Source organism: Vibrio ruber DSM 16370 (genome assembly GCF_900163965.1).
GTDB lineage: Bacteria > Pseudomonadota > Gammaproteobacteria > Enterobacterales > Vibrionaceae > Vibrio > Vibrio ruber.
This window is the reverse complement of record NZ_FULE01000015.1, coordinates 1-115,343: the sequence shown is the minus strand read 5'-3', so window position 1 is coordinate 115,343 and position 115,343 is coordinate 1. Positions and strand designations below refer to the sequence as shown.

The window sequence follows — 115,343 nt, the reverse complement described above, 5'->3', positions numbered from 1 at the left end:
CACCAATTTCTATTCGGTATCCGTTGATTTTTGTCTGATGATCTCGTCGCCCTAAGAAAATCAATTCATTATTCTTATTATGACGTACAATATCACCAGAACAATAATAACAACGGGAAATACCATCTTTATCCAGCCATATAAACTTACTACACTCTTCATGACTGATATTCAAGTAACCATGAGTTATCTGAGGTCCTGAGAGTAAAAGTTCTCCACTATGTTCATCAGGCTCCTCATCACCGAAGGGGCGGATAATGTAATCAAAATGAGGTAATAATTTACCAATGTTTGACTCGATATTTTCTAAATCATTTTGATTAACCACATGTAAGCTGGCATGAACCGTGGTTTCCGTAATTCCATACATATTAACGAGTTGTGGTGATTGTAATCCAAAATGTCGGTTCCATTTTTCTAGAGCCTGAAAATTAAGCCGCTCACCACCAAAAACAATGAAACGTAATGCCAAGCTTTCAGAATAATAATTGCAAAGGCTGCTTGCATTAACTGAGAATGCTGTGGGCGTTTGATTTAAAATTGTTATTTTTTCATGTGCAATTAGTTTTGCCAATTTTTCTGGCATAACTCGGGTTTCTTCTGAAGGAATAATCAGCTTTCCGCCATAGCCCAGCATCGACCATATCTCCCAAACCGAAAAATCAAAAGCAAAGGAATGGTAAAGCAAGCCAATATCTTGTTCGTTGAAAGTGAAAAATTGTTCGGTTGCAGTGAAAAGAGCTTGTAAATTCTTATGAGTGATAGGAACGCCTTTGGGTTTACCTGTTGTACCGGATGTATAGATAACATAAGCAACTCCTTCTTCACTGGCGCGATTTACCATAGGAGCTGTAGGAAGTGCTGACTTTTCTTTTATGAGATGATGAACGTTATGCTGGCTGAATCCTTCATAGTTTGGTGTAGTTGTATCTCCAAGAATCAAAACGGGATTTGCGTCGTTTAAGATAAGTAGGTTCCGATCTTTAGGAGCCTTAGTATCAATAGGGACGTACGCTGCCCCAGTATATTGAACAGCGAGTAAAGCTGCTAATAACTCCATACTAGGAGTGACTGCAACGGCAACAAAATCTCCTTCCTTTACCTGATATTCTGATAACACTGAAGCAATGTTATCGATCCAGCTTTGTAATTCTCCATAAGAGACTCTTTTTTTATCATCTTGAAGAGCAATTCGGTTTGGATATGTTTGTGCCACGTCAAAGAAACGGCTTAATAGTGTCTTCGGTTTTATTTCAGGTAAAAGTGTTTGAAGCATTTCCTATCATCCATTCTTTGGTTTGTTCGAAATAAAGTTTATATGTTTTCTTTAAGTGAACAATTGTTTTTTTGGGAGTGGTTTTTTTATTTTTTAAAATTTGATTTTTGTTGGTTTTTTGGGTTTTTTTAGTGATAATTTTGATTTTAGTTGGGTTTTTGATTGATTTTTATTGGGTTGTTGATGTGGGTATATTATTTGATTTGTTTCTGTTTTCGAACGGTTGTTTGTCTTGGGGGTAAAATTGTGAGTTTTCTGTTAGATAGTTATATGAGAGAGCTCTGAATCCAGAATCTTGTTAATATGTAGGTTCAGAGCCCTGTTTTACTTTTCTTTAGTGCTACGCTTTCCGGACACTTCATCCACCAGATATAGAATGGATTGATAAGGAATCCCGCTGTGGTGCGAAAGACCGATCTCACAGGTCAGACTATGGCTGAAGCCGCGTTTACAATCCGGCGGGATCTGATTTTTCAACGGTTGTAATGCTGCCTGATTCAACTCCGGTGTGGTGAAACCTTTATCACCGGCCCAGCCGCAACACTGAATATGCTCGGGGACGATAACTTCACGGGCACAGGCTCGCGCCAGTTTTAACATCACATCTTCTAAGCCCATTTTTCGGGCACTACAGGTAATGTGCAGCAGAATGGTTTCTTCTGCCGGGGTTATGGTCAGCGATTCTAACAGGTAGCGACTGACAAATTCTGCCGGTTCATAAAGTTGTATGGTTGAATTCAATTCAGTTTTCAGCCGCTGAACACATGGGCTGGTGTCTATCAAAATCGGATAGCGGCCTTGTTCAGAGGCGTCGAGTAAAACCTGCTCTAACTGATGTGCTTTGTGTTGTGCGTGTGGTGTCATCCCTTTACTGTCATAAGGCATTCCACAACACTGTTCGTTTAAATGCTCCGGGAGAATAACTTCAAATCCTGCTTTATTGAGTAACCGACGGGTGACTTCAGTGAGCGATCGCTGATCTGTGCCCTGTGGCGTAACCCCCATCGCCCGGCTCGCGCAGGAAGGAAAGTAGACAACTTTTTTGACAGCGGAATACCCGTTGTGTTTTGTCAGCACATCACGGTTTGGAGCCGGGATCTCGGGTAACCACTGTGGTATTTGTATATGGTGACGTAAGCGCTGATTCCAGTGCTGCATCCGCTTTGCTCCGAGCAGGCGTGTTGCCGATGCATTGAGTTTGAGTCCGGTTCTGGCAAGTTGCGTTGTGGTGGCGAAATGGTTTGTCGTCCAGCGGGCAATTGCATCATAGCGCTGATATTTGTCAGTTCTCAGTTGTTTGACTAAATCGCCGGTATTGATCCCGACCGGGCAGCGCGTTGCACACAAGCCGGTTGCGGCACAGGTATCGATGCCTTGATATTCAAAGACCTGTTCTAACGCTCGAACATCAGGGCTGTCTTTCTTCAGGGTACGACGATGTTGTAATTCCCGGTACAGCACAATCCTTTGGCGAGGAGAGAGGGTCAGTGTGCGGGAGGGGCATACCGCCTCACAAAAGCCACATTCAATACAGTGATCAACCAGTGGATTGGCTGGTGGCATCGGTTTGAGATGCTGAACATGTGCTTGCGGGTCAGAGTTGAGAATCACCCCGGGGTTGAGCCTGCCGTCCGGATCAAACAGCGTTTTAATTTGCTGCATCAGTGCATAGCCGGCTTCACCCCACTCCAGTTCAACATAAGGAGCCATATTTCTCCCGGTTCCGTGTTCTGCTTTCAGGGAGCCGCCATACTTGACCGCAACCAGTTGGGCGACATCATCCATAAATGCACTATATCGAGCTATCTCTTCCGGCGCTTCAAAGCCCTGTGTAAAGACAAAATGTAAATTGCCCTCCAGCGCATGACCGAAAATAATCGCCTCATGGTAGTGATGTTTGTGAAACAGCGTTTGCAAGTCACGCACACCGCCTGCCAGATGTTCAATCGGAAAGGCTACATCTTCAATAATGACCGTTGTTCCGGTTTCACGCACTGCACCGACCGCTGGGAACAGGCCTTTACGGATTCCCCAGAGTGTGGTCACCGTTTGCTGATCCGTGGTAAATGGGACGGACTCCAGAATTGAATAAGTCGCCAGTTGCTGCATGATCTGCTCACATTGCGTTGTGAGTTGCAAATCATTGTGAGCATGAGACTCAATCAGCAACGCTGTTGCGTGTTCATCCAGTGTCGCAATAAAACCCGGCATACCCGGTTTATCGGCAATCGCCCGGAGTGAGCGCCCATCCATCATTTCCACGGCAGCGACCGGAGTCTGTTTGAGGGTTGTGACAGCCTGACTGGCTTGGTCTATGTCAGAAAAGACCAGCAGCGCTGAAGCTTTGAACGGATGTTCTGCGACTGTGTGGTAAGTGATCTCGGCAATGAAACCTAATGTGCCTTCAGAGCCAATCATCAAATGTTTAATCACGTCAATCGGGTCGCTATAGTCAATCAGGGCATTGAGTGCATAGCCAGTGGTATTTTTCAGGCGGTATTTATGCCGAATCAAATCAGTCAGCTGGCGGTTTGCCTGTGTTTGTTGACAGAGTGTCTGAATCCCGCTGATCAGCGCGGGGTTTTGCTGTTTGAATGTCTCAACACTCTTCGGGTCGGCTGTATTGAGTGTACTTCCGTTCGCTAAAATAATGTGGATATCTGCGACGGTCTGATACGAGTTCTGTGCGGTACCACAGCACATGCCGCTGGCATTGTTGGCTGCGATTCCTCCGATTTTACATGCATTGATTGACGCAGGATCCGGCCCGATTTTGCGTTGATAGGGTGCCAGATAGCGATTGGCGTCGGCACCGATCACACCGGGTTGCAGTCTGATTTTATGGCCCTGTTCTGAAATCTGATAGTTGCGCCAGTCATCGGTCAGGGTAACCAGTACCGAGTCTGAAACGGCTTGACCGGAGAGGCTGGTTCCAGCGGCTCGAAATGTCAGAGCTATACCGAGTTCATGACAGATGTGAAGGGTCAGTACCACCTCATCGATACTTTTCAACCGCAAAACGACTTGTGGGATTAAGCGGTAAAAACTGGCATCGGTGCCGTAAGCCAATCGTTGCTCCGGTTGAGTGATAATACATTCGGGAGCAAGGCGGGCGGATAAACGGGTGACAAGAGATTGGTATGGTGCTGATATTTCTGAAAGCTGGCTTGAGGAAGACTGACATTGCATGGCGTGACCTGTTTGATTTTTTATAAGGAGATTCATGAATCATCAATATAGCTGTTTTTAAATCTCTCGATCTGTTGTTTGCTGCACAGTTTGTTTTTCAGGTCAGGAAAAGGTTTGATTTCTTACACAATTAGTACGAACTCTTGACCTGAAATTTGAAATCTTCTCTGGGTAATCCACTACACTGGCTTCCAGTTGATTTAATGTGTGAACGCACAGCCGTTCGAAAAACAGGAGAGAAGTATGTCTAAACTATCAAACCCGATTGCCATGATGCTACTGACTACCGCAATTGCTTTTGGCCTAACGGCATGTAACGATGATAACGCAGCCACTGAAAAAACGACTACCAGCAGTGAGCAAGGTGATTCTGCAACAATGGATGCAGGTCAAGTACCAGTTGATCCGGCAACTCTGGACGGCGTTCAGACAATGGATAATGGCCAAGGCTCGATCGATCAAACAACACCGAAGACTGATCAAGAAATGATGGGTGAGGCGCCTGAAATGAGTCAGGGTGTGGTCGGAGACACGCCAGATGCCGGTAATGATAAGCATCAAGATAAATAATACCGCTTATCTTTTTTTGATTGTTGATCCTGAATCGTCGGCTCCCACGTCAATACGCGGGAGCCGATGTCATTTTATCGTTGCGGGTTAATCATTGCAGCGATTTTGAATTCGATACAGATGAACCAGACTGGTCAGTTTGATAAATGGTTTGATCAGGAGTTGAGCACTGCCGGCGATAAATAGCCAAGTTCCGCTCTCAACCAACGAATCGTTTAAGAAAAAGAAGCTGCCGATCAGAAACCAGATCGCAATCAGAAGATCATTAAAAGCACTCAATGCTTCATAACGTTGCTGGATAACCAGATGTTCGCCACCGATATTGATATCCAGTTTGGTCTTGGTTTTATTAATCACTATGCCTCCACCGTGCATTGATTGAGCTGACTGAAGCAATTTGAATTGCTTCAGGAGTATCTTGATTGTCAGGGTAACATTTTCACAACAAAAACAAACACTCCCCTCTGAATAATGGTTTATTTTTGAGCCATTCCGATAACCGCTTCTTTCTGGCAGATACGCATGATGAGACTTTACACACTGTTCGATAGTGACTACGATGCGAGCGCGCCACAAAGACGCTGACAGCGACAGCTATCACTGAAAATACAGCGACGAACAGAAGGAGACATCAATGACATCATATCCGTCGGGTCATATTGTGCGGTTAGAGCGGGAATCTGCCGGGATTGTGATTGAGTTAGTCGCAGTGATCGTTGGCCGTGACTTACTGGTGACCATTCATGGTGGCGATGCTGCACATATTGGTGCTGTAGCATTAGCGCAGCCGCGGACGAGCCTGCAGGATGCATCGAAGGTGAGTGCATCGACATCGGTGATGTGTGTGTTAGGGCATAAAGAAGATCTGCTTGCGCATCGTATGGCTCAGCTGATTGCTTCTGCTCTCAATTGTGTTGTTTCGGTCAGCTGTGGCATTCATATCGATCAGGCCAGGCCGGAACATTTGACGCAGATTTCTGGCATGGTCGATACGCTGGTCAATCAACTAATCGAGCATCTGCAAGCCTGATTTAACAGGAGATTGTTCGGTCAGATTATATAAAATATAATTTTTACCAGTATCGATTTTATGCTAGTAGATGCCAAATAAAAACAATGATGTCAGTGTTTTTAACTGCCTTTTCCTTTCTTAGTAATGAAAAATTCTGTGTGTTGGTTTGATAAAAATTATTAATCGTTAAGACTACAATTTTTCATTTTATCTTTGCATGAGTTAGCGCGATATTCGCCGCGAAAATCTTCTGTTTCTGTTGTTCCATCTGATTTCGAGGCTATTCAGTTGAATACTTCCCCTGTTGCGACTCAGCGCATTGCGGTACCCGTGATCGCTTTGGCGCTATATGCTATTGCGTCCGGCTATCTTATGAGTTTGCTCCCACTCATTCTGACTCATTATGAGCTCGATGAATCGCTTGCCAGCTGGCTTGCCAGCGTTTTTTATGCCGGTCTGTTGCTGGGGGCGATGATGATGGAACCATTCGTGAATCGTTTCGGCCACCGACTTGCCTTTATCTGGTGTTTAGTGATCTTGCTACTCTCTATTGTGGTGCTCCCATCATTGCCTTACACATCGGTCTGGCTTACTGCTCGCTTTGTCGCCGGGGTTGCGGTTGCCGGTGTTTTTGTGGTGGTTGAGTCTTGGTTATTACATGGTGATGCATCCCAACGGGCGAAGCGCTTAGGTATTTATATGGTCGCCTTATACGGTGGGACTGCAGTTGGTCAGCTGGGGATCGGGTTGGGCGTTTCTGGTGTGATACCATTCACAATGATTATTGTGCTATTGGTGCTCGCTTCAGTGGTACTCATTTATGGCGAAACGGATCAACCTCCGGCACAGCAAGCGACAAGCTTATCTTGGAAACAGATGACCAAGCTGAGCCATGCCGCTCTGATCGGGTGTCTGGTTTCTGGCCTGATGTTGGGTGCAATTTATGGTTTGATGCCGGTTGAGCTTGCCAATCGTGGTATTCCGACCATGCATCTTGGTAGTTTGCTCGCATTAGTAATTCTCGGGGCGATGGCGGTTCAGCCGATGATTCCTTGGTTGTCCAAATTCTTGGGGCGTAAACTCCTGATGGCAATGTTTTGTCTGGTGGGCGCAGGTGCATCTGTTTTGCCTGTTCTTTTCACAGGCACGGGGACGCTGGTGCTGGGGTTATTTTTGCTCGGTGTTGCAACGTTTGCACTCTATCCGATTGCAATCAATCTGGGATGTGACAAGTTAGACGCTAACTACATTGTGTCTGCCACTCAGGTGATGTTGTTTAGCTACAGTGTTGGTTCGGTATTAGGGCCAATCATGGCAGACTGGTTTATGCAAGGCAATCAGGGATTATTGGGTTATCTGTTTGTGATTTCACTCAGTACCTGTTTCTATATGCTGATTTCCAGCATCAAAACCAAGCGCCAGTGGGTTGCCGGCGGTTGATACTTCGCACCAGAAACGAAAATGTAAAGCACTGACAAATTGTTAGTGCTTTTGACGTTTTGAGAGCAATCAGCGGTTGCCGGATAATGTATTCAGAATACGCAATAATTGTTGGTGATCCGTTTCTGAGATCCGACTGAGAAATTTCATATCGAGCGATTGAACGACTTCCATTGAAGCATGGTAAAGCTTTTCTCCTTCTGCTGTTAAATAGACAAAACGGCGTCTTTTATCTTGGGTGCCATGCTGTCGCTGAATCAGTCCCCGTTTTTCCATTCTGCCCAGTAGTTCTGCCAGCGTTGCTTTGGTGGTAATGGCTGCTTCCACAAGATCAACTTGCTCAATCCCCGGTGATTGGGCAATCGCATGTAAAACAGAAAACTGTGGTTTTGTCACGTGGGGTAATGCATCTTGCCAATATGACGTATGTTCTTGAAACAGCTTTCGCATCAAGTGAAATACAGCTGAATCTAATCTCTGAGTCATCTGTTCTGGTTATCCTTGATTGTGATGAAAAGAGGGGCGCGTTGTGTCATTCAAAATATCCATTCATTACGTATTACGCATATTGTTAATTATATACCCAAGTTATCTCAAGGGAACGGCGGGATCACGGATTTAAAAATTTTAAGATTGCTTTTTGTGCATATAAGATTTAGTTTAATCAAATTGTTCGTGTACGAACAATGTTTTCAATGATAATTTTGAGGGTGTATGAGGCTAATTGTTGGAATGACAGGTGCGACCGGAGCACCGTTGGCGGTCACGCTGTTGCAGGCTTTACAGAAAATTCCGGATGTAGAAACACATTTTGTGATGTCGCGTTGGGCAAAAACGACCATTGAACTTGAAACGTCGATGACTGCCAGAGAGGTAAGCCTGTTGGCGGATGTCACGTATCACTCAGCGGATCAAGCCGCTGCAATTTCATCCGGCTCATTCAAAACCGATGGGATGATCATTATTCCCTGCAGTATGAAGACCTTGGCCGGTATCCGATCCGGATATGCCGATGGCCTGATTGGCCGCGCCGCGGATGTCATTTTAAAAGAACAGCGTCGCTTGGTGCTTGTTCCCCGGGAAATGCCACTCAATCCGATTCACTTAGAGAATATGCTCGCGCTTGCCAGAATTGGTGTCGCTATGGTGCCTCCTATGCTGGCTTGGTACAACCGGCCTGAGTCTGTCGAGGATATTAAACAGCATATTGTGACAAGGGTTTTGGATCAGTTTGGTCTGGATGCCCCGTTTGCGAAACGCTGGCAAGGTCTTTCTCACAGAACAAAACATGATGAGGAAATCGTGAATGATTTTTGATGATTTAAGAAGCTATTTAAAGGCACTAGAAGCGCAAGGCCAACTACTGAGAATCACTGAACAGGTTAAAGCGGAACCTGATATTGCTGCTGCTGCAAATGCGACCGGAAGGATTGGCGACGGTGCTCCGGCGCTTTGGTTCGATAATATCGAAGGATTTACCAATGCCAAAGTTGCGATGAATACGGTTGGCTCGTGGCCAAATCACGCGATATCGATGGGGTTACCACCGAATACGCCGGTGAAAGAACAGATCGACGAATTTATTCGTCGTTGGGAAAACTTCCCGGTCGCGCCGGAATACCGGGACAATCCGCCTTGGGCGGAAAACACGGTTGATGGCGAAGCGATCAATTTGTTTGATATTTTGCCGCTTTTCCGGCTTAACGATGGGGACGGTGGATTCTATCTCGATAAAGCGTGTACCGTCTCCCGGGATCCGACCGATCCGGAAGATTTCGACAAGCAGAATGTCGGGATTTATCGGCTGGAAGTTAAAGGCAAGAGAAAGTTAGGCCTGCAGCCGATACCGATGCATGACATTGCGATTCATCTGCATAAAGCTGAGGAGCGGGGAGAAGACCTACCGGTGGCAATTGTGCTGGGGAATGATCCCATCATCACTTTGATGGGGGCAACACCACTTAAGTATGATCAGTCCGAATACGATATGGCGGGCGCACTCAGAGAAGCACCTTATCCGATTGTGAAGGCCCCGTTGACAGGATTTGATGTGCCTTGGGGATCTGAAGTCGTGCTTGAAGGGGTGATTGAGTGTGGTGTGCGTGAGATCGAAGGGCCATTCGGTGAGTTTACCGGCCATTATTCCGGTGGGCGGAGAATGACAGTCGTCAGAATTGATAAGGTCTCTTACCGGAGCAATCCAATTTTTGAATCCTTATATCTTGGTATGCCGTGGACCGAAGTTGACTATCTGATTGGGCCTGCGACTTGTGTTCCTTTGTATCAACAACTCAAAGCGGAGTTTCCCGAGGTGCAGGCGGTGAATGCCATGTACACACACGGTTTATTGGTGATTATCTCAACGAAGAAACGTTTCGGGGGATTTGCCAGATCGGTCGGGATGCGTGCCATGACCACGCCTCATGGTCTCGGTTATGTCAAAATGGTCATTATGGTTGATGAAGATGTCGATCCTTTCGATTTAAAACAAGTGATGTGGGCGATGTCATCAAAAGTGAACCCGGCAGGTGACTTAGTACAACTGAATAATATGTCGGTACTTGAACTGGATCCCGGCTCATCTCCGTCTGGAATTACGGATAAATTGATTATCGATGCAACAACGCCGGTCGCACCGGATAATCGGGGAAACTACGGTATGCCTGTCAAAGATCTGCCTGAAACGAAAGCATGGGTTACCAAATTAACGCGTATGCTTCACGAAGCTAAGGAAGGTAAACAATGATTTGTCCACGTTGTGCTCATGAAGAGATTGCATTGCTTGCTCAATCACCGGTTGCGGATGTATGGACGGTACATCAATGCCAACGATGTCTTTATACTTGGCGTTCTACAGAGCCGCTCAGACGAACGAGCCGCGAGCATTTTCCGGATGCGTTTAAAATGACACCGGAAGAGATCGATAACGCGATGCAATTACCAGAAATCCCACCATTGCTGCCGGTCAATCAACGGTAAATAGCGGAAAGGATAAAACATCCAAGAGAGCATTCCCAGCCGGATTGATGCTCTCTTTTTCTTTCCCTGAACCTATTCTCAAACAATATGCAGAGCCTGAATTGTGTCTCTTTCAATACTTGCACTTTAGCGAGAAACTGAAAATAAAAAATAGCCACAAATCAAATGGAAATGTAGTTTTTAATTTTATAATATAACTTTTTAAATTGTTTTTATAATTAATTTTGGTGTTATGTTTTTTCGTTAAAATATATTATTTGATATATTTTTCAATAGTTTATAATTTTTGTGTGATTGTTTTAATGAATGATTTTAATATTTTTGAAATCAGTATGGTGCACGTCACAATAAACATGTCATTTATTGAATTAAATATATTTAACACAGTGTAATTACTTGGCAGTAGTCATATATTTGGATTTTTATAGGTTACATATATTACGTTGGGTGGCATAGTTGATTCAGCCACCTAATATAGAGATGTTGGGATGAATTTTCAGTTGTTTTCGTTAAATTTTACTAAGTCAGGCATCTTTTGTGTGGTTGAGTAAATGAATTAGGCAGCTATATCTGCCGTACAATATTTAACACTAACAAACAAGGTTGGGTAAATATGGAGATGAAAAAATTACTAGGGATTTCAACGGCTTTATTACTCAGTTCAATGAGTTTAAATGCTGTTGCTGGTGCCGTATACATTAATTTCAATGCTGAATATCAAGAGATTGATGGGTTTGGTGCGATGAATGCGCCCGGTTGGGTCAATGATCTAACCTCAGCACAAGCCACCAAAGCATTTGGTAATGGTGATGGGCAAATGGGTTTATCCATTATGCGTATGCGAATCGATCCGGATCCAAATCAATGGTACAGACAAGTACCAACGGCTCAAATTGCTTATTCTTATGGTGCAAAACTATTGGCAACACCTTGGTCACCACCAGCTTATATGAAGACCAATAACGACGTAAATAATGGGGGCAAACTTAAAAAAGAACATTATTGGGGATATACCAATCACTTAATGGATTTTACCAATTATATGGCTGGTAAAAATACGCCTATCTATGCACTATCAATACAAAATGAGCCGGATTGGCATCCTAATTATGAGTCTTGTGACTGGTCGGGTGCAGACTTTGTCAATTATTTAAATGATCAAGGCTGGCGACTGGATTCCTCTCTGAAAATTTTAGCACCAGAATCATTAGGCTTTAATCCTGCACTTTCTGATCCAATCTTAAAAGACTCTGTTGCGAGTAGCCATGTTGATATTATTGGTGGTCATTTATATGGCGTTACACCAAGAAATTATCCACTGGCACTCCAGAAAGGCAAAAAATTGTGGATGACCGAGCACTATACCGACACTGATAATGCCAATATTTGGGACAAGGCAATGAATGTCGGTTTAGAACTGCATCAAAGTATGGTTTCTAACTATAGTGCGTATATCTGGTGGTATCTCCGTCGGAGTTACGGCTTTTTGACTGAAGACGGTAACATCAGTAAACGTGGTTATATCATGTCACAGTTTTCTAAATTCATCCGTCCGGGAGATGTACGTATTGCTGCAACAGAAGTCCCTGAAAGTAATGTCTATGTGACGGCTTATAAGAATCGTTCTGGCAAGCTTGTGGTTGCAGTCGTCAACAGAACGAACTCACATAAGAAGCTAGACTTTACGTTACAAAATGGCACTGTTGGTTCCATGACAAAATATGTGACTTCAGCGTCTAAAAATGTTAGCTATGGCGGTAAATATGCGGTAAGTAACAACCGGTTTACTGCTTATGCGGATCCTTGGGCAGTGATGACATTCGTGTCTGAGTAATGCTGTGTCAGTTAAGGTGAGGAGAATGTTCCTCACCTCGAAAATGAACCTTGAGTCACGATTGCCTCAAGGTTCATTTTTTATCTGCCGGCTTATCCGAACTCTAATAGTATTTGAGCCCTAGCAGGGCGTCAGACAAGTGTGAGCCCACATAAAACCAGTAAACAGATATTGGACAGTAGACCAAGTAAAAAGAAATAGGAACGCGGGCTAGGGCTGGTTTCTGTGGCAATAGCATAATAGAGCACCATATGTACAATTCTTGCCCCGGCAAAAACCCAGATAAACACCCCGGTCCAAAATACATTTGCTCCCATGAGAACCGCTAAAAATGATGTTCCCAACATGATGGGCAGATTTTCCAGCGAGTTCATAAAAGTTCGGTGAGATCTGAACACAAAAGAGTCATGGCTCAGTGATTGATCAATTTTCCCGGGGACTGCGCCTTTTTGGGACGCCTTTGAGGTTGAAGCGACTAACCCTTGGATAAGCCATGTGAGCAGCATAACCAAAATACCCCAGAAAGAAGCGGTATATAGATCGATAGAATTCATATTTTCCCCCGTTAATGATCAACTATTTTTTAAAGCAAGCAAAACTGCGGCTTCGGCATGTATAGCCGTGGTGTCGTATAGGGTCACATCCGTATGTTCTTGTTTTACGAGTAATGCGATTTCGGTACATCCGAGAATAACCGCTTCAGCCCCTTGTGCAGATAAACTGTGGATGATGTCTAAATATTGTGCCCGAGAATCATCACGTATCACACCCAAACACAGCTCTTGATAAATGATGTCATGAATGATGGTTTGTTGCTCTGAATTTGGCACAATCACTTCAATCCCGAATTTTTCAGTTAAACGGTTTTTGTAGAAATCTTGTTCCATTGTGAATCGAGTGCCGATCAGTCCGACTTTTTGAATACCGTCGATGCGTAATTGCTCTGCGGTGGCATCAGCAATATGGAGTATTGGAATAGAGATTGATGATTCAATTTGCGGGGCAACTTTGTGCATTGTGTTGGTACAAATCAACAAGAAATCAGCACCGCCTGATTCAACGGATTTAGCCGAGTCAGATAGTATTTTAGCCGTCTCATCCCACTTGCCTTGGTGTTGTAACTGTTCTATTTCGTTAAAATCGACACTGTATAAACTGATTTTGGCTGAATGCAGGCCGCCTAATTTATTTTGTACGGATTCGTTGATTGCCTTGTAATAGCTGAGTGTCGATTCCCAGCTCATTCCTCCCAATAAACCAATTGTTTTCATGTGATATGCCCTTATCTAATTGTAAGTCACTTATGACCTTTATGGTGATCATCAGCCGACGTGGTGAGAGTCGGCTGAATTTTTTGCTAAGCTTGATGTTGTTCAACTGTCAAACCAATCTCTTGCCCATAAGAGATCTCAAGCGTGTGGCCGTCCGGATCACGAATAAACGCCCAATACCCGACAGGATAGCCGGAATCCGTAGCCTCTTTGGCTAAAATACCTTCTTTTCTTGCTTGATGACACAGCTGATCCACTTCATCTTTATCACGACAACCCACGCCAAGGTGGGCAAACGGACCAAGCACAGGCGTCGGGTCGCTGTTCTGCACCAGCACCAGTACAAATGGTCGGGTTTTATCGGATAACCAGACGACTCGCTTATCGATGTCTTCATCGACTCGTTCATGCATCACAGACATATTTGCATAAGTTGTGTAAAAATGGATGCTTTTGTCTATGTCCTTCGCTGATAGTGCGATATGTGTAAAACCAATATCGTTGCTCATGATTACCTCAATATATGTGTGTGGAATGTGTTAACTGACGTTGATAATAGCCACCCTATGGAACACGATTGATGTCGTTTTTTGTTTGAGGCCAGCATAAGACCTCAAGTTAAGTTGAGGTCAATCGCTATTTTCGGAGAGAAAGATAGAAGCAGAAGGTTTGCAGATTAGGGCAATCGGACTAGTTGTTGTTATCCAGCGCTTTGATAAATTGAGCCGGTACGCCCCCCACTAAAGTGTCCGGTGCAACATCTTTGGTCACTACTGCGCCTGCTGCGACAACCGAGCGTGCACCGATCGTAACACCTTGGCAAATCACGACATTTCCTCCGATCCAGACATCATCTTCGACGATGATCGGTAAACACTGAAATTCCCAATTTTTACGCTGTTGATGATCTAATGAGTGGGTCGGGGTATAAAATTGTGCATTGGGGCCGATTAACACATGGTTGCCGATTTTGATCGGTGCATTATCCAGCATTGTTGCGCCCATATTGATGTAGGTATTGCTACCGATAGAGATGCTTTTTCCATATTCACAAAGAAATGGCGGGCAGACCACCGTATTCTCTCCTACATGCTTGAGCAGCTTAGCAACGTAAGGTTTTCCCGCTTCAAACTGGCGCGAATTAATTTCTTTCAGTAAATCAAATGCTTCATTTCTTAATTTTGCAAATTCGGGACTGGTTGCATCAAATTCCAGGCCTGAGTTCATTTTCTCAAATTCATTCATATTCTAATCACCATTTAAGTATGCATTTCGTCACTTACATTACTTTAAAATACCAGTGATTGAACGACAACGATGTGTGAGCACTCTCACTTTCAAGCGCCTTGATGATCATGGTTGAGATACATTTCCATTGAAAAATTGATAAGAGACTCGCCATTACGCTGCACTTCATTCTGCTTGACCACAGTAAAACCACGACGTTCAAAGAACGGTTTAGCAATGAGTGATGCCTCAACGTATAAGCGTGTCATACCGGCTTCTTTTGCTTGTGAGAGTAAATGTTCATAAAGCGACGAAGCGACGCCGATTCCCTGAAAATTTGGATGCGTATAGGTGCAATCAATATGGCCGTCACTATCGAGTTCAATAAAGCCGGCCACATGATTGTCGATGATTGCTACAAATGGTTTCTTGATACTGAGTCGCTCGGACCAAAGCGCATAATTAACCGGAGCCGGTGCCCAGGCTGCTTTTTGCTCAGGTGTATAAATCGCAGGATCAATTGCATGTACAGACTGATAAAATAAGTCAGCAATCTCTCTGGCCCATTCTGGTGAGTATGTTTGTATATTCATCGTTACCTTCATTCATCGTACGGGAGGTGACCCGAGAGTTTGCCATATTGATATGATACATACGAGTATTAACGACACCTAACTGCCTGTTTGAACGAGTGATTATTTCCGTAACCATTTGTACATAATGTAGCTATCAACCAATCCAAGCCGAGCGTGCTGATAAGCTTTAGGAATGGTACCGATGATCGTAAAACCGAGTTTTTGCCATAGTCTGACAGCAACGTCATTGGTAGAGACAACGTTATTAAACTGCATCGCGTCAAAACCCAATTCAAGCGCCTTTTGCTGTGAATGTTCACACATTTGACGGGCAATTCCCTTCCCTCTGGCTGCACTTGAGACCATGTACCCACAATTACAAATATGGCGACTCGGCCCTAGTGCATTTGGCTTGATATAATAAGTGCCCAACACTATCTCGTTTTCAATAAAAGCATAGGCTTGCAGTGGTGTTTCACACCAGAGAACGAACGCATCTTCTTGCGTCATATTCGGGTCGAATGCGTAAGTTTCCTGCGCCTGAATTACCGCAGAAAAGGTCGGCCAAAACGATTCAAACTCTGCTCTTGTGATTTCCCTGAGCATAAAAATAACTCCCTATGCTGTTTTATTTACGCATTTTTATTTACGCATTGCGTTCAGTTTTGCCTGTGCAATCCCAAAGATCGAATTGATCGGATAACTGCCGTCTTCAGTCGCAGTACCGGCGGGTTTACCGGTAAAGATTTCGATTGCTTCGGTGACATGGTCAATCGCCCAGATATGGAACTCCTGTTTCTCGATCGCATTGACAATATCATGGCGTAACATCAGGTTGTGCACATTGGAGCGAGGGATAATCACGCCTTGTTCCGGGTGACGGCCTTTGATGGTACAGACATCGAAGAATCCCTCAATTTTCTCATTAACACCACCAATCGGTTGCGATTCCCCGAACTGATTCATTGAGCCGGTTATGGCGATATCCTGTCGGTTTGGCTGTTTTGAAAACGCAGAAAGAATGGCGCAAAACTCCGCCATACTGGCACTGTCACCATCGACACCACCATAGGATTGTTCAAATGTGAGGGTTGTCGTGAGGGGGAGTTTGGCATTTTTCCCGAGTACAGAGTGCAGGTATGCAGTCAGGATCATCACACCTTTTGAGTGAATACTGCCACCGAGATCAACGCTTCGTTCAATATCGATAATATCGCCTTCCCCATAACAAGTGGTTGCCGTGATGCGATTCGGCACGCCAAACATATGATCGGTGGTGCTGAGCACTGACAGTGCGTTCACCTGACCGACTGCATTTCCTTCGGTCTGCATCAGTGTGGTGCCGTTGAGAAACCCTTCCATCACATTATGCTGGATACGATTGACCCGCAGTTCTTGGTTGTGCAGTGCTGCGTCCACATGACCCTGACGAATCATATTCGCGTTGGCCTGTTTGGCAACATAGTTCGATTCGCGCAGCAGATTCGCGATATGCGCTGAGTGTAATGACAGTTTATTTTGATCCCCGGCAATGCGGGAACTGTGTTCAATGATGCGACCAATCGCTTTGCGATCACAATGCAGGAGGTTGTTGTCGTGCACAAAACTGGAGATAAACCGTGCATATTGCAGTTCGGAATCTGCGTTGCGGGGCATTTCATCTTCAAAGTCAGCAGTGACCCGGAAGAGCTCTCCGAACTCCGGATCATAATGTGTCATCAGTTGGTATGTCCGATAATCGCCGAACAGAATGATTTTCACATTCAGTGGAATGGGTTCGGGATCCAACGAAATCGCACCGCTTAATGTGACCTCTCTCTCCAGCGAGGTCATGCTGATCTGCCGTGAACGCAAGGCGCGTTTGAGACCGTCCCAGACGTAGGGACGTTCCAATACCTTAATCGCGTCCATGAGCAGAACTCCGCCATTGGCACGGTGTAAACTGCCCGAGCGAATCAGTGAAAAGTCGGTAAATACAGTGCCTTTATAGGTAGCGTTTTCGATATAACCGAACAGCGAGTGATAATTCGGGTTCTCTTCAACCACAATCGGGAAGCAATCTTTCGGATGACTCACCAACACATTGACTTTGTAGCGGCGGGGTAATTTTTTATCCAGCGCGGCTGCCGCTATTTCACCTTGCTCGCTACTTTCCTCAAGAAAGATATCGACATTATCGATAATGTCTTTGCGCAGATCTTCAAGATGGGTTTTGATTTCTGGATAACCGGAATAATCCTTTTTGAGTTTTTTGATAAAGTGATTAAGCACTTCGCCAGTGACTTCATCATTAAGCTTTTTGATTTTTTCGTTGTAGCTTTCTTCCCATTCTGAGAGTTGGCGAACCATATTCCGCAGTTTGACTTCCAGTTCGTCAATGGCCTCACTGAAGTAAGTTTGCTCTTCTTTGGTTAATGCCTCAAAGGTCGATTCGGTGTGCATCTCATCGCCATTCATGGCAATGAACTGATAATCGCCTTGCGGGGTGATTGTCAGACTGATGCCTTTTTCCTTTGCGTCTTTGGTAATTTGCTCTAACTCGGTTTGCTGCTTGGTGGCGAGCTGATTTTTGAGCTGTTCCGCCCGGCCGATATACAGCTCGTTATCGAATGCCAGTGGAATCGCGCCCACCAGTTTTTCGAGTAGCTTTTCAATATCATGCCGTAACTGATTACCGAGCCCGCGTGGTAATTTTAAGACTTTCGGGGTACGACTTTCGGTAAAATTGGCGACGTAGCACCAGTCGAACAGGGCATCCGGCTCATGTTGGTGACGGTTAAGATAGCGTAGTACCATCGTCCGTTTTCCTAGTCCGTTTCTGCCGATGGCGTAAATATTGTACCCTTTCTCTTTAATCGACATGGCGAATTCAACCGCTTTTTGTGCCCGTTCTTGCCCGACGATCTCATCGATAGGGGGTAAATCTTTAGTGGACTTACTGGACAGCTTTTCCAGCTTGGCTACATGATAAAGCTGATGTGTTTGTAGTCGTTCGATTGCCATGATTCCCTCACGCCTTTCCTTTTTTACTCAGTGTAGATGTAATTGTTTGCATTTTTAGTGACTTAGCGCTGATTCGTATCTGATTGAACAAATAAGCAGCAGTTTCTGATGAAATGTCACCGAAACCTGAAATGATGGTGTTCAGGAAGCCAGTGTAGGAAAGAGTGCTTTGATAATTATCACGGAGTCAGTAGACTAGGGGCTGTTGACCTTTCGTGGTTGAATTTTGTTCAATCTGAACGGGTATTGATTGCGGCGCGGGGCATGCCGCTTAGCTATCCTAAGCAAATCTAGAGTTCCTTTAACCTGACAGACAAAAATAAGCGTGATTCGGCGAGGCCGGATACGGTGCTTATTCGGTACTAATGTTCGGGTGACACGGGTCGATGATGTTTGATTTTATCTGACGAGAGAAGAGTTTTTATTTTTATGCAGACAACGGTAGATGTTCCGCAATCACTGGGCCGTCAGCTTCTGACCATGACTTGGCCAATGGTCTTTGGTGTGCTTTCTCTGATGGGGTTCCAGTTAGTTGACAGTATTTTTATTGCGCAGTTGGGTGTTTTGCCGCTGGCTGCCCAAGGATTCACATTACCGATGCAGATGGTCATCATTGGCTTGCAGGTCGGGCTGGGTATTGCCACGACATCGGTGATTGCGCGTGTCTTGGGGGCCGGTAAACAACAGGATGCGAAACAGTTGGGCGGCCTTATCCTCAGCATCGGTAGTATCAGTGTGGCGGTATTAACACTGCTTATCTATTTATTGCGTCATCCGATTCTGGCGCTTTTGGGGGCAACATCTGATGTGTTTCCCATTATCGATCAATATTGGATTGTCTGGCTGATCAGTGCCTGGACCGGAGCGGTCTTGTATTTTTTGTATAGTATTTGCCGGGCAAACGGGAATACGATTCTCCCCGGAACGATGATGATGGTAACCAGTGTGGTGAACTTAATTCTCGATCCGATTTTTATTTTCTCATTCGATCTGGGAATTAACGGGGCTGCACTGGCAACGATCTGCGCATTTGGCCTCGGAATTATCGTGGTCGCGGTGAAAGTGCTTTCCCGTCACTGGATGTCATTTCACTGGGAAGGGCTCGATATTCGGGACAGTGTGAAGTCGATTTCGCAAGTTATGGGGCCGGCAACCGTGAGTCAGTTACTTCCGCCGATTTCTTCAATGATGGCGACCCATATTCTGGCTTCTTTCGGCAATGAGCCGGTGGCTGCGTGGGCGGTCGGTTCACGATTTGAATTTTTCTCGCTGGTGGCTGTTTTAGCCCTCACGATGGCAATGCCGCCCATGGTTGCCAGAATGTTGGGGGAGAGAAAAATTACCGAGATCCGCCATCTGGTCAGGATTGCCGTAAAATTCGTACTGATTTTTCAGACGGTACTCGCCGTATCGGTATTTTTTCTGGCCAGCTCGATTGTGGTATGGATGGCCGATGCTGAGATGATACAGCGATTACTCCGGTGGCATCTGATTTTTGTTCCCATCAGCCTTGGCCCGCTGGGCATCTGCATGTTAATGGTGTCGATTCAAAATGCATTGGCAAAATCATACACAGCGTTAGTTGTGTCAGCGTTGCGGCTGTTTGTGTTTTTCCTGCCGTGTCTGTGGCTGGGTGCTCAGATAGCAGAACTGAAAGGCATTTATGTCGGGGCGATGGTTGGTAATATACTTGCCGGTCTGTGTGCTTGGTTGATCTATCAGAGAACAATACGACAGATTGAACAAAAAGTATCGTCCCAAGGGTGATGACTTCCTGTGAACATAAAAAAACCCCGCTTAGCTTAGTTGTTAAGCGGGGGTTTTCTTTTTATCAAGCAAACCGTTTGAAACGATTTACGACATTAAGCTAAGCACAAGCAGACGTTTTTGCTTTGCGGCGTGCTTCCACTGCAGCAGAGAGTTGACGTAACACTTGCTCGGTATCCTGCCAGCCGATACATGCATCCGTAATCGACTGGCCGTAAGTGAGAGCTTGCCCATCGATTAGATCCTGACGTCCTTCGACCAGATGCGATTCGATCATCACCCCGAAGATGTGATCTTCACCACTGGCAAGCTGTGCTGAAACATCTTCAGCCACGACCATCTGACGCTGATACTGCTTACTGCTGTTCGCATGGCTGAAATCAATCATCACTTTTTGCGGCAGATCGGTTGCGGTCAGTTTATCTTTGACCTCCTGAACATGCTTGGCACTGTAATTTGGCTCTTTACCACCACGTAAAATGATGTGGCAATCCGGGTTTCCTGCGGTTTCAACAATCGCGGAATGACCAAATTTAGTCACAGAGAGGAAGTGGTGAGATGCCCGAGCCGAGCGAATTGCATCCGCTGCGATTTTGATATTGCCATCGGTGCCATTTTTAAACCCGACCGGGCACGATAAACCGGAAGCCAGTTCACGGTGAACCTGTGATTCAGTGGTTCTCGCCCCGATTGCGCCCCAGCTGATCAAATCGGCAACATATTGTGGTGTGATCATGTCCAGAAACTCACTGGCGGTCGGCATCCCCAAATTGGTCAGCTCGAGTAACAGTTTACGACCAATTTTCAGGCCTTCATTGATCTTGTAGGTATCATTCATGTACGGGTCATTGATGAGACCTTTCCAGCCTACCGTTGTGCGCGGCTTTTCAAAATAGACACGCATGACGATTTCCAGATTGTCACCTAACTCGTCACGCATGGTTTTCAGCCGCTTGCCATATTCGATTGCCGCTTCCGGATCATGGATAGAACATGGCCCGATGATCACGAGGAGACGGTCATCTTTGTCATTCAGAATATTATGAATGGCTTTACGGGCATTAAATGTGGTTGAAGAAGCAACGTCAGTTGCCGGAAATTTTTCAAGAATCGCTACCGGCGGGAGTAGTTCTTTAATTCGTTTTATTTTTACATCATCAGTCTGAAACATTCGGTTCTTCTTCCTCTCTTATCACGGCACATCTGTCAAGGGGACGTTTGTCAAGGCAACGCTGCCCTCAGATGTCTTAACCTACGTAAGGTATCGGGTTCAATATTATGTTGCAATCATTTTTTTAATTGGAATGCAATATTAAAGCTATCTTTACATTAAATGTTGTTTGTAAAAAATAGTGTACACTTGTGTTTGAAGCGTTGTCTTGAAAGGTATAAATTTTATTCAATCTCTCATTATGACTGAAATAAGATCAAGGATTTCTATTATTTATCGATTGCGTACTCACAAATAATCTGTGATCTATCATACACTGTGGGTAACACAAAATAGTGGAAAGGTATCTCCGATGAATGAACAATTTTCCCGTTGGCTGGCCAGAGATCCGGATCAGACAACGAAAGATGAGTTACAAGCGTTGATTGACGCAGGTAATCAGGAAGAACTGCAAGATCGGTTTAATGGTCGCTTAGCTTTTGGAACCGCAGGTCTGCGTGGCAAAGTTGGCTGTGGCCCTAATCGGATGAATCGTCTGGTCATTCAGGAAACAGCAACCGGATTAGGTCATTATCTGATTCAGCAAGTCGATCAGGCTAAAGAACGCGGTGTGATCATTGGTTATGACGGCCGGTTGGATTCGAGAGATTTTGCCTATGATACCGCATCAGTGCTCGCTGCATTGGGGATTAAGGTATATCTCACCGATCAGGTTGCCCCGACACCGGTGGTTGCTTATGGGATTCGTCAACTAAATACCGCTGCCGGCGTGGTGGTGACAGCCAGTCATAATCCGCCGGAATATAACGGATTTAAAGTGTACTGGGAAAACGGTGCGCAAATTATTCCCCCGCATGATCAAGGGATCGCACAGGCGATTGAACAGGCTGCTCAACAGCCACTGGAGACGATGTCTCTGACAGAGGCTGAAGCCGAGCATCGTCTCGTGTGGCTGAGCGACGATTATTACTCAGCCTACCGGCAGTCGGTACATCAGCATCCGTTATTACAATCAAGTGCGCAGCAAAGCGGTGGGGATGATATTACCATTGCCTACACCGCGATGCATGGTGTCGGTGCGCCTTATGCTGAAGCGTTACTGCGGGAAGCCGGATTCTCACATGTCCATAGTGTTGCACAGCAGCGTGAACCGGACGGACGTTTCCCGACCGTTAAGTTCCCTAATCCTGAAGAGCCGGGGGCGATGGATCTTGTGATTGCACTGGCGGAACAAGTGGGGGCGGATCTGGCTTGTGCCAACGACCCGGATGCAGATCGCTTCGCAGTTGCGGCTCGTCATCCTTCCGGTGAGTTTCGGATGCTGACCGGTGATCAGGTCGGTAGCCTGCTTGGGGATTACTTATTAAGCCGAAGCCACATGCAACAAGCTTTGGTCGGCAATACTATTGTGTCTTCCAGTCTGTTGGAGAAAATCGCCCGGCACTATCGTGCGACTTATTTCAAAACGCTGACGGGATTCAAATGGCTGACCAATGTTGCCATGCAGCAACAGCGTGATGATCTGTCGTTCTTATTTGCCTATGAGGAAGCACTGGGTTATACCATCGGCACACAAGTGTGGGATAAAGATGGTTTATCAACACTGCTTGCGTTTGTGCAAATGTGTACCGCGCTTAAGCGTGACGGGCAAACCGTCTGGGATCGGTTAGAAGCGATTTATCGTCAGCATGGCTTGTATGTCACTGCCCAGAAAAGTATCGCTCTGTCACCGGAGACTCCCCCGGTTGGGGATGCACTGCGGGCGGAGCCGCCACAGACAATTGCCGGACGTCAGGTGATCGTGACGGAAGACTATAAAACCTCGCAACGCCATTTGGCTGACGGGCGGACTGAAGTGATCGATTTACCGGTCAGTGATGTGTTGGTGTATCAATTAGATGGGGGAGCCAGAGTGATTGTGCGTCCTTCCGGTACAGAACCAAAACTGAAATGTTACTACGAACTGGTGACGGAGATTATCCCGGATGAAGCGTTTGAGGCCGCTCAGCAGCGAGCGGATGAGCAATTGAGTATGCTGATAGCCGAACATCAGATTCATCTGCAATAACGCTTTTAAGCCGATATATTACAAGTAAACAAACAAGAGCAGCATTCGCTGCTCTTGTTTTATCTGTGGCTTATGGGTGTTTGGATGATTGGTTCGAGAGCTGTGCGATTGCCGGATTGGATGAACGGCACTTGGCAAAGACGTCCTGTTGGGGACGATAGGCTTGAGTCGTGACATCCAATGCGCCCAACAATGTATCAAAGAGGTAGTCGTGAGAGATTCGGGCTTGCCGGGCTTCTGTTTTCAGACAAGCTTCATTGATGGATTTGGTTTGTTGAAATCCCGGCGACATCCAGAGCAACAGGGGCACATGGGTCTGATATTTCGGGGCGATACTATACGGCAGCCCGTGGAGATACACCCCGTCTTCCCCTAACGATTCACCGTGATCAGACATATAGATCAAGGCGGTATTGTAGCGGTCTTCCAGTGATTTTAGCCGGTCAATGGTTTGGCTGACAACGTAATCGGTATAGCGGATGGTATTATCATACGTATTGATTAACTGCTCTTGAGTACAGTTTTCAATATCCGCTCTCGGGCAGTCAGGCTGGAATGCTGCAAACTCTTTGGGATAGCGCTGATAATAAGTGGGGCCGTGACTGCCGATCAAATGTAGGACGATGATGCGATTCCCTTTCATCGCGGCCACTTTTTCCTGAAAATCTTCCAGCAGTTTGATGTCGAGACAACTGGTGCCATTACACAATGGATTGCTGCTGCTTCGGGAAAGATTTTCTTCCCGGAGGCGGGCAGGCACATGCTTATCCGCACCGTCATTTTCTCGCCAGAGCACATCAACACCGGCGCGGTTGAGAATATCCAGCACATTGTCCTGATGCAGTGCCACTCTTTCGTTGTAGTCAGATTTATTCAGCCGTGAAAACATACAAGGGACAGACACCGCTGTTGCTGTACCGCATGATGAAACATGTTGAAAGGAAATCACATCGGACTGACTGGTATATGGGTTGGTTTCCCGCGGGTAACCGTTGAGCTGGTAGTTCTGACTTCTGGCGGTTTCACCTAAGACAAACACAAACAGGGTTGGTTTACCGTTACTGGCAGTTGGCGTGGGCTGATATGCGTCCAGACCGATCTGTTTATAATCCATCGGTGCGGTCAGATAATTTTCGCGAATAAAGCGGTCGAGACTGTGGACGTAATAGGTCGGAATGATCAGTTTACGCAAATAGCTGTTGTTTCTGCCGACGGAAGCGTAGTCCTGATAATAGAACATCGCAATGATGACGATCCCCAAGAGGGACATCGTGATGGTCAGGAGCTTTTTACCCAGTAAGCGCAAGACACTGCGTTCCGGACGGATCGGCGATAACCACAGCGATATAGTTGGGATGATCCCCAGAATGATGACCCACAAGATCGAGTTCAGACTCAGGTATGAGGTAGCTTCACCGGTGTTGGTTTCGACGATATTACGGATCATATCGATATCGAAGATAACCCCGTAATTGTAACTCGCATAACAGACGATGCTTGAGGAGACGATCAAAATAGAAAAGAAGATCTTGGTGATTTTCGGCCAGGTAAATAGGGTAAAGAGTATATTTAAGGCGCAGAAGAAAAATATCGGGATCGAGATGATAAAGCCGGGATCCACTGTTTCCATTTTGCTGAAAATGGTCTTCAAATCCGCGTAAATTGGCAGATTGAGGAACACGGCAAAGTAAGCTGAAAGGATCAGCGTCATGATGGTATAAGAGAACGGATAAAACGTTATTGAGCGATTGATTTTCATACTAAAATCCACGTCCAGATAAAGGCAGTCAGTAAAATGGTGATCAAGACAGCGGCAGAGCCAATGTCTTTGGCTCTGCCGCTTAATTCGTGGAACTCGTCACCGATTCGGTCAACAACGGCTTCGACGGCAGAATTAAACAGCTCAGCGATTAAAATCAGGATCAACGATGTAATCATGAGCATCTGCTCGCTTGACGTAACGTTGAGCCAGAAGGTGAGTATGATCAGTGGTATCGAAACCATCACCTCCTGACGAAAGGCGGCTTCATGCAGCCAGACTGCACGAAGACCTTGCACCGAATAAACAGTGGCAAAGCAGACTCGTTTGAGCCCTTGATGACTTGCTTTCATAACATCCTCATATGAATCAGGTCGTAAAGAATCTGACATGTGGTTGAAATATTGAGGTATCGTAATGAGCAAGCCTTAAGATTGACTTAAGAACGATATAAAGAGACGTCACTTTGAAAGAGCAGAGGAAACATTATGCGGATTGGTATTGATTTAGGCGGCACCAAGATAGAAGTGATCGCATTAGCGGATAATGGCGAAACATTATTTCGTCAACGCGTCTCTACGCCACGGGGATCCTATGAGCAGACGTTGCAGACCATTGTCGATCTGGTTCATACCGCGGAGGCAGAGATCGGTATGACCGGCACCGTCGGGGTGGGGATTCCGGGAACCATTTCGCCGTATACCGGCCGGGTGAAAAATGCGAACTCAGTTTGGTTGAATGATCAGCCGTTGCAGGATGATCTGGGGCAGCGGTTACTGCGAGAAGTCAGAATAGCCAATGATGCCAACTGTATGACCGTGTCTGAAGCGGTGGACGGGGCTGGTGCCGGTCAGCGGATTGTCTTGGCGTTAATTTTGGGCACGGGGTGTGGTTCCGGAATCACCATTGACGGGAAGCCGCATATCGGCGGCAATGGGATTGGGGGAGAGTGGGGACATAATGCTCTCCCCTGGCCTGACGAAGCAGAACGTCGTTTGGTGGCCGGGCGACCTTGTTACTGTGGCAGAGAGGGCTGTATCGAACAGTATGTTTCCGGCACTGGGTTGTGTGATGATTATCAGAGTCGCAGTGGTGTGGCATTAACCGGCAGTCAGATCGATGTACTGGCAACACAGGGAGATGCGCTTGCCCAACAGGTTTTGAGTGATTATGAACGTCGGCTGGCAAAATCTCTGGCTGCATACATCAACATACTTGATCCCGATGTGGTGGTGTTTGCCGGTGGTGTGAGTAATATTCAGCGGCTCTATCACAATATCCCGCGTTTGCTGCCTGAGTATATTTTTGGCCGGGAGTGCCAGACTCCGATACGACAGGCTGTCCACGGTGATTCGAGTGGTGTCCGGGGGGCAGCATGGTTATGGCCTGTGGATGATCAATCGTGATTGTGTGACTCGGGTAAGGCGAATAACTGATAATAGTTTTGTATCGATGACTGGACGGCTTGCGCTAAATTTTCCAGTGGTACAGGGGCTGAGAAGTAGTAACCTTGCAGACTATCGCAACCTTTTCCTATCAGGTAACGGGCGTGTTTTTCTGTTTCCACCCCTTCACAACAACTGTGTAGCCCAAGCTGCTGGGCAAGCGTCAGAATGGCATTGAGAACCGAGGCATCTTTATCGCTGTTAAATGAGTTTACGACGAACTGACGGTCGATTTTTAATGTATCAATATCAATTCGATTCAGATAGCTCAGTGATGAATAGCCGGTTCCGAAGTCATCGAGTGCAATTGAGCTGCCCAGCGCTCGAATGCGAGAGAAGAATTGATTCGCCAAATCAAATTTTTCCAGATAGCTGGATTCGGTAATCTCGAACTGAAGCCGGGTAATATCTTGATGATGAGCTGCTAAAGTCTGATGCAGCACATTTTCGAGCTGGGGGGTCATTAAATCTTTCGATGAAATATTGACCGAAACGACCAGCGGATGGGGACAGGTTGACTGAATTTCATCCAGATCGCGGATCGCCTGACAGAGTATCCAGCTAGTGATTTCACCGATTTTCCCCCCATTTTCTGCAATCGGAATAAATTCAGAAGGCGAAATCATTCCCAGCTCCGGGCTGTTCCAGCGAATGAGGGCCTCAAATCCAATCACTTCACCCTGACGGGATACTTTGGGCTGATAAACCAAAAAGAACTCATCATTGTCAATTGCCGTCGATATGCGATTGATGATCTGCAATGTGCGCCGTTTCTGGCGCAACATTTGAGGTTGAAACAGACGATATGAGCCTTTGCCAACGGTTTTACTATGAGACATGGCAATATCAGCATTGGAAATCAGTGTATCGATGTCGAAGTCGGACGCTTTGGCCATGGCAATTCCAATACTGACACTGGTCTGGATTTCCCACTGGCCGATGGTCATCGGTATTTTCAGTTCGTCAATAATCGTTTGTGCGACCTGTTTGGCGATACCAGCGTCCGGCAGATCGGGCAACACCGCCAGAAAGTCATCACCACCGAGTCGGGCGAGTGTGTCATTTGGCCGGAGATTTTTCGCAATCAGTTGGCTCAAATGGCGTAACAGTTCATCGCCAATCGTATGTCCCATCAAATCGTTAATATCTTTAAAACGATCTACATTGAGGAAAAAAATCGCCATATCGGTGTGATGTTGCTGCGCACTGAACAGGTATTGCTTCAACGTTTCCATCACATATCGACGATTTGGCAAATTGGTCAGATGGTCGTAATTGGCAAGATGAAACATTGAAACTTGTTGTCGGCGTAATTTCTTATTCTGTTCCTGATTCAGTTGATGCTCCTGATTGATGGTCTCCAGCATTGCGTTGATATCTTGACTCAGGTGTAACACCTCGCTGACGCCTTCAGCAGGGTGCCGAAGCGTATAATTTCTGGAGTGTTTGACCCGCTGGGTAAACACAGAGAGGCTAATCAAAGGGGTGACGATGCGCTGGAACATATACCAAGAAATAATGAGAGAAATGACCAGAATCAGCAAGACCAGAGGTATTGCCTTAATGAGCAGATCATGACGACTGTTGGCAATCGGCTGTTTGAAGTCGTGGATGACTTCCAGATAGCCAACCGGGAAATCCGGATTGCCAATAGTGTCCATACTCACCAGAAAATCATCGATGTGTGTGACAGGGAATGGTGTTTTTTTGGCAATGAGCGATTGGTACTGAGGGTTATCAATAATATGAACCGGCTTGGCTGATGTTTTGGAGTAGCGTTCAAGCAGGTTCCAATTGGCATCATACACATCAGCATAGAGAATATGATCATATCTTTCGAAAGAGAGGAGTTTATTTTTCAGGACAAAACTGTCTTGATCTTCTGAAAAAGTAAAGAGCAGATCATCGGCTACATTATCAATTAAAGCTTCGAGGTTGTTTTTAACCGAGTGGATATAGATGGCTTCGTATTCTTTGAGGGAAACCATAAAAACTGATAGTGCACACAGTGCAATCGACAGTGTACTGATGACGAGAAATTTTCCTCGGATACCCGGTTTTTTATGAATCCCTGATAACATCAAGTCAATCCTGTTTTTAGTTATATTCTAGCCAGCCGTTATTTTTGATAAACCACAATAATATTGTGCGGGAGTGCCTGTTGTGCCGGTACATAGCCGATTGCGTTATTTGTTTTTGCGATATAGTTCAGCAATTCTTGTACTGACGAGAGTTCGATGGGGGGATGACTTCGCCCAGTGAACAGTAATTGTGCCCAGTAGGATTGAATCCGGCTTTCGGTTAGACCAATCACTTTAGTATTGAACAGTATTCGGGTGGGATTGCCAACCTTTAAAGTAACTGCCTGATATTTACGGCTGAGTGTTCCGCCCATGTATATTTGCCGAATTTCATGGTGCGTTAAAGCCGACAGGTGTGTTGCTGCATTGGCGATGACAAGAATGCCCGGTTGTGGTTTGGCGTAGCCGAGCGGACATAAAATCAGTAAATTCAGAACCAGCCAAATACTAAATATGTGACAGAAGCAATGTTGCTGCGTTGCCCTCTTCATCAGAATACCCACTCTAGACTGACTCTATAAAGGTCTGCATTTCTGTCGAAATCATCCCGGATCGAATCGAAAAAGGCGTTTTCTCCCGGTTTACCTTCTAAGAAAGTGACTTCTGCTTTTAGTGCGATTTGAGGGTGAACATCCCAACGAGTCCCCAAAGTCCATGTGGTTAAATTATCCTGACTTCTGGATTTCAGCGCGCTGACCACTTGATTGAGTTTACTATCTGAGCTCAGTACTTCATCAGAATACGTTTGATATCTGACATGACTTTGCGCAAATGTGACATAAAACGTCAGTGGCTGAATGTTGTAGCCAGCAGAAACATAATAATTTTGAACATCTTTAATAAAATAAGCCTGCCGGGGATTAATCATGGTCCACTCAGCCCGAAGAAAATAATCGATGGTTTCATAGCTAATGGCTGCCTCTTCAAGATCGATCCAGTGCAGCTGAGCCAGCGCTCCTGCGGTTTTTGTATAACCGGCGTTTTCTAGCGCTGTTTGCAGTTGATTCAGTTCTGCTTTATTCAGATTTACTTGTCCACGGTGATGAGAAATCCGGAGTGTCAGGTCATCAATATCAATAGATGCAATCACACCACCAAAGATTTTGACATCATACTCCGTTATCCCGAAATTAGTGTCATGTGTGCCGGAGTAACGCCCCAGATAAGTTTCGAGAGAAGCATCAATATTGTCGTTTGCATGACCCCATGCCAAATCGATACCGTGATAAGTGGGGAATAGCCAGCTTTTATAAACTTGCTGAGGTGCGGAGATCCAAGGATAGGTATAGCCAACGTCAAGCACATCACTCAATACGAAAAAAGGCGTTTGTAACCGGCCAATTTTCAACAGGAGATTGTCTCCCGGCTGGTAAGATAAGTATGCCCAGTTTATCAGCGGCTCGTCTGATGAACGTTGTGTCCGGGCAATACCTTGAACCGTTGCACTTAAGGACGAGTTGAAATGATATGAAGTTTGTAAACCGAGTAATGTTTCAGGCTTCAGAGAAACGTGGTCTGAATGTCCCATATACGTTGCCTGAGAGGTCGTCAAATAACCTGCGGTTATCCGCCCAAATCCAGAAAGGGAAAAACGGTCATCAGGATTGGCATATCCCTCATGGGGGAGAAAAATCAGAAATAAAGTAAAGAAGCAGGTGACTTGAGATACTTCCTGATATTTTTTTCGATATCTTATGTTAAAAAAAGACAAAATCATTTTGAGTCTGCGATGGTGCTCACCATCTAAATTGTTAATAGATTGTAACTTATTTATTTCTAAGAAGTCTATTTAGATTTTGCATAGATTTGCTTGAATTCTACATAATATATCTAATTGGTCTGAAGATGAAAGATTATGTCGCTGACGAATATATTTTTTCATTTTTATTGTTTTTACTGATGTATGTGAGAGAAAGATATGAGTAATGAATATATTGGTCCTGATGGGCAGAAGCGATGTCAATGGTGTAAAGCGACCACTGATTTTCTTGACTACCATGATCATGAATGGGGATTTCCGGTTGACGATGATCGAACTTTGTTTGAAAAAATATGCTTGGAGAGTTTTCAATCTGGCTTGAGTTGGCGAACGATTTTGGCAAAACGGGAGAATTTTCGTCGAGCCTTTCTGAATTTTGATTATAACCAAATGGCTCAGTTTACAGCGCAGGATGTTGAGCGTTTACTTCAGGATGAAGGCATCATCCGGCATCGTGGCAAGATAGAGGCGGTGATTAATAATGCGCAACGTGCGCAGGAACTGGTCGCTCAGGAAGGGTCTCTGGCGGCCTTTTTTTGGCGTTATGAACCGGATCCCGCTACATTGCCAGAACCACAATCGGTTTCGACTTCACCTGAATCAGTGGCTTTGTCGAAGCAACTGAAAAAGATGGGATGGAAATTTGTCGGGCCAACAACAATATATGCGTTTTTGCAGGCGATGGGGCTGATTAATGATCACGAAAAAGGCTGTGTGATTCGGGAAAAAGTGGCTCAGGTCCGGGCCGGTTTTCAACGGCCGTCGTCGCTATAACGCTACTTGCTTACTTATTTACTCACGATGATGTGTATCATCGTGCTATTGATAACCACTATTTTAGGACGAATGTGGGTGTAATTAGTCTCACTAATGAGACAGTCGCAATTTGCACTGTGGAAGTGACTCATTCATTTTGACAACAGTGTCACTGAGTTCTATAAAAATAAATAATCATTTTAGATTGATTCATATTATTACAATTATAATAAATCTATATTCATCTGTATTCATTACTGCAAATGATGCTGTAATTGGGTCGTCGAATGGAGAAAGCAGGATGGTTATCGAAGTAGGATTGGTCATGTTATGCACTGGTGTGTTGTTAACGCTTTACTTTCGTATCAATCGTTAAGATTGAAGCGCTTGGCGGGCTGCTGAAACGCAGTGTCAGGATAGAGACGGTACATTTCCGATACATCAGTCGGCACAAAAAAGACCATGACTTGTTATTCAGCGAGCATGGCCTTTTTTATTTCATGTGATTTTGACGAAACTCCCAATATCACAACATCAGATGTTCATCGAGTTGTTGCAATCGCAGATTGGTTTCTTGTCTGATTTGTAGTGCTGCTTCAACTGTGATCGATTCAAACTGAGCTTTGTAATTAGGCTGCATCTGGCCGATCAAATCCAGGTCTGAACTGATGACTGTACCGATGGTGGCATAACCGCCACCAGAAACCGCATCCCGAAGGAGTACGATCGGTTCTTTACCTGCCGGAACCTGAATAGAACCGATAGGATAGCAGGCATCAACAATGTTTGACGGGTCTGAACCGGCACCAAAGGGCTGAACTCTGGGGATGAATTCAAGTGCATTTCCCCCTTTAAAGCGATATCCAATGCGATCAGCTTCGCTACCGACCAGCCATTCGTCTCGGTAAAAACGTTGTAGACTTACCGGCGTCAGCCGATGAGCATATAACCCCTCAACAACCCGAATCGTTGTTTCCTTATGAATCGGGCGTAAAAAACGTTTGGGAATCGTGCGACCTTTGCTGACTTTCACGGTGGGGGAACCGATCGTCAGCAGGTCATCTTTTTGTAATGTTCGTCCTTTCATACCACCCAACCCGCCCAGCACATAGGTTGAACGACTGCCTAGAGTTGGCTCCAGACTAAAACCTCCGGCAACAGCCAGATAAATCCGAGCCCCTTTCAGGGGATAGCCAAAACTGAGTTTTTGTCCCGCCTGTACCTTGAGTGTTGTATTCATCGGCATGACTTCTTTATCGAGCATTGGTGGCATTTCTGCCCCACAAACTGCGATCAGTGTGGGACTGAGAAATTCCAGCTCCGGCCCTAAAAGGGTACATTCGAGAACGGCTGTTGTGGCTTGATTGCCAACCAACAGATTGGCCGCTTTCATTGAGAACTGATCCAGTGCCCCTGAGGGGGGAATCCCCAGATGATAATAGCCCTCACGTCCACCATCTTGTACAGTTGTATTGAGGCCGGGCTTAATTACTTTAATTGTCATAAAGTGCCTCCAAAATGCGACTTTTGTAGTCTTCCGGAGCCGCAAGGTATTCCTGTAAATCAAATCTGAACGGCCGGGTATGGAGCACATAAGTCCCTGATTCGACCGCCTGCGTAATTTGTTGGTATTCCAACTGATCAATCGGCCGAAATTTCACAATGTCACCTGCACGGAAAAAGACAATCGAATCTTTCATGTGGGGCATCGATTGCTGAGGGTCGTAGATCGGAACGGGAGTCATGCCAAACATCTGATAGCCGCCGGCACCTTTGACGGAATAGATGCAACCAAAGCATCCGCCGTGACCTACGGTCTGTTTGGGGGTGTCTGTTCTGGGCGTCAGATATTTAGGTACTTCAAGCTGTTGCTCCTGCTCGACCATCTGAAACATAAAGGGGAGGCCGGCAACAAATCCAACCATCGAGACAAACCAGGGGGAGTGGCTATGTGCACGAATGAAATCTTCAATGTTGCCGTACCCGTTTAAACTGGCGGCGTATTCTAAATCAGTCTGTTCTGGCGACTGATGTCTGTCCCGAAAACGCATCAGCGTTTCGTGTGTCCAAGGGTCATTGTAATAAACCGGAATTTCAATGATCCGAGTGTTGAGACTATGGGTTGTGCTACGAGCACTTTCAAGTGATTTGACTTTATCCAGTAACGCTTGTGGTGAGATTAGATCAGGATTAAAGCGAATTTGAAACGATGCGTTGGCAAGACAAATATCTAAAATTCCTGATAAATTCATCGCTGTTAAACGATTGGTCATCTCCAGCCCACGGAAAAACGCCGGCAGAGACATGGACTCGGAGATCTCTGCAAACAGATGTTCATCGCCCCCGAAAGAGTACCGGATTGATTGTTCAGACATGTCCTAATTCTCCTTCCTCTGTCGGTATGACTACTCCCGACGGTGTTACATCATAGTTATTTTGGGGTTTCAATACTGGCAATCACTTGGCCGGGCTCAATAAAATCTTCGTTTTCAATATGAAACGATTTCAGGATGCCATCGACATCGGCAGTGACTTCCGAAAATTGTTTCATGACTTCAATCAATCCAATCACCTCACCACAGTGAACTTCACTTCCTTCAGCGACAAATTCCGCTACGTCAGGCGCCGGACGCCGATAAAAAATTCCGGGTAACGGAGAGATGATTTGATGTGTCCTTGTCATGCTTTACCTCAATCTTAGTGATATGCATTTTAACTATTGTTTATATAGTTTGGTATTCATACAGTCTGGCGCCTGAATCGAAATACCGGCCTGCTCCAGCGTTTGTCTGACGGTTTGGACAACTGCCAACGCCCCCGGAGAATCGCTATGAATACAGATTGAGTCGAATTGTACAGAAATCTCCTGATTATCAATGGTCGTTACTTTATTTTCGCGACACGCTTTGAGGATTTTTTGGGCAATCTGACTCAGGTTCAACGCTCCGGTTTTCCGGGTAAAGACAATTGAACCACTCTGATCGTATTCCCGATCGGCATAAAATTCACAGATGACAGGGTGGCCTTGGTCTAATGCAAGCTGATGAAGCAGCGAGCCATGCATAACATATAAAATAAGTTCTGGTGCAAGACGGTGGATCTGATGAATGAACAAGTTAGCCGCTTCGTGGTCGTTTGCCAGATGCATGTATAGCGCACCGTGTGGTTTGACATGCTGTAAAGTGACTGCGTGAGCGGATGCTATCTCTCGTAAAGCACCAATCTGATAAATGATATCGTGAATGAGTTCATGCGCTGCAGTATGAATATGACGACGGCCAAAACCGAGCAGATCTCGATATCCGGGGTGGGCGCCGACTGAAACACCATGTTTTCTGGCAAGAGCTACGGTTGTATACATGGTCGATGGATCACCCGCATGGAACCCAGTTGCAATATTGGCAGAACTGATGAGTGGTATAATTTGAGCGTCTGCATTATCACCCACATACCAGTGTCCAAATCCTTCTCCGATATCAGAGTTTACATCAACGGATACCATTGTGTTCTTCCACCATGATTTATCTTTATATCTTTATGCAACGCATTCAATATATAGTTTTTTGCGTACTGTAAAAAAGATTTATTTTTAGATACTGTAGTATCTAAAAATCAGATGCCTTGAGAGATAAACACATGTCAATGACGATTCGACAATTGAAATATTTTGTGGCGGCCGCTGAACTTGGACAGGTTTCTCAGGCTGCCATTCAGTTAAATATCTCACAATCAGCGGTGACAACCGCAATCCGTGATTTGGAATCATTACTTGGGGTAAGTCTGTTTGTACGCAGTACGCATGGGGTGACGCTGACGGAGCAGGGGCGTCATTTTTTGAATAATGCTTATCAGGTACTGAGAAGTGTCGATGAAGCGCTGAACATTCCACATACGGATGAAGAAGCAATCGGATCAATTCGTCTGGCAGCGACGTATACAGCTCTGGGGTATCTGTTGCCTTACCACTTACAGCGATTGAGGCAGTGGTATCCCAATATCTCAATTGATTTGTATGAGTACGAACGTATCGAGATTGAAGACAAATTATTAGATGGTTCAATTGACATGGCGATTGTATTGACGGATAACTTAATAGCGTCAGAGATCGTTTCTGAAAAATTATTCAGCTCTGAACGCCGGCTTTGGATATCCAGTCACCATGCATTGAGCCAGAAGAAAACGTTGGCTTTGGAAGATATAGAAAAAGAACCGTTTATCATGCTGACTGTGGATGAAGCCGATATGAGTGCGATGCGTTACTGGAATCGCAAGTCCTTGCAACCCAATGTGATTCTCCGCACCAGCTCAGTTGAATCGGTTCGAAGTATGGTTGCAAATGGGTTGGGCGTGGCGATTCTGTCTGATCTCGTTTACCGTCCCTGGTCTTTAGAAGGACGGCGGATTGAAACGCGTTCTCTGGATGATGTCATTGATCCGATGAGTGTTGGCTTAGCCTGGAAACGTGGTAAGAGCTTTACGCAAGCGATGCTGGCTGTGCGGAGATATTTTCAGCAAGCTTACCTCATGCCGCAGCAGAATGTGATGAGAAATACGGTGCTATAAAAAGTCCTGACAATGAGTTCAGGTCAGTTGAGTCCATCAAACAAATAAGTGGTTGAATTGATGATATTGATTGCCGGTTGTCTGCGTTTCATGGCTCAGACTGATCAATTAAAGTATATCCGGAAACGGGGGCGTTTACGGGTTGGCACACCGGGAGATTATCACTTGCTATCCTATTTTGACGGCAACATATTTTCCGGCTATGACATTGATGTTGCTGCTTATCTGGCTGAAAAGTTAGGGGTAAAGGCTGAGTTTGTGTTGACTGAAAGGCAGTCATTGGCCTCCGGGCTGTATTCAGGCAAGTTTGATATCGCGATGGGTGGCATTCCCCGATCCGTTTCTGACCAGTACGATGTTGCACCAACACAAGGTTATCTGCCCTTTCATCATGTGTTGATGACAACGGCAGACAATCAGTTTCGTTTCGATCATCTGGATAAGATTAATCGCCCCGGGGTGAAAATTGGTGTTGCTGTTGGTCAAGTTTATCCAACGTTGGCAGAGCAGTATTTCCCAGCGGCAACCATTGTGCCTTTTGAAAACTATTTGAATATGCCACTGGCAGTGTATGCGGGGCAGATTGATGTGATGTTAACCGAAACGCCATTGGCTCAGTTTTATCAGACGAGTGAATCCTCATTGATTGCAATTCGAGAACTGACGTCATCGGGGCAAAACCAATTCAGCTATCTGCTGCCTCCCGGACAACCGCCGTTACTGAATATGGTGAATCTGATGCTGGATGAGCTGAAGCAGGAAGGTATCGAGCGGCAGCTGATGGTCAAACACGCATTGCATCAGTCTTTCGAGCGCAACCCACCAGATAGTCATTCTGTGTAGCAGCGAGTTTAGCGCCACTCAGCATAAACTGTCTCGTCGGTCGGGTGTCTCTGAGCGCACGTCCCTTAGAGTAAAATGGCACCAGCGGTTCCCAAAAAAGCAAAAAAGCCGACCACATCGGTGACGGTTGTCAGGATAACAGAGCCTGCCAGTGCAGGATCCAGCTTGAATTTATCCAGCAGTATTGGGATCAACACACCAAACAGTCCAGCCGTTGCAATATTGACGACAATGGCGAAAGCGATGGTGAGACCCAATCCCGGTGATTGATACCACAGGCCTGTAATCGCACCGATAATCAATGCCCAAAACAGGCCGTTCAATGCACCTATCCCCAGCTCATTTTTCAGAAACGTCCACCGGTTACCCGACGAGATCTGGTTTAAAGCCATCGCCCGCACCATCAAAGTCAGAGTTTGACTCCCGGCAATGCCGCCCATAGAGGCAACAATTGGCATTAAAACCGCCAGTGCAACGACTTGAGCGATGACATTTTCAAATACTCCAATCGTAATCGACGCCAGAATAGCGGTCATCAGATTAATACCAAGCCAAACTCCCCGCTTTTGTGCGCCTTTGAAAACCGGTGCGAATAAGTCATCGCCTTCGTGAATACCTGTCCCGGCCATCAAACGGGCTTCGTAAATTTCTCGCTGCACACTGAGAGTAAACTGCCAGTCAACCGCACCAATCAGGATGCCGTAATCACCCAGTACCGGTAGTGTCGGATACTCCGAGTGCTCAAGCGCACTGACGGCTTCTGAAAGCGGTGCGGTTGCTTTGAGCTGGGTGAGGTTGGGTTTATTCAGTGAACTGAGCGGCGCAGAAGGTTCAGCCGTCAGTAAATCAGCGGAACTGATCAAGCCCCGGAATTTTTTATCCTTATTGATCAAATAAATATAAGGTGTCGGACCATCCTGATATTTATCCAGCAATACTCTGGCGCGGCTGACCCGGATATTAAATGGTAAAGTGAATACTTTTTGGTCTGCCCAGTGACCCAGCTGGTTATCGTCATACTGGTTGGCTTGATCATAAAGCTCTAATTCATCCCGGCTGATTAATCGCAGTGCTTCACTGATGATTTCGTCAGGCAGGGAGTCTTCCCACTCCAGCAGTGACAGGTTATCCAGCTTGGTGAGGATTAATTTCAACTCCGTCGGAGTCAAACTCTGAATGACTGAAATCCGCGCTTCTGAGCGCATCTCAGTCAAAACAGGAATATGAAATTCAAGTGGTAAAGCACGCCAGAGCCTGACCCGTTGTTCGACTTTTAATGCCTCAAGTAAACGAGCGACTGTATCTGAGTCCATACCCTGATTCAGGTATGAGGTCAGTTGTTTTGACTGGTCAATATCATCTGCTTGTGTCAGTGATTCAATCAATAGGGATAAATCTTTTTGGTCGCTCAATTTTTTCACTCCGGGAATGCACTCTGAACACCATATTGCATTAAAAAGATCTGCATCGGAGCATATTGCTATGAGATGTCCATTTCGGCAGAGCGATTCCTGCATGTGTGGTCTTGAAGATACACCCAATCCCTTATATTACGGTTGCTTGGGTGACTATGATACTCAAGAATAAAAACAGCAGGAACAAAAATCAAAGAGAAGTGAAAATATTCTGAGTGAATTGATTTGAAAACCCTCGACAAGTAATGGTCATGGCTTGCCGAGGGTCGAAAGTTATCGCCAGATCAGACGATAAATTGTGCAATCACCGCGAGAGCAACTATTTCGCAGCCGCTTTTGCCTGATCTATCCAAGAGTTGAATAATTTCTGGTGGGCTTTGATCCAACCATTGGCATGGGCTTCAATATCAGCGGGGCTATTTTTTCCCTGACTCATCATCATGTTTTCCGCACTGACATCGTTGATGTTGAGCTTCATGAGTGAGAAGAGTTTGGCTGCCGCCGGGTTGTCCTGTGCAAACTTCTTATTGGCAACAATTTTCATCGAGTTCATTTCAAAACCATAATTTTTGCCGTTGGGAAGGCTGGTATCAATATCTTTCCGATTACCGGGCAGTGCCGAAAACGGTACCTGAAGCCAGACCACATCTTTCCCCGGAACCAACACGCCACTGACCCAATAAGGTGTCCATGTGTAATACAAAATCGGCTGACCTTTGTGGTAGCGGGCGATTGTGTCAGCAATCAGAGCTGAATACTTACCCTGATTATGTGTCACAGTTTGACGTAAACCGTAGGCATCAAACTGATGCTCGATGACACTTTCACATCCCCAACCAGGGTTACAGCCGGTGAGATCCGCTTTCCCGTCATCATTGGTATCGAATAACTTAGCCAGTTTCGGATCTTTGAGCTGTTCAATATTGGTGATTCCATATTTTTGGGCTGTTTTTTTATCAATGAGGTAGCCTTGTACCGCGCCTGATATATAGTCTCCGGAGACATAAAACGCGTTATCACCACCTGCTTTCTCATATTTGTTGGCGTGTAGCGGGAACCAACCAACAGCAAGATAAGTTGCATCACCTTTGGCAATTGAAGTATAGCCAACGTTGTAATCGACTTCTTTGGTCGGTAAAACGGTGTAGCCTAAAGCTTCCATTGCTTTGTTCACGATCAGGGTTTGAAAGGTTTCCTCTGCAACCGTTGATTGAACGGGCTGAACGGTAATACCTTCTCCGGGTAAATTTTCGGCGAGCGCCAGTGAGGCCTGACACGCTGATACTACCAGACCGGTGGTTATCAACATTCTCCGTGTATATTTCATATTTGATTTCCTTATATAGATGAGCTTATCAGTGCCCGAATGACCTCAATATTCCGAATTTGAGTCTCTCGGGCCTCAAGGAAAAGAACCGCTGGAATCCCCTTCATATGAAGAGCCGGTTCTATGATCAGCCAATCAGAAACGAGACCAATGGTTAAGTCTGTGACGGATTGGCGCTATTCCCTCATGTTTCATCGCGTTGTTTGTTGCAATCGTCGTTATGTCTCAACCATCGTTATTTCGCTACCATTCTCCAAATGAAACCGGCAGGGCCGGAGTGATACCAGCGACTTTTGTTATCCCGGGTTGCAATCCCGATAGTCTGTGTAATTCGATCCAACAGAATCGCAAGAATCACAATCCCAAGCCCCCCGACGGCTGCCATCCCCATATCCAGTCGGCCAATGCCGCGTAATACGGTTTGCCCCAGTCCGCCAACGGCAATCATTGAAGCGATGACCACCATAGAAAGTGATAGCATCAGTGTTTGGTTTACGCCAGCCATGATCGATGGCATTGCCAAAGGAAGTTGAATGCGATACAGCATCTGTTTCGGGCTTGCACCGAAAGCATGGCCTGCTTCGACCAGCTCTTCAGGAACCTGTTGGATGCCAAGAATCGTCAACCGAACGATAGGCGGCAGGGCAAAAATAATGGTGACGACGACACCGGGAACATTACCGATCCCGAACAACATCACAATCGGAACGAGATAGACAAATGCCGGGGTCGTCTGCATGGCGTCAAGTACCGGGCGAATGACTTTCGCAGCCGTCTGATTCCGGGCCAGCCAAATGCCAAGCGGGAGCCCCATCAATAAGCAGAAAAAGACCGAGGTCATAACCAGAGCCAATGTAACCATTGCACCATTCCAAGCCCCGATCAGCCCGATCACAATCAATGAAACCAAGGAAATGATCCCCATGCGCAATCCCGCCATTTGCCAAGCCAGCAGAAACAGCACCACTAACATGATTGGTGCGGGGGTTGCGACGAGTGCGGTCTGAAATGAAGTGAGGATCAGATCAATCGGAATTCGAATCGCCTGAAATATCGGCCGCCCGTGTTCAACTAACCAGTTAAGCGCCGTTTCTACCCACTGATCAAATGGCACCAGTGCGTCTTTAAACGGGTGTAACCAGTGAAATGTCTCAGGGGGTGGTGTGCTGGTATTTAACCAGTCACTATTTGTTGTTGTGCTTGTCGCCCAAGGATCAGCGTTTTGTGTGGATTCCATTGCCATAATTATTCCCTGTCTAAAGTCTGAAGTAATCGGGATTTACTGATAACACCCAGATAGCGGTTATTGTCGTCGACGACGGGTAGCGCATAAGGAATGGTCGCAACCTGACCGATCAATTCGCTGATGGGGGTATCGGCATGAACATGAAGCGTTTCTTGCAGGAGTGCACTGTTGAGCGAGCGTTTTTGTTTCTGAGCCTCTTTCAACGACTCGATGGAGACAACTCCCGTATAGGTATAGCCGCGATCAACCACGATGCCAAACTCCCTGTCATTGTCGAGTAACAGTTGTAGCGCTGCTGCCGGACCATCGTTGTCATGTTTCTTCAGGACGGTGGCGATTTTTCTGCGGGCAATATCTTTTGCCGTGAGAATGTTTGCGACATTCACACCGCGGAAGAAGGAACTCACATAATCATTGGCCGGATTATGCAGAATATCGTCCGGGGTTCCGACCTGGACGACCTCACCATCTTGCATAATGGCAATCCGATCTCCGATACGCATGGCTTCATCGAGATCATGGGAAATAAACACAACGGTGCGTTTATCATCGTTCTGCAAGCGAATGAGCTCATCTTGCATTTCGGTGCGAATCAGCGGGTCGAGTGCCGAAAATGCTTCATCCATTAACAGGATATCCGGATCATTGGTTAATGCCCGGGCGAGGCCAACCCTTTGTTTCATCCCGCCGGAAAGTTCGTCCGGAAAAGAATCACCGTAAGCTTCTAGTCCGACGCGTGACAGCGCATCTTTGGCGCGCTGATAGCGGGTTGTTTTATCAACCCCTGCCAGTTCTAAGCCAAATGCAGTATTGTCGATCACGCTCATGTGCGGCATCAGTGCAAAGTTCTGGAAAACCATTGAAATTTGTTTACGCCGAACGTCACGGAGATCCTGGGCGGAGATACGTGCAATATCCCGGCCTTTAAGCAGCACACTGCCTTGCGTTGGTTCGATTAACCGATTTAGTAAACGGACTAGTGTTGATTTTCCGGAACCGGACAGTCCCATAATGACGAAAATTTCACCTTCCTGAATTGAAAGAGACACATTTTTGACTCCGACAGTAAGGCCCGTCTTTTCAAAAATCTGGTCTTTATTCAGCCCTTTTTCCATTAAGGGGAAAGCAGTGTCAACTGACTCTCCGAATATTTTGTAAAGCTGCTTTACTTCTAAGATAGCTTCCATGTCATCATGACCTACATTGTTGTAAAATTAACGACTCTATATAATGAACTCTAAGCATTAATTGGATATAAATCAAGCAGTTCTGTTTTTATATGTTTTTTTGTTGTTTTAAGTTGCTGATTTTTATGAATTATATTTTTGTTGTTGTTTTTCAGGTTTTTGGGAATTTATTTGTGCACAAAATAATTGTTTTTTTGCCTGTTGCGGATTGTTTCGTGCTGTATTTCATTAGACAATGGGAGTGACACTTGCAGTGTGAAGGATCAGTGGTGTTAAAAATAAAGGGGTCTGCCGTGTTAAAAATTATACTGATGGTTGGAATGATACTATCGCTTTTTCTGAGAACTGCCGTTGCAGAGCCGGAACAGAAATACTCGCAAACTGATATCTTGGATCGCCCGCTTATTGAGCGCTATATCCTTGATGAGCTGAAATCGCTGCGACAAGATCAGCAGGATCTGGAACGTCGCCTGACTATCCAGATGACAGATCGGGAGTTGAGCGTCGCCGATAAATCCATGAATTATGCCAATGTCACGGTTACTTATTTCTTTTACATCATTGCTGCTGCAGCATCATTGATCGCTTTATTTGGTTGGCATTCATTAAAAGAGGTGAAGACCAAGACGAGTGAGCTGGCCGACAGGCGCTTAAATAAAATCGCGCAAGATTATGAGAAAAAATTTCTCGCCTTAGAGCGTGATTTAAAGCGTAAAACGCGGATTATCACTGATAATAATCGTGAGATTGAGATTATCAATGAGATTCACAATTTGTGGCTCAGAGCGCAGAGTGTGCAAACACCAGAACAGCGAGTACAAGTTTATGATGAGATTCTGAAAATTCGTCCGGGAGATTTAGAGGCGTTGACTTACAAAGCTGACGCAGTGATGGAAATGAAAGAATATCATTGGGCTATGAGTTTATGTAACCGGGTGCTTGAACTCGATGAAACCAATGGCCCGGCGCTCTATCAACGTGCTTGTGCCTACGCGCGTCTGGGTGCAGAAGAACAAGCGATTATTGATCTACAGCTTGCTGTCGATCTTAGTCCTTCACTCCGGGAATTCATTGCCGAAGAGTCAGATTTTGAAGGGCTACACGGTCATAAAACATTTGATAGTTTACTGACGGCTCCGTCGTCTCAAGAGTAGTGTCTGCATCAATCATGACGAGTGGTTGACATATTGTTTATACACATCTGTCATGTTATCGGGATTTATCGTATCTGTCGTTGTTGATCATTATTGATGGTTGACAACGCTCTTAGAGGAGATCCCTTCATGACATATACATCAGACGACCTTGAGGCGCTTTACCATGTCTGGATGTCGCAAAAAGCGAGGATGCATCTGACACAAATGGAAGTGGCCAAGCAGTTGGGGCTGACTCAAATTCAACTGTCTAATATTTTGCGGGGCCGTGAGCCGCTGACGCAGCAATTTGTCCAATCTTTCTGTCGATATCTCCATGTCGATCCCTATCTTTTTATGCCTAGCCTGATCCAACAGCAGCGAGAAGGCCAACAACAAGTCAAACTGGTGAATCGAGTGATTATCGATGGTGATATTGATTCGGTTTATGTGGATGGCAATCAAGTCGTGATTGAGTACCGAAGTGCAGTGAGATAGACTCGAAAACCGACGCGGTATTTTCAGCTTTGTCTTGAATCATGAACAAAAACAAGAAAATAGCCATACCCGTTGTATAGTAATCGTATCTGTATGACAACATGGAGAGGCAATGAAAAAAATTATATTGGCAATATCAGTGGGCGCTTTATTTTCTGCCATGGCACAGGCTTCAGAATGGGGATATAGCGGTGAAAAAGGCCCGGAACACTGGGGTCATGTTTCCAAGGTCTGTGAGACCGGAAGAAACCAGAGTCCGATTAATCTGACCGACACCGTCACATCTGTTCTGAAGCCTTTGGCGATTGACTATCAGGGACAAGTGACGACTCTGTCCAATAATGGGCACACCCTTCAGGCAACCGTGACAGGCAACAACACGCTGACAGTTGACGGCAAACACTTTGAACTCAAGCAATTTCATTTTCATACCCCTTCCGAAAATTTGATTAAGAGCCATCGATATCCATTGGAAGCTCACTTTGTTAATCAGGACAGTGAAGGCAATTTGGCTGTGGTTGCCGTGATGTTTGATCTCGGGGCTGCCGATCATGAATTAGCGCAACTGACACAGGTATTGCCGGAGAAAGGCGATGCCGTGCCGGTTTCTTTCCCGGTGAAAGATTTACTGCCGACAACCCGGAAATATTATCGCTTCAACGGTTCGCTCACCACACCTCCGTGTAGTGAAGGCGTGCGTTGGTTCGTGATGAAACAGCCGAAAACGCTCTCAACCCAGCAGGAAAATGCCCTGACTTCTGTTATGGGTCACAATAATCGTCCCGTTCAGGCGCGCAATGCACGTGTTGTGCTGGATGAGAAGTAATCGGATAAGAGATGGTGTTGAGTGGCATGAGTGAGTCATATGATGTTATTCGTGACTCATCGTGCGCTGCCAAGCTGAATGATGAATAAACCCCTGAATTTCAGGGGCTTATTTTGTGATGGACGATCATTTATCCAGCGTTAGGTCATGGTTCATGTAGAGCGCTACACTTCACATGACCTGCCTTGACTAAATGCCCGACAAATTGCTGCAAAAAACATCACGAAAGATCAACAGCCCCTAGGATGTCTAACTTTAGCCAATGACCACCTGAGCCAGCAGGTAGCCGACAATACAGCCTGTGACAACGGCAATCAGACCAACTGCCATAAACGAATGGTTGAAATACCATTTCCCTATTTTCGTCGTGCCGGAAACATCAAAGTTGACGGTGGCGATATCCGATGGATAGTTCGGGATAAAGAAGTAGCCATAAACGGCAGGCATCAGGCCGATCAATAGTGCAGGGCTGAGACCCAGAGCCAGCCCGACAGGTAGCATCATACGAGCGGTTGCTGCTTGAGAATTGACCACAACAGAAACGACGAATAAGGCCAGCGCAAATGTCCAAGGATATAACTGTACCATTTCAACAATTCCGGATTTGAATTGTGGCATTGCATATTTGAAATAAGTATCTGACATCCAGGCAATCCCAAAGATCGCTATCGCTGCAACCATACCAGACTTAAAGACCACCCCGTCAGGGACATTTTTCGGATTGGTTCGGGTGACCAGCAGGATAATCCCGCCGAAGCAGAGCATCATCATCTGGATGACAACTGCCATACTGATGGGTTTTGACCCTTCGCTGATGGTTCTGATTTCCGGTACCATTGCAATCAAGACAATACAGAGAATCGAGCCAATGAAGAGTAAGACGGAGTTTCTTGCTTTTGCCGGGAGGGTTTCGTTCAGCGTGGTCGCGGTTGTATTACGGATCTCTTCTCGCCAGACCGGATCTTTCAGACGAGCCTGATAATCGGGATCATCTTGCAGTTCTTTCCCGCGTCTGAGGCTGTACAACGACATTGCGAGTGTACCGCAAAGTGTGGCTGGCACTGTAACCATCAGAATTGAAAGGAGTGTGATATTAGCCTGAACATTGACTAACTGAGCCAGATAATAAACCACTGCCGCTGAAATCGGAGATGCTGTAATCGCCACCTGTGAAGCCACAGACGCGGCAGCCATCGGACGTTCTGGCCGGATACCATTTTTCAGGGCAACATCACCGATGATAGGCATAATGGAGTATACCGCATGGCCGGTACCCAGCATAAAGGTCATGGTATAAGTGACAAATGGTGCGATCAGGGTAACGCGTTTGGGATTTTTCCGTAACAGTCGTTCGGCTATCTGTAGCATGTATTTCAATCCGCCAGCGGCTTCAAGAATGGATGCACAGGTGACGACGGCCAAAATGATGAGCATTACCGTAATGGGCGGTGAGGTCGGCGGCATTTTGAAGATAAATACTTCGATCACCAAACCAATCCCGGACACCACGCCCAAGCCGATACCACCGTATCGGGAGCCGATGTACAGCATCAATAATAGGAACAAAAACTCCATATACAACATATTGTAAACTCCTATAACAATTCGTTACTTCATCATCATCGATACGGTAAAAAAAATATTGACGATAATCATGTTCACTCATCGTTTTTTCAGAAGTGTTACGTGATTCGGAGAGAACTCACATTATGGAATAAAAACGTGACCCCAATGCAAACATAAGGTGTGTTTTATTAGATGCAAATGTTAATAGGTTGTGGAAAATCACACGGTCATTGATCTTCCACAACTGAAAATGGGGGAAGGTTAGTCGTAAATTGTCGGAATCGGCTGACGTTTATGTTGAGTCGCCTGATAAATTGCCACTAATCGATCGGTGACACTCTGAGGAACCGGTTTTCCTTCCAGAAAATCATCAATCTGATCGTAGGTCAGGTTCAGTGCTGCTTCGTCCGCTTTTTGCGGTGCCAGCTCTTCCAGATCAGCCGTCGGTACTTTATTGACCAGCACATCCGGTGCACCCAGTGTTGCAGCAACCTGACGAACCTGACGTTTATTCAGTCCGAACAAGGGGGCGAGGTCACATGCACCATCACCAAACTTGGTGTAAAAACCGGTAATATTTTCTGCTGAATGGTCGGTACCGAGCACCAGACCGCGCACATAACCGGCAATTTCGTATTGAGCAATCATCCGGGCTCGAGCTTTGACATTGCCTTTGACGAAATCCAGTTGTGCATGATCTTCCGGGAGTAATCCGGTTCCTGCCAGTGCTTGATGAGATGCAGCGTGCAGTCCGTCAACGCCCGCTTTAATATTCACAGAAACAGCATGGCTCGGCTCGATAAAGGCGATCGACAGTTGTGCTTCGTCTTCATCTTTCTGCTCCCCATAAGGCAGCCTGACCGCAATAAATTGATAGGGGGCGCTCTGATGCGCTTCATTGAGCTGATTGACTGCCAACTGCGCCAGACGCCCGCAAGTTGCCGAGTCAATCCCGCCACTGATACCGAGCACCAGTGATTTGCAGCCGGATTCAGTCAGTTTGCGTTTAATAAAATCAATCCGACGCTGGATTTCATACTCAGGATTGATGGTGGGTTGGACACGCATTTCCTCGCGAATAAGCTGTTCCATTTTGAGATTCCTTTTCGTACAAGAATGAACTGATAATATGACGCTCAAGTCACCGTGATCGGGAGATACGTGGAACCCCGCATCTTGAGGTCACTTGGGTATATAACAACTTTTTAGTATCATACCTATTTCATCGAATTAGAAAACCGGATAATTGCCAGAAAGGAAGGATATGTTGAAAATCGCTGTATTTGGCAGCGCTTTTAACCCACCAAGCTTGGGTCACAAAAGTGTGATTGACTCATTGAGTCATTTTGACCAAATTTTACTCGTTCCAAGTCTCGCCCATGCATGGGGGAAGAAAATGCTCCCTTATGAACAACGGTGCCGCTTAGTTGATGCACTGATATCCGATTTAGGCGCTGATAAAATTCAACGTTCTGAAATTGAAGAGCAGTTATTTGTCCCCGGTAAGCACATTACGACTTATGCTGTTTTAACCGCATTGCAGGATATTTATCCTCAGGATGAACTAACGTTTGTAATGGGGCCGGATAATTTATTGCAGTTTGCCCGTTTTTTTCGGGCCAAAGATATCCTCAAACAATTTAATGTTATGGCCTGTCCGGAGAAAGTACCGATCCGCAGCACACATATCCGCCAAGGACTTCAGCAAGGCAAGGCGATCGAGGCATTAACGACCCCGTCTGTTGCTCAATTGATCCACTCACTCTCGCTCTATCATTAATGCCTCATATGGCATGGGTTGGTACCTGATGACTGAATGTTTTCGGTTCAGTGTGCCTTCCTCTGACACCCTTTCGCACCGCACGACTCCAATATTATTTCGCCGACTCTCCAAGTACAGCATCGAGTTCAAATTCATCCAACTTGGATATAACCTTATTGACCAAAATGATGATGACTCCTCAAGTCATAACACATTGATTATTAAAAACAACGTATATAAAAAATAGATGATTTTTTGATGTTGCACCGATAAGTCAAATAAAACCATTAAGAGTTATGGGGAGTGTGCTAAAACTATATTAGGTCGGTGAAAAAGAGGTGCTTATGGAATTATTTGCAGATATGCGTTCAGGTTCTTCAGAAAATAAGGACAATAAAGATAATGGTTCATCGGCAAATCAAGGCTTGGAGCCTTGGAAAGTATTACTGGTTGATGATGACGCACAAATGCACCAGATTACCAAACTGGCGCTCAGTAATTTTGTTTTTCAGAAACGCCCTTTGAAATTGATCTCTGCTTACTCTGGTAGTGAAGCTCAAGAAATCTTTAAACAAGAAGATGATATTGCATTGGCACTGATCGATGTTGTGATGGAAACGGAACATGCCGGGCTGGATTTGGTACGGTTCATCCGGGATACCTGTAACAACCGTATTATTCGGTTAGTCTTACGAACCGGGCAGGCTGGTCAGGCACCGGAAGAGAAAGTCATTCAAGATTATGAGATTGATGACTACAAAGAAAAAACCGACCTCACTACCCAGAAACTGCGGACTTTACTCTACTCGATGTTGAGGGCATATCGGGACTTATGTCTCATTGAAGACCAAAAGGAGGGGTTGAGCCGAGTCATTGAGGCCTCTGCCAAAGTCCAGAATACCAGAACATTGAAGACGTATGCGACGACGGTGTTGAAACAACTGACCTCACTTCTCGGGCTTGAAGCCTCTGCATTTTACTGCATCGTCTATCCCCATGACCGCGAAGACGGAGAGCGGGCTCTCACTTTGGCCGCAACGGGTAAATATGTTGCTTTTTACAAAGAGTGCAGCTTTAGTGTGTTGCCGGATTTGGTTGCTCAGCGGTGTCGGGAAGTATTGGAAAAACATGCCTCTCAAAATTACGGGGACGCTTATGTCTTCCATACCCGTGATGAACGGGATGTCACTAATCTCCTTTATGTCAATCTGAACGGTGAATTATCGAATCTTGATAAACAGTTGCTGGAAATATACATGCAGAATATCTGTATGACATTCGACAACATCAACTTGTTTGTCGATTTGCAGGAAACCTCAGTGGAGTTGGTATATAACCTCTCGAATGCCGTCGAAGCTCGCAGCAAGGAGACGGGCGCCCATGTTCAGCGGGTTTCATTGTATAGTGAACGGTTGGCACAGTTGTATGGCTTGACAGAAGCACAGATCAAAATGATCAAACATGCAGCACCGTTACATGATGTCGGTAAAGTCGCCGTGCCTGACCGTATTTTGCATAAGAGCGGTAAACTGGATGAAGATGAATGGAACATCATGCAAAAACATGTGGAGTATGGTGTCGAGATTTTGAGTAAATCATCGCGTCCGTTGATGGTGATGGCGAAAAACATCGCTGAGTATCATCATGAACGGTGGGATGGTACCGGTTATCCTCATGGTTTGGCCGGAGAAGATATTCCGATTTGTGGCAGAATCACTGCGCTGGCGGATGTTTTCGATGCCTTGGGAGCCAAACGTTGTTACAAAGAAAGCTGGACAGACGACGCGATAAAACAGGAAATATTAGCCCAGCGCGGGAAACAATTTGATCCAAAGCTTGTTGATTTGTTTATGGCGCATTGGGATGAGTTTATCGCGATTCGCAATGGTTTGCCTGATTGACACCCAAGCTGACACGAAGGCGTCATCATACCGTTTCTTCTGTTTGAATCTCTAATTGCTTGGGAAGCTTGAACTGATAGTGCATACCTTGCCCGGGAGTTGATGAAAACTGTAAACTCCCCTGAAGTTGTTGGGTGACCAGGTTATACACTAAACTCAGGCCAAGCCCCGAGCCACCATGTCCTCTCTGAGTGGTATAAAATGGTTCAAAGATTTTTTGATGTAAATCCGTAGGAACGCCGATACCATTGTCAAAATATTCAAACACAACCGACTCTCCCTGTGCATAAAAACGAATCTTAATTTGTGGTACGGCTTGCGTATTGCCCTGTCCGAATGCATGGCGCGTGCTATTGATGATGAGGTTGGACATCACCTGAGTCAAACCGCCCGGAAAACTATCCATCATCAGATCTTTATCACCCTCCAATTCTGGTTCGACCGGCACTTTTTTGGTCTCGGGAGCCAGGCTGGCAATTAAGGCTGTCAGAACCTGATAGATATTGAATTGACTCTGGCACTCTGACATTTGATCAACCGTCGTCTGTTTAAAGCTTTGTATTAATCCCGATGCCCGGGATAGATTGCTTTTCAACAGTTCGACACTTAAATTTAATCGCTGGGTTAGCTCCGTAAACTGATGGGTTGTCAGTGTCTGATTGTGAAAGGCTTCTTCCAGTGTTTTTCTGACATCTTCAGCAACCGATGTTGCCGTAACTGCAATTCCCAGTGGTGTGTTGACTTCATGTGCCACACCGGCAACGAGCCCCCCGAGTGCCGTGAACTTTTCTGACTGAATCAGTTGGGTTTGAGCCTGCTTGAGTTGTGTCATATTTTGTGCCAGCTCGTCAGTGCGTTGCTGAACCTTATACTCCAGCGCTTGATTGAGCTGTTTTAAGGCCAACTGTCCGGATTTCAGCTCAGTAATATTCAGGGCGGTTCCCCGAAATCCGAGAAACTCATGAGTGTCGCTATAGCGAGCCAGTGCCTGAAAGACAAACCACTGTTGGGTGTCATCTAAAATGATAGTGACTTCACAGCGCTGGAAACTCTGTTTGTGAGCGAGAAAGCGGTGTAAATCTTGTGCCGATTGTAATGCTTCGATTTGCGTGAACGAGAGCAGATGATTTCCCGAAAGATGTAAGGCTTTTAACATGCCTTCCGAGGCATAAATGAGTTGGAGTGAGTCATCTGTTTCCCACAGCCAGTCAGATGATATTTGTGCAAAATCTTTTGAGCGCGCCCGCTCCTGATGATTATTCTGGTAAAAGGTCACCAGGTTCCGGGTTAATTTATTCGTCTCTTTGACCAGCAACGATAACTCATCATTGGGGTGGGTAATCAATGGCGACTGATTGACTTCAAGGGGTTTCCCCGGTTTCATCGGATTGTAGTGCTGCAGGAAACGGGCAATCGAAAAAATCCGTTGATTGATGCTACGGTGAAAAATAATGAGAATCAGATAGCAGACAAATATCATTTTGAGGGTGTTGATGCCCAATGTTCTCAAAAACTCGTTAACCAGTATGTTGTGGATATCCTCAAGGCTTGATTCAACAGTAACGGTACCGATCAATTCTGTCGCATCACTCACCGGTTCACGAACTGTCAACGGGTAGACATGCTGACTTACCTCTGATGAATTGCCCGGCGTACCAACGGCCAGACTGTAATTACCGGATTGAACCCTCAAGTAGTTAATATCGGATAAAAGCACCAGATGCTCCATTCTCTCTTGCAATTGTCTCAGATTAAAGTCCCAGATAAATGAAGCCAGTACATGTGCGTGCACGTCTCGGATTTCTGCATGGCGTTTTTCAACCTGATCCAGATGTTGTGTGTAATTGAAATAGAGTTGAGTCATCGTTGAAATCAATGTAAACATACTACTGAGCAGGATCAGAATCAAAATCATGCGTCGTCCGAGAATGCTCCGCAACGGGGAAATCAATTCAGTGCTGTATTTGCCTGTTGTCATATTCTTGCAACCCTTCGGCAATCGTTACTTTTTGAAACTAATCCAGTATCTGCGGAAGCTGAATAATATAGTGAACGCCTTGATCCGGCTCTGAGGTAAACTTTAAATGACCTTTCAGTTTCTGCGTGACCAGATTAAAGACCAAGTTGAGCCCTAGCCCTGAACCGCCATGCCCTCTTTTACTGGTATAAAACGGTTCAAAAATCTTTTCATGTAACGCCTGTGGAACACCGATACCATTATCCTGATATTCAAAAATGACATGTTTGTCTTGTGCATAAAATTTGATATGAATTTCCGGTGAGGAATGTTCGCCTTCAAAAGCATGAACAACACTGTTCATGATTAAATTCGAGATAATTTGCGTCAATGTTCCCGGCAGACTCGTCATCATTAGGTTTTCATCGCCTTCGAGTTGTGGTGACACCGGAATTTTTCGGGTTTCCGGATGCATACTGGCAATTAATGCCATCAACACCTGATGAATATTAAACTTACTGAGACTTTCTGATACCTGATCGACAGCGGTCTGTTTGAAATCCCGAATTAATTTTGATGCCCGACTAAGATTGCTTTGCAGCAATTCTGAGCCCGATTTCAGTCTTTCCGTCAGTTCAACAAACTGATTAGTCGTCAAGCTTTGATCGCGAAATGCACGTTCAAATTCTTCTGTTACTTCCTCAATAATCGAGGTTGCCGTTACGGCAATGCCTAATGGTGTATTGACCTCGTGAGCGACCCCGGCCACCAATCCCCCGAGTGCGGCCAACTTTTCCGACTGAATCAGTTGTGCCTGAGCCTGTTTGAGTTGTTTGAGACTCTGAGCCAGATCATGAGTCCGTTCCTGAACGGTGTGTTCTAAGCTTTGATTGAGTTGTTCCAGCTCGGCCTGTACGGCTTTGAGTTCAGTAATATTCAGCGCGGTGCCACGGAACCCTAAAAATGTATCCTGTTCCTTGTCGTAGCGCGCCTGAGCCTGAAACATCAACCATATTTTATGCCCGTTGAGGTTGAGCACTACTTCACAATGATGAAAGTTTTGCTTGCCGTTTAAGAACTGCTGTAACTGAATTGCTGTCTCAAACTGTTCAATTTCATGGAATGCCAAACCATGGTTTTCTTGCAAATCGAGTGCTTCGAGCATGGTCTCTGAGCAATACACCAGTTTCAGGGCAGAGTCTGTTTCCCACAGCCAGTCAGATGAGACATGGGCAAAGTCTGCCAAACGTGTCTGTTCAAAACGAATATTCTGATAAAGGATAGTGAGACTTTTGGTTAACTTGTTGGTTTCATTGCACAAAAGTGATAATTCATCATTTTTTTGCGTAATCACCGGATAGTTGTAGACGCGCAGGGGGGCAGTTCTGTGTCTGGGATTATATTGCCTCAGATAGCGGACAATGGCGTAGATTCGTTGATTGATACTATGGTGAAAAATAATCAGGATCAGATAACAGACCAGTACCGTTTTAATGGTATTGATTGACAGAATCACCAGAAAGTCATGCAGCAGTGAGTTATAGATTTGCTGAATATCCGACTCAACGCGAATCGTCCCGATTTGCTCCGATTTCCCAGTGATCGGATCCTGAAATGTCAGCGGATAAAGATTACTGACGGAGCGGCCAGTCACGGGTTCCCCTGCACTGATTTTGTAATTGTCGGATGTGATTTCCAAATAATCGATATGAGGCAGATTAATCAGCCCATTGACTCTTTGTTGTAAAATGGTGAGATCAAAATTCCATAGTGATGAGGCCAGCAGGTGAGTGTGGATATTCCGAATCTCCTGATGGCGGCGATCAACGTTGTTAAATTGTTTGCTGTAGTCGAAATAGAGCTGTGCCAATGTTGCCAAAAACGTTATGGTTCCACTGAGCAATACTAAAATAAAAATGATTCTTCGTCCCAGACGGCTGCGCAATGGATGAATCGATTGCATTTCTTCCGTCTCATGATTTGCTTCTAGTATCGGCTTTTCAATTTTTGATGCCATATGCGCAATGCCCTGCTTCCAGTCAGTATCTTGATCATTTCAAAGAGACATGTTGCCGAGAAAACGAACACGCCTGAGTTAAGTATTGATGACATTGGGTTTTTCTGCCCGATAGTTGGTAAAAAAATCCTGATTCTGTAGAAAAAACTCACAGAAGCCCTCAAGAACAACAGTATTTCTGTACCTGAAAGGCACCGGTATCCCCGTTTTTATAAGTAATCAGGCTTATTTTTGTTAGACTCGGGAACACTTTGCCTGCCAGCCAGCCTGATATGGTCGGCTTGATGTCGATGATGAAGTCATGTTTTACTCATGACGATTGAGTGAAATTTCGCGTGAACCGCCGAACCAGCAGTAGAGACAATAAATATGACACTGAATGAACTTCTGAACCTGATCCGCACTTCTCCAGAGCAAGTTGATTTTGCTGGCGTGATGGGGGTGATTGATGAGCACTATGATTTTACGCCAACCCGATTTAGTAACGGAGACGTGGTCAACGCAGCACAGGAAAACCAAGGCTCATGTAAAATCTTTTCTTTTGCACAATTACATCAGTTGAGTGCTGCAGAAACATTGGCTTGTTTTGGCGACTTTTATCGTCAGGACGTGCTGCAACATCCTGAAAATCAGGACCATCAGAATATCCGCAACTTTATCCGTACCGGTTGGGAAGGGGTTCGGTTTGAGGGGAAGGCATTAGCGGCAAAATCATAACGTTGCCACTGATACGGAGCCAGTTATCGCAGCGGCTGTTGGCACAGGCAACGACGACACAGACAGTGGGTTGCCCCCGTTTTCTCGCGGGTTGAGACATGAAAACACCAACAGTCCGATTGGCCGGCACTGATACCGCAATAGGTCGGCTCACCACATTGCGGACAAGCGTGAGATGTCTCCGTTCCGCTCAGCCGCTGCATAATCTGTTCTCTTTGTTGATCGGTATAATGACGCCACTGCCGGATTTCTTCCATGGTTCGGTAGCACCCCGAACAAAGCCCGTCTTCATTTTTACAGTTCGCCACACACGGAGACTTGATTGCTTTTTCTGACACTTCGATCTGACTCATATTTTGCTATGGCAGACACTATAAGAGATCGCCCTGTAATGTTGCAATATTTTGCAATCGGATGAGCATTGGTGAGGCGGTGTAAAAAATTGAGATATGCATTCAATAAAATGCGCTCGGTAATGAAAATCAACCAATAAAGGCTCAACTCAATAAAATAAATTGCATACAATAACAGGTTGCTGAGTAAAGCTTATATCCTCGGTTTAGCGGTTTTTTTATTATTATCGAATAAGAAGCGAATAAAAAAGCGAATGAAAAGGCCGTTTCTGAGAGAAAGCGAGTATTTGCACTGATTAATATAAAACAACGACATTCTCACATAAAACATCAAAGGTTTTCTGCATGGCAACGTTAGGTTTCAGGCTCACGATCAATGGGGTCAATGATACGTCATTGGTGGTGTGTGACTATCAGGGATTTGAATCCGTTTCAGCATCGGTGGATGCTGGCGGGCAACCGGTTTACGGCTATCGTTATCAGATTGAACTCGCCAGTCGCAACAGTGATTTAACTTTTGAGCAAATGGTTGATACCACGGCGCTGCTCGAAGTGCTGCGTAGCGGTCAAGTGGTGCAAAAGGTGCATGGCATTATCCGTAACTTCAGCCGCGGTGATACCGGCCATCACCACACCTTTTATTCCCTGACGCTGGTGCCGTCATTCGAGCGGCTCTCGCTGCGTCATAACAGCCGTATCTTCCAGCAAAAAAGCGTGCCACAAATCCTCTCCGTCCTGCTGCAGGAAATGAACATCACCGATTATGCCTTTTCCACCAAACGGGAAAGCCCGCCGCGTGAGTTCTGCGTGCAATACCGCGAAACCGATTTAGATTTCTTCCACCGCCTGGCGGCTGAAGAAGGGCTGATGTACACCTTCACCCATGACACCGACAAACATACGCTGGTGGTGACCGACAATGCCGAAGGCTTTACCCGCCTCGGCGGGACGGTACCGTATAACGTGCTGTCCGGCGGCGTTTCTGACACGCCGTATGTCTCTGCGATGACGGCGCGTAAGCAGTCTGAAGTCAGCGCGGTGTGGTTGCAGGACTACAGTTTTAAAAAGCCGACCTACAGTTTTAAACAGAGCGTTGAAGGCAGTCAGCTCGATTACCAGCTCACCACTTACGAGCACTTCGATGCGCCGGGGCGGTATAAAGATGACGCGACCGGCAAAGCATTCAGCCAAATCCGCCTTGATGCGCTGCGGCGTGAGGCGCATACCGCCAGCGGTCAAAGTAATCAGGCGATGCTTCAGGCCGGAGTACGGTTTGACCTCAGCGAACACCTTGATGCGGCGATGAATCAGAGCTGGCTGGTGGTGCAGATTGCCCATCAGGGCAGTCAGCCACAGGCACTGGAAGAGTCCGGCGGCAGCGGGGCTACCACCTATGCCAACCAGTTTACCGCCATTCCCGGTGAGAGTTTATGGCTGTCGCCGGTGGAGAATAAACCCCGGGTGGATGGCCCGATGGTGGCGACCGTGGTTGGCCCGGCCGGTGAAGAAATTTACTGTGACGAGCATGGCCGGGTGAAACTGCATTTCCCGTGGGACCGCGAAAGCAACGGCGATGAGCTGAGCTCATGCTGGGTGCGGGTGTCACAACAGTGGGCGGGCAGTCAGTACGGTATGGTTGCCGTGCCGCGCATCGGCCACGAAGTGATTGTGGATTTCCTCGACGGCGACCCGGACCAGCCACTGGTGACCGGGCGGGCTTACAATGCCAGTCAGGTGCCGCCTTACCCGTTGCCCGAGCACAAAACCAAAACTGTGCTGCGCACCGAAACCCATCAGGGGCAGGGCTTTAACGAGCTGAGTTTTGAAGACCAGTCCGAGCATGAAAAAGTCTATATTCATGCGCAGAAAGACACCGAAGCGCTGATTGAAAACGACGCCACCACGCTGATCCGTCACGACAGTCATTTAACGGTGGAAAACGACCGTTACGAGCACATCAAGATGAATGACCATCTCACCATTGATGGTGAGCAGCGCCTGAAAATCACCCAAGACCAGACCCACGATATCGGCGGCTCGCTGGCGCAGCAAATCGGCAGCCTGACGGCGGTCGAGACCGGCAGTGCCATTACCCTGAAAAGCGGGGCTAAAATCGTTGCCGAGGCCGGCTCCGGTTTGACCTTATCCGCCGGGGGCAGTTTTATCAGTATCGACAGCGGCAGTGTCAATCTCTCCGGCCCGGCGATTAACCTCAACGCCGGCGGCAGTGCCGGCAGTGCGGTGGCGTATGGCGGGCAAGCTGCATTGTTGCCGGGAGAGTTGGAAGATATTCAGCCTATCGCAGCAATCTCTCCGGTGAAACAGGTGGCTGCATTAAAATCTGCGGCCGCTCATGTCCAGGGGCTCTGCCAAATCTGTCAAGAAATGCAAGGGGCATAATGGATGTTACCTGCAATCGAAACCTCGCAACCGATCTACCTGTTGCTGGACGGTGCTCAAATTGATGCGCTGGCGAAACAGGTCGCTTTACTGGATGCTACTGACCAAGTGATGCCACTGTATGCGGGAACGCGCCTACAGGATGTGATAGAAGTCTCTCCTCTATTAGTTCAGGTCTCTTCACTGACACCGTTTGCAGAATTGCTGGAGAGCGATGAGAACAAAAACGGATGTCTGATTCTTGAATCCGATGCCGGATTTGATGCACTGTTCCGCTACTGGCAAGCTCAGTTGTTTGCTTTATCTCCCGAAAGTTCTGAACCTATGGTTTTCCGGTTGTATGATCCGCGAATTTTTGCCGCTTTTCAGAAAACGGAGCATAGTCTGGAAAAAAGACGACTTTTCGGTCCTTGTCATCGAATCTGGTGCTGGAATAAGAAAGAGATATGCTGGGAAAATTTTCAGACTGAAGAAACCGTAGATGCGGCGATCTGGCAGCAGTCACCATTTGTGATGACGCAGGCGCATCTGGATGTGCTGTTTGAACTGAAGATTGAACATTTTATTCACCAGCTACATCAGCATATTCAGTCTTATTTTCCACAATTATTACCACCGGACGAAACCTGTGAGGATTTCGCTCGCTTTGTATATCAGAAATCAATGGCGCTGGGTTTTGAGAGCCCGCAGTCAATTTTTTATTTTGCCAATATCTGGTGCCACCTTGGTGATAGCTGTCTGGATAAATCAATTTATCCGGAGATTGCTATTTTACTGACCGAGCCTAGTCAGCAAATCCCACAGCAGCGAATTAAAAGCGCTGCCCTGCAACTTGCTAATTACCAACCCAATCTGACGCACCGCGTAGCAGACTATATTTGTTGAGGTCAACATGACGGAACATATCTTATTAGCGAATAATGCCGCCGCATCCCAATCAACAGAGGATACCGGTAGCCTGACGGGAGCCTGCCCGTATATGAACCCCATGATCCAACTGGTTCCGATGCGTTATGCCATGAGTGAGGAAGGGGAGAGCGTCCCTGAAAACCTCAATGACAGTTTGTATCGCGACGATGGCGTACCACAAGGGTTTCGCCCCCTGAATCCCGGTTTTCTCTATATCATCCACAGTGAAGATAAAGAGACGCTTTACGAATTTGAAGTCAAAGATGATCAAAGTCTGATTGGGCGTTATTTTGAAAAAGGTACTGATGCATTTCAGGACAGCGGTCAGAAAACGATAGTTGTCCCACGACGTGGTGTTCTCCATGCCCTGTTTATGCCGGTTGCGATGACACCTGAGCGGGCAGAGATTTTACTCGGGGCAAGCGGTGATCAGTCGAGTCTGATGAACCGGGTCTTGCTGGGTGATGTTGACCCCATCAATGGCACCAAAGGGCTAATGCCGACAGAAAAAATCCCGGGTTGTATCGATTTTTCAGCGCAGAGAACGGAGTCTGGTGGTCAGTATGATTCAGGTCAGTATTGGTGGTTATCCAATTTAATCTTTCAGCCGGAAGCCCAGTCGCCGGTGCAATCTTCGGTATTACCCGAATATGAAAAAGATAGCGCCGTTTTATTGATTAATGATATTTGTGCCGATCTGGTTGAAGCTGCTGAACGGCAAAACGATTTAAAGACCCAATATAAAACTTGGTATGAAAAAGAAGTGGATGGGCACCGTAACTGTGATCGCTATGAAGTTGCGCAGTTATTGAATAATCTGATGCAGGTCGATCAATTCTTAGCCGGGCGATTTGATTCACTACTGGATTCATTAGGCATTCATGTCTCTGATGACGAGGAAAGAAAGGCACTATCAGCACGGTTAAAAAACCATATCGAAGTTTTAAATGATCAGAATGAATATCACTGGGAAGCGGCTTCCAGCGTTCCCGGTATTTTCGGTAAAGATGGTTACCAAAGTTCCTATCCTGCCAATATGGGAAGATCGGTTAATAATAAAGCCAATGCAATGGCAAAGAAACTGGCTGAGGATTACAGCATTTCTTATTACACAGCGAAAAGTACGCTGGAAAAGTGCGCCGCTGAATACAAGCAATTGATTGAGGGTGGGGCTTTTGGCAAAGACGGCATCAAAACGGTGATTCATTATGATGAAATGACTGATTTTGTGACAAAGTGGGATGATTATAAAGTGACAGTTTCAGAGAATCTGGAACGTCTGAATCCTTATGTAAAAGGGATTGCACCCAAGTGGTCTCTGCTGGCTGCTTATATTTCTCCGAAAAATAAAGAACACTTCAAAATTAAACTGGATTATGAAGACATTCTGACCGCTTTTTTTAAAAATAACGATGATCAATGGTTGCTGGAGTATTATGCCGGGGAGGATGATTTTCCGTTATCGGTTTACGATGACATTGCCAGTGATACCACATTTGTTTCAGTGAAAGATGTACTCAATATCAGGAAAAAGTTTGTCAGTATCGGTGATGCGCTGAAAGGGGTTGAATCATTTAATAAAAAAGTGGAGACAGCCAATAATCTGAATCACCTGAATCCGATTCTTGATGACGATCTGAAGGCCCGGGTTGTTCAGAGCTTATCTTTAAAGAATGAAGCATTTGTTGTGTCGATGACCGCAGCATTACAAGCGCCGGGAGGAGAGATGAACTTTACCCAGCGTTTGAGCAATAATCTGGATAAGCTCAGTCAAGGGACAAAACAACTGCTTAATCTGAACTTTAAAGCCAATGGTATCCAGTGGCATATCCCGGATCAACAGGCGGCCAGTAAGCTTCAGTCACTGCATCAGGAACTCGATCAAATCAATAAAAACCTCAAACAGACCGAGCAGACGATTAAAGCCATTAAAGGCCGTAACAATAGCATTCTGCAAATGTCAAAATCAGCCCGCCATACTGCCCGGGCAAATTATGTGCGTGAATTAAGGGCAGCAAAGCGTTCAAAAAACCAATTATTAGGTCAGTTCCGGTCAAAATATAATGAAATTCTGAGTCACTCCGGCCCGGAGGTCAGCCTTGGCATCAAAAAGAGTGGTAGTTATCCGATGTCTCAGGTGATGGATGAAGCCAAACAGATGGTCAGAAGCATCAACGCCCGGGGGACGGTACGGGAAATGCTGACCGCAGAAGGTAAACCCGATGCCGGTAAAATTGTCAAGACCAGTATATCTTTCCTGCTGACTTATATGTATGTCTGGAGTGCATGGCACGCGTGGGAAGCTTTGACCGATGATGACCCCCAAGAAGGGGAATTACTCACTTTTGCAGAGGCCGGGATTACCGCAACCGCCTCTGTTATTTCTTCTGCCGGCACGATTTATACCGCGTGGCTTAATGCCTCTTTGAAAGTAGGTGATGAAGCGCTGCATGAGGCAACACTGGCTCGTCTGGCGACATGGACAGTTTACAGTACACCGATTGTAACAGCGATGGGCGCGATTGGGATGGGGATCCGAACGTGGAATGCTGGTATGGATGCTTACAAATCTTTGTCAAATGATTTATCTCTGTTTATTTTGTCATCCTTTCGTTTTGCAGCAAGTGCTGCTGGCCTCGGTGTAGGAATATATGAATCGTATCGATATATGTCTATATCCAGCAAGTTCTTCACTGGGGGGATTGTAGGTGCAGAAGCTGCGATGACCTCTACCCTGAGAGTAGCTGCTAAATGGATCCGTTTAAATGTCTATTTGTGGGTGGCATTTTTTGTACTCGATAAGTTGTGGCAGTACTACAAGTGGCCGCCACTGGTCGATTGGGCGGATGACACCGCATGGGGTAAGGATGATCAAGGCTGGTCACTGACCAACCATTATGAAGTCTTGGCACCGCAGTCGTTTAAGCCGGGAGCCCGTTATGAAGTGCTTAATAACACATATACAGAGGATCAGTCGGCTGAGACCGAAGTACAATTGAAAATTTTTCTGCCTCAAGTTTCGCGACCGACCGCTGAAAATTGCAAGCTGGAGCTGAAAGCATTCTGCCGGGATCCGAGACGCAGATTCCGCGGGGAGTGGGTTGATGTGCTGGAGTCACTGAAAGTGGATGCGACGTTACTGCCGATGAATGGTGGCTGTGAACTAACCTTTTTTGTTCGCAGTGACTGGTTAAATGAAAGATATATCAATCAAATTCGGTGCTGTGTATCGCTGCGGAGTGGTGAAAATAAATGGTATCGGAACAACTGGGATTTTCGTATGAATAAAGCGATGCACATACCGTTCACCGACCATAATGTGCTCAGCCTCAGTCAGGAAGAAATCGATGCCCCTTCGGGTTCACATCTGGTTGCATGGAGTTAAATGATGAGTGAATTGACAGCCCAAGCCGAGACGATTGCGATGATGTCCTGTGGGCAAGTGGTCAAAGACAATGATATAGAAAGGCTGGCATTGGCACCTTTACCAGTAACAAATAATCGTCAGCCGATTGCTGTAACCAAATCCATTTCGGTCAATCAACATGGATTATTGGAATTACGTAGTGTTAATGCTGCACCAGGCTTGATACAGATGTTGCTGCTCATCTTATTATTGGCTCTCGGTTTTATCGCTAGTTTTTGGATCTTTGGATTGATGTATTTTTTATTACCTATTTTACCAGTTCCGGTCTTGTTTACCTTATTTGTGGGGGGAGGGATTTATTTACAGTTTAAAGATTCTGCTGATAGCGCTCGTAAAAATATACCAGTAATTTTTCATCCTCAGAAGCGGGAATTGTTAATCTCAAGAGTCAAATCAGCTGGCCTTATTCGACCTTCTTTTTTTGGTAATATGACAAGCAAAGGTTATAGCGAAGGTATGTCAGATCTCACCCTCTTATCTGGATTTGCTGGATTTGCTTTATTTTCTGCAGGGTGGGGATTATTTTTTGCTGAAAGGGGGCTTTCTACCGCTTGGTTGATAACCGGTATTATTTTTCTGTTAGGAGGTGCATTACTAATATATATCCCGCTCAAACCGTGGTTTACCTATTTTCGTCAGCTCAGAAAGCAGCCTCGTCAAACCGAGCAACAACAATTTATTGGTGTGCCGTGGGAGCAAGTGGCGGTTGAACTACACCACTTAAGTGCCGTTAGTTATATTGGTTTACGGACGATGTATACGCTGAATTTTATGTGTCCTTTACCGGGGGAGACGAATAAAAAATATTTGATCAGTCTGCCGGTGTATTCAAAAGAAGAGGGCCTGTCATTATTTGAATTGATCCGTGATTATATGGAGCACGGTGCACAAGGGATTGACCAGACAGCCGCTGCCAAACTGCAAACTGAAACGGCAGATTACACCCGGGCGGCTTATCGGCAGAAGATGCAGGAGATGCGTCGAAAAAATCCGCTGTTTTATCCTTTATGGCGGCTGTGGAATATTGTGACGTTACGCTACTGGGCACACTGGTATCTGGAGCGTGATTTAGATGTTCTGCCGAGTCAGATGATGAACCGAGAAGAAGTGGTCAACTGGTGTCAGCCGCTCCCCGAATCTGAATGGCAACCGATGAGTGATGAACTCCAAGAAGCCAATCAACGGGTCAGAGCGTTATATGCTGCCGGTTATCAATGGGAAAGTGAAGAAGTCCGCTCGGTACTGCAGGATTATGTGCGAGTGTTGTGATATCAATGATGTTCAATATAACGAGCCGCAATTGCGGCTCGAAGTCTGGTTATCTGATGTAAAATGATGAGTGAGTTAGCCCAAGCCGAGACGATTGCGATGATGTCCTGTGGGCAAGTGGTCAAAGACAATGATATAGAAAGGCTGGCATTGGCTCCTTTACCAGTGACAAATAATCGCCAGCCGATTTCCGTAACGAAATTTGTTGCGATTAATAAAAAAAAGTTGTTAGAAATTCGTCGTGTTAATGCAAATATTGGTGCGGCTAAACTCATGCTCTTTGGAGGCATATTTTTATTAGGGAGTATTATTTTTGTTTGGTTTATGATGAGCAAGATGCTTTTGTTTTTTCTACCAATACCCTTGTTCTTTAGTGTTTTTTTAGGTGGGACATTATACTTTGACCAAAAGGATGGAAGAGATAGTGTTCGTAGGAATGTTCCTACGGTTTTTCATCCGCAAAGGCAGGAAGTGCTCATTTATCGAGCAGGAAACAAATTGGAGCGCCCTTCACTATTTAGTTCAATGAACAGTGATGGTTTTAAGAAAGGAGCATCAGATAGGGTGATTTTAGCTGCATTCTCCGGAGCTATTATTTTTTCGCTTGGTTGGGCGAGATGTGTCGGTCATATTCTGGACTCAGAATATGGTGAAGGGTTACCTTTAACCATATCTTTAATACTGATTGGTCTCTTCTGCCTATATATCCCGCTCAAACCGTGGTTTACCTATTTTCGGCAGCTAAAAAAGCAGCCTCGTCAAACCGAGCAACAACAATTTATTGGTGTGCCGTGGGAGCAAGTGGCGGTTGAACTACACCACTTAAGTGCCGTCAGTTATATTGGTTTACGGACGATGTATACGCTGAATTTTATGTGTCCTTTACCGGGGGAGACGGATAAAAAATATTTGATCAGTCTGCCGGTGTATTCAAAAGAAGAAGGTCTGTCATTGTTTGAATTGATCCGTAATTATATGGAGTACGGTGCTCAAGGGATTGAACAGACAGCCGCTGCCAAACTGCAAACTGAAACGGCAGATTACACCCGGGCGGCTTATCGACAGAAGATGCAGGAGATGCGTCGAAAAAATCCGCTGTTTTATCCTTTATGGCGGCTGTGGAATATTGTGACGTTACGCTACTGGGCACACTGGTATCTGGAGCGTGATTTAGATGTTCTGCCGAGTCAGATGATGAACCGAGAAGAAGTGGTCAACTGGTGTCAGCCACTCCCCGAATCTGAATGGCAACCGATGAGTGATGAACTCCAAGAAGCCAACCAACGGGTCAGAGCGTTATATGCTGCCGGTTATCAATGGGAAAGTGAAGAAGTCCGCTCGGTACTGCAGGATTATGTGCGGGTGTCGTGATATCAATGATGTTCAATATAACGAGCCGCAACCGCGGCTCGAAATCTGGTTATCTGATGTGAAATGATGAGTGAGTTAGCCCAACCCGAAACGATTGCGATGATGTCCTGCGGGCAAGTGGTCAAAGACAATGATATAGAAAGGCTGGCATTGGCACCTTTACCAGTAACAAATAATCGTCAGCCGATTGCTGTAACCAAATCCATTTCGGTCAATCAACATGGCTTATTGGGATTACGTAGTATCAACTCAGCTCCTGGGGTGATACAGATGTTACTACTACTAGTGTTATTAGCGATCAGTTTTATTGCTGGTTTTTGGATCTTTGGATTGAAGTATTTTTTATTACCTATATTACCAATGCCTGTACTTTTTACCTTATTTATCGGTGGGGGAATTTATTTCCAGTTTAAAGAATTTTCTGATAGATCCCGTGAAAGTATGCCAATAACTTTCCACCCTCAAAAACAGGAGGTATTAATATCTTCTGTTAATTTGGATGGAATAAATCGACCTTCAATTTTTGGTACAACTCCAAGTCAAAGCTCTAATAAAAAGGTGTCAGATCGAAATTTTTTCTTAATTGTATCAGGTGTTTTATCTATTATTATGGGGTGGGCAATGTTATTTGACCGAGAGCAAATATTTTTGTTTATAGGTCTAATTTTAATGTTTTCTGGAATTGTTCTTTTATATTTTCCCCTTAAACCGTGGTTTACCTATTTTCGTCAGCTAAGAAAGCAGCCTCGTCAAACCGAGCAACAACAATTTATTGGTGTGCCGTGGGAGCAAGTGGCGGTTGAATTACACCACTTAAGTGCCGTTAGTTATATTGGTTTACGGACGATGTATACGCTGAATTTTATGTGCCCTTTACCGGGCGAGACGGATAAAAAATATTTGATCAGTCTGTCGGTGTATTCAAAAGAAGAAGGTCTGTCATTGTTTGAATTGATCCGTGATTATATGGAGCACGGTGCACAAGGGATTGATCAGACAGCCGCTGCCAAACTGCAAACTGAAACGGCAGATTACACCCGGGCGGCTTATCGGCAAAAGATGCAGGAGATGCGCCGAAAAAATCCACTGTTTTATCCTTTATGGCGGCTGTGGAATATTGTGACATTACGCTACTGGGCACACTGGTATCTGGAGCGTGATTTAGATGTTCTGCCGAGTCAGATGATGAACCGAGAAGAAGTGGTCAACTGGTGTCAGCCACTCCCCGAATCTGAATGGCAACCGATGAGTGATGAACTCCAAGAAGCCAACCAACGGGTCAGAGCGTTATATGCTGCCGGCTATCAATGGGAAAGTGAAGAAGTCCGCTCGGTACTGCAGGATTATGTACGGGTGTCGTGATATCAATGATGTTCAATATAACGAGCCGCAATTGCGGCTCGAAAACTAAATAAACCAATTAAATTAATAGTCACACCAAATTTTACTCATCAGGCTCTTCATGATAGCGCACGTAATGAGTGGTAATCAGATTATTCAGATACAGCAGTACGTTGCGTAGCTCTTGACTGTTGTGCCGCTGTTCGGCTTCAAACATTTCTTCTAACTGACGCAAATATTCACGGGCTTTTTGGGCGAACTCGGGATTATAAGGGATGGTTTCGTACATAGTTGATTCCTTGGAGAATGATGAAAATAAACTCACCACAAGAGTTCCTACACTCGGGTGGTGAACTGGAACAAGGTGTAGGAATACCGCTCTCCAAGACACGGTCAGCTAAGGCTGCCTTGCCCAGCTCACCATAATTCAGATGTGCTGAGGCCGCATATAGTAAAAAACCAACTAAAAGTTAGCAACCTATAATACTTGGAGTCTTGTGAGCGGGTTCCTACGCCCGGCACCGGATTTTGCCAGTGCAGAGGGTAGGTTATCTGTTTTTCGGAAAATAAAAGTATGAAAAAAGTATGAGATTTTGGGTGTCAGTTAACAGTTTGTTTTCTTTCAAGCTACGACTTGAATTATTTCTCGGTCTTCAGGCTATTTCCGAACTGATGATTCTGATGTGATAGGGAATTACTCATTCCTGTATGAATGAGAAAATATGAAATCCTATTATTTTTATGAGATTTTCCTCCCGTCAATTGCCTATCAGCCAACAGTTTCCTTTCTGATCCAATAAAATAGCGTCTGGTTGAAAACCCAATATGAGGGGTGGGCGTATCCGTTTATTTTTATCGGATGCGCAACGGTTAGGGATGCTCTCATGAGTGAACAACAGGCATTTTATCATTATATCAATCAGCAGTTGAACAGCTTTCCTGATTTGCTGACCGAATATCGGCAAATGACTAAGAAGTGGTATTTCGAACTCGCAGATAAAGCCACAGCAGCGATGGATCGCCCTGCTCTTTTTGCGATGGATAAACAGCTCAAAGTCAGTGGCGAGAGTACCACGGTCGGTAAAGATGATGATAACTACAAAACCACCGTGCAATGTCCGCTCAGTGGCAAGCTGGAAATCGAAAGTGTGTTCCAGTCGATTTATCATGTGCCGATCGGGAATATTCAGGCGATTGTCAAAGCAGAAGACGGCAGCGATACACGGGAAGTGATGCTTGATGAGCAGGGTAAAGCCACTGTCACCGGTCTGACACCGGGCAAATATTACGAGGTCTTTATCGACCATAAGCCGACACCGGCAGAGATGGACTCGCTGTTTTCCCATTATGATACGTTGAGCAGTGATCTGTCGGGTTGGCTGAATCAAAAATGGCAAGGGTATCAGCCGCAGTGGGACAGTTATTTTAACAGCTCGGCCGCGCAGTCAGTCTTGACCGTGATTTCGAATTTTGCGGATGGGATTTGGAGTGGTTTGAAAGCGCTCTGGAGCGGCATTGAAGAGCTTTATGAGATGCTCAAAGACCCGGTCAAAACACTGAAAGATCTGGGTGAAGGCGTCGCTGATATTATCAATACGATAAAAGAGACTGCCAGCAGTGCGCCGGGGATGATGGAAAAGGCCTTGCTGTTCGCTTCGGATGAAGCCGCGATGTATCTGTTTGTGCGTGGCATCATGACTTATATCTCGATGGTACCGATGACCACGATACTGAATAAGCTCGCCAATTGTAGCGGTCAGGTGATTGTGGATGTGTTACTGGGGCTGCTCGGTGGGTTGATTATCTCTTTTATTGCCACCCCGGCAACCGGCATGGCCTATGCTGTGCTGCGGTCGATGAAAACAGCTGGCAAACAGATTTTTGAAGCGATTAATTCGCTGGTAGAAGTTGTCAAAGAGATTTTTACCTTTGCCAAAAATTTGATTAACAAGGCCAGCGATACCTTCAAACGTCTGGCCATCAACAAAGGCGGGCAGGGCGTTTACCGTAATGGCAGACTTGAATTTGTGGCCGATAATCGTCGTACCACCACCTTGCATCATGATAGCGATACATTGCCGGATGACAGCCGTGCAGCGACGAATGAATCAGGGCGCTCGACACAAGACAGTGAAGCCACGGTGTGTGACAAAGACCCGATATCGATGGCAACCGGTGAAGAGCTGCTGTCACTGACGGACGGCCACCTGATTGGCCTGTTGCCGTTTGAGTGGCAACGATTGTACCGGACCGGGGCGGTGGAAACCAATGTCGGGCTCGGTTATGGCTGGTCGCATTCATTGTCACACCAGCTGACGGTGGACGGCGATGCGCTGGTCTGGCGTGACGGCGAAGGCAAACTGACCCGCTTCCCCAAACCGACAGCACAACTGCCGGCGATTACCAACCGCATGGCCGGAGCAGCCGCCTTTTTAGGCCGGGATAAGCAACACATCATCATTGCTGGTGGTGAGCGGTTTTATACCTTTCAGATGCGCGGTGACAGTGGCAGGCTGACCTCAATAAAAGACCCATATGACCATACACTGAGTCTCAGTTATGACCGTCAGCACCGTCCGGTGCGGATTTCAACCGAGACCAATCTCAGATTTGAGCTGGTTTACGAGCATGACCTGATTGCCCGGGTGGATTTGTATGCCTATCTGGCCGAGCAGGATGAATGGCAGTTTGTCCAGACGCAGGTCAGTTATGGTTATAACGCGCAGTCGCAGCTTATCACGGCCACCAATGCCAGTGGCGAGACTGAGCGCTACACCTACGATGCGCAGCATGTGATTCAGTCGCGCGAGCTGGCCGGCGGGGCAATATTCCGCTGGGAATGGCAGGGCGAAGGAAAGCAGGCCCGGGCGACCCGTCAGTTCAGTAACCTGACCCAGGTGGATACCCGCTATGAATGGGATGAAGATGCCGGCACGGTGACGCTGACCAATAGTGACGGCTCACAACAGGTGTACCAGCATGACGGCAATGCCCGGCTGATTAAAGAAGTTGACGGCAGTGGCGGTGAATACCTCAAGGCCTACGATGACAAAGGCCGGCTGATTCAGGAGACCGATGCGCTCGGCAATGTTACCGAATCGGTGTACAACGATGCCGGTGAGCTGGTCGCAAAAATCGCGCCCAATGGTTTAACCACCCAGTTCAGCTATAAAAATGGCCTGCTGAGTCAGGTGCAGCAGGACAAGGCCATCTGGCGTTACCGTCATGACGCGTGGGGACATATTATCGAGCAGACCGACCCGCTCGGTCACACCACCCGGTATGACTACAATGACCACGGCCTGATTGAGCGCATTACCTACCCGGATGGCGGCCTGCATCAGCTGACATGGAACCGCAATGGTTATCTGGTCGATGAGACCACCCCACAGGGGGAGGTGATTCGTTATCGCTACGATATTCTGGGGAGGCTGCGGCTGCGCCATGACAGTCAGGGGGTGACGGAGCTTTCTTATGACCGCAGCGGGCGTCTGACCAAACAGGTGTTGCCCGGCGGACAGACCCGGTGTTATGAATACAACGCTTACAACAAGGTGACCCGATTCACCGATGAGCAGGGGCGGGTCACTACCTATGACTATGAATTCCCGCTGCATCTGGTGACGCAGAAAACCAACCCGGGCGGCAGTACGGTGCAGTACCGTTATGACAACCCGTTCCACTTTGTCAGCGCCATTATCAACGAGCGCGGTGAGCGCTACCAGATAGACTATACGCCGACCGGCCATGTGCAGCGGGAAGTGACTTTTGACGGGCGTCAGTTCGTCTATGAATATGACAGTCACACCCAACTGACGGCGAAAACCGAAATCGGCCGGGAAGGCGGGGAGCTGACTACGCGTTACGCCTATGACGCGCAGGGCAAATTGATTGAGAAAACCCTGCCGGATGAATCCACTATCAGCTATCACTATGACTTGTCGGGCAATCTGACAGGAGTGGATGACGGTCAGTGGCCGCTGGCGTATGCCTATGACGTGATGGGGCGGCTGACGGTTGAGCATCAGGGCTGGGCGAGTGCCGGTTACCGTTATGATGCGATGGGTCACTTAACTGCCCATCTGTTACCGGACGGTCAGCAGATTGATTATCAATTTCAGCACGGGCGGTTGCAGCAGGTCAGCCTGAACGGGCATTGCCTGACGCAACACCAATATCAGGTGAGCGGTCTGGAAACCCGCCGGACACAGGGCGCGTTGACCAGTCATTTTCAGTATGACGAGCTGGGCCGGTTGAGTGAGCACCGGGTGAGTCAGGCGCAGCAACAGACGTTATTCCGCCGCTATCAGTACAACCGCTCGGGTAACCTGACGCAGGTGGAAGATAACCTGCGCGGCGTGACGCAATATCACTACGACCCGTTAGACCGCCTGACACAGGTGCGCGGCAATATCAGCGAGAGCTTTGCCCATGACCCGGCCGGTAACCTGATACAAGACCGACTGAGCAATGTGTCCGGCAACCAACTGCTGTTTCAGGGGGACTGTCATTATCAGTATGATGAGTTCGGTAACCTGATACAGGAAGCGCGGGGCACCCATCAGTCTCTGGTCACAACCTATGCATATGACTGTCAGCACCGGCTTATCAGAGTCGAAAAGCCTGACGGCAGCAGCGCTGAATATCGATATGATGCGTTCGGCAGACGGATTCATAAAGCGGTTACCGACAAAACTGGGCAGACCCGGCAAACTGAATTTCTGTGGCAGGGAGATAAACTGCTGGCAGAGTCGGGTGAGCATCACTACCAGACTTATCTGTACGAGTACGGCAGCTTTAAACCGCTGGCACTGGTGACCGGTGAAGGGGCAGACAACGCCACACCTTATTTCTATCACCTTGACCAGATTGGTACGCCGCTGGAAATTACCGATGCCACCGGTGCCGTGGCATGGTCGGTGGATTACCACAGTTACGGCAATGTGGCTTATCAGCGCAAGGCAGAAATTGTCAGCCCGCTGCGTTTTCAGGGGCAGTATTATGATGCAGAAACGGGTTTACATTACAACCGTCACCGTTACTATAGCCCGGGCACCGGACGCTTTATCACTCCCGACCCGATAGGGCTTGCCGGTGGTTTAAACAACTACCAGTATGTGAAAAATCCGACGGGGTGGGTGGATCCGTTGGGGTTGAGTCAGTGTGTGGGGAGTTGTGCGGGCGCGGGGAGTGGTGATTTACTTGCTGAAAAGAATAAGTTTGGTAAATACTCTACTGCGATAGATAGTAAAGTTACTGTTATTCAAAAAGATGAAAATATTCCTGATTGGATACAGGAAAGCTTTCTAGATTCAAACTATCGGACAGTCTCGACGAATGAAGATATAACGGTCTATCGCGTGTTTGGCGGTAATGCAAATGCTCAGGGAGCATTTGTTACAACCAGTCCAGCATTAAATAAAATTCAAGCTAAGATCGAGGCAGCATTGTTACCTGAATGGAAAAACACTAGATCATTTGAAGCTGAAATTAGAATACCTAAGGGAATTCAGCTCAATATTGGAAAAGTTGCACCCCAGACAATCAGTTCAACAGGTACAGTCTTGGATGGCTTATCAGATCAATTATTAATGCCTCAGAATTGGCCGAAGGAATGGATTGTTAGTCTGCGAAGTGTGAAACCATAACTTTATTGGAAGGAAATATTTTATGTCAAATATTAATGACTTAGAAAATCAACTGATAGTTACGATAAAATCATTAGAATCTGAATACCAATCTTCTAATGATAAAGTTATCTTTAGTTATATTGAAAAATATAAGGATTTATTAAATTCTATTCGATCTGGTTTAAATCAAGATGATGTGAAAAAAAAATCTAGGATTATTTTAAATTGTGCTAGAGGTTACATGGAGGTATCGAGTAACTATCAAAAGAGTTTTTTGAATGAAATGGGTAAAACAGAAAAAATTATCAAAAATTTATAATTAATACCTGAATTGAGTCTGTTCAGTTATTCAGGTTTCCTCAAAAAATAACAGTTGGGCTAAAAGGGGAAAATCGAAAGGTGGAATTCGTGAGGTTATATTTAAGAGCTTAAGATATTCGTCATGAAGGAGATATCCATAAGTTGTATCTCAATTCACAGGTTTGGAGGTTTTAGGTAATGAATAAAAGTTATAGTGATTCGGAATTTATTCATCATTTTCAGACAGAACCGGTGAAATTTTTTAAGGGAGAGGCTGGTTTTTTTTATAGACAGCCTGATTGGGGAGTACATATGTACTATCCCAATATGCGTATAATGTTTCGATATATTAAAAAAAATGACATATCGATGAATGAATATATTGACGGATTTAAGAGATTTATATCTTCTCTCGAAGATAATGAATCAGGCTTCAAACATTTTGAATCCAATATCTGTGCTTTTTATCAGTGTATGATTGATGATGGCGAAAATATACATGACCTGTTTTCTGTCGGTGCTGAATGTCGAGAAGTTGCAGAAAACTATATAAAACGAGTCTCAATTGATTATCAAGATCACCATTATTATAAGACGGTGAAGTCTGATTTTCCTCAGACTGGTATTAATGAAATTTGGTAAGAGAATGTTCACAAATTCAGACAACCTCAAAACAACAGCCGGTAATAGTCCCGGCTGTTTTATTTCATATCAACTGATGTCGGGGATGAGCATAATACAGCCTCAGATGTTGACGGTAGTCTTCGCTCTGATCGAGTGATGTAGCTGTAGCTGACGAGTTACACCTTATATTCCAAAACGAGCCGCAACCGCGGCTCGAAATCCAAATAAACCCATTAACTACACCAAATCCTCCCCATCAATCTCTTGATGGTAGCGCACATAATGAGTGGTAATCAGATTATTCAGATACAGCAGTACGTTGCGTAGCTCTTGACTGTTGTGCCGCTGTTCGGCTTCGAATATTTCTTCTAACTGACGCAAGTATTCGCGGGCTTTCTGGGCAAACTCGGGATTGTAAGGGATGGTTTCGTACATAGTGGAACTCCTTGTGGTTGTTGAGATATGAACACCACACGAAATTCCTACGTTTCGGGTGGTGAACTGGAACAAGGTGTAGGAATACCGCTCCACAAGGTTAGCAGCCAGCCGAAGCTGCCTTGCCCAGCCCACCATAATTAGGCGAGCTAAAGCGTAACATAGAAAAATACCAGTATAAACTGACATTTATTATGCCTTGTGGGGAAATGCGGGTTCCTACGCCCGGCACCGGATTTTGCCAGTGCAGAGGGTAGGTTATCTGTTTTTCGGAAAATAAAAGTATGAAAAAAGTATGAGATTTTGGGTGTGGGTTAACAGATTCTGTCCTCGTTAAACTAACAGTTAACGAGGACAGACACCCCTGCATCGCTACAAGTAAAAGACAGAAGAGAACCAAGAACAAAAGTGTGTGTCCATACACAAGGGATCGGTGGCATATATCCCATTTCATTTTGTTATGTTATAACGTATCCACTATGCCTAATCATGAGCTTCAACTGCTGAGGATTGGCAGGACAGACATAACAAGAAATCAATCAGAACAACGGTTCTGCTTTGGAGTGCGATACATGAATCAGAAAAAAATTGCGGTCACCGTCCTATCGGGTTTTTTGGGGGCAGGAAAAACGACAGTGCTGAGCCATATTCTCAATAACCGTCAGGGGAGACGTGTTGCTGTTATCGTCAATGATATGAGTGAAATCAATATCGACTCTGCCACCGTGAAAAACGAAGTGTCGTTGAATCATCAAGAAGAGAAACTGGTGGAAATGAGTAACGGTTGTATTTGTTGCACCTTGCGGGAAGATTTGCTGGTTGAAGTGAGCAAACTAGCAAAAGAGAATCGTTTTGACTATCTGGTGATTGAATCTACCGGTATTTCTGAGCCACTGCCGGTTGCTGAGACATTTACATTTGCTGATGATGAAGGGATTTCTCTGTCTGATGTTGCCCGGTTGGATACCATGGTGACGGTTGTTGATGCTGTAAATTTTTTACGGGATTACGAAGCCGCTCAGTCGTTGCAAGAGACCGGTGAACATCTCGGGGAAGAGGATGAACGCAGTGTTTCTGATCTGTTGATTGATCAGGTCGAGTTTGCTGATGTGATTTTGTTAAGTAAGACGGATCTCGCCTCTTCTGAAGAAGTGGCGCGGTTGACTGCCATCTTGAAAACATTGAACACTCATGCCCGTATTATTCCGATCCAAAATGGACAGGTTGATATCTCCGATGTTTTGGATACGGGATTGTTTAATTTTGAGCGAGCTCAACAAGCGCCCGGCTGGCTAAAAGAGTTACGGGGGGAGCATATTCCGGAAACGGAAGAATATGGCATCAGCAGTTTCAGTTATCAGGCGCGTCGTCCTTTCCATCCTGAGAAGTTTTATCACTTTGTACACAATACAACAAATTTCGGTAAGTTAATTCGTTCAAAAGGGTATTTCTGGTTGGCATCTCGCCCGGAATTTGCCGGACAGTGGAATCAGGCCGGGGGTATTGCTCACTATGGGTTTGCCGGAATGTTTTGGAAAGCGGTACCTAAAACGCAATGGCCAACGGATCCGGATTACTTGTCAGCGATTGAAGAACACTGGGTCGAGCCTTTTGGTGATATGCGTCAGGAGTTGGTATTTATTGGTCAGGGGCTGGATCAGGTGGCCATGATCAAAGCGCTTGATGCGTGTTTATTAAGTGAGGAAGAGTTATTAGCCGGGAAAGATCTTTGGCAAACATTACCGGATCCTTTTGTTGACTGGGAGGTTGATGCATGAATACCTGCTTAGCGGTTACACTTCATGACCTGTCTGTGAATACTGTACCATTATCGATTGGCACGAAACCCAGCAGATAAACGGGGACAGACGCCTCATCGCTGCGGGTGGTAAAAGTGGGCAACAGTGTGTGTCCATACAAATGTCAGGCGAGGAAGAAAATATCAGCGGTTGCGCTCTTGCAACCGCTGTTTTATGTACACTGTTCAGTGTAGCTGTGCGTTGTGAACAACACTCTTGCTTAATTTCGTCTGTCTGCAACATATCTTGTGGGCTGGGTAACGGACTGCTCTAAGCCGAAAGTTCTTTCCGGATAATTGCCGCGCCTGCACTGAGGGCATTCAGTTTCGCCGCAGAGACTTCACGAGGTAGCGGTGCCATACCACAGTTGGTGCAAGGATAGAGCTTATCTGCATCGACATATTTCAGGGCTTCTCGCAGCGTATTGGCAACCTCTTCGGGGGTCTCAATGGTGTTGGTTGCGACATCAATCGCACCGACCATCACTTTCTTACCCCGAATCAGTTCAAGCAGTTCAATCGGTACGTGAGAGTTGTGGCACTCAAGTGAGATAATATCGATATTCGATTGTTGCAGTTTAGGGAATATCTCTTCGTACTGTCGCCACTCAGAACCCAATGTTTTTTTCCAATCCGTATTGGCTTTGATTCCGTAACCATAACAAATATGGACAGCCGTCTCACACTTAAGCCCTTCGATTGCTTTCTCTAAACAGGCAATTCCCCAGTCGTTGACTTCATCAAAAAATACATTAAAAGCAGGCTCATCAAATTGAATAATATCGACACCCGCTGCTTCTAACTCTTTCGCTTCTTGATTGAGTATTTTGGCAAATTCCCAAGCCAGTTTTTCACGGCTTTTATAATGATCATCATAAAGTGTATCGATCATCGTCATCGGGCCGGGTAGAGCCCATTTTATCGGCTGCTTCGTTTGCTGACGCAGAAATTTAGCATCTTCGACAAAGACTGGCTTTGATCGGCTTACCGGGCCGACAACGGTTGGGACGTTTGCCTCGTAGCGATTACGAATCTTAACCGTTTTACGATTTTCGAAATCGACACCATCAAGGTGCTCAATAAAGGTGGTGACAAAGTGTTGACGTGTTTGTTCTCCGTCGCTGACAATATTAACCCCTGCCAGTTGCTGTTCGTGTAAGGACAGACGTAATGCATCCTGTTTACCGTCAGTGAGTTCGTCACCCTGTAGTTTCCAAGGTGACCAAAGTGTTTCCGGTTGAGCCAGCCAAGAAGGTTTCGGTAAGCTGCCTGCTGTTGAAGTTGGTAATAATTTTTTCATCGTTAATTCTGCCGTTCGTTCTCGTGATTGATTAAGCGTAAGCTGCTGTCCATTGTTCAAGTATCGCCTGATAGGGTTTGATGAAGTGCTCTTCAGCAAATTTCCCCTGTTCAATCGCGAGTTGACTGCGTTCTTCGCGGTCATAAACGATTCGAGTAAATGAATGATCGCGGTTCTTCAGATTCGGTTGGTAAGACTCGCCTGCAACCGCGTTGGCATTATAGATTTCAGGCCGGTAAATTTTTTGGAATGTCTCCATAGTGCTAATGGTACCGATGAGCTCAAGATTCGAGTAATCGTTTAACAAGTCACCAAAGAAATAGAACGCCAGTGGCGCTGCACTATTCGGCGGCATAAAATAACGAACCTGCAAGCCCATCTTTTTGAAGTATTGCTCAGTCAAAGAGGACTCATTCGGCTGATATTCAAAACCTAAAATAGGGTGATGATTGCCTGTGCGATGGTAAACCTTATTATCTGAGACACTCAGACAGATCACGGGACGTTTTTTGAAATGCTGTTTGTATATGTCTGAGTTGACGAAAGACTGAAACAGTTTTCCATGCAGATCGCCAAAGTTCTCCGGAATACTGAACTGAGGTTTATTCTTGTTATGATCTAACAGGAGTACGCTAAAATCGTAGTCTCGCACGTAAGAGGAAAAGTTGTTCCCGACGATACCGTCAATACGTTGGTTGGTTTTGCGATCAACAATATTGGTTTTCAAAACCTCAATCGATGGGAAGGTTTCACCATTGCCCTGGATATCCATATCAATAGAGATAATCTCAAGCTCGACAGAGTAGCGATCACCTTTGGGGTTATCCCAGTGCGCTAACGCGTTGAAACGATTATCAATCATTCTTAGTGTATTACGCAGATTCTCTTGGCGGCTATCGCCCCGAGCCAAATTGGCAAAGTTAGTCGTGATACGTGTATTGTCTGATGGTTGATAATTTTCATCAAAACAAATGCTCTTAATTGCAAATGTAAAATTGTCGTTCATGGTGATTGTTATCCTATTCCTTAAAAAGCTGAACTTACTTCCTGACTCTCTTCGCTGGGATGTTATTTTTTTATTTTCCCAAGCGTTACTTCACTGTTTTTTGCTATTTTCGAAGAATCGTCTGATTTAACACGATGGCTCTTTATCTTATGTGAAGCGCTGTCTATTTTTATACTTGGTTTGCTTGTTGATTAATATTCATTTTACTTCACTCTCAACATGAGAAAAATTCATGATTCAGGTAGGTCTTCTTACTTATGGGGACAGACGGTTTTTGGTTTGCAAGGCTGCCACGGAGTTTTGTGTGGGTACGAGGACAGTCGCTTTTCGATCATACAAAGACCGATCTTATGAGGACAGTCACCGAACCGAGCGCCCTGTTAAGGTGACTGTCCTTTTTAGGGGGGGGACAGCGATAAAGAAACGGGTTTACATTACAATCGCCATCGTTACTATAGCTCGAGCATCGCTCTTAACCACATGAGTTGAAAGATGGATCGATTTGACGAAAAAATATTGCAAGATCTGACTCGCTTTGGACGAATCTCGAATGTTGAACTTGCTGAACGGGTTGGGTTATCACCTTCGGCAACATTAAGAAGAGTTCAGGAGCTGGAACGTAATGGGACGATTAAAGGTTATCGGGCGGTCATTGATAAGCATAAGCTAGAGATTGGTTTTATTGCTTATGTTTCTATTGGATTGTCGGATCATAGTAAAAGTGCTCAACTGGCATTTGAGGGGCATGTACAGTTTGCACCGGAGGTAACTGAGTGCCATAACATTACCGGTGATAATGAGTACTTACTTCGAGTAGAAACGAAAGATTTATTGGCTTATAAGCGATTCCATTCCGAAGTTCTAGGGGAATGCGCTCAAGTCAATTCAATCACCACTATGGTGGTCATGGATTCACCGAAAGATGAGCGGTGAATGAAACCTTATTCAGGCGAGTCTTTTGCTTGAATATTTTTCTCTGGATAGGGAATCATATCTTGTATCACATCCCGGCAAAGTGAACGGAACCACTGACTACCGGGATCATCAGCCAGTGCTTTGGGCCAGCAGAGGTAATATTCCGGATCTGGGAACGAGAAGGGGAGGTCTCGAATCGTCAGTCCAAATTGATCTTGAAACCGTTCAGCCAGTAAACGGCTAGAACTGAGCAGTAGATCGGTCTGCCCTACAGTTGCCAAGGCCGCAAGAAAATAAGGAGTTCGGAAGGAAAATCGTCGTTCTTTGACCTGCTCTTTTAGTGCATCATTGATGAAGTTTCGGGATGTGCCTCCCATGCTGACCAGAATATGGTTATGTCTGATATAGTCATCCAATGTAATTTCATCTTTCTTCGCCAGCGGATGATTTCTCGACATAATACAGCCGAATTTTTCTCGCCCAAGCAGGCATCGTTCAAATGAATTAGGAACCTGAATGTAATTGCTGACGAGCACAACATCAACATAATGTTCTGTTGAGTGGATCAAGCTGGTTTCGGTAATGGTACTGGTTTCAAGCGAGGCATTTGGAGCATTTTGGTAAAACCGAGAAGCGATGTAAGGCACATAAGCCTGAGCCTGATAATGAGTTGTCTGTAAACGAAATGAGCGCTCAGTTTGGTGCGGAGAAAAAGTACGGATGGAGTTAAGGGCTGCCATTTGCTCAACCATCTGACGAATTGGGTATTCAAGCGCTGCGGCTTTTGCTGTCGGAACCATGCCTTTCGAGGTCCGGATAAACAGCGGATCGTCAAATGCATCACGCAGACGTTGTAATAGTCGACTCATCGCAGATTGACTTAAAAATAGGCGATTGGCTGCTTTACTGACATTCCGCTCTTCTAGTAGGTAGAGCAGTCCCATCAATGTTTTCATCTCTATATTCTGTAATTCTGACGATAACACCTATTTATCCCATTTTTTGCATAATTGTTAGAAACATTATGCATTGGATTGTTTGAGAAGAGAACCGCATGATATGTCTAGAAAGGATATTTTTCGCGAGAGGATGAGTGGTGAACGTATCACGTAATTTTATATACGGGCTGTTATTGAGTTGTACAACCATGATTGCGTGGGGAATGATTGCGATAGCATTGAAATTATCAAGCAATTTTGCTGATCCTGTGACACTGACATGGCTGCGTTTTACAGTTGCCGGAGCTATCGTTTGGTTATGGCAAAAGCGAAACAATCGTTTAGTTCAGTATCGGCAATTGAAACGTTCAGAATGGCTGCGCTTGGGATTGGCTGGAGTGTTATTAATGATTAATTACACCTGCTATGCGTGGAGTTTGGTTTATCTGACACCGGGATCTTCCCAATTAAGTATGCAAATGGCGCCTTTATTTTTGGCGATTGGTGGCGCGGTTTTCTTTAAAGAATATATTTCTTGGCAACAGTGGGGATGTTTCGCTTTGTTGTTTGCGGGGTTATTGATCTTTTTCCATCCTGTATTGCGAAGTGGGAGCGAGACCGAAACGGTAGCATTGTTGTCTGGCGTGGGTATTATTTTTGTGTCTGCGCTGGCATGGAGCCTTTATGCGTTAGTCCAAAAGTCCCTTTTTAAGCAACTTGACTCATCCAATATATTGTTAGGGATTTATCTCATGGCAATGGTCGTGATGCTGCCTCTGACATCTCCGGCAGATTTGCTAAAAATGTCATTGGAAGAGTGGTTGATTGCACTGTTTTGCTGCCTTAATACTGTTGTAGCTTATGGGGCTTTTGCCAAATCGCTGACGTATTGGAAAACGGTACAAGTGAGTTCTGTTATCGCAGTGACGCCTGTGATGGCTTTCTTACTGACTGAGTTATGTGTCGCTATGGGATGGTGGACAGACGTCATAGAGGCAGCACAAGCTGACTGGTTAAGTTTATGTGGCATGGGGCTGGTGGTTTTTGCCGCAATCAGTGTTCAGCTTGTGAATGTTAAGCGCTGTGAGAAAGTAACGACCAGTGAGGTGACGGAGCCATCTACGGCCTGATTGGTCTACCGGGGACAGACGTTTTAGGACGGTCTACCGAGGACAGATGCTATATAAAATAAAAACCATGCTGCAGATTTTATATCCGGCATGGTTTTTTGGTTCTGGAGACAGACAGTTAAGGGGGCTGAGGACAGATACTTTGAATGGAGGGACAGACACCCAAGGAGCCCTTAGAATTAGATAAGTATGTCATACTTTATCGACATAAAGGTTACATCAAAAATGTTATATGACACGTATCATATAACATTCCATGTTTATCTTAACCTTATGATTTGAAATACTTTTGTGCACTCATTCGTCAATATGGATTTTCTGATGACAATTGCCAGAGCACAACTTGTTTCTCTCAATACCACTACTTATTATCACTGTGTATCTCGCTGTGTCCGACGTGCTTTTCTTTGTGGGGAGGATCCACTGACGGGGCAGTCTTATGGGCACCGTCGTCAGTGGGTCGAACAGCGCATTTTGGCTTTGGCTCAGGTGTATTGTATCGATATCTGTGCTTATGCTGTGATGAGTAACCACTATCATTTGGTTGTACATATTAATCAATCAAAGGCACAACAGCTTTCTGATAAGGTTGTTATTGAACGTTGGTCGAGGGAACATCTATTACCACCACAGATTTTGCGTTATCTGAAGGGACGGGCTTCAGCAGCCGAGATACCGGTTTGTAAAAAAATCATTCATCTCTGGCGGGAACGGCTATATTCCTTGAGTTGGTTTATGAAAGAGCTCAATTTTAGTATTGCCAGACAAGCTAATCAAGAAGATCGGTGTGGTGGCCACTTTTGGGAAGGACGATTTAAATCACAGGCTCTGCTCGATGAGAAAGCGTTGTTGGCTGCCATGGCATATACAGATTTAAATCCGGTCAGAGCTGGTATCGCACCGACGCCGGAAGCCTCGCAATATACTTCTATCAAAAGGCGATTGGATTCACTTAAATGCCGTCAACTTAATCCCACAGGGCTTCTGCCGTTTATTCGTGATGTAGAGTTAGAAAAGTCAGATGCTATTCCATTTGGTTTGCTTGATTATGTTGAATGGGTGGATTGGGTTGGCCGACAGATGCGGGAAGGTAAAACTGGCTATATTGAGCCTAACCAGCCTACGATTTTGGCTCGATTATCTTTGAAGCCAAGAGAGAGTCTTGATTTGTGTTTTCGACTGGAACAAAAACGTTGTCTCTGGATTGGAACATCGGAACACTTACACTCAGTAAAAATCAAATTAAATAGACAACGCATTCATGGATTATCTATCTAATTTTCTGCCTGATAAACAGCGAGTCATCTGACATATATGTCCAGAGATATATTGATCCTTTGAAAATACTCTAGTATATCTATGCAGTATTAAAATCCTTCCTATTATTTCTATGTAGAATAAAAGTTCAATAACTTTCAATAACTGAAGATGTTTTGTGTGTCTATGTTGTTGATGTATGTCCATATAATCCAGCGTGTGTCCACATAAATAAGATAGAATCCCCTTTACACTACAGTGTGTGTCCAAATAAAAAGCCATGCTGAAAGATGTTTACTCCCTCAGCATGACTTTTCGTTGTGTTAATAATCAAGCAATTAGGCTCGATATCTGATTATTACTTGGTTAAACCCAGCGCTTCATTCATCACATGGAAGATGTAGTTTTGTTCTACAGCACCTTGGAAAAGGTAAGCTTCAGGGCCGCGCGCAAAAATTGCGACATCTTCACCCGAGTGCGTTTCAGAGGACAGTCGCACTAAAGATTGTTGTCTGTAGTCAAGATCCATCACTTCTTGTTCTGTTGGGTTAGAACGTGCGCCTTTGACTGCGCCCGGACCGTTTCCGTATGACAGCGTTGTATAGCGTTTACCATAATCATCGACGTTATACTGACCATTTTTCTTGGACAGACCAAGAATAGGATTACCACGATCAGCATATCCGTTTGAAATCAGGGTGTGTGCGTGGTCAGCAGTCACGATGATGAGAGTGTCCTCTGGATTGGTTTTGTCTAGTGCCGCTTTGATCGCATCATCATAAGCAACAGTATCAATCAACGCTCGCGCGGCATTGCCATCGTGGTGGGCGTGGTCGATACGTCCGGCTTCAACCATCAGCAGATAACCATCTTTATTTTTAGACAGAATATCAATCGCTTTAGCTGTCATTTCTGCAACCGATGGTTCACCGTTTCTGCGGTCAGCTTCATACTTCATATGGCTACTTTCAAACAGACCAAATGCCTGTTTAGTATTGCCATTGAGCGTATCAAACCCTGCTTTGTCATACACATATTGTGCATTTGGGTGTTTTGCCTGCCACTCGGAAATCAGATTGCGGCCATCTTTACGTTTACCTTTTTTACCCTCAGGATCAACCGTTGTTGCCGGTAGGAACTCACGACGTCCGCCACCGAAAACAACATCCATCCCTTTACCACCATTGAAATTGATCAACTGTTGCGCGATATCAATACAACCTTGGTTTTTCGCGATGTTTGGGAGTTTGGTGTCATTTTCCCAGTTACGATCCGCTGAGTGTGCGTAAGTGGTTGCTGGTGTTGCGTGTGTAATGCGAGCCGTTGAAACAACCCCAACGGACAGTCCTTTCTCAGCAGCCATTTCCCAAGCGGTTTTGGCCTCGTGACCGATTTGGGTATTACAAAAACCTCTTTGAACGTTGTCATCAACGCTGATAATGCCTTGTTTCGTTTTAACTCCGGTGACCATCGCACTTGCCGTACCCGCTGAATCAGGGGTTTGTGCGTCGGTATTATAAGTCTTAGAAAGAGCGACATAAGGAAGTTGTTCCATCGCGAGTTGATACTCTTCACCGAGCAGACCACGACGTTGACCTTCATAAATGCGGGCGGCGGTGATTGTACCGACACTCATGCCGTCACCAACAAACAGAATGACATTTTTAGCTGGCTTATCAATGGGTTTATTCGCTTTGGCTTTGGCTATTTGCTGCTGAGCCTGAACAAACCAAGCATCGTTTTTTTGCGGTGTATTTATTTGAGACGTTCCACTGGTTGAAGTACAACCGACAAGTGACGCCATCAGTCCACTGGCTAATAAAATATGGGTGTTTTTCACAAAAATTCTCCGTGTTTTCTTTCTTATAATATCCACTGATACCACATTGAGATTAGTTGTCTATTAACACTGAAAAACATGAATCATTTATGAATAAATCATTAAATTTTTGTATGGCTATATTTTTTATAGATTGATTCAGTATATTGATGAGCAAGATAAATCAGCCCTTAAAATAAAGTTTTGGATGAATCGATGATCAGAAGAAAAGCAGCTTGGGTGGTATTTTTTTATATTGGTTTGGGGTTACTGGCGGGGCATGTTAGTGCACAGGTTCAGCAACAGTCAGTCATCACGCTATCATGGGAAGATTTAATCCCTGAGGGAGAGCGTCACCAAGAGCCCCCCGTTCGCACAACACCCATTGATCATGATAATGATACACCACCACAATTGAAGATTGGTGGGGTTCGGCATGATTTGGATGGAAAAATGGTGAAAATTCCAGGATTTGTCATTCCATTGGAAGGTGATGATAAAACCGTAACAGAGTTTCTGCTGGTGCCATTTCTCGGGGCATGTATTCATGTCCCGCCGCCGCCACCGAATCAGATTATTTATGTCAAATTTGAGCACGGGGCCCCGATTCGGCAATTATGGGATATTGTTTATGTTGTCGGCCAGCTTAAAACAGAGACGATGAATCTGGATTTAGGTGAAACAGGCTACGTTTTATACGGGCAAGCTCTTGACGATTACGAAGCTAAATAAAATGGTCTTCAGGGGACAGACATAGCAGCAGCTTAAAACAGAGACGATGAATCTGGATTTAGGTGAAACAGGCTACGTTTTATACGGGCAAGCTCTTGACGATTACGAAGCTAAATAAAATGGTCTTCAGGGGACAGACATAGCAGCAAAATAAAATGGTCTTCAGGGGACAGACATAGCAGCAGACGTTGTTGCAGCTTTAGAAGGACAGACGTGATTACGATTTTTGCTGAGAATTGCTGGTCTAGTGACCAATTTTCTACTTTCGTGATAGCGAGTTGGGACGTAGGTGACAAATCTGTACGGTGATGAAGCGGTAACGCTATGAAGCGAAGGCCGTTTTGGTTATTCTAATCCCTGAATCGGAGTTGGATGGAGGTCACGATGGCGAAGGATTGGGATGAACTCGCTACGGCTTGGGAATCTGATCAGGTCAATAGAGAGCTGACAGAAAAAGTATTTGCTGAATTAACAAAGAATATTAATTTGGAAGGCAAACACATTCTGGATTTGGGATGTGGAACTGGCTTGTTAAGTGAGATGATGTCGCCACAAGCACGCTCAATTGTTGCATTGGATGCATCTGAGGCCATGATCGAAGAGCTCGATAAAAAAGAACTGACAAATGTTGAGCCGGTTGTTGATGCTTTGACAAGAGGTCTCGTTGCTCAGCATCCGGCTTTTCGTAAACAGTTTGATTTGGTGGTTGCCGTCTCTGTGTGTGAATTTTTACCGCATTTGGCGGAGTCGTTAGAGATTATTTATTCGCTGCTCAATCAGGGAAGTGCGTTTATGCACTGGGACTGGATTATTGATGATGAAGACCGAACGTCGGGGTTAGGTATGGTTGAGATGCAAGATGAGTTGATTCAGGCTGGTTTTGCGCAGGTGAATGTGACTCAGGTATTTAAGATCAAAACCAAACAAGGGTCGACTCTGTCCGTGATGATGGGGATAGCGATTAAATAATGAACATAACTTGATGTGCTTCAATTGTCACCTCAACCTCAAGTCTCGTTTTAAAAAACAGCGCCGTAATGGCGTAATGCCAGTCAGTTAAGCTGACTGGCATTGTTCTTTTTATGTGGATACTTTCTGGGTTTTGGCTTTACCCACCTTGGGTAAGTTCTGTCTTCCCGCTTTGGTCAATCCGACCCTGATTACGTGTGCTGAACTCAAAAAGATGCTTTTGGTTACTTTAATAATATGGTCCGTCCAACCTCACTCCCTGGTGTGTTGCGGAAGTGCTAATGACATAGAGGAACGTTATTGCGTCCCAAACCAACAGCGTTACTGCTTCGTGTACCAAACCGCTACATCACACCTTACTGATTGTTAAAACAATGCAATTTCTTGCAAAACCTACCTGTATCAAAGGATGTCATGTCGATGTCAATTTTTTCTGGATGTTTTCTGTAACCTATTCAATGCTATGTATGGTATTTAAGTGCTTATACGAGAACCAATGAAGCCTATCCGAAAAAGGGTGAATGACAACAACAAAACAATGAGAGAATGTTTATACGATAGGGTGTTGTCTAAATAACGGTTATGTAGCTATGGAGGTATGGTAATGGTATCTGGAATTGAGGCGTGGTTATTTGGATATGCAGGAACCAAACTTGCTGATCGAGTACTTAAACTATTCCTGAGAGATAAGTTAACTGTCGATCTACATAAGGCTGTAGAAAAATGGGCGTCTAATCTTCCTTCTCATGCAAGTTTGACTTCGTCAAATGCATTGTTTCCGAGCCATGTAGCAGATGAAGAACTTGCGGAACGACATTGTTTGTCCAATCTTCGCTCAGAGTTAGAATCTTTGAAGATTCCATCGGAGGAGAGCTGGGATTCTGCACTCACTGAGCAGTGGAAATATGTTCGTTCGAAGATTGATCATCCACAGGACTTCTTTCTGCTAAGTGAAGAAGAAGCCTCAACCCATATCAAGTCACTATCCATTGCTCTTTGTACTGCCTGTTCTCAGCACGAGACGCTATTTAGGGTAACTACGGTTTCTATGCTCCGAGAGCTCTCGGAGGCAATTAGCAAGACTCCGCAGCAAAACAGCCTGAGTGAAATCTTAACTGATGATCAAAAAAAACTACTTTATCGCTTGTACCACCAGGATACGGGGTTGTGCCGCATCGCAGCTCCAAAGGGGGAGTATGAATGTCTTTGGGTTCCCGGATATCCAATAGATATGCAATGGGGCTGGGAAAGAACGCCAGAAGAGTGCAGGCGTTCAGGAAAATCTCAAGGAAACAGAGAGGAGAGGCTTCATTGGATATTCGTTGTAAAAGATTTAGTTGAAATTGGTATCTTCGAAGCTCGAGTGGACGGATATTACCAGTTAACCGAGAAAGGGTGGCGGGTAGCCCATGACATCAATAGTGAAAAAAGTGATTCAGGTGTATGAGCTAAAGCGACATAACAAGTCAATCAATTTCGCTCCTTCGGCACCGGACGTAGCAAAGCTTCACCGATGATTGAAGCGTTATGCTTAGAGGAGAATTAGCGCTAAATAGGCGTATTGTTCGTTTTGTCATAGTGTCACCTATTAATTTATGAGGTGATGATATCGTCTCTAACTCAGTGACCCCATTCACCGTACCACGACATTCAATTCTCAGTATTACGATGAGGATTCTGAGAAATTCATTTGGTCGCTGTTAAGACATACGAGCTTCGATGAATGGGAACTTCTCTATTCTGAAAAAGCACAAGGGGCGCTGTCGAAGAAGCCATTGAAATCGACAAAAGTAACCGCGTCCCCAAACCTCAGCCCCCAGAAAATCTACTCATCCACCACCACAATCACGATGAGCTCCCTTGGCCCGTGTGCGCCATAAGCCAGTGTCTGCTGGATATCCGCGGTTTTCGATGGGCCGGAGACTAAAACCACGTTGGTTGGCATCTGTTGGTGCCACTGCTGCGCGATCATCAGCTCCGAGAAACTGTTAAACAGCGTCGATTGACGGATCACGGCCACGTGGCATGGCGGCACCAGTGATAACGTGCGTGGCTGATGGTTATCCGGCCAGAGCACCAGCGCTCCGGTATCGGCAATCCCGGCTCGCGCATCGGTCAGCCCGACATCAACAGTGGTGAATAAGTCATCTTTCCACTGCTCGATAGTTTGTTGATATTCAGTTATCTGAATGGTTTCCAGCCCTTGGCGAAAATCATGATGCCACTGACCACCGGTGCCGATCGCCGCGTGTTGCCAGCCACGTTCTGCGCATAATTGTCGAAGGGTAGCAATCAGTTGTTGCCGATCAATCGGTAACACTTGTGCATGGTTGGACTCTAAGGCGGTCTGAAAATGGGTCAGCTTTTCCTCGCGACTGAAGTCGTTGGGATGGAAATGCTGGGCACGTTCTGCCGAGCCATTCTCCAGCGGTGCGGGCTGGGCGGCCTTGAGCCGGTTGAAAATCTGCTGTCTGGCGTTGTTCATAACGACTTGCCTCCTTTCTGTGGCTGGTTGGCTCGTTCTTTCATCAATTGATGTAAGGTTTTGGCGGCCGGTTTCGGCGCGCTCCGGCATTGCGTCCACGGACCCAGTTTGGCCGGGATCAAATGGCGCATCTGTCCGGCAAGGCGAGTACCGATTCGATAAATGGTCGGGTGGGTGGCGGAATACGCAAAACTGCGCATTGCCAGTTTTTCGGTAGGTTTGTACGCCGATTTCTGGCCGCGCATAGCTTCAAGGCCGGGTTTCGGCGCGTGTTTTGCTTCGCGGCGCAGGCGCAATAACATGTCGGGAATCGGAATCCGAACCGGGCAGACTTCACCACAAGCGCCGCACAAACTGGAGGCGGTGACCAGATCCTGGGTCGCTTCGAGCCCCATCAGATGCGGGGAAATGATTTTGCCAATCGGACCGGGATAAACCGTGCCGTAGGCATGGCCGCCAATGCGGGTGTAAACCGGACAGTGGTTCATACAGGCACCACAGCGGATGCATTGCAGCGTTTTGCGTAGCTCTTCATCCCGATAGGCTTGGCTGCGTCCGTTGTCGAGCAGCACCAGATGGACTTCTTGCGGGCCGTCTTTCTCACCAGCCCGACGGGGGGAGGTGATCATGTTGAAATAGGTCGTGATCGCCTGACCGGTAGCAGAGCGGGTGAGGGCACTGAATAACGGCGGCACGTCGGTGAGAAATTCAACCACTTTTTCGATCCCGGTGATGGCGATATGGACGTTCGGCACGGTGGTGGACATCCGGCCGTTACCCTCATTTTCCACCAGACACAGAGTGCCGGTTTCGGCGACCGCAAAATTGACTCCGGATAAACCGATATCCGCAGTGCGGAATTTTTCCCGCAGCTGGGTACGCCCGGTCTGAATTAAGCGATCCACATCGAGAGTCGGCTGAAAATCGGTGAGGTTATCGCGGAACGTGTCACTGACTTCCTGCTTATTTTTGTGAATGGCGGGCATGATGATATGCGAAGGCTTGTCACCGTCGAGCTGAATGATGTATTCGCCCATGTCACTTTCTAAACAGGTCACCCCGTGCTTGGCCATTTCATGGTTGAGTTCAATCTCTTCACTGACCATCGATTTACCTTTGACCATCAGTGACGCCCGATGGTGTTCTGCAATCCCGGCGATAATGGTATTGGCCTGTGCGGCATTGTCGGCCCAATGCACCTGAATACCGTTTTTCTGACAATTGGCTTCCAGTTGTTCCAAGAGTTGCGGCAGTTTACTCAGGCAGCGCTGGCGAATCGCTTCCGCCAGATCCCGGGTCTGTTTTTCTTCCTGCGGGTCGGCAAAGGCAGCTTTGCGTTTATCTTTGAGGTAGTCCATCGCACCGCGAAAATTGGCGCGTAGTTGTGGGTCACCCAGTGCCGTTTTGGCCTGTGCATGAAATTGTTGCGGAGAGTCACTCATGATGATTGCTCCTGTGTCGGCTCAGTAGTGGTTCTTTCCAGTAAGAAGCTCGCCAGATGACGCCCCTGTAGCGTGGCCGGGTCGCCTTGCTGATGCTGAAAATCCAGTGCGCCATTGATATTGAGCAGACAGCCCCAGTCGGCACTGACCAGATGATCGGCTTGGGTGGCTTTGATATGACGGGTTTTATCTTCCACCATCGCTTGAGAAATGTTCGGGTGACGCACAGAGAATGTCCCGCCGAAGCCACAACATTCGCTTTCGTAGTCTTGGATTTTCAGCTCAACATGTTCAAGCTGATTGAGCAGCTGGGTGGCGGTAACATGGACATTCATCTCTCGCCGGGCGGCACAGGAGGTATGCATCACCACGGAGGTTGCCGGGCCGTGATCCTGCAATTTAGCGCGGCAGACATGCACCAGAAACTCGGTGAATTCAAACACCCGGTCACAAAAGGTATTAACCATACTTTCCTGTTCGCTGCCTGCAAACAGGCGACGATAATGGTGATGCATCATGCCCCCGCAAGAGCCGGAGAGTACAATCACCGGGTAAGACTCGGGAAACAGCGCGATTTGACTCAGCGCTACGGATTGCGCTTCATCATCATAGCCGGATGTGTAGGCCGGTTGGCCGCAACAGGTCTGTTTTTCAACGTAAATGACTTCGATATTTTGCTGCTTGAGCAAGGTGATGGCATCGAGCCCCGCATCGGGGTCGAATAGGTCTACCAGACAAGTCGCGTAGAAATAGACTTTGTCCGGTTTCGCTGGGTAAATTCTCATAAGGTGCTCCAGTGAATGCATGAGTAAGTGAGGCCATCACCCTCAAAGAAACACGACGTTGGGGGAATGTCGGTTGGAAAGAAGAGTGATGGCTAATGGGTAATTCTTATTGTTAACTTTTCAGGCAGCTCGTTTTATTTCATCAGTTTGTTCTAATTCATTAGTTTGTTCTAATTCATCAGGACGTCAGTGGCATGAAATCCGTAGATCACCAGCAATCCGATCAACCCGGTTACGACGAGATAATAGGCCGTTGGGATAATGGTCTTGCGCAGGATTGCCCCTTCTCTGCCCAACAGGCCGACAGTCGCTGATGCTGCCACGACGTTGTGAATCGCAATCATATTGCCGGCAGCTGCACCGACGGCCTGCAAAGCAATCACAATCACGCTTGAAACCGAGAGCGTGTGAGCCACTTCAAACTGAAACTGACTGAACATCATATTTGAGACGGTATTTGAACCGGCGATAAAAGCACCGAGCGCGCCGACTGTGGCACTTAAAGCCGGAAACGCATTGCCAACCAGCCCGGCAGCGAAATCAGCGGTGGTGACCGGCATACTCGCAAGGTCAGCACCGTTGACGCCGGAGTTGATAAAGATCCGCACCATCGGGATGGTAAAGACCAGTACAAATCCGGCACCGACCAGTGTTTTACTTGATTCACCGAGTGCGCGGATCATCGGCACCGGGTTTCTGGCCTGAATCAAGACCGCAAGTAGCGCGACGAATACCAGAATGCCTCCGGGTAAATACAACGGCTGGAATGCGGTGCTGACACCGGCTTCGCCGAGAATATTGGCAAACGAGAGATTGATACTCTGTAATAGCGCTTTAAAATCAGGACTGACCCGGCTGGCGACCAGAATCACTGCAAGCAGCAGGTAAGGTGTCCACGCTAGGGTGAGGCTCATCGGATTCGAGCGGATGCTGTTCAGATCCATTTTCAGCGAGCCGAGCCATTCGCCAGGCCATTCGTGCTCAGGGCGGAAATCCCAGACTGTGCGCGGCACGAGGAAGCTTTTTTTCGCCGCCGTGACCACCACCGCGAGCCCGACTAACCCACCGATTAGCGAGGGGAACTCAGGGCCGAGCAGGGCTCCGGTCAGCGCGTAAGGGATGGTGAAGGCCAGTCCGGCAAACAGGGCGAATGGCAGAATATCTAATCCTTCGGTCCAGCTTTTATTTTTGCCGAAAAAGCGCGTCAACATCATCGCCATCAGCACTGGCATCAGGGTGCCGACCGTGGCATGGATCAGCGCCACACTGGTGGTAATCTGCTGTAGATAGCTCTCCCAGCTGGAACCGTGCGCTGTCAGAAGCTGGCTGATATTGTGGCTGTCGAGCCCTTTACTGACACCGACCAGAATCGGGGTGCCGACCGCACCGAAAGACACGGGGGTTGATTGAATCATCATCCCCATTAAAACCGCAGCCAGTGCCGGAAAACCAATCGCAACCAGCAGTGGTGCGGCAATGGCCGCAGGTGTGCCGAAGCCCGATGCCCCTTCAATAAAAGAGCCGAAACACCAGGCAATAATAATGGCCTGAATGCGTCGATCCGGAGAGATATCGGTAAAACCGTTTCGGATGACGGTAATGGCACCGCTGTGTTTGAGAGTGTTGAGCAGAAAAATTGCGCCGAAGACAATCCAGAGTACCGAAACGGTTATGCCCAGCCCCTGTAGTACCGAGGCCAAGACGCGATTGGCAGACATGTCCCAGACGAATAAGGCAATGACAACGGTCAGGCCGAATGCTATCGGCATCGCTTTTTTTGCGGGCCAGTTCAGGCCGACCAACAAGATTGCGGCGACCACAATCGGAGAAAAAGCAAGTAAGGCTAATAATGTTTCACTCATGGAGGTTACTTCCTTGTTCGTAGAATAGAGCCATGTGGTGTAGCGAAGTTTTATGGATCACAACAGCGGTTCACATGGGTAGGGGGGTTCTACAATTTGTTTTTATTTATGATGTTTTTGTTAATTCAGTGTGAATCTAACGCTTTATTTTTTGTGGATATAGGGAAATAATGAAAATGATTGATTCCAAAAGCGACATAATCATATGAGAGCAGACGATCTGATTTTATTTTCTTCCGTGGTTGAACTGGGTAGTTTTAGTCTGGTTGCCGAGAAAAATAACCTTACTAATTCAGTGGTTAGCAAACGTATTGCACGTCTGGAAAAAGAGCTCGGGGCACAACTTTTGTATCGGACAACGCGCAAACTCACCCTGACAGAAGCGGGAAAAGCCTTGCTTCAGGGTGCAAAAAATGTGAAGCAAGCCACTCAGGAAGCGTTGGATGCCGTGGCGGGGTACGGTGAAAATCTCAGCGGGCATATCCGCATGTCGGTGCCGACGATTTCCGGTGAGTTGCTGTTAGCCGAGGCCGTTGCTGAGTTCTGTCAGATGCATCCGGGACTGACCGTGGATATGTCGCTGGATAATCGCTTCGTGGATCCGATTGGTGAAGGCTATGACTTGGTGATTCGGACCGGATTACTGGAGGACTCGAGTCTGATTGCACGGCACATTATCGATTCGCAATGGGTGGTCTGTGCCACGAGCAGTTATATTGCCCGCGCCGGGATACCGTATCAGCCGGAAGACTTGGTCAATCACAATTGTCTTCAGTATGTCTATCAGACCACCGGTGCCAGTGACTGGGAATTTAAAGGGCCGGATGGCAACTATTTATTAAAAGTCTCGGGGAGTTTTTCCAGTGATAATGCCGTGGCTCTGAGAAAGGCGGCACTGAGCGGCTATGGCATTGCCTATCTGCCGCGCTGTCTGGTTTATCCTGATCTGCAGGACGGGTCATTGATTGATCTCTTCCCGCGGCAAGTCGGCAAAAGGCTGGGGGTTTATGCAATTTATCCCTTCACCCGCCAGCCGCCGAATAAAATTCGGTTGTTGATCGAGCATATCCGCGACAGTTATCTCAAGATTGACTACTATTTTTATTAAATCACGATTAGGTATTCAATCACGATTGATGATGAAATGATGATCAGGGATATGTGCTTTCAGTACAGCAAGTCATAGATATTTGACTTGCTATGTGAATGATTCCTGCGAATATTATAGCTCTGGTGGATTTTTCATTTGGTAATAAACAATAGGAATCATATGACGGTTGACAATGGATTGTTGAAGAATCGGTTTATTTTTTTACTCGCATTTCTCAGCGGCTTTTGCATTATGTCGGTCGAGCTGATGGGAGGGCGGATTCTGGCGCCTTATTTTGGCAGTAGCATCTATGTGTGGGGCAGTATTATCACTATTTTCATGGTGGCCTTGTCGGCTGGCTATCTGCTGGGCGGACAATGGTCGATGCATTCGCCTTCTTTACGCAAATTCAGTTTACTTTATCTGTGTGGTGCGGTGACTTTACTGCCGTTGGTGTTTTGGGGCGATACGGTGATGGAACAGGTTTTTATCCGGATCATGGACCCGCGTTATGGCTCACTGGTGGCAGCGCTGTTGCTGTTTTTCCTGCCAACGTTGATTTTAGGCATGATTTCGCCTTATTCGATCCGCTTACTGATTAGTGATTCCGGGCGTAGCGGGCAAGTTGCCGGTAAGCTTTATTTCGTCTCGACCTTGGGCAGCGCACTAGGAACGCTCTTGACGTCGTTTTATCTGGTGTTGTGGTTTGAAGTGAATACGATCTTATTGAGTTTGATTGGTATTTTGTGTGCCGGCGGTGTGGTTGCATTCTATGTCCGGTTTCCCCGGGTGGTTGCAGAGGCTTAAAGTGATGTTGAAGAAGATGTTATCGGTGCGTATCTGGATGCCCGTTGTGATGTTATTGATTGGATTTTCCGCCCAGAGTGAAGTGATTTATACCCAGAAGTCGCTTTATCGGGATATTGCGGTGGTCGAAAAAGATGGTTTGCGTTGCTTGGTGTTTGCGTTGGTGAAGGGCGATAGTGTCCAGACGTGCCAGTATCAGGACGAGCACGATCAGCGGCTGGTCTATTCATATAGTCAGATGGTAATGGGCGGCTTGTTACTCAACCCTCATCCGCAGCGGATACTTGTGATTGGGTTGGGCGGTGCTTCGATTCCGAATGTGCTGACGCAGCTTTACCCGGACGCTGAAATGGATATTGTCGAATTAGATCCGGGCGTGGTCAAAGTGGCGCGGGATTACTTCCACTTTCAAGAAACCCCGCAGACTTCGGTGGCTGTCGCGGATGGGCGTGTTTTTGTCAAACGTGCGCTGCTGCGGAAGAAAAAATATGACTTCATCATTCTCGATGCGTTTACCGGCGATTACATTCCGGAGCATTTAATGACCCGGGAATATCTACAGGAAGTGCAACGACTGATGACCGAAGATGGTGTACTGGTGGCAAATACCTGGTCGTCGAGCCGGCTGTATGCGCATGAATCCGAGACATATCGTCAGGTGTTTGGCCCGTTTTTCAATTTTAAAATCAAACAGGAACAAAATTACGGTAACCGGATCATCATCGTCGGCAATGGCAAACAGGCGCTCCCTTCCCGGCAAGTGATGCAGCAACGGGCGAAGTCATTGGTCAAGTCGTTGGCACCGTATAATGTCCTGATTGATCGCTATCCGGCACTGATGTCCACCAAAGCGGACTGGGATCGCACGGCCCGTCCTTTAACCGATCAGTATTCACCGGCCAATCTGTTGTGATGTCTTGCTATGCTTGATGTAAAACAGGCAGTCTGTACAGACTGCCTGTTCGTTTTTGGCTTGATGCTAAATCAATCCCAGTGATGACAGCACAAAGACCCCGAGTGTGGTGGTTAACAGCGACAATAAGGTTGTCAGCACAATGATATTGGCGGCCAGTGTCGCGTTGCCGCCCATGGCGCGTGCCATCACATAGCTGGCGGCAGCGGATGGTGTGGAACTGCATAAATAGATAATTCCCAGTTCTGCGCCCCGGAACCCACAAACCCATGCACCGAAGGTGATCAGAATCGGACAGGCAAGGAGTTTGAATGCCGTTGCTGACCATGCTGGCGCTTTATCATGATTGAGCTGACGGATATCCAGTGATCCGCCACCGCAAATCAGGGCTAATGGCAGAGTCATATCGGCGAAATACTGTCCGGCTGTACCGGCGATATCCGGTAGGGTCAGGTTGAGTTGAGAGAAGCCGAGTCCTAATAAAATGGCAATAATCAGCGGATTTTTGGTCAGTGTTTTGACCACAATGATCAGAGCCTTCATTCCGGACTGACTGCCCTTCGGCGTGAGTGTGAACACCGCCTGTACATTAAACAGCAGCGTCAGCGCTGCCACGTAAAGAGCGGCCTGTGCCAAGCCGTCAGACCCATATGCGTTGGTAATTAAAGCCAGCCCGATAATCGCACTATTACCGCGAAACGCGCCCTGAATGATGACGCCTTGATCCGCTGCGCGCTTGAAGTAACATTTGACCGCCAGCGTGATCAACAGGAAAAAAGCGAAATTAGAGGCGACCCCATAGAGCACCAGTGAGCCACCGGTGGTGACATCATGTGACGAGTTGGCAATACTCAGAAAGAGCAATGCCGGGAGCGTGACTTTAAATACCAGACGCGATGCAACTTCAATAAAATGGTCATCGATGAGCTGACTACGGCGAAAATAAATCCCTAAAAAGAGCATCAGACAGATCGGGCCGGTCACTGACAGAGAAAATTGCAGTTGTTGTTGTAGTAAATCCATAATGCTCCTGATTGAAAAATAAAGCTATGATTCATGCTCTCTGGCATGATGACCACCGAATAGCCGGTCGATGAACGAAATTGGTATCATTTTTACTGGGACAACCGCTTTTATTGACTCGCGTAACAGAACCAAGGTATGGGTTATGTCATTAATTGTTATGTCGCTTATTGCTTATTTTATTTATTGAATAATGACTCACAACCGTTTGCAATGGATGGTCATCTCATATTGACCTTTCCCACCGGATTGCTGAGGTTCAAATTAGCCCAAATAAAAAGGAAGTCTAATGAATAAAAACGATAATGTCCCTCTCCCCTCAAACACCCGAGAATGGTTTTTTAACCGTAATAGTATCATCATCTTTGTCGATATCCTGCTGTTTCTGCTGCTTTATTTTAACCTGCCGTTTCAGCCCGATGTGGTATTGGGGATCAGCTTACTCTCCTTTATTGCGGTGTTATGGTTAACCGAAGCGCTGCATGTCACTGTGACTGCGATTCTGGTACCTGTTATTTCGGTATTGTTCGGGGTATTTGATACCACCACCGCGCTGAGTTACTTTTCCAACCCGATTATTTATCTGTTTCTGGGGGGCTTTGCGTTAGCCGCAGCCATGCACCAGCAAGGGTTGGATAAAGTGGTTGCCGATAAGGTGCTCTTGATGGCGAAAGGCAGAATGAGTGTCGCGGTTTTCATGTTGTTTATCGTCACTGCGGTGATTTCGATGTGGATTAGCAATACCGCAACCACCGCGATGATGCTGCCACTGGTACTGGGTATTCTGAGTAAAGTTGATGCAGACAAAGGGCATAAAACTTATGTGTTCGTGCTGTTAGGCATTGCATATAGTGCCAGTATCGGTGGGATTGCGACGGTGGTCGGTAGTCCGCCAAACGCGATTGCAGCCGCCCAAGTCGGCTTAACCTTTACCGACTGGATGAAATTTGGCTTGCCAACGACGGTAGTGATGCTGCCGGTGATGATTGGGATTCTTTACCTGCTGCTCAAACCGGATCTGTCCGGCCATTTTGAGCTGAACCACGAACCGGTTGACTGGGATAAAGGCAAGGTCGTCACGCTCGGGATTTTTGCGCTGGTGGTGTTCTTCTGGGTGTTCAGTAAACCGATCAACGCGATGCTGGGCGGATTTAAATCGTTTGATACCATCATTGCACTCAGTGCGATTATTCTGGTGAGTTTCGCCCGGGTCGTCCACTGGAAAGAGATTGAAAAAACCGCAGACTGGGGGGTGTTATTGCTGTTCGGTGGTGGTATCTGTCTCAGTAATGTTCTCAAGCAGACCGGCACCAGTGTATTCATTGCCCACGAACTGAGCAGTCTGATTTCAAACCTCGGGCTGCTGTGGATCGTGGTGATTATCGCAACATTTGTGGTGTTTCTGACCGAATTTGCCAGTAATACCGCCAGTGCAGCATTGCTGATCCCAGTGTTTGCCAGCGTCGCGGAAGCGTTCGGCGTTTCACCGGTCTTGCTCTCGGTGTTAATTGCGGTCGCGGCATCCTGTGCATTTATGTTACCGGTGGCAACTCCGCCCAACGCGATTGTGTTTGCCTCGGGTCATATCCGGCAGTCGGAGATGATGCGAGCCGGTATCTACTTAAATATCGCCTGTATTATTCTGCTCACGTTGATCGCGGTGTTCTTCTGGTAAGGCATGCTATCAGACGGATTCCGGCTGATGATTCAGATCGGCACAATCAAGGGCGCTGAATGCGCCCTTGATTATACTTCACTCTATTTCAAGTGGTTCTCACTTTAAGCGGTTCTCGTCGTTTGGTGAGAACGCCTGCGTCTCGTTTTAATACTGACTACCTAAGTCCTGATCGCTCTGTGAGCCGGTGAGCGTACGGGTTAATTCTTCGCAGCGAATGATCTGGCCGTCAGCAACGGTAAAGTGTGCCAGCACTTCAAATGTCGCATATGTACCATCTGCTTTCTCTGCCGTCACCTGATGGTGAGTCAAAACCGTATTACCCTCAGAGGCCGCTGCGAGCACCGTGAGCGAGATCTGCCTTGTTTCTTGTTTGAGTAATGCCAGATGATTGATGAAGTGATTGAAATCCAAATGTTCTCCATTCACAACCTGATGATAATGCTCAGCAAAATAGGTTCTGATGATGTGTATTTCATGCTTGGGGTGGGTCATCACGTCTGTTAATGCTGTAGCACTAGTTGGCGAGTATTCATGTTTTTAACCTTTTTGTTGGGGAGTCAAAACAAGATACAGGACAGATCAATTGTGTGATTATCGATGTTTTGCCATATTATATGGCTAATCGGCCATATGGATGGATATCAACATGATGGATGTCTCCCCTCTCAATCACAGACAACGGCACGAAACGCCGTGGCATGCGCACCCAACCGGCCAGCTTTACTGGTTACAGCGCGGCATGATCATCATTGAAACGGACACCGCTCAATGGCCGATCACACCCGGTTCCGTGGGGTGGATTCCCGAACACTGCTCACACAAGGCGACCATATTAGCTGCGGTGCAGGGGTTCATTCTGCATTTTGATACGGCGGATGCGGTTGAGGCGATTGCCGATGCTGCTCAATTTAAGTACTCACACGCATTTCTCTTGCCCGCAATTGATCTGACTTTTCTAATGACGAAAGATGTGTCTGATGTTTATGTGTAGATATACAGATAAGCAGTATCTTTTTTAATTTTTACATACTGTAATTGTTGTATTAAACTAACCATTATGGTTATATTGGAGTCATTGTGGCTGAGTACCGTCTTGAAGATGTAAGAAAGGCAGCTCAACAATTGAATATTGAATATCGAGGCAGAAAGGTACAGCGGGATGCTGCAAACTTAGGTTACGAGATTTGTGATGTCGCAGACTGTTTGTGTCAGTTGACGGAGCGCGATTTTAAAAAAACACATTATAGAGCGATTGGGCCGCCAGATGATGAGTACATTTGTCGCTATACAAAAGTTGTTTTTGATAAAGAACGAGTTGATGAGTTGTATGTGAAATTCAGCCTGATCGATAATTATTTAGTCGTTGAGCTGGCATCATTTCATCTACCTCAATTTTAATTGAGGAGGGTTAAAGTAATGGGTGAATGTAAAGTTTGTAAAAGTCATTCAGTTGAGATCTTAACTGCTGACGAAGAAATAACTTATAAAGGTAGCACCTTAAGCGTTGAGATTGAGTTCTCTGTTTGTCATGCATGTGAGCGAGAATTCATCTCTAAAGACCAAATCATAAAAAATGACAGAATGATTCGGGATGCGAAAAAAGTGCATGATGGCCTGTTCAGCGCTAAAGAAATTGCCGAAGCCAGATTGACGTTGGGTTTAACTCAAGAGCAAGCGTCGCTGGTTTTTGGTGGGGGGAGAAATGCTTTTTCGAAGTATGAAAGAGGAGAGGTTTCTCAGAGTGTTGCGATGGATAAACTAATTAAACAAGCTTTAAAGCATCCTATCGTTTATCGAGACCTATTAAAACAGGCCGGAATCGGGCATTCAGCACCGTGACTGATGGGGGGCACAGAATGTTGAGTACCGCCCGCCATTATGTTCGTTCTAAACTTGTACGGTAAACCTGCCTCTTTAATCGACGCAAATCTCACGACCGGGATGATGATAATGTTCAAACATGAGTTCAATGTCACTTTGTAAAACACGACTTTCCGAAAGATTTGGTAACTTGCTGCGTTCAAAAAAATCGATGTCTGAAATCTCAATATTAATTGCAGGACTACCGGATTCAAAATCACAGAGAAAAAACATTTTGTAGATATGGAATGGATATTTCGGCTTATAGGGATGGATATCCCGGTCTCGTATTGCAACCAGTCTCGGTGAACTCACAACGTAACCTGATTCCTCCAGAACTTCACGGACAATGCCTTGTGACGGTGTTTCACAGGTATCAGCCCATCCACCGGGAAGTGACCAACTGTTATCTTCCCGCTCACGAACAAGTAGTATCTTATTGTCCCGGATTACCCCGGCGCGCAAATCAACTTTTGGCGTGGGATAACCAGATTCAGGAATAAACAGATGCTTTACTTTTTCTACGGGGGTATGACTTAAATTAGCCAGCATTTCATGCGAGATATGTGCAATATCATTGAAGCGCTCCAAATCAAACTTATCTTTTGAATACGTTTGACCGGCTTGACCTATTGCCTGAAGTTGCTTTGCCCATTGAAGCCATTGATTCATTATTTCCTCCTGAAAAAGTTAACGTCATATCGGTTGCTTTTCAGAGACACAATAAGGCGTAATGTTCTTGAAGGAAAGACCATATTTGGTCCTGACTCGCAGATTTAAACCGTTGCTCCGGTGAACCCCGGACAAAGGCATAGACATTTGTCCGGCACCTCGCCACACTAGAGGCATTATTGGCTAACTGGTTAAAATCATTCAATATGAAGACTGCTCTCGACCACCTCCCTGAACGAAAACAGCACGAGCTGGGGCTGATTTCGACCATTCTGCGCGATACGTTGGATGATTTTATCGCCAACAAGCAGGGGAGTAAGTCTGAGTTCAAGATTCTGAAAATCATTCTGTTCGGCAGCCATGCCAAAGGCGGTTGGGTAAGTGATATTCCGAATGGTTATGTCAGCGACTATGACATCTTGGTGATTGTGAATCAGCCCGCGCTGGTGGAAGAAGATTTAATCTGGCGCCGGGCAGAAGAACAGATCGACCGTAAAGTGAAAAGTGCGCCGTTAGGTTTGATTGTTCACACTTGGCAGGAAGTTAATGAACAGCTGCGGCAAGGTCACTACTTTTTTAAGGATATCCGTCAGGAAGGGATAGAAATCTTTGCCGCGACACCAAGAGCGCTGGACGAGCCGGGCAATTTGAGTGAAGCAGAAATGCATCAAATTGCGCAAAAGCATTATGATCATTGGTTTACCAGCGCTTCTGATTTCCTTGAATTATTTCAATTCTCTTTGGATAAACAAAAGCTTGCGCAATCGGCTTTCCTTTTACATCAAGCGACAGAACGTTTTTTTGCCTGTTCCTTACTGGTGCTGACCAACTATCTGCCGAAAACACATAATATTGAAAAGCTGAAAAAATACTGTGCCAGTCAGGAGCTCGCGTTTGCCGACATTTTCCCGATGGACGATAAATTCCACCGCCGCAGCTTCCGCCGTTTGCAACGCGCTTATATCGATGCGCGTTATTCAATGCATTATGAAATTACCTCAGAAGAGCTGGCCTATTTACAAAGCGAAGTTGAGAAACTAAAAGCACTGGTGGAGCAGCAGTGTCTGGCGCGGTTGGGGAATGATCTCAATTGAGATGGTGCTTGGGTTGAACATTGTCGGGCACCATTCGATTAGAACTTTTCACACTGCTGAATATTTTTCACATACTACTCTGAGTAAATTCTTTTTATAGCCCGCTTTATTGTTTCTATCATTCAGCAATCACCGTGCTCATCTTTCCCGAAAATGCAGCTGCTCAGCAACTTTACCCAAATTGAAAACGGAGATACTTTGGCTTAGCCTGTGCAGTTGGGCAGAATCAAGATTCTCAACCAGCGTTTTATCCGGTGTACTCAAAAACCCCATTTCATCAAAGAGTTTGAGTAGAGTTTTGTTATGTTCAGCAGTGAGTGCTTGCTTAAGCTGAGCCTGTTGTTGAGCCGAGCATTGGTACATTTTTTCCTGATAAATATACAGCACAACATGTTTCTGCTGAATTGCGCTGAGTGAATGAAACCAAGCATCGTCTTCGGGGAATTTGACCGAACTATTTTGCTCTTGCGCCAGACACTGGCCGTAAGCTTTGTCCCATTGAGTGAGTGCTTGAACACTATTGACCCGATTCGCACAACCACTCATCAACAGCATGATGAATAGATAAAAAAGGCTATAACGCAGCTTCACTGATACATCTCCAGAATTCTCCTTCTTTTCCGCCAGTATACCAACTCATGGGTTCTGCAACAGAACGGATTCTATAGCGAACGATTTTCGGCACAGAACCCATAGCATCGCCAAATGTTTGCCAGTCATATTGATAAATCCAATGCACCAATACCGGGTTTGACAACCTGCTGCCGATTGGCTTTAAATACCTGAAACGGGTCGGATGAGCGGGTGAGTGATGAAATTTTGTGATGAAGCGTTGGGGTCGCCAATTATTGCCTATGCCCATAATTATTCTCATGGGGACGTGGAAGCGCCTCATATTCATCAGTGTGCCCAGTTTTTACATGCTCTCAATGGGGTGATTCGTGTCGATACCCAAGCGGGCGCGTGGGTGGTGACAGCGAATAAGGGGTTGTGGATCCCGGCAGGGGTCTCTCATAGTCTGCGAATTACCGGCGATGTGTGGGTTCGCACACTGTTTGTCGATCCGATGGCGCGGGCCGATCTGCCGAATACCTGTGTGTTATCGACGGCCTCCCCGTTGCTGACCTGCTTAATTGTTGAAGCGGTTGCTCTCCCGGATGTCCGTATGGCAGGCACCCGGGAAGAACGTATTTTTGAATTGATTCTGGACGAATTACGTCGTTTGAATCCCATCGATTTTTATTTGCCTCATCCGAGTTCTGAAGCGTTGATCACGCTCTGCCGTAATCTCTCGGAGCGTCTCTCCCATCCGTGGACGACTTCTGATGCTGCCAAATCACTCGGCCAGAGTGAGAGAACGGTATCCCGGCGCTTTCAGCAAGAGTTGGGATTAACCTTTACCGAATGGTTACGTCAGAAGCGTTTGCTCCACGCGTTAGAACTGTTAGCCAGCGGCTGTAGCGTGTTAGATACCGCCTTAGCCATTGGCTATGACAGCCCGAGTGCATTCAGCGCCATGTTTAAAAGCCGCACCGGGTTGTCACCGAGTGAATATTGCCCGCCGATCCTGCCTGTGGCGCGTGAGTGAGCGCACTGATGTTGATGCCTGACCTAGCTCGCCTGTATGAGCTGCGCATAGGCGTTCAGTAGTGCCTGTAGCGAGGCTTTGGTGGCATCTTCTTCAATAGCGACGCCGAAAATACTCACATTCGACCTCGCAGACTGCAACTGAACATAACTCGCCGCTTTACTGTGGGTTTGGGTGCCCAGCGTATGTTCGTGGTAATCGACCACATTGGCCTGACAGTCAAATTGCTGCATTAATCCGGTTAATAAGGCCGACATCAGCCCGATACCACTGCCGACACAGACGATCTCTTGCTCGCAGTAACGGATCTGTGCCTCAATCTGTTGTCCGCCTGCGGCGGGGTGGGTGTGATAGCGTTGCAGGCTCATCACCGGCTGGTGAACTAAGCCATAGGCTGTGCGGAACAGTTGCCATAATTCGGCAATGTTCATTTCGCGCCCGGTGCTGTCGGTATGCTGTTTGACCCGTTGGCTTAAATCGACCTGAAGCATTTTGGGCAGGTGTAAGCCGTGATTTTGTTGTAGTAACCACGCTGCCCCGCTTTTGCCGGACTGGCTGTTGACCCGAATCACTTCTTCATAAGAGCATCCCAGATCCATCGGGTCGATGGGTAAATAGGGGATATTCCAGTGGTTGGGTGAGGCGCCTTGAGCGTAGGCAAATCCCTTTTTGATTGCATCTTGGTGAGAGCCGGAAAACGCGGTAAACACCAGTCTGCCCGCGTAAGGATGGCGCGGATGCACCGGCAGCTCGTTACACTGTTCGACCAGTTCAACCGTCTGTTGAATGTCGTCGAAGCGTAATTGTGGGTTGATCCCTTGTGAGTAGAGATTTAAAGCCAGTGTCACCAAATCAACATTGCCGGTGCGTTCCCCGTTGCCGAATAAACAGCCTTCGACCCGTGTCGCCCCGGCGAGCATTGCCAGTTCAGCACTGGCCACCCCGGTACCGCGATCATTATGCGGATGGATACTGACAGTAACATGATCCAGAGAATCAAAGTTGTTGATGAAGTGTTCGATTTGATCGGCAAACACATTGGGCGTGTTGCGTTCCACTGTGGTTGGCAGGTTGATAATCAATGGCCGTGACGCACACGGTTGCCATACTGCGGCTACGGCCTGACAGATTTCAAGCGCAAATTCCGGCTCGGTAAAGTTAAATGTTTCCGGTGAGTATTCCAGCGTCCAGAGCGTTTCGGGATGCTGTTGACACAAGTCCCGGATCTGCTGTGCCCCTTTGACTGCCAGCGCTAAAGTGGCCACTTGATCTTGGTTGAACACTATCTCGCGAAAAGCGGGCGCAGTGGCGTTGTATAAGTGAACAATCGCCTTGGAAGCACCGATCAGCGATTCGATGGTTCGCTCAATCAGATCCGGTCTGGATTGGGTGATGACCTGAATGGTGACATCATCAGGAATCAAGGCGTTTTCGATCAGTTGGCGGACAAAGTCGAAATCCGTTTGTGAGGCGGAGGGAAATGCCACTTCAATTTCTGTGAAGCCACACGCAACCAGATGATCAAAAAACTTCAGTTTCTTTTCGATATTCATCGGGTTCGCCAGCGATTGATTACCATCTCTTAAATCGGTCGAGCACCAACGCGGTGCTTGTGTCAACTGCTTTGACGGCCATGTTCTTTGCGGAAACCGGATCACCGGTGCGGGTACGTATTTGTCTGAAGGGGTGTCTAACATATGAATTGTCCATCGGTTTGAAAAGGGAACATTCATGCTAGAAGGGTTTGTGAATCATATCTGAACAGAAGTTGACAGGAATCGTCGGGTTCTGGACAAAACAGTCACCTCAATTTTTAATTTTCCCAGTCTTCGGCTCTGATTTTTGACGCACAATCAGGCTTATAGATTTCAGAGGCTGGCTCGAATTACGCATATGATAAGTCTTGTCTATATAGACTTGCAGAGCCTCAATTCTTAGGGGCTGTTGATCTCACCGCTATCCACGACCAAATGAATTTTTGTAGAGTTTCCACCACGACTTTTTCCAATACATTCACTATCTGGTGTCGCCGCGCCGACACTATGCCGCTCAAAAAACCATCACGAAAGATCGACAGCCCCTAGGGAAATGCGACGGGGTTCGGTTTTATTTTTTATGCTTTATCTTTTGGTAGGGGGTGTGTCCTCGTCAGAGGTTCTTTGGCTAAACTGGTCGGTGGTTTTTTATTTTGTCATATCAAGCTAGTCGTTCAGTCTTCGTTGACTCGACCTCGTAAGGCTTTCTTTTGTCCCATCTTCTTTTTAGTATTTATGCGCTTGAGTTTTGATGACCTGGTTGGCTTGGTCGCTCGCCGACGCTTTTGTACCACCATGACGGATTGGATCAGTCCTTTAAGACGTTCTAATGCATCAAGTCGGTTTTGTTCCTGAGTTCGATAGGTTTGTGATTTGATCACGACAACGCCATCTTTGGTAATTCTAGAATCACTGAGAGCGAGTAATCTTTCTTTGTATACTGAGGGTAAACTCGAACGTTGAATATCAAAACGTAAATGAATGGCTGAGGATACCTTCTGCACATTTTGCCCACCGTTCCCCATGGCTCGGATAGCAGTCATTTCAATTTCCCATTCTGCAAGAATGACCGTATTAGAGATAGTTAACATGCTTTAGGCTTCGTTTATGGCTATTTTATTCGCAATAATATCGTCATTTGAAACGCAACAGTAGCTTTAAATGAGCTTATCCGAGTATTCTCTGCTTCTTGAGTTGTTGTTTCGCGAGATTAAGCCGTTCGGTTGAAGCAACCCTGAGTCTGGGTTTCTTTTCCAGCTTGGTGCTGAGTTTGAGGTATTCCTGCTGAGGCAGAGACAACCGTGTGAGAATATTGGGGTAGGCGTTGGTTAATCTCTCCGGTAAAAATAATGCAAAAATTCCCTTTACAATCGAACAGTGTTCAATTAAATTCTATCCATCAATTGAACACTGTTCGATTAAATTGGAGAATAAGTATGAATAACGCTACCACTGTCAGAGGTTTTGTCACCTTCCTATGGGTTGCTTTCATGAACGCTTTTGTCGATTTAGGCCATAAAATCGTCGTGCAGAATACCCTGTTCAAAACATTGTCAGATCACCAGCAGGTGCTGATGACTGCGATCGTCAATGCACTGATTCTGCTCCCTTTTGTATTACTCTTTACCCCATCCGGCTATCTGTCGGATCGTTATGCAAAAACCAAAGTGATGAAAATCAGCGCCTTATGTGCGGTATTCATCACTCTGATGATTACCCTCTGCTATTATCAGGGCTGGTTTTATGCATCCTTTGCCCTGACGTTTATTCTCGCAGTGCAGAGTGCGCTCTATTCTCCGGCAAAATATGGTTACATCCGAGAGCTGGTCGGCGCAGAAAAACTCAGCAACGGCAACGCCTGGGTTCAGGCGGTTTCAATGATTGCCATTCTTGCTGGGAGCGCCGTCTTTTCCGCACTGTTCGAACTGAAATTATCCCCTGAAACCCCGCTTCAGCCGGGAGCGATTCTTCAGGACATCGCCCCATTAGGCTGGTTACTGGTCATTGGTTCTCTGATCGAGTGTCTGCTGGCTTTCCGCTTACCGGGAAAAGATCACTTACGGGGACACACACCTCAGGATGGTGCTCGGCCTCAGATACAAGAACCCGTATTTATCTGGAAAGATTACATTCTGGGTAAAACGTTAGGCCGGAATCTCACCCTTCTGTTTCAGAAAAAAGCGATTTGGCAATCAGTCATCGGCTTAACCTTGTTTCTTTCGATCAGTCAGGTAATGATTGCTGCTTTCCCAGCCTACGCCAAAAGCCACCTTGCTATGGATAATACCTTTATCATTCAAAGTATTATTGCGATGGCGATTGTCGGTATGATGCTTGGTTCTTCATTTGCTTCAAAACACTCCGTCAATCACATTAATCTGGCACTGATCCCCGCTGGTGCTCTGATTATCTGTGCTGGACTATTTCTGCTGCCACAGGTCACCTCATCGGTTTTGCTTGGCGGTATTTTCCTGACTATCGGTATCGGCGGCTCATTTATGCTGGTCCCGCTCAACGCATTAATTCAGTTCCACGCGAAAGAAGACCAGATCGGTAAAATTCTGGCCGGAAATAATTTCATTCAGAATGTCGGCATGTTGTTATGTTTGGCAGTCACGGTCGCGTTCACAACGCAGGAACTCGATGTCAGCTATATCTTGTGGGGATTATTCGGCCTTGGTGCTTTGGTTGCGTTGGCAGCCATCATTCTGCTACCGGAAGTTCTGGTCCGTTCGGTGATGACCAAATTACTCGGCCGCAAATACCGTCTGCAAGTGTTGGGGTTCAACAATCTGCCGGAAGCCGGTCAGGGAACGCTGCTGCTCGGTAATCATATCAGCTGGCTGGACTGGGCAATTGTGCAGATGGCATCCCCGAGACGTGTACACTTTGTTATGGATCAGACTATCTACCAATGCTGGTATCTCAAATGGCTGTTCGATCTGTTTCAGGTGGTTCCGATTGCTCCCGGCAAAAGCCGTGAAGCATTAAACAAGATAACCGACCTCCTGAATCAGGGTGAAGTGGTCTGTCTGTTTCCTGAAGGTCGTATCAGCTATCTTGGTCAACTGGGAGAATTTAAAAAAGGCTTTGAACGTGCCTGTCAGGATGCCCGTGGTGTGATTATTCCGTTCTATCTGCGCGGGATGTGGGGAAGTTTCTTCTCCCGTTCCAGCAAACGTCTGGCAAAAGTGAGAAAAACCGGGATAAAAAGAGATGTCATTATCGCATTCGGAACCGCGATGGATATCCATTCAACCGCCACGGAAGTGAAACAGAAGGTATTTGAAATGTCCGTCGCAACCTGGAATGAATATGCCGACACGCTGGGAACGCTTCCTGAAGCCTGGATCGCAACGGCGAAAAACCATCCCGGCCAGTGGGCAGTCGCGGACAGCAACGGTCAACCAATCACGCATAGCCGCTTTCTGGTCGGCAGTCTGCTGCTCAAGCGTAAACTTCAGCATCTGCCGGGACAGAATTTAGGCTTGCTGGTCCCGACTTCCAGTGCCGGGCTAATGAGTAATCTGGCAGCGATGATGGCGGGGAAAACCGTAGTCAATCTCAATTACACGGCTTCAGCGGAAGCGCTGCGCAGTGCAAAACACAATGCGGCAGTGGAAAGTATCGTCACTTCCAGACGCTTTCTCGCCAGACTGGAAAAACGCGGCATTGACTGCCAGACCCTCCTTGACGGCTGTCGTGTACTTTATCTGGAAGATTTCAAAGCCAGTCTCGGCCGGCCCGCACAACTGATGATGTTATTGGCGGTCAAAACACTGCCTGCCAGTTGGATTAGCCGATTACTCTGTCAGCAACAACAACGGGAAGATACCGCGGCAATCCTGTTCTCTTCGGGAAGTGAAGGCGCGCCAAAAGGCGTCATGCTCAGCCACAAAAATATTCTGGCCAATTTACGTCAGGTTTCGGATGTGCTGAATATCCGCAGCAACGATAAAATCATGGCGACCCTGCCACTATTCCATGCATTTGGTCTGACAGTCACCGGCATGTTACCGCTGATTGAAGGGATTCCGGTCATCTGCCACCCGGATCCGACCGATAGCCTGAATATTGCCCGTTCAGTCGCCAAATATGAAGCTACCCTGATGTGTGCAACCTCGACATTTTTAGGCATGTATCAGCGTAACCGTCGCATCAATCCCATGATGTTCAACTCACTCAGAGCTGTGGTATCCGGTGCTGAAAAATTAGACGCGAAGATCAAAGCCGCATTCCAGCAGAAATTTATGGTGCCTGTCCTCGAAGGATACGGTACCACCGAAACTACGCCGGTTGCCAGCGTCAACCTGCCGGGGCATCTGGTTCGTCGTGAAGGCTTTATTCAGGAAGCCGCCCGTGAAGGAACCGTTGGTCTGGCACTTCCCGGAACCACATTTAAGATCGTGGATCCTGTGACACTGATGCCGTTACCTGCCGGTGAAGACGGACTGATCCTGATCGGTGGCGCTCAGATCATGCAGGGCTATCTCAATGACCCGGATAAAACGGCCGAAGTCGTCGCTGAACTGGACGGCCAACGTTGGTACAAAACCGGAGACAAAGGTTATCTGGATAGTGACGGCTATTTAACTATCGTTGATCGTTATTCACGCTTCGCCAAACTGGGTGGCGAGATGGTAAGTCTTGGGGCTGTTGAACAGTGTGCCCGTGAACTGCTCGATCAACCGGAATCCGGACTGGTTGCCGTGAATCTGCCGGATGAGAAGAAAGGAGAACAGATCATTATGCTAGTTGATCTGAATTTAGAACCGGCTGAAGTGAAAAAAATCCTGATCCAGAAAGGAATGCCGTCTCTGATGCTGCCAAATAAAATCATGCAAGTCGCCAATATTCCCCTCCTGGGCAGCGGCAAGCTCGATTTCTCCGCCGCAAAAAATCTGGCACTGGCGCAAATAGGATAAATAGCACAAAACGTCAAATAGATAGGTGAACATAATGAAAATAAACAAAATCAAAGAATTAGAATACATTTTAGACATGGCTGATCTCGCTGTCCTTGCACTGTCTTCAATCTTGCTGGCTGACTATAAAGGCGTGTCTGCTTTGCAAAAAGGGATTATCGAGATCAGTAGAAAAGCAGAACAGCTGATAGAACGGGAAACTTGCATGGAACAGGAGATATAACAAATATCCTGAAGAGAATAAGCAGGACACGCACCTCAAGGAATGGATTTACTTCTGGTGTGTGTCCTCGTAAGAATTCTAGGATTCAGTTGGAACTTGAAGCATTTCATTGCCTTCTTGCATGGCATCTGAACGATGTTTACCGCGGCGAGTGATTTAGGTAAGAAGTCCGCACGCGCTAAAGCAAAGATCTGACGAGAGTAACCCATGATGATGCCGTGGAAAGAGGCTATCGTTTGGCAAACGTCTCTGCTTAAGCATCAATAGCGATATGCAGAGACGTTCAACGCCTGTGAAAAGTGGACGCACCCGATACAAACTGCAATCTGACATTATCTGAGGTCAGTATCTACTTCAAAGGCTGGCTTTGTCATGTTTATTTACACCCGTTAGAAGCGAATTGATACAGGTTGGCGGTGTTACTATCAAAGTATGGGCCCCACTCATCAGAGTTATTACCTCTATAATGGAAAGAATTCAACCCGACAGCATAGTTACTACCGAGCCACGCTCCGCCACTATTGCCACTGCGCATAGGGTTACCGCGCATTTCAACGACCCCACCGGTAATCTGACCCTTGGTGCCTGTAACTTTGTACATATATTTACCGCTACCATAGTTACTAGGATAGCCAATCGAAACTAATTGAGAATATGGGATTCCGGTTTTTAACCGCATGTATCCTGCATTTGAGTTAGCATTGGTTTTAATAAATGAGTAATCCCATTTATAACGCCCGTTACCCCCATTCACCCAGCCACTTTTTGTGCTTAGGCATCTGGTACCAACGACTTGGCCGCCGCCATTAGAATAAGCTCTGCGAAATACGACATTTGACGCCCAGGCACCGCTTGTCGCTCTGACACAATGAGCCGCAGTCATCACAACACTTGTGCTGCCGACAAATTGAGCGGAACAGCTATAGTTATTCCCGTTCAAAGTAAAGTATAGCTTTCCACCCTTGTTGTATGGCGATGAACGAACATCAGCCCTGCTCGGGGTCCCCAAAATTTCTGGTTCTTCGCCGATGATTTGTTCGGGCGCATCTTCGATTGGAAACTCTTGGAGTGCTTTAAACTCTTCCTCTGAAATCTCCGGGGTTGGATAAGGTACCGCATTTTCCATCGCTTCCGGAGTCCAATACTCAACGGCAGTATTGATTTGTTTTTCACTGACCTGAAAACTTTCAGACTCATTTACATCGTCTTGAGCAAACGCGAAAACAGGTAATAGTAAAGTAGCTAGGATCAGTTTGTTTGACATGACATTTCCCTGTTGTTTAGTTGATTAAGTTAATAGTTAGACTTCCACTTCTACTTCCACTTCTACAGATTATTCATAGCTTAATATTATGAAATTGATTGTATAAATTTTATTATGAAAATAACTGTATATATCAATAAAAATACAAGTCAAATAATGAATGAAAATAATGTGAAGTAGAGATGATGGTGCTTTGGGTGAGGAATCAACAGATGGATTTTTAGGATTGTATGGGCAAAAAGAAACAACCCCCTTCTCCGAGGGGGAGACAGGGGGGAGAAGAGGATTGTCAAACCCGGTCTGCTGTTAACTGATATCTTGTCCGTTGCTGGCAATGACTTTTTTGTACCAGTAGAACGATTTTTTCGGTGTCCGGTTCAAGGTGCCTTGGCCTAAATTGTCACGATCAACATAGATGAAACCATAGCGCTTACTCATTTCGCCGGTGGATGCCGCCACTAAGTCAATACAGCCCCAAGGGGTAAAACCCATCAATGGCACGCCATCGTGCATGGCATCACTCATCGCCTGAATGTGCTGGCGCAGATAGTCAATCCGGTAGTCATCGTTGATGTTGCCGGTTTCATCCGGGGTATCTTTGGCACCTAAACCGTTTTCGACCAAAAAGAGCGGTTTCTGGTAGCGGTCATACAGGGTATTCATGGTAATTCTCAGTCCGAGCGGGTCGATCACCCAGCCCCAGTCGCTGGCGGGTAAATGCGGGTTGCGAATTGACTTCACCACGTTGGCGGCACTGGTATTGCCGTCATTCATATCGGCAGATGCACAGCGCGAGGCGTAGTAACTAAAGGAGATGAAATCGACAGTATGTTTGAGAATCTCAAAATCTTCGGCTTCGGTTTGCAGTTGTACACCTTTTTTCTCAAATACTTGCTGGCTGTAGGCCGGGTAATAACCGCGAGACTGTACATCAATAAAGAATAAATTTTCACGGTCTTTTTCCATTGCGGTAAAGACATCTTGCGGTTTACAGGAATAAGGGTAGAAGTTCCCCCCGGCGAGCATACAACCGATTTGGTTTTGCGGGTCAACTTCATGGGCGATTTTGGTCGCCAGCGCACTGGCAACCAGTTCATGGTGTGCGGCTTGATATTTCACTTGGTCGTGGTTTTCGCCGTCCTGAAACAATAATCCGGCTCCCGAGAACGGACTTGCCAGTAAGATATTGATCTCGTTGAAGGTCAGCCAGTATTTGACCAGGCCGCGGTAGTGTTCGAAACAGGTGCGGGCATAACGCGTAAAGAACTCAATCATCTTGCGATTGCGCCATGAGCCATATTGAGTGACCAGATTCATCGGCACATCAAAGTGACATAAGGTCACCAGTGGCTCAATGCCATACTTGTGGCACTCTTGAAACACGTTTCGGTAGAAATCTAAGCCGGCTTGGTTGGGCTCGGCATCGTCACCATTGGGGTAGATACGGCTCCATGCAATCGACAGGCGGAATACTTTGAACCCCATTTCCGCCAGCAGGGCAATATCTTCACGGTAGCGGTGATAGAAATCGATGGCATGATGGCTGGGATAGAATTCATCCTCACTGAGTGTGACGCTGGAGACTTGCCCCAGTTTAATCGGCAGCCGGTTTTCACCGTATGGGATCATATCCACGGTGGTTAATCCTTTACCGTCCGCAAGGTAGGCCCCTTCAGACTGGTTGGCGGCAATCGCGCCTCCCCAGAGAAAATCTGGTGGAAAATGCAGATCAGACATGTGTTTCCTCTTCAATAATCCAAGCCATCCGGATGCACAGATGACTTGAATCGCTTTAATACGGTTTAAGCGGTTGCTTGGGGTGATGTCACTTTGCCATTGTCAGACGGGCTGGCCGCAGATTGTGGCTCAGTGCTGACCATCTGGTCATCATCGACTTGCGGGTCATCTTCAAAGCCGAGTACCAGCGTCAGAATGAACGACAATACAATCGCAAGAGCAATCAGCCCAAACACCCACACAATACTCATCGGGTCGTTGACATCAAAGAACTGCACGCTGGTAAACAGGCTCGGTGACGCCATTGAGTGACTGGCTAAGCCGCCCATTCCGGCGAGTGCTCCGACGACGAATCCTGTAATCATGGTCGCAATCAGTGGCCGTTTCAAGCGGACGAGGACCCCATACAGCGCCGGTTCAGAGATTCCGGCAAAAATCGCTGAGGCTCCGGCTGCGAGTGCGGTCTGTCTGAGTGCGGTGCTCTTGGTTTTATAAGCGACGGCTAAACATGCGCCGCCCATGCCTAAATTCGCGCCGATTTCAGACGGCATCACCATGCCTTCACGACCTGTTTCAGCAATGGTTTGGATAATCGTCGGGGTAAACACGCGGTGCATTCCGGTAAGTACCAGCAGCGGCCATAATGCCCCCATAATCGCGACGGATAACCAGCCGAGGGTGCCGTGAATGGTATACACCACCGCTGAAATAGCTGTCCCGATCCAGATGCCGACCGGGCCTATGATCACAATGGCAATCGGTGCGGCAATCAATACGATCAGCATCGGCTTGAGGAAATTTTTGGTTACCACCGGCGTAATCCGGTCTACCCAGCGTTCAATATATGACAACACCCAAGTCATCACCAGTGCCGGAATGACGGTGTAGGTGTATTTTACCGAGGTAATCGAAACCCCGAACAGATCGACCTGCTGGCCTTGCGCAGCCTGAGCCATCAAGTTGATAAAGTTGGGATGAATCAGCACTCCGGCTATCGCAATTGCCAAGGACATATTGGTTTTAAATTTAATCGATGCGGAAGCGGCAACCATCACCGGCAGGAAGAAGAACGCACCATCGCCAATGGCTTTCAAAATGATCAATGTTGAAGCGTTGGGTTCAACCCAACCGCTCATTTCTAACACCATCGCTAACAGCTTGACCATCGATCCGCCGATAATCGCCGGGATGAGCGGTGACATGGTGCCGACAAGCGCATCGAGCATTTTCGCACCGATGACTTTGGCAGTCAGTTTCTGTTTGTTCTCTGTTGCAGAAGGAGCGGTGGGAGATGTGCCATCAAGGTCAATCAATGCCATGACTTCTTTGTATGCAACGGCCACTTCGTTACCGATGATCACTTGTACTTTATCGCCGTTATCCACAACACCCATGACACCTTGGGTTGCTTTGAGTTGCGCGATATCAACCAAGCTCGCGTCGTTGAGTACAAAACGTAGTCGTGTCATACAGTGGGTCAGGGCGGAGACGTTGTCTTTTCCTCCCACGTTGGTCACAACGGATTGAGCGATTGTCTGGTAATTATTGGACATTTTTCTCTCCTAGAAACGCTTCCCGGTGATGTTCATTGATGATTCGTGCGACTTTGATGAAAGATCTGAGCCGGAAAAATCCATCTGTTCTGTTATTAAATTGGTTGAGCAAGTGACTTTACAGGTCTTTAGGTTACCGGTAACATATTACCGGTAAAGTTAACTGGGTAAACCCTAATTTTGACGTGAATTTCAAAAATGAGATCATGCGCAAATTTGTGATGAGGATTGAGTATGTCAGGTAGCAGTATTGTCGTGATGGGGGTTTGCGGTTGCGGTAAAAGCACGATTGGTGCGCGATTAGCCGACCGACTCGGGCGTCAGTTTATTGATGGTGACGACCTTCACCCCAGCGCCAATATTCAGAAAATGGCAGCGGGACAGCCTTTGGATGACGCTGATCGTCAACCGTGGCTGGCAAGAATCCGCGAGGCTGCTCAGCGTTTCGAAAGTCAGGATGAACACGGTGTGTTGGTCTGCTCGGCATTAAAAAAAGACTATCGTGACCAAATCCGCATGGGGAACAACCATGTGACTTTTGTTTTTCTTGATGGTGATATGGCGTTGATCCTTGAACGAATGCAGATGCGACAAGGTCATTTCATGAAAGATAATATGGTGAAAAGCCAGTTTGATACGCTGGAGCGACCCGATCAGGAGCCCCGGACGATTGTCGTCAATATTGAGGGCAGTATTGAGCAAGTGGTCGAACGAATCATCACTGAACTTAAAAAGGCACAAGTGCCGGCGGTGATGTAACTAAATACTTTCCCCTTCACGAATCATATAGCCCATATCAATTATAGGATTGGCAATCGGTTCGTTCTTGAGCCGTGCGAGAATTAACTCTGCGCTTTTTTGCCCGATATCAAACCGGGGTGTATCGACACTGGTGATTTTGGGGCGAATGGTCTTACCAATATCTAAAGCGTTATATCCCACAATCGAAAGCTGTTCAGGGACTTTGATCCCTCGCTGTTGGGCGGCGAATAAGGTGCCGATGGCGATATCGTCGTTGGTACAGAAAACGCCGTCTAAGTCAGGGTACCGTTGTATCGCCTGATCCAGTAAATCACCGGCCAGCGAAAAACTGGAGTGTTCTTTGGTGAGAATGTGTTGCCTTGCTAACCCTGCTTCGAGCATGGCTTTATCGTAGCCAAGCATCCGGAGATGCGTTCGGGTATCCAGACGGGCACCAAAGTATGCGATCGAACGTTTCCCTGCGGCAATCATCCGTCGCACCACTTGGTAAGAGGCATCCAGATGATTCAGCCCGACCACCATATCAATGGGAGAAGGGGGCAGCTCCATCGTTTCAACCACGGGGACGCCGGCATTGTGGATCATCTGTAAGGTTCTTGGGGTATGGTTGCTGGCAGTGAGAATTAATCCGTCCACCTGATAAGAGAGCAGCGAGGCAATTTTACGTTCTTCTTCCTGTTCATCGTAACCAAAGTGAGCCAATAGCGTTTCATAGCCATTGGCTTTGGTGACGGTCTCGATGCCCTGCATAAACGAAGCAAATATCTGGTTAGACAGTGAAGGGAGTAACACCCCGATCGCATTGCTCGAAGCTCGGGACAACATGGCCGGAGCGCGGTTTTCGATGTAACCGAGCTGTTCAATCACCGCAGCGATTTTTTCCTGAGTCTTTTTTGCCACTGATTCGGGATTGCGCATGTAGCGAGAGACGGTCATCTTCGTTACGCCGACCGCATCGGCTACGTCTTGTAAGGTGGTGCGGCTCTTTTTCGGTTTTGGGGACATAACGGTTGTTTTGGTCATATTTCATCGGCTGCAAATCAGATCGGAAACTATCTTACCTTGCGTTTGCTTGTGATAGAAGTGCTGGTGGTTGAGAACGCTGCTTCTATCGGGTTTTATTAATGGTTATATTGAGGAAGGTGAGTTTTTCCAGCTTTTGGTACCTAAATTTGACGCCTAAGTTTGACGCACAATTGCGTTCCCCAATTTCAGAGGCATCGGTGCTCAGTGCGCCAGTTACTCTTGCCAAGATGCAAGAGTAACCTATATGGTCACTCCATCTAAATCAAAGTATTTTTCAGACTTCCTCAATGTATTTATTCATCTCATAAATTCACCATCGACGGTTGTTCCTGAAAATGAAACGCGGCCTTAAACATATATCCGGCGTCAGTTTGATACTCTATGTATCGCGCCCAAATGAGATCCAAAAAGTCTTGCCCGCCTAATCAGAAAATATGCCTCACTGGATGGGCAGGTTAACTCCCGAGGTTCAAGGCAAGACACTGGCCAGCTTTAATTCATTTACTGATATTACCGCTCCGTTATTAGAGTATATTCACTTCAAGCACAAGCTTTTTGATGATCGAATTGTTCATGATGAACTAATACCTGCCAGATAATTCTGGCCAACTTGTTCGCCAAGGCGACAACACATTTACAACTATGCATCCGTTCTTTTAACTGACGAAGCCATCGATTGAGTCGGGTATCGCTCTTTGTACAATTATTGAGAACAATTCGATTTCCCAAAATTAGTAAATACCTGAGAGTAGGATTTCCGCGCTTTGTCATCCGCCCGATTCGATTGCTCTCACCACTAGAAATCTGTTTTGGTGTTAAGCCTAACCATACAGCAAACTGCCGCCCGTTTTTGAATGCATGAATATCACTGACAAAAGCGAGCACCGCAGCAGCAACTCGCTGTCCTACACCTGGAATGGTCAGTAGTCGGTGATAATCATCTTTGCCTTGAACCA

The 115,343-nt window shown here is 46.3% G+C and carries 98 protein-coding genes and 1 pseudogene (1 of these 99 running past the window's edge); 47 read left to right on the top strand and 52 right to left on the bottom strand.

Features of this window, described 5'->3' with window-relative positions:
• Both VR7878_RS06125 and VR7878_RS06120 read right to left on the bottom strand, forming a co-directional pair.
• On the bottom strand, nucleotides 1-1,276 hold the 5' portion of the coding sequence (locus tag VR7878_RS06125) for an amino acid adenylation domain-containing protein (protein ID WP_077334387.1). It extends 263 nt beyond the left edge of the window; only the first 1,276 of its 1,539 coding nucleotides appear in the window; the start codon lies at nucleotides 1,274-1,276; its stop codon lies off the left edge, out of view.
• A 324-nt stretch (nucleotides 1,277-1,600) separates the two neighbouring features.
• Nucleotides 1,601-4,465 carry an FAD-binding and (Fe-S)-binding domain-containing protein gene (locus tag VR7878_RS06120; RefSeq protein ID WP_077334385.1) on the bottom strand — a complete coding sequence of 955 codons (2,865 nt, stop codon included), beginning with the start codon at nucleotides 4,463-4,465 and terminating at the stop codon, nucleotides 1,601-1,603.
• Between the two features lie 243 nt (nucleotides 4,466-4,708).
• Here VR7878_RS06120 and VR7878_RS06115 point away from each other — a divergent pair, with 243 nt between their 5' ends.
• Complete coding sequence (locus VR7878_RS06115) at nucleotides 4,709-5,035, top strand: hypothetical protein (RefSeq protein ID WP_077334383.1); 327 nt, start codon at nucleotides 4,709-4,711, stop codon at nucleotides 5,033-5,035.
• 87 nt (nucleotides 5,036-5,122) lie between these two features.
• On the opposite strand, the gene VR7878_RS06110 is transcribed toward VR7878_RS06115, so the two are convergent.
• Entirely contained in the window at nucleotides 5,123-5,389 is a 267-nt protein-coding gene (locus tag VR7878_RS06110; RefSeq protein WP_306345796.1) for a YrhK family protein, read from the bottom strand.
• Nucleotides 5,390-5,669: 280 nt separating this feature from the next.
• Between VR7878_RS06110 and lpdD the strand changes: the two genes are divergently transcribed.
• Nucleotides 5,670-6,065, top strand: a complete 396-nt coding sequence (gene lpdD / locus VR7878_RS06105) for a prenylated flavin chaperone LpdD (protein WP_077334379.1) — start codon at nucleotides 5,670-5,672, stop codon at nucleotides 6,063-6,065.
• 270 nt (nucleotides 6,066-6,335) lie between these two features.
• A complete protein-coding gene (locus VR7878_RS06100) occupies nucleotides 6,336-7,487 on the top strand; it encodes an MFS transporter (protein ID WP_077334403.1) in 1,152 nt (383 codons plus the stop codon).
• Between the two features lie 69 nt (nucleotides 7,488-7,556).
• Here the strand turns inward: VR7878_RS06100 and VR7878_RS06095 are convergent, their stop codons facing one another.
• Entirely contained in the window at nucleotides 7,557-7,973 is a 417-nt protein-coding gene (locus VR7878_RS06095; protein ID WP_077334377.1) for a MarR family winged helix-turn-helix transcriptional regulator, read from the bottom strand.
• Nucleotides 7,974-8,201: 228 nt separating this feature from the next.
• Here VR7878_RS06095 and VR7878_RS06090 point away from each other — a divergent pair, with 228 nt between their 5' ends.
• From VR7878_RS06090 to VR7878_RS06075, 4 genes are all read left to right on the top strand, one after another.
• Entirely contained in the window at nucleotides 8,202-8,804 is a 603-nt protein-coding gene (locus tag VR7878_RS06090) for a non-oxidative hydroxyarylic acid decarboxylases subunit B (RefSeq protein ID WP_077334375.1), read from the top strand.
• A complete protein-coding gene (locus VR7878_RS06085; protein ID WP_077334373.1) occupies nucleotides 8,794-10,233 on the top strand; it encodes a non-oxidative hydroxyarylic acid decarboxylases subunit C in 1,440 nt (479 codons plus the stop codon). The genes VR7878_RS06090 and VR7878_RS06085 overlap by 11 nt, the downstream gene beginning before the upstream one ends.
• On the top strand, nucleotides 10,230-10,466 hold the full coding sequence (locus VR7878_RS06080) for a non-oxidative hydroxyarylic acid decarboxylases subunit D (RefSeq protein WP_077334371.1): 237 nt from the start codon (nucleotides 10,230-10,232) through the stop codon (nucleotides 10,464-10,466). Before VR7878_RS06085 ends, VR7878_RS06080 begins: the two co-directional genes overlap by 4 nt.
• A gap of 613 nt (nucleotides 10,467-11,079) precedes the next feature.
• Complete coding sequence (locus tag VR7878_RS06075; RefSeq protein WP_077334369.1) at nucleotides 11,080-12,300, top strand: glycoside hydrolase family 30 beta sandwich domain-containing protein; 1,221 nt, start codon at nucleotides 11,080-11,082, stop codon at nucleotides 12,298-12,300.
• Between the two features lie 131 nt (nucleotides 12,301-12,431).
• Here VR7878_RS06075 and VR7878_RS06070 read toward each other — a convergent pair whose 3' ends face one another.
• From VR7878_RS06070 to VR7878_RS06040, 7 genes are all read right to left on the bottom strand, one after another.
• Entirely contained in the window at nucleotides 12,432-12,854 is a 423-nt protein-coding gene (locus tag VR7878_RS06070) for an MAPEG family protein (RefSeq protein ID WP_077334367.1), read from the bottom strand.
• An 18-nt stretch (nucleotides 12,855-12,872) separates the two neighbouring features.
• Nucleotides 12,873-13,571, bottom strand: a complete 699-nt coding sequence (locus tag VR7878_RS06065) for an aspartate/glutamate racemase family protein (protein ID WP_077334365.1) — start codon at nucleotides 13,569-13,571, stop codon at nucleotides 12,873-12,875.
• 86 nt (nucleotides 13,572-13,657) lie between these two features.
• Nucleotides 13,658-14,080, bottom strand: a complete 423-nt coding sequence (locus VR7878_RS06060) for a VOC family protein (protein WP_077334363.1) — start codon at nucleotides 14,078-14,080, stop codon at nucleotides 13,658-13,660.
• Nucleotides 14,081-14,261: 181 nt separating this feature from the next.
• Nucleotides 14,262-14,816 (bottom strand): sugar O-acetyltransferase, encoded by a 555-nt coding sequence (locus VR7878_RS06055; protein WP_077334361.1) that lies wholly within the window; start codon nucleotides 14,814-14,816, stop codon nucleotides 14,262-14,264.
• Nucleotides 14,817-14,908: 92 nt separating this feature from the next.
• Nucleotides 14,909-15,391 (bottom strand): GNAT family N-acetyltransferase, encoded by a 483-nt coding sequence (locus tag VR7878_RS06050; RefSeq protein ID WP_077334359.1) that lies wholly within the window; start codon nucleotides 15,389-15,391, stop codon nucleotides 14,909-14,911.
• Nucleotides 15,392-15,493: 102 nt separating this feature from the next.
• Nucleotides 15,494-15,979 (bottom strand): GNAT family N-acetyltransferase, encoded by a 486-nt coding sequence (locus tag VR7878_RS06045; protein ID WP_077334357.1) that lies wholly within the window; start codon nucleotides 15,977-15,979, stop codon nucleotides 15,494-15,496.
• 36 nt (nucleotides 15,980-16,015) lie between these two features.
• A complete protein-coding gene (locus VR7878_RS06040; protein WP_077334355.1) occupies nucleotides 16,016-18,376 on the bottom strand; it encodes a Lon protease family protein in 2,361 nt (786 codons plus the stop codon).
• A gap of 429 nt (nucleotides 18,377-18,805) precedes the next feature.
• Here VR7878_RS06040 and VR7878_RS06035 point away from each other — a divergent pair, with 429 nt between their 5' ends.
• Nucleotides 18,806-20,143: an MATE family efflux transporter gene (locus VR7878_RS06035; RefSeq protein ID WP_077334353.1), complete on the top strand. Its 1,338-nt coding sequence runs from the start codon at nucleotides 18,806-18,808 to the stop codon at nucleotides 20,141-20,143.
• A 100-nt stretch (nucleotides 20,144-20,243) separates the two neighbouring features.
• On the opposite strand, the gene aroG is transcribed toward VR7878_RS06035, so the two are convergent.
• Nucleotides 20,244-21,314, bottom strand: coding sequence for a 3-deoxy-7-phosphoheptulonate synthase AroG (gene aroG, locus VR7878_RS06030; RefSeq protein ID WP_077334351.1), 1,071 nt, complete (start codon nucleotides 21,312-21,314; stop codon nucleotides 20,244-20,246).
• Between the two features lie 352 nt (nucleotides 21,315-21,666).
• Here aroG and VR7878_RS06025 point away from each other — a divergent pair, with 352 nt between their 5' ends.
• On the top strand, nucleotides 21,667-23,382 hold the full coding sequence (locus VR7878_RS06025; protein WP_077334349.1) for a phospho-sugar mutase: 1,716 nt from the start codon (nucleotides 21,667-21,669) through the stop codon (nucleotides 23,380-23,382).
• Between the two features lie 70 nt (nucleotides 23,383-23,452).
• Here the strand turns inward: VR7878_RS06025 and VR7878_RS06020 are convergent, their stop codons facing one another.
• Nucleotides 23,453-25,141, bottom strand: coding sequence for a phosphoethanolamine transferase (locus VR7878_RS06020; protein WP_077334347.1), 1,689 nt, complete (start codon nucleotides 25,139-25,141; stop codon nucleotides 23,453-23,455).
• Nucleotides 25,138-25,494: a diacylglycerol kinase gene (locus tag VR7878_RS06015; protein ID WP_077334345.1), complete on the bottom strand. Its 357-nt coding sequence runs from the start codon at nucleotides 25,492-25,494 to the stop codon at nucleotides 25,138-25,140. Before VR7878_RS06015 ends, VR7878_RS06020 begins: the two co-directional genes overlap by 4 nt.
• Nucleotides 25,495-25,629: 135 nt before the next feature.
• On the opposite strand from VR7878_RS06015, the gene mak reads away from it, so the two are divergent.
• The gene (gene mak, locus VR7878_RS06010) at nucleotides 25,630-26,547 is read left to right on the top strand and encodes a fructokinase (protein WP_077334343.1); all 918 of its coding nucleotides are present in this window, start codon (nucleotides 25,630-25,632) and stop codon (nucleotides 26,545-26,547) included.
• Here the strand turns inward: mak and VR7878_RS06005 are convergent.
• The 3 genes from VR7878_RS06005 to VR7878_RS05995 are packed head-to-tail and all read right to left on the bottom strand — an operon-like array spanning nucleotide 26,538 to nucleotide 30,195.
• Nucleotides 26,538-28,667 (bottom strand): putative bifunctional diguanylate cyclase/phosphodiesterase, encoded by a 2,130-nt coding sequence (locus tag VR7878_RS06005; RefSeq protein WP_077334341.1) that lies wholly within the window; start codon nucleotides 28,665-28,667, stop codon nucleotides 26,538-26,540. The genes mak and VR7878_RS06005 overlap by 10 nt on opposite strands.
• Before the next feature lie 38 nt (nucleotides 28,668-28,705).
• A complete protein-coding gene (locus tag VR7878_RS06000) occupies nucleotides 28,706-29,158 on the bottom strand; it encodes a hypothetical protein (protein ID WP_077334339.1) in 453 nt (150 codons plus the stop codon).
• Complete coding sequence (locus tag VR7878_RS05995) at nucleotides 29,158-30,195, bottom strand: hypothetical protein (RefSeq protein ID WP_139344028.1); 1,038 nt, start codon at nucleotides 30,193-30,195, stop codon at nucleotides 29,158-29,160. Before VR7878_RS05995 ends, VR7878_RS06000 begins: the two co-directional genes overlap by 1 nt.
• Nucleotides 30,196-30,585: 390 nt before the next feature.
• Here VR7878_RS05995 and VR7878_RS05990 point away from each other — a divergent pair, with 390 nt between their 5' ends.
• Nucleotides 30,586-31,200 carry a DNA-3-methyladenine glycosylase I gene (locus tag VR7878_RS05990; RefSeq protein WP_077334335.1) on the top strand — a complete coding sequence of 205 codons (615 nt, stop codon included), beginning with the start codon at nucleotides 30,586-30,588 and terminating at the stop codon, nucleotides 31,198-31,200.
• Between the two features lie 508 nt (nucleotides 31,201-31,708).
• Here the strand turns inward: VR7878_RS05990 and VR7878_RS05985 are convergent.
• Genes VR7878_RS05985 through VR7878_RS05970 form a run of 4 tightly spaced genes read right to left on the bottom strand, consistent with a single transcriptional unit; the run spans nucleotide 31,709 to nucleotide 34,684 of the window.
• A complete protein-coding gene (locus VR7878_RS05985; protein WP_077334333.1) occupies nucleotides 31,709-32,686 on the bottom strand; it encodes a 5-oxoprolinase subunit C family protein in 978 nt (325 codons plus the stop codon).
• The gene (locus tag VR7878_RS05980) at nucleotides 32,676-33,557 is read right to left on the bottom strand and encodes a 5-oxoprolinase subunit B family protein (protein WP_077334331.1); all 882 of its coding nucleotides are present in this window, start codon (nucleotides 33,555-33,557) and stop codon (nucleotides 32,676-32,678) included. Before VR7878_RS05980 ends, VR7878_RS05985 begins: the two co-directional genes overlap by 11 nt.
• A gap of 56 nt (nucleotides 33,558-33,613) precedes the next feature.
• Entirely contained in the window at nucleotides 33,614-33,865 is a 252-nt protein-coding gene (locus VR7878_RS05975; protein WP_077334329.1) for an acetyl-CoA carboxylase, read from the bottom strand.
• Nucleotides 33,866-33,898: 33 nt separating this feature from the next.
• Entirely contained in the window at nucleotides 33,899-34,684 is a 786-nt protein-coding gene (locus VR7878_RS05970) for a 5-oxoprolinase subunit PxpA (protein WP_077334327.1), read from the bottom strand.
• A 134-nt stretch (nucleotides 34,685-34,818) separates the two neighbouring features.
• On the opposite strand from VR7878_RS05970, the gene VR7878_RS05965 reads away from it, so the two are divergent.
• Nucleotides 34,819-35,745, top strand: a complete 927-nt coding sequence (locus VR7878_RS05965; RefSeq protein ID WP_077334325.1) for a LysR family transcriptional regulator — start codon at nucleotides 34,819-34,821, stop codon at nucleotides 35,743-35,745.
• Nucleotides 35,746-35,805: 60 nt separating this feature from the next.
• Entirely contained in the window at nucleotides 35,806-36,588 is a 783-nt protein-coding gene (locus tag VR7878_RS05960) for a transporter substrate-binding domain-containing protein (RefSeq protein ID WP_235862852.1), read from the top strand.
• Between the two features lie 65 nt (nucleotides 36,589-36,653).
• Here the strand turns inward: VR7878_RS05960 and VR7878_RS05955 are convergent, their stop codons facing one another.
• From VR7878_RS05955 to proV, 4 genes are all read right to left on the bottom strand, one after another.
• Nucleotides 36,654-37,943 (bottom strand): magnesium transporter, encoded by a 1,290-nt coding sequence (locus tag VR7878_RS05955; protein ID WP_370737072.1) that lies wholly within the window; start codon nucleotides 37,941-37,943, stop codon nucleotides 36,654-36,656.
• Between the two features lie 379 nt (nucleotides 37,944-38,322).
• Nucleotides 38,323-39,312 carry a glycine betaine/L-proline ABC transporter substrate-binding protein ProX gene (gene proX, locus VR7878_RS05950; protein ID WP_370737071.1) on the bottom strand — a complete coding sequence of 330 codons (990 nt, stop codon included), beginning with the start codon at nucleotides 39,310-39,312 and terminating at the stop codon, nucleotides 38,323-38,325.
• 253 nt (nucleotides 39,313-39,565) lie between these two features.
• Nucleotides 39,566-40,573, bottom strand: a complete 1,008-nt coding sequence (proW, locus tag VR7878_RS05945) for a glycine betaine/L-proline ABC transporter permease ProW (protein WP_077334317.1) — start codon at nucleotides 40,571-40,573, stop codon at nucleotides 39,566-39,568.
• A gap of 2 nt (nucleotides 40,574-40,575) precedes the next feature.
• A complete protein-coding gene (proV, locus tag VR7878_RS05940) occupies nucleotides 40,576-41,763 on the bottom strand; it encodes a glycine betaine/L-proline ABC transporter ATP-binding protein ProV (RefSeq protein ID WP_077334315.1) in 1,188 nt (395 codons plus the stop codon).
• A gap of 320 nt (nucleotides 41,764-42,083) precedes the next feature.
• On the opposite strand from proV, the gene VR7878_RS05935 reads away from it, so the two are divergent.
• From VR7878_RS05935 to VR7878_RS05925, 3 genes are all read left to right on the top strand, one after another.
• Complete coding sequence (locus tag VR7878_RS05935; RefSeq protein WP_370737070.1) at nucleotides 42,084-42,917, top strand: tetratricopeptide repeat protein; 834 nt, start codon at nucleotides 42,084-42,086, stop codon at nucleotides 42,915-42,917.
• A 129-nt stretch (nucleotides 42,918-43,046) separates the two neighbouring features.
• Nucleotides 43,047-43,394 (top strand): helix-turn-helix domain-containing protein, encoded by a 348-nt coding sequence (locus tag VR7878_RS05930; protein WP_077334313.1) that lies wholly within the window; start codon nucleotides 43,047-43,049, stop codon nucleotides 43,392-43,394.
• Nucleotides 43,395-43,506: 112 nt separating this feature from the next.
• The gene (locus VR7878_RS05925; protein ID WP_077334311.1) at nucleotides 43,507-44,220 is read left to right on the top strand and encodes a carbonic anhydrase; all 714 of its coding nucleotides are present in this window, start codon (nucleotides 43,507-43,509) and stop codon (nucleotides 44,218-44,220) included.
• Between the two features lie 255 nt (nucleotides 44,221-44,475).
• On the opposite strand, the gene VR7878_RS05920 is transcribed toward VR7878_RS05925, so the two are convergent.
• Nucleotides 44,476-45,804, bottom strand: a complete 1,329-nt coding sequence (locus VR7878_RS05920; RefSeq protein WP_077334309.1) for an anaerobic C4-dicarboxylate transporter — start codon at nucleotides 45,802-45,804, stop codon at nucleotides 44,476-44,478.
• 243 nt (nucleotides 45,805-46,047) lie between these two features.
• Complete coding sequence (gene nadE, locus VR7878_RS05915) at nucleotides 46,048-46,878, bottom strand: NAD(+) synthase (protein WP_077334307.1); 831 nt, start codon at nucleotides 46,876-46,878, stop codon at nucleotides 46,048-46,050.
• Nucleotides 46,879-47,050: 172 nt separating this feature from the next.
• Between nadE and VR7878_RS05910 the strand changes: the two genes are divergently transcribed.
• Nucleotides 47,051-47,566, top strand: coding sequence for a nicotinate-nicotinamide nucleotide adenylyltransferase (locus VR7878_RS05910; RefSeq protein ID WP_077334305.1), 516 nt, complete (start codon nucleotides 47,051-47,053; stop codon nucleotides 47,564-47,566).
• A gap of 326 nt (nucleotides 47,567-47,892) precedes the next feature.
• A complete protein-coding gene (locus tag VR7878_RS05905) occupies nucleotides 47,893-49,449 on the top strand; it encodes a DUF3369 domain-containing protein (RefSeq protein WP_077334303.1) in 1,557 nt (518 codons plus the stop codon).
• A 25-nt stretch (nucleotides 49,450-49,474) separates the two neighbouring features.
• Here the strand turns inward: VR7878_RS05905 and VR7878_RS05900 are convergent, their stop codons facing one another.
• On the bottom strand, nucleotides 49,475-51,427 hold the full coding sequence (locus tag VR7878_RS05900) for a sensor histidine kinase (protein WP_077334301.1): 1,953 nt from the start codon (nucleotides 51,425-51,427) through the stop codon (nucleotides 49,475-49,477).
• Between the two features lie 37 nt (nucleotides 51,428-51,464).
• The gene (locus tag VR7878_RS05895; RefSeq protein ID WP_077334299.1) at nucleotides 51,465-53,423 is read right to left on the bottom strand and encodes a sensor histidine kinase; all 1,959 of its coding nucleotides are present in this window, start codon (nucleotides 53,421-53,423) and stop codon (nucleotides 51,465-51,467) included.
• A 369-nt stretch (nucleotides 53,424-53,792) separates the two neighbouring features.
• On the opposite strand from VR7878_RS05895, the gene VR7878_RS05890 reads away from it, so the two are divergent.
• Entirely contained in the window at nucleotides 53,793-54,140 is a 348-nt protein-coding gene (locus VR7878_RS05890) for a HopJ type III effector protein (RefSeq protein WP_077334297.1), read from the top strand.
• Between the two features lie 23 nt (nucleotides 54,141-54,163).
• On the opposite strand, the gene VR7878_RS05885 is transcribed toward VR7878_RS05890, so the two are convergent.
• Complete coding sequence (locus tag VR7878_RS05885; protein ID WP_370737069.1) at nucleotides 54,164-54,493, bottom strand: cysteine-rich CWC family protein; 330 nt, start codon at nucleotides 54,491-54,493, stop codon at nucleotides 54,164-54,166.
• A gap of 345 nt (nucleotides 54,494-54,838) precedes the next feature.
• On the opposite strand from VR7878_RS05885, the gene VR7878_RS05880 reads away from it, so the two are divergent.
• From VR7878_RS05880 to VR7878_RS21045, 6 genes are all read left to right on the top strand, one after another.
• Nucleotides 54,839-56,893 carry a type VI secretion system Vgr family protein gene (locus VR7878_RS05880; RefSeq protein WP_077334295.1) on the top strand — a complete coding sequence of 685 codons (2,055 nt, stop codon included), beginning with the start codon at nucleotides 54,839-54,841 and terminating at the stop codon, nucleotides 56,891-56,893.
• Nucleotides 56,894-56,896: 3 nt separating this feature from the next.
• Nucleotides 56,897-57,778 carry a DUF4123 domain-containing protein gene (locus VR7878_RS05875; RefSeq protein ID WP_077334293.1) on the top strand — a complete coding sequence of 294 codons (882 nt, stop codon included), beginning with the start codon at nucleotides 56,897-56,899 and terminating at the stop codon, nucleotides 57,776-57,778.
• A gap of 7 nt (nucleotides 57,779-57,785) precedes the next feature.
• Complete coding sequence (locus VR7878_RS05870) at nucleotides 57,786-61,187, top strand: toxin VasX (RefSeq protein WP_077334291.1); 3,402 nt, start codon at nucleotides 57,786-57,788, stop codon at nucleotides 61,185-61,187.
• 3 nt (nucleotides 61,188-61,190) lie between these two features.
• Nucleotides 61,191-62,498: an MFS transporter gene (locus VR7878_RS05865; RefSeq protein WP_139344026.1), complete on the top strand. Its 1,308-nt coding sequence runs from the start codon at nucleotides 61,191-61,193 to the stop codon at nucleotides 62,496-62,498.
• Nucleotides 62,499-63,062: 564 nt separating this feature from the next.
• Nucleotides 63,063-63,869, top strand: a complete 807-nt coding sequence (locus tag VR7878_RS20805; RefSeq protein WP_139344024.1) for a hypothetical protein — start codon at nucleotides 63,063-63,065, stop codon at nucleotides 63,867-63,869.
• A 669-nt stretch (nucleotides 63,870-64,538) separates the two neighbouring features.
• Nucleotides 64,539-65,231, top strand: a complete 693-nt coding sequence (locus VR7878_RS21045) for a hypothetical protein (protein WP_159440434.1) — start codon at nucleotides 64,539-64,541, stop codon at nucleotides 65,229-65,231.
• 82 nt (nucleotides 65,232-65,313) lie between these two features.
• On the opposite strand, the gene VR7878_RS05850 is transcribed toward VR7878_RS21045, so the two are convergent.
• Entirely contained in the window at nucleotides 65,314-65,499 is a 186-nt protein-coding gene (locus VR7878_RS05850; protein WP_077334284.1) for a hypothetical protein, read from the bottom strand.
• Nucleotides 65,500-66,094: 595 nt separating this feature from the next.
• Between VR7878_RS05850 and VR7878_RS05845 the strand changes: the two genes are divergently transcribed.
• The 3 genes from VR7878_RS05845 (at nucleotide 66,095) to VR7878_RS05835 (ending at nucleotide 71,782) form a co-directional block, all read left to right on the top strand.
• Nucleotides 66,095-70,858: an RHS repeat-associated core domain-containing protein gene (locus VR7878_RS05845; protein WP_077334282.1), complete on the top strand. Its 4,764-nt coding sequence runs from the start codon at nucleotides 66,095-66,097 to the stop codon at nucleotides 70,856-70,858.
• Nucleotides 70,859-70,880: 22 nt separating this feature from the next.
• Entirely contained in the window at nucleotides 70,881-71,159 is a 279-nt protein-coding gene (locus VR7878_RS05840) for a hypothetical protein (RefSeq protein WP_077334280.1), read from the top strand.
• Between the two features lie 179 nt (nucleotides 71,160-71,338).
• A complete protein-coding gene (locus tag VR7878_RS05835; protein ID WP_077334278.1) occupies nucleotides 71,339-71,782 on the top strand; it encodes a hypothetical protein in 444 nt (147 codons plus the stop codon).
• 219 nt (nucleotides 71,783-72,001) lie between these two features.
• Here VR7878_RS05835 and VR7878_RS05830 read toward each other — a convergent pair whose 3' ends face one another.
• Entirely contained in the window at nucleotides 72,002-72,199 is a 198-nt protein-coding gene (locus VR7878_RS05830) for a hypothetical protein (protein ID WP_038179236.1), read from the bottom strand.
• 572 nt (nucleotides 72,200-72,771) lie between these two features.
• On the opposite strand from VR7878_RS05830, the gene zigA reads away from it, so the two are divergent.
• Entirely contained in the window at nucleotides 72,772-73,977 is a 1,206-nt protein-coding gene (gene zigA, locus VR7878_RS05825) for a zinc metallochaperone GTPase ZigA (protein WP_077334276.1), read from the top strand.
• Nucleotides 73,978-74,268: 291 nt separating this feature from the next.
• Here the strand turns inward: zigA and VR7878_RS05820 are convergent, their stop codons facing one another.
• Together VR7878_RS05820 and VR7878_RS05815 are read right to left on the bottom strand one after the other, a co-directional pair.
• Nucleotides 74,269-75,297 carry a methionine synthase gene (locus VR7878_RS05820; protein ID WP_077334274.1) on the bottom strand — a complete coding sequence of 343 codons (1,029 nt, stop codon included), beginning with the start codon at nucleotides 75,295-75,297 and terminating at the stop codon, nucleotides 74,269-74,271.
• Nucleotides 75,298-75,328: 31 nt separating this feature from the next.
• Nucleotides 75,329-76,303: a DUF1852 domain-containing protein gene (locus VR7878_RS05815; RefSeq protein WP_077334272.1), complete on the bottom strand. Its 975-nt coding sequence runs from the start codon at nucleotides 76,301-76,303 to the stop codon at nucleotides 75,329-75,331.
• A gap of 492 nt (nucleotides 76,304-76,795) precedes the next feature.
• Between VR7878_RS05815 and VR7878_RS05805 the strand changes: the two genes are divergently transcribed.
• A complete protein-coding gene (locus VR7878_RS05805; RefSeq protein ID WP_077334268.1) occupies nucleotides 76,796-77,236 on the top strand; it encodes an Lrp/AsnC family transcriptional regulator in 441 nt (146 codons plus the stop codon).
• Between the two features lie 8 nt (nucleotides 77,237-77,244).
• Here VR7878_RS05805 and VR7878_RS05800 read toward each other — a convergent pair whose 3' ends face one another.
• Nucleotides 77,245-78,174 (bottom strand): LysR family transcriptional regulator, encoded by a 930-nt coding sequence (locus VR7878_RS05800; protein ID WP_205409424.1) that lies wholly within the window; start codon nucleotides 78,172-78,174, stop codon nucleotides 77,245-77,247.
• 140 nt (nucleotides 78,175-78,314) lie between these two features.
• Between VR7878_RS05800 and VR7878_RS05795 the strand changes: the two genes are divergently transcribed.
• Both VR7878_RS05795 and VR7878_RS05790 read left to right on the top strand, forming a co-directional pair.
• A complete protein-coding gene (locus VR7878_RS05795) occupies nucleotides 78,315-79,286 on the top strand; it encodes a DMT family transporter (protein ID WP_205409423.1) in 972 nt (323 codons plus the stop codon).
• 321 nt (nucleotides 79,287-79,607) lie between these two features.
• Entirely contained in the window at nucleotides 79,608-80,564 is a 957-nt protein-coding gene (locus tag VR7878_RS05790) for a transposase (RefSeq protein ID WP_077334397.1), read from the top strand.
• A 337-nt stretch (nucleotides 80,565-80,901) separates the two neighbouring features.
• Here the strand turns inward: VR7878_RS05790 and VR7878_RS05785 are convergent, their stop codons facing one another.
• Nucleotides 80,902-82,383, bottom strand: coding sequence for an alkaline phosphatase family protein (locus VR7878_RS05785; protein WP_077334262.1), 1,482 nt, complete (start codon nucleotides 82,381-82,383; stop codon nucleotides 80,902-80,904).
• Between the two features lie 195 nt (nucleotides 82,384-82,578).
• Here VR7878_RS05785 and VR7878_RS05780 point away from each other — a divergent pair, with 195 nt between their 5' ends.
• The 3 genes from VR7878_RS05780 (at nucleotide 82,579) to VR7878_RS05770 (ending at nucleotide 85,510) form a co-directional block, all read left to right on the top strand.
• The gene (locus VR7878_RS05780) at nucleotides 82,579-83,094 is read left to right on the top strand and encodes a DUF3299 domain-containing protein (RefSeq protein ID WP_077334260.1); all 516 of its coding nucleotides are present in this window, start codon (nucleotides 82,579-82,581) and stop codon (nucleotides 83,092-83,094) included.
• Between the two features lie 384 nt (nucleotides 83,095-83,478).
• Nucleotides 83,479-84,063, top strand: coding sequence for a class I SAM-dependent DNA methyltransferase (locus tag VR7878_RS05775; RefSeq protein ID WP_077334258.1), 585 nt, complete (start codon nucleotides 83,479-83,481; stop codon nucleotides 84,061-84,063).
• Between the two features lie 604 nt (nucleotides 84,064-84,667).
• The gene (locus tag VR7878_RS05770; protein WP_077334256.1) at nucleotides 84,668-85,510 is read left to right on the top strand and encodes a hypothetical protein; all 843 of its coding nucleotides are present in this window, start codon (nucleotides 84,668-84,670) and stop codon (nucleotides 85,508-85,510) included.
• Nucleotides 85,511-85,888: 378 nt separating this feature from the next.
• On the opposite strand, the gene VR7878_RS05765 is transcribed toward VR7878_RS05770, so the two are convergent.
• From VR7878_RS05765 to VR7878_RS05750, 4 genes are all read right to left on the bottom strand, one after another.
• Entirely contained in the window at nucleotides 85,889-86,548 is a 660-nt protein-coding gene (locus VR7878_RS05765; protein WP_077334254.1) for a LutC/YkgG family protein, read from the bottom strand.
• Nucleotides 86,545-87,990 carry a LutB/LldF family L-lactate oxidation iron-sulfur protein gene (locus tag VR7878_RS05760; RefSeq protein ID WP_077334252.1) on the bottom strand — a complete coding sequence of 482 codons (1,446 nt, stop codon included), beginning with the start codon at nucleotides 87,988-87,990 and terminating at the stop codon, nucleotides 86,545-86,547. Before VR7878_RS05760 ends, VR7878_RS05765 begins: the two co-directional genes overlap by 4 nt.
• A complete protein-coding gene (locus VR7878_RS05755) occupies nucleotides 87,987-88,775 on the bottom strand; it encodes a (Fe-S)-binding protein (protein ID WP_077334250.1) in 789 nt (262 codons plus the stop codon). The genes VR7878_RS05760 and VR7878_RS05755 overlap by 4 nt, the downstream gene beginning before the upstream one ends.
• A gap of 170 nt (nucleotides 88,776-88,945) precedes the next feature.
• Complete coding sequence (locus VR7878_RS05750; RefSeq protein ID WP_077334248.1) at nucleotides 88,946-90,637, bottom strand: L-lactate permease; 1,692 nt, start codon at nucleotides 90,635-90,637, stop codon at nucleotides 88,946-88,948.
• A gap of 205 nt (nucleotides 90,638-90,842) precedes the next feature.
• Between VR7878_RS05750 and VR7878_RS05745 the strand changes: the two genes are divergently transcribed.
• From VR7878_RS05745 to VR7878_RS05735, 3 genes are all read left to right on the top strand, one after another.
• Complete coding sequence (locus tag VR7878_RS05745) at nucleotides 90,843-91,745, top strand: LysR family transcriptional regulator (protein ID WP_077334246.1); 903 nt, start codon at nucleotides 90,843-90,845, stop codon at nucleotides 91,743-91,745.
• A gap of 162 nt (nucleotides 91,746-91,907) precedes the next feature.
• On the top strand, nucleotides 91,908-92,534 hold the full coding sequence (locus VR7878_RS05740; protein ID WP_059122261.1) for a fused MFS/spermidine synthase: 627 nt from the start codon (nucleotides 91,908-91,910) through the stop codon (nucleotides 92,532-92,534).
• Between the two features lie 4 nt (nucleotides 92,535-92,538).
• On the top strand, nucleotides 92,539-93,447 hold the full coding sequence (locus VR7878_RS05735; RefSeq protein WP_235862850.1) for a spermidine synthase: 909 nt from the start codon (nucleotides 92,539-92,541) through the stop codon (nucleotides 93,445-93,447).
• A gap of 66 nt (nucleotides 93,448-93,513) precedes the next feature.
• Here the strand turns inward: VR7878_RS05735 and VR7878_RS05730 are convergent, their stop codons facing one another.
• Nucleotides 93,514-94,470 carry an AEC family transporter gene (locus tag VR7878_RS05730; protein ID WP_077334242.1) on the bottom strand — a complete coding sequence of 319 codons (957 nt, stop codon included), beginning with the start codon at nucleotides 94,468-94,470 and terminating at the stop codon, nucleotides 93,514-93,516.
• A 289-nt stretch (nucleotides 94,471-94,759) separates the two neighbouring features.
• Here VR7878_RS05730 and VR7878_RS05725 point away from each other — a divergent pair, with 289 nt between their 5' ends.
• Nucleotides 94,760-96,145 carry an SLC13 family permease gene (locus tag VR7878_RS05725; protein WP_077334240.1) on the top strand — a complete coding sequence of 462 codons (1,386 nt, stop codon included), beginning with the start codon at nucleotides 94,760-94,762 and terminating at the stop codon, nucleotides 96,143-96,145.
• A gap of 147 nt (nucleotides 96,146-96,292) precedes the next feature.
• Here the strand turns inward: VR7878_RS05725 and VR7878_RS05720 are convergent, their stop codons facing one another.
• The gene (locus tag VR7878_RS05720) at nucleotides 96,293-96,640 is read right to left on the bottom strand and encodes a nuclear transport factor 2 family protein (protein WP_077334238.1); all 348 of its coding nucleotides are present in this window, start codon (nucleotides 96,638-96,640) and stop codon (nucleotides 96,293-96,295) included.
• A gap of 154 nt (nucleotides 96,641-96,794) precedes the next feature.
• Between VR7878_RS05720 and VR7878_RS05715 the strand changes: the two genes are divergently transcribed.
• The 3 genes from VR7878_RS05715 (at nucleotide 96,795) to VR7878_RS05705 (ending at nucleotide 97,987) form a co-directional block, all read left to right on the top strand.
• Nucleotides 96,795-97,139 (top strand): AraC family ligand binding domain-containing protein, encoded by a 345-nt coding sequence (locus tag VR7878_RS05715; RefSeq protein ID WP_205409422.1) that lies wholly within the window; start codon nucleotides 96,795-96,797, stop codon nucleotides 97,137-97,139.
• A gap of 86 nt (nucleotides 97,140-97,225) precedes the next feature.
• Complete coding sequence (locus VR7878_RS05710) at nucleotides 97,226-97,546, top strand: type II toxin-antitoxin system MqsR family toxin (RefSeq protein ID WP_077334234.1); 321 nt, start codon at nucleotides 97,226-97,228, stop codon at nucleotides 97,544-97,546.
• 18 nt (nucleotides 97,547-97,564) lie between these two features.
• On the top strand, nucleotides 97,565-97,987 hold the full coding sequence (locus tag VR7878_RS05705; protein ID WP_077334232.1) for a type II toxin-antitoxin system MqsA family antitoxin: 423 nt from the start codon (nucleotides 97,565-97,567) through the stop codon (nucleotides 97,985-97,987).
• A gap of 75 nt (nucleotides 97,988-98,062) precedes the next feature.
• Here VR7878_RS05705 and VR7878_RS05700 read toward each other — a convergent pair whose 3' ends face one another.
• On the bottom strand, nucleotides 98,063-98,680 hold the full coding sequence (locus VR7878_RS05700) for an NUDIX hydrolase (RefSeq protein ID WP_077334230.1): 618 nt from the start codon (nucleotides 98,678-98,680) through the stop codon (nucleotides 98,063-98,065).
• Nucleotides 98,681-98,886: 206 nt separating this feature from the next.
• Here VR7878_RS05700 and VR7878_RS05695 point away from each other — a divergent pair, with 206 nt between their 5' ends.
• Complete coding sequence (locus VR7878_RS05695) at nucleotides 98,887-99,774, top strand: HEPN domain-containing protein (protein ID WP_077334228.1); 888 nt, start codon at nucleotides 98,887-98,889, stop codon at nucleotides 99,772-99,774.
• 138 nt (nucleotides 99,775-99,912) lie between these two features.
• On the opposite strand, the gene VR7878_RS05690 is transcribed toward VR7878_RS05695, so the two are convergent.
• Nucleotides 99,913-100,365: a hypothetical protein gene (locus tag VR7878_RS05690; RefSeq protein WP_139344020.1), complete on the bottom strand. Its 453-nt coding sequence runs from the start codon at nucleotides 100,363-100,365 to the stop codon at nucleotides 99,913-99,915.
• Between the two features lie 220 nt (nucleotides 100,366-100,585).
• Here VR7878_RS05690 and VR7878_RS05685 point away from each other — a divergent pair, with 220 nt between their 5' ends.
• A complete protein-coding gene (locus VR7878_RS05685) occupies nucleotides 100,586-101,362 on the top strand; it encodes an AraC family transcriptional regulator (RefSeq protein WP_077334224.1) in 777 nt (258 codons plus the stop codon).
• Between the two features lie 23 nt (nucleotides 101,363-101,385).
• On the opposite strand, the gene leuA is transcribed toward VR7878_RS05685, so the two are convergent.
• From leuA to arfB, 3 genes and pseudogenes are all read right to left on the bottom strand, one after another.
• Nucleotides 101,386-103,059 (bottom strand): 2-isopropylmalate synthase, encoded by a 1,674-nt coding sequence (gene leuA / locus VR7878_RS05680; protein WP_077334222.1) that lies wholly within the window; start codon nucleotides 103,057-103,059, stop codon nucleotides 101,386-101,388.
• A gap of 255 nt (nucleotides 103,060-103,314) precedes the next feature.
• Nucleotides 103,315-103,410 (bottom strand): annotated as a pseudogene (locus VR7878_RS20800) (IS5/IS1182 family transposase); the annotation flags it as partial.
• Between the two features lie 161 nt (nucleotides 103,411-103,571).
• A complete protein-coding gene (gene arfB, locus VR7878_RS05670) occupies nucleotides 103,572-103,988 on the bottom strand; it encodes an alternative ribosome rescue aminoacyl-tRNA hydrolase ArfB (protein WP_077334220.1) in 417 nt (138 codons plus the stop codon).
• 345 nt (nucleotides 103,989-104,333) lie between these two features.
• Here arfB and VR7878_RS05665 point away from each other — a divergent pair, with 345 nt between their 5' ends.
• Both VR7878_RS05665 and VR7878_RS05660 read left to right on the top strand, forming a co-directional pair.
• The gene (locus VR7878_RS05665; RefSeq protein WP_077334218.1) at nucleotides 104,334-107,822 is read left to right on the top strand and encodes an acyl-[ACP]--phospholipid O-acyltransferase; all 3,489 of its coding nucleotides are present in this window, start codon (nucleotides 104,334-104,336) and stop codon (nucleotides 107,820-107,822) included.
• Nucleotides 107,823-107,856: 34 nt separating this feature from the next.
• A complete protein-coding gene (locus VR7878_RS05660; RefSeq protein ID WP_077334216.1) occupies nucleotides 107,857-108,045 on the top strand; it encodes a hypothetical protein in 189 nt (62 codons plus the stop codon).
• 376 nt (nucleotides 108,046-108,421) lie between these two features.
• On the opposite strand, the gene VR7878_RS05655 is transcribed toward VR7878_RS05660, so the two are convergent.
• From VR7878_RS05655 to ascF, 3 genes are all read right to left on the bottom strand, one after another.
• Nucleotides 108,422-109,309: a trypsin-like serine peptidase gene (locus tag VR7878_RS05655; RefSeq protein WP_077334214.1), complete on the bottom strand. Its 888-nt coding sequence runs from the start codon at nucleotides 109,307-109,309 to the stop codon at nucleotides 108,422-108,424.
• A 306-nt stretch (nucleotides 109,310-109,615) separates the two neighbouring features.
• Nucleotides 109,616-111,046 carry a 6-phospho-beta-glucosidase gene (gene ascB, locus VR7878_RS05650; protein ID WP_077334212.1) on the bottom strand — a complete coding sequence of 477 codons (1,431 nt, stop codon included), beginning with the start codon at nucleotides 111,044-111,046 and terminating at the stop codon, nucleotides 109,616-109,618.
• A 65-nt stretch (nucleotides 111,047-111,111) separates the two neighbouring features.
• Complete coding sequence (gene ascF, locus VR7878_RS05645; protein WP_077334210.1) at nucleotides 111,112-112,599, bottom strand: PTS cellobiose/arbutin/salicin transporter subunit IIBC; 1,488 nt, start codon at nucleotides 112,597-112,599, stop codon at nucleotides 111,112-111,114.
• Nucleotides 112,600-112,833: 234 nt separating this feature from the next.
• Here ascF and VR7878_RS05640 point away from each other — a divergent pair, with 234 nt between their 5' ends.
• On the top strand, nucleotides 112,834-113,358 hold the full coding sequence (locus VR7878_RS05640) for a gluconokinase (protein WP_077334208.1): 525 nt from the start codon (nucleotides 112,834-112,836) through the stop codon (nucleotides 113,356-113,358).
• Here the strand turns inward: VR7878_RS05640 and VR7878_RS05635 are convergent, their stop codons facing one another.
• Nucleotides 113,359-114,366, bottom strand: coding sequence for a substrate-binding domain-containing protein (locus VR7878_RS05635; RefSeq protein WP_077334395.1), 1,008 nt, complete (start codon nucleotides 114,364-114,366; stop codon nucleotides 113,359-113,361). It lies immediately after the preceding gene.
• 561 nt (nucleotides 114,367-114,927) lie between these two features.
• On the bottom strand, nucleotides 114,928-115,343 hold a 416-nt coding region (locus tag VR7878_RS05630), incomplete at its 5' end, for a transposase (protein ID WP_139344019.1).

Coding starts and splice junctions, on each gene's coding strand:
- VR7878_RS06120 (WP_077334385.1), bottom strand. CDS start 4,465: ATGCAATGTCAGTCTTCCTCAAGCCAGCTTTCAGAAATATCAGCACCA.
- VR7878_RS06115 (WP_077334383.1), top strand. CDS start 4,709: ATGTCTAAACTATCAAACCCGATTGCCATGATGCTACTGACTACCGCA.
- lpdD (WP_077334379.1), top strand. CDS start 5,670: ATGACATCATATCCGTCGGGTCATATTGTGCGGTTAGAGCGGGAATCT.
- VR7878_RS06095 (WP_077334377.1), bottom strand. CDS start 7,973: ATGACTCAGAGATTAGATTCAGCTGTATTTCACTTGATGCGAAAGCTG.
- VR7878_RS06090 (WP_077334375.1), top strand. CDS start 8,202: ATGAGGCTAATTGTTGGAATGACAGGTGCGACCGGAGCACCGTTGGCG.
- VR7878_RS06085 (WP_077334373.1), top strand. CDS start 8,794: ATGATTTTTGATGATTTAAGAAGCTATTTAAAGGCACTAGAAGCGCAA.
- VR7878_RS06080 (WP_077334371.1), top strand. CDS start 10,230: ATGATTTGTCCACGTTGTGCTCATGAAGAGATTGCATTGCTTGCTCAA.
- VR7878_RS06075 (WP_077334369.1), top strand. CDS start 11,080: ATGGAGATGAAAAAATTACTAGGGATTTCAACGGCTTTATTACTCAGT.
- VR7878_RS06070 (WP_077334367.1), bottom strand. CDS start 12,854: ATGAATTCTATCGATCTATATACCGCTTCTTTCTGGGGTATTTTGGTT.
- VR7878_RS06065 (WP_077334365.1), bottom strand. CDS start 13,571: ATGAAAACAATTGGTTTATTGGGAGGAATGAGCTGGGAATCGACACTC.
- VR7878_RS06060 (WP_077334363.1), bottom strand. CDS start 14,080: ATGAGCAACGATATTGGTTTTACACATATCGCACTATCAGCGAAGGAC.
- VR7878_RS06055 (WP_077334361.1), bottom strand. CDS start 14,816: ATGAATGAATTTGAGAAAATGAACTCAGGCCTGGAATTTGATGCAACC.
- VR7878_RS06050 (WP_077334359.1), bottom strand. CDS start 15,391: ATGAATATACAAACATACTCACCAGAATGGGCCAGAGAGATTGCTGAC.
- VR7878_RS06045 (WP_077334357.1), bottom strand. CDS start 15,979: ATGCTCAGGGAAATCACAAGAGCAGAGTTTGAATCGTTTTGGCCGACC.
- VR7878_RS06040 (WP_077334355.1), bottom strand. CDS start 18,376: ATGGCAATCGAACGACTACAAACACATCAGCTTTATCATGTAGCCAAG.
- VR7878_RS06035 (WP_077334353.1), top strand. CDS start 18,806: ATGCAGACAACGGTAGATGTTCCGCAATCACTGGGCCGTCAGCTTCTG.
- aroG (WP_077334351.1), bottom strand. CDS start 21,314: ATGTTTCAGACTGATGATGTAAAAATAAAACGAATTAAAGAACTACTC.
- VR7878_RS06025 (WP_077334349.1), top strand. CDS start 21,667: ATGAATGAACAATTTTCCCGTTGGCTGGCCAGAGATCCGGATCAGACA.
- VR7878_RS06020 (WP_077334347.1), bottom strand. CDS start 25,141: ATGAAAATCAATCGCTCAATAACGTTTTATCCGTTCTCTTATACCATC.
- VR7878_RS06015 (WP_077334345.1), bottom strand. CDS start 25,494: ATGAAAGCAAGTCATCAAGGGCTCAAACGAGTCTGCTTTGCCACTGTT.
- mak (WP_077334343.1), top strand. CDS start 25,630: ATGCGGATTGGTATTGATTTAGGCGGCACCAAGATAGAAGTGATCGCA.
- VR7878_RS06005 (WP_077334341.1), bottom strand. CDS start 28,667: ATGTTATCAGGGATTCATAAAAAACCGGGTATCCGAGGAAAATTTCTC.
- VR7878_RS06000 (WP_077334339.1), bottom strand. CDS start 29,158: ATGAAGAGGGCAACGCAGCAACATTGCTTCTGTCACATATTTAGTATT.
- VR7878_RS05995 (WP_139344028.1), bottom strand. CDS start 30,195: ATGGGACATTCAGACCACGTTTCTCTGAAGCCTGAAACATTACTCGGT.
- VR7878_RS05990 (WP_077334335.1), top strand. CDS start 30,586: ATGAGTAATGAATATATTGGTCCTGATGGGCAGAAGCGATGTCAATGG.
- VR7878_RS05985 (WP_077334333.1), bottom strand. CDS start 32,686: ATGACAATTAAAGTAATTAAGCCCGGCCTCAATACAACTGTACAAGAT.
- VR7878_RS05980 (WP_077334331.1), bottom strand. CDS start 33,557: ATGTCTGAACAATCAATCCGGTACTCTTTCGGGGGCGATGAACATCTG.
- VR7878_RS05975 (WP_077334329.1), bottom strand. CDS start 33,865: ATGACAAGGACACATCAAATCATCTCTCCGTTACCCGGAATTTTTTAT.
- VR7878_RS05970 (WP_077334327.1), bottom strand. CDS start 34,684: ATGGTATCCGTTGATGTAAACTCTGATATCGGAGAAGGATTTGGACAC.
- VR7878_RS05965 (WP_077334325.1), top strand. CDS start 34,819: ATGTCAATGACGATTCGACAATTGAAATATTTTGTGGCGGCCGCTGAA.
- VR7878_RS05960 (WP_235862852.1), top strand. CDS start 35,806: ATGATATTGATTGCCGGTTGTCTGCGTTTCATGGCTCAGACTGATCAA.
- proX (WP_370737071.1), bottom strand. CDS start 39,312: ATGTTGATAACCACCGGTCTGGTAGTATCAGCGTGTCAGGCCTCACTG.
- proW (WP_077334317.1), bottom strand. CDS start 40,573: ATGGCAATGGAATCCACACAAAACGCTGATCCTTGGGCGACAAGCACA.
- proV (WP_077334315.1), bottom strand. CDS start 41,763: ATGGAAGCTATCTTAGAAGTAAAGCAGCTTTACAAAATATTCGGAGAG.
- VR7878_RS05935 (WP_370737070.1), top strand. CDS start 42,084: ATGATACTATCGCTTTTTCTGAGAACTGCCGTTGCAGAGCCGGAACAG.
- VR7878_RS05930 (WP_077334313.1), top strand. CDS start 43,047: ATGACATATACATCAGACGACCTTGAGGCGCTTTACCATGTCTGGATG.
- VR7878_RS05925 (WP_077334311.1), top strand. CDS start 43,507: ATGAAAAAAATTATATTGGCAATATCAGTGGGCGCTTTATTTTCTGCC.
- VR7878_RS05920 (WP_077334309.1), bottom strand. CDS start 45,804: ATGTTGTATATGGAGTTTTTGTTCCTATTATTGATGCTGTACATCGGC.
- nadE (WP_077334307.1), bottom strand. CDS start 46,878: ATGGAACAGCTTATTCGCGAGGAAATGCGTGTCCAACCCACCATCAAT.
- VR7878_RS05910 (WP_077334305.1), top strand. CDS start 47,051: ATGTTGAAAATCGCTGTATTTGGCAGCGCTTTTAACCCACCAAGCTTG.
- VR7878_RS05905 (WP_077334303.1), top strand. CDS start 47,893: ATGGAATTATTTGCAGATATGCGTTCAGGTTCTTCAGAAAATAAGGAC.
- VR7878_RS05900 (WP_077334301.1), bottom strand. CDS start 51,427: ATGACAACAGGCAAATACAGCACTGAATTGATTTCCCCGTTGCGGAGC.
- VR7878_RS05895 (WP_077334299.1), bottom strand. CDS start 53,423: ATGGCATCAAAAATTGAAAAGCCGATACTAGAAGCAAATCATGAGACG.
- VR7878_RS05890 (WP_077334297.1), top strand. CDS start 53,793: ATGACACTGAATGAACTTCTGAACCTGATCCGCACTTCTCCAGAGCAA.
- VR7878_RS05885 (WP_370737069.1), bottom strand. CDS start 54,493: ATGAGTCAGATCGAAGTGTCAGAAAAAGCAATCAAGTCTCCGTGTGTG.
- VR7878_RS05880 (WP_077334295.1), top strand. CDS start 54,839: ATGGCAACGTTAGGTTTCAGGCTCACGATCAATGGGGTCAATGATACG.
- VR7878_RS05875 (WP_077334293.1), top strand. CDS start 56,897: ATGTTACCTGCAATCGAAACCTCGCAACCGATCTACCTGTTGCTGGAC.
- VR7878_RS05870 (WP_077334291.1), top strand. CDS start 57,786: ATGACGGAACATATCTTATTAGCGAATAATGCCGCCGCATCCCAATCA.
- VR7878_RS05865 (WP_139344026.1), top strand. CDS start 61,191: ATGAGTGAATTGACAGCCCAAGCCGAGACGATTGCGATGATGTCCTGT.
- VR7878_RS21045 (WP_159440434.1), top strand. CDS start 64,539: ATGTTTTCTGGAATTGTTCTTTTATATTTTCCCCTTAAACCGTGGTTT.
- VR7878_RS05850 (WP_077334284.1), bottom strand. CDS start 65,499: ATGTACGAAACCATCCCTTATAATCCCGAGTTCGCCCAAAAAGCCCGT.
- VR7878_RS05845 (WP_077334282.1), top strand. CDS start 66,095: ATGAGTGAACAACAGGCATTTTATCATTATATCAATCAGCAGTTGAAC.
- VR7878_RS05840 (WP_077334280.1), top strand. CDS start 70,881: ATGTCAAATATTAATGACTTAGAAAATCAACTGATAGTTACGATAAAA.
- VR7878_RS05835 (WP_077334278.1), top strand. CDS start 71,339: ATGAATAAAAGTTATAGTGATTCGGAATTTATTCATCATTTTCAGACA.
- VR7878_RS05830 (WP_038179236.1), bottom strand. CDS start 72,199: ATGTACGAAACCATCCCTTACAATCCCGAGTTTGCCCAGAAAGCCCGC.
- zigA (WP_077334276.1), top strand. CDS start 72,772: ATGAATCAGAAAAAAATTGCGGTCACCGTCCTATCGGGTTTTTTGGGG.
- VR7878_RS05820 (WP_077334274.1), bottom strand. CDS start 75,297: ATGAAAAAATTATTACCAACTTCAACAGCAGGCAGCTTACCGAAACCT.
- VR7878_RS05815 (WP_077334272.1), bottom strand. CDS start 76,303: ATGAACGACAATTTTACATTTGCAATTAAGAGCATTTGTTTTGATGAA.
- VR7878_RS05805 (WP_077334268.1), top strand. CDS start 76,796: ATGGATCGATTTGACGAAAAAATATTGCAAGATCTGACTCGCTTTGGA.
- VR7878_RS05800 (WP_205409424.1), bottom strand. CDS start 78,174: ATGAAAACATTGATGGGACTGCTCTACCTACTAGAAGAGCGGAATGTC.
- VR7878_RS05790 (WP_077334397.1), top strand. CDS start 79,608: ATGACAATTGCCAGAGCACAACTTGTTTCTCTCAATACCACTACTTAT.
- VR7878_RS05780 (WP_077334260.1), top strand. CDS start 82,579: ATGATCAGAAGAAAAGCAGCTTGGGTGGTATTTTTTTATATTGGTTTG.
- VR7878_RS05775 (WP_077334258.1), top strand. CDS start 83,479: ATGGCGAAGGATTGGGATGAACTCGCTACGGCTTGGGAATCTGATCAG.
- VR7878_RS05770 (WP_077334256.1), top strand. CDS start 84,668: ATGGTATCTGGAATTGAGGCGTGGTTATTTGGATATGCAGGAACCAAA.
- VR7878_RS05765 (WP_077334254.1), bottom strand. CDS start 86,548: ATGAACAACGCCAGACAGCAGATTTTCAACCGGCTCAAGGCCGCCCAG.
- VR7878_RS05760 (WP_077334252.1), bottom strand. CDS start 87,990: ATGAGTGACTCTCCGCAACAATTTCATGCACAGGCCAAAACGGCACTG.
- VR7878_RS05755 (WP_077334250.1), bottom strand. CDS start 88,775: ATGAGAATTTACCCAGCGAAACCGGACAAAGTCTATTTCTACGCGACT.
- VR7878_RS05750 (WP_077334248.1), bottom strand. CDS start 90,637: ATGAGTGAAACATTATTAGCCTTACTTGCTTTTTCTCCGATTGTGGTC.
- VR7878_RS05745 (WP_077334246.1), top strand. CDS start 90,843: ATGAGAGCAGACGATCTGATTTTATTTTCTTCCGTGGTTGAACTGGGT.
- VR7878_RS05740 (WP_059122261.1), top strand. CDS start 91,908: ATGACGGTTGACAATGGATTGTTGAAGAATCGGTTTATTTTTTTACTC.
- VR7878_RS05735 (WP_235862850.1), top strand. CDS start 92,539: ATGTTGAAGAAGATGTTATCGGTGCGTATCTGGATGCCCGTTGTGATG.
- VR7878_RS05730 (WP_077334242.1), bottom strand. CDS start 94,470: ATGGATTTACTACAACAACAACTGCAATTTTCTCTGTCAGTGACCGGC.
- VR7878_RS05725 (WP_077334240.1), top strand. CDS start 94,760: ATGAATAAAAACGATAATGTCCCTCTCCCCTCAAACACCCGAGAATGG.
- VR7878_RS05720 (WP_077334238.1), bottom strand. CDS start 96,640: ATGACCCACCCCAAGCATGAAATACACATCATCAGAACCTATTTTGCT.
- VR7878_RS05715 (WP_205409422.1), top strand. CDS start 96,795: ATGATGGATGTCTCCCCTCTCAATCACAGACAACGGCACGAAACGCCG.
- VR7878_RS05705 (WP_077334232.1), top strand. CDS start 97,565: ATGGGTGAATGTAAAGTTTGTAAAAGTCATTCAGTTGAGATCTTAACT.
- VR7878_RS05700 (WP_077334230.1), bottom strand. CDS start 98,680: ATGAATCAATGGCTTCAATGGGCAAAGCAACTTCAGGCAATAGGTCAA.
- VR7878_RS05695 (WP_077334228.1), top strand. CDS start 98,887: ATGAAGACTGCTCTCGACCACCTCCCTGAACGAAAACAGCACGAGCTG.
- VR7878_RS05685 (WP_077334224.1), top strand. CDS start 100,586: ATGAAATTTTGTGATGAAGCGTTGGGGTCGCCAATTATTGCCTATGCC.
- leuA (WP_077334222.1), bottom strand. CDS start 103,059: ATGTTAGACACCCCTTCAGACAAATACGTACCCGCACCGGTGATCCGG.
- arfB (WP_077334220.1), bottom strand. CDS start 103,988: ATGTTAACTATCTCTAATACGGTCATTCTTGCAGAATGGGAAATTGAA.
- VR7878_RS05665 (WP_077334218.1), top strand. CDS start 104,334: ATGAATAACGCTACCACTGTCAGAGGTTTTGTCACCTTCCTATGGGTT.
- VR7878_RS05660 (WP_077334216.1), top strand. CDS start 107,857: ATGAAAATAAACAAAATCAAAGAATTAGAATACATTTTAGACATGGCT.
- VR7878_RS05655 (WP_077334214.1), bottom strand. CDS start 109,309: ATGTCAAACAAACTGATCCTAGCTACTTTACTATTACCTGTTTTCGCG.
- ascB (WP_077334212.1), bottom strand. CDS start 111,046: ATGTCTGATCTGCATTTTCCACCAGATTTTCTCTGGGGAGGCGCGATT.
- ascF (WP_077334210.1), bottom strand. CDS start 112,599: ATGTCCAATAATTACCAGACAATCGCTCAATCCGTTGTGACCAACGTG.
- VR7878_RS05640 (WP_077334208.1), top strand. CDS start 112,834: ATGTCAGGTAGCAGTATTGTCGTGATGGGGGTTTGCGGTTGCGGTAAA.
- VR7878_RS05635 (WP_077334395.1), bottom strand. CDS start 114,366: ATGTCCCCAAAACCGAAAAAGAGCCGCACCACCTTACAAGACGTAGCC.